Annotated in this window: 78 protein-coding genes and 1 tRNA gene (1 of these 79 cut by a window edge); 56 read left to right on the forward strand and 23 right to left on the reverse strand. The window is 57.5% G+C overall.

Going from position 1 to position 100258, the window contains the following annotated elements; translation table 11 throughout:
* Together ACQCLF_RS08750 and ACQCLF_RS08755 are read left to right on the forward strand one after the other, a co-directional pair.
* Positions 1-826 carry the 3' portion of an adenylosuccinate synthase gene (locus tag ACQCLF_RS08750; protein ID WP_426986322.1) on the forward strand. It extends 470 nt beyond the left edge of the window, so 826 of the gene's 1296 nt are visible here — the last part of the coding sequence; the start codon falls outside the window, past its left edge; the stop codon is at positions 824-826.
* 101 nt (positions 827-927) lie between these two features.
* The gene (locus ACQCLF_RS08755; RefSeq protein ID WP_426986324.1) at positions 928-2016 is read left to right on the forward strand and encodes an MBL fold metallo-hydrolase; all 1089 of its coding nucleotides are present in this window, start codon (positions 928-930) and stop codon (positions 2014-2016) included.
* Positions 2017-2078: 62 nt separating this feature from the next.
* On the opposite strand, the gene ACQCLF_RS08760 is transcribed toward ACQCLF_RS08755, so the two are convergent.
* On the reverse strand, positions 2079-2822 hold the full coding sequence (locus ACQCLF_RS08760; protein WP_426986326.1) for a helix-turn-helix domain-containing protein: 744 nt from the start codon (positions 2820-2822) through the stop codon (positions 2079-2081).
* A gap of 105 nt (positions 2823-2927) precedes the next feature.
* Between ACQCLF_RS08760 and ACQCLF_RS08765 the strand changes: the two genes are divergently transcribed.
* Genes ACQCLF_RS08765 through ACQCLF_RS08775 form a run of 3 tightly spaced genes read left to right on the forward strand, consistent with a single transcriptional unit; the run spans position 2928 to position 8475 of the window.
* Entirely contained in the window at positions 2928-3785 is an 858-nt protein-coding gene (locus ACQCLF_RS08765) for a sugar phosphate isomerase/epimerase family protein (protein WP_426986328.1), read from the forward strand.
* Positions 3786-3815: 30 nt separating this feature from the next.
* Positions 3816-4946: a Gfo/Idh/MocA family protein gene (locus tag ACQCLF_RS08770; protein WP_426986330.1), complete on the forward strand. Its 1131-nt coding sequence runs from the start codon at positions 3816-3818 to the stop codon at positions 4944-4946.
* Between the two features lie 4 nt (positions 4947-4950).
* Entirely contained in the window at positions 4951-8475 is a 3525-nt protein-coding gene (locus ACQCLF_RS08775; RefSeq protein WP_426986333.1) for a PVC-type heme-binding CxxCH protein, read from the forward strand.
* Between the two features lie 54 nt (positions 8476-8529).
* Here ACQCLF_RS08775 and smpB read toward each other — a convergent pair whose 3' ends face one another.
* A complete protein-coding gene (gene smpB / locus ACQCLF_RS08780; protein ID WP_426986335.1) occupies positions 8530-9012 on the reverse strand; it encodes an SsrA-binding protein SmpB in 483 nt (160 codons plus the stop codon).
* A 215-nt stretch (positions 9013-9227) separates the two neighbouring features.
* Here smpB and ACQCLF_RS08785 point away from each other — a divergent pair, with 215 nt between their 5' ends.
* The 3 genes from ACQCLF_RS08785 to ACQCLF_RS08795 are packed head-to-tail and all read left to right on the forward strand — an operon-like array spanning position 9228 to position 11411.
* Entirely contained in the window at positions 9228-10586 is a 1359-nt protein-coding gene (locus ACQCLF_RS08785; protein ID WP_426986337.1) for a sodium-dependent transporter, read from the forward strand.
* A gap of 30 nt (positions 10587-10616) precedes the next feature.
* Positions 10617-11060 (forward strand): type II toxin-antitoxin system RatA family toxin, encoded by a 444-nt coding sequence (locus ACQCLF_RS08790; RefSeq protein WP_426986339.1) that lies wholly within the window; start codon positions 10617-10619, stop codon positions 11058-11060.
* A gap of 21 nt (positions 11061-11081) precedes the next feature.
* The gene (locus tag ACQCLF_RS08795; RefSeq protein ID WP_426986341.1) at positions 11082-11411 is read left to right on the forward strand and encodes an RnfH family protein; all 330 of its coding nucleotides are present in this window, start codon (positions 11082-11084) and stop codon (positions 11409-11411) included.
* Between the two features lie 25 nt (positions 11412-11436).
* Here the strand turns inward: ACQCLF_RS08795 and ACQCLF_RS08800 are convergent, their stop codons facing one another.
* Positions 11437-11910, reverse strand: a complete 474-nt coding sequence (locus ACQCLF_RS08800; RefSeq protein ID WP_426986343.1) for an outer membrane protein assembly factor BamE — start codon at positions 11908-11910, stop codon at positions 11437-11439.
* A gap of 77 nt (positions 11911-11987) precedes the next feature.
* Here ACQCLF_RS08800 and fur point away from each other — a divergent pair, with 77 nt between their 5' ends.
* The gene (gene fur / locus ACQCLF_RS08805; RefSeq protein WP_426986345.1) at positions 11988-12395 is read left to right on the forward strand and encodes a ferric iron uptake transcriptional regulator; all 408 of its coding nucleotides are present in this window, start codon (positions 11988-11990) and stop codon (positions 12393-12395) included.
* Between the two features lie 45 nt (positions 12396-12440).
* Here fur and recN read toward each other — a convergent pair whose 3' ends face one another.
* On the reverse strand, positions 12441-14117 hold the full coding sequence (recN, locus tag ACQCLF_RS08810; RefSeq protein ID WP_426986346.1) for a DNA repair protein RecN: 1677 nt from the start codon (positions 14115-14117) through the stop codon (positions 12441-12443).
* A 246-nt stretch (positions 14118-14363) separates the two neighbouring features.
* Here recN and grpE point away from each other — a divergent pair, with 246 nt between their 5' ends.
* The 7 genes from grpE to ACQCLF_RS08845 all read left to right on the forward strand — a co-directional run bounded on the left by grpE (position 14364) and on the right by ACQCLF_RS08845 (position 24081).
* On the forward strand, positions 14364-14927 hold the full coding sequence (gene grpE / locus ACQCLF_RS08815) for a nucleotide exchange factor GrpE (RefSeq protein ID WP_426986348.1): 564 nt from the start codon (positions 14364-14366) through the stop codon (positions 14925-14927).
* Between the two features lie 163 nt (positions 14928-15090).
* The gene (gene dnaK, locus ACQCLF_RS08820; RefSeq protein ID WP_426986349.1) at positions 15091-17025 is read left to right on the forward strand and encodes a molecular chaperone DnaK; all 1935 of its coding nucleotides are present in this window, start codon (positions 15091-15093) and stop codon (positions 17023-17025) included.
* A 106-nt stretch (positions 17026-17131) separates the two neighbouring features.
* The gene (gene dnaJ / locus ACQCLF_RS08825; protein ID WP_426986351.1) at positions 17132-18265 is read left to right on the forward strand and encodes a molecular chaperone DnaJ; all 1134 of its coding nucleotides are present in this window, start codon (positions 17132-17134) and stop codon (positions 18263-18265) included.
* A 175-nt stretch (positions 18266-18440) separates the two neighbouring features.
* Positions 18441-19736, forward strand: coding sequence for a methyl-accepting chemotaxis protein (locus ACQCLF_RS08830; protein WP_426986353.1), 1296 nt, complete (start codon positions 18441-18443; stop codon positions 19734-19736).
* Positions 19737-20186: 450 nt separating this feature from the next.
* Positions 20187-21248 (forward strand): sugar phosphate isomerase/epimerase family protein, encoded by a 1062-nt coding sequence (locus tag ACQCLF_RS08835; protein ID WP_426986355.1) that lies wholly within the window; start codon positions 20187-20189, stop codon positions 21246-21248.
* On the forward strand, positions 21248-22393 hold the full coding sequence (locus tag ACQCLF_RS08840; protein ID WP_426986357.1) for a Gfo/Idh/MocA family protein: 1146 nt from the start codon (positions 21248-21250) through the stop codon (positions 22391-22393). The genes ACQCLF_RS08835 and ACQCLF_RS08840 overlap by 1 nt, the downstream gene beginning before the upstream one ends.
* A 98-nt stretch (positions 22394-22491) precedes the next feature.
* Complete coding sequence (locus ACQCLF_RS08845; protein WP_426986359.1) at positions 22492-24081, forward strand: MFS transporter; 1590 nt, start codon at positions 22492-22494, stop codon at positions 24079-24081.
* A gap of 164 nt (positions 24082-24245) precedes the next feature.
* Here the strand turns inward: ACQCLF_RS08845 and dxs are convergent, their stop codons facing one another.
* The 3 genes from dxs to ACQCLF_RS08860 form a co-directional block, all read right to left on the reverse strand.
* A complete protein-coding gene (gene dxs, locus ACQCLF_RS08850; protein ID WP_426986361.1) occupies positions 24246-26126 on the reverse strand; it encodes a 1-deoxy-D-xylulose-5-phosphate synthase in 1881 nt (626 codons plus the stop codon).
* Between the two features lie 111 nt (positions 26127-26237).
* Positions 26238-27128 carry a (2E,6E)-farnesyl diphosphate synthase gene (ispA, locus tag ACQCLF_RS08855; protein ID WP_426986363.1) on the reverse strand — a complete coding sequence of 297 codons (891 nt, stop codon included), beginning with the start codon at positions 27126-27128 and terminating at the stop codon, positions 26238-26240.
* Positions 27125-27373: an exodeoxyribonuclease VII small subunit gene (locus ACQCLF_RS08860; RefSeq protein WP_426986365.1), complete on the reverse strand. Its 249-nt coding sequence runs from the start codon at positions 27371-27373 to the stop codon at positions 27125-27127. The genes ispA and ACQCLF_RS08860 overlap by 4 nt, the downstream gene beginning before the upstream one ends.
* Positions 27374-27612: 239 nt before the next feature.
* Here ACQCLF_RS08860 and pomA point away from each other — a divergent pair, with 239 nt between their 5' ends.
* From pomA to ACQCLF_RS08880, 4 genes are all read left to right on the forward strand, one after another.
* Positions 27613-28380 (forward strand): flagellar motor protein PomA, encoded by a 768-nt coding sequence (gene pomA, locus ACQCLF_RS08865; RefSeq protein ID WP_426986367.1) that lies wholly within the window; start codon positions 27613-27615, stop codon positions 28378-28380.
* Between the two features lie 25 nt (positions 28381-28405).
* A complete protein-coding gene (locus ACQCLF_RS08870; RefSeq protein WP_426986369.1) occupies positions 28406-29389 on the forward strand; it encodes a MotB family protein in 984 nt (327 codons plus the stop codon).
* Between the two features lie 404 nt (positions 29390-29793).
* Positions 29794-30396, forward strand: coding sequence for an HNH endonuclease (locus tag ACQCLF_RS08875; protein ID WP_426986371.1), 603 nt, complete (start codon positions 29794-29796; stop codon positions 30394-30396).
* Between the two features lie 53 nt (positions 30397-30449).
* Positions 30450-32090 carry a cation:proton antiporter gene (locus ACQCLF_RS08880; RefSeq protein WP_426986373.1) on the forward strand — a complete coding sequence of 547 codons (1641 nt, stop codon included), beginning with the start codon at positions 30450-30452 and terminating at the stop codon, positions 32088-32090.
* A 15-nt stretch (positions 32091-32105) separates the two neighbouring features.
* On the opposite strand, the gene ACQCLF_RS08885 is transcribed toward ACQCLF_RS08880, so the two are convergent.
* The 3 genes from ACQCLF_RS08885 to cysE form a co-directional block, all read right to left on the reverse strand.
* A complete protein-coding gene (locus tag ACQCLF_RS08885) occupies positions 32106-32474 on the reverse strand; it encodes a hypothetical protein (RefSeq protein ID WP_426986375.1) in 369 nt (122 codons plus the stop codon).
* A gap of 180 nt (positions 32475-32654) precedes the next feature.
* Positions 32655-33194: a DUF411 domain-containing protein gene (locus ACQCLF_RS08890; RefSeq protein WP_426986376.1), complete on the reverse strand. Its 540-nt coding sequence runs from the start codon at positions 33192-33194 to the stop codon at positions 32655-32657.
* Positions 33195-33995 carry a serine O-acetyltransferase gene (gene cysE / locus ACQCLF_RS08895; protein ID WP_426986377.1) on the reverse strand — a complete coding sequence of 267 codons (801 nt, stop codon included), beginning with the start codon at positions 33993-33995 and terminating at the stop codon, positions 33195-33197. It lies immediately after the preceding gene.
* 108 nt (positions 33996-34103) lie between these two features.
* On the opposite strand from cysE, the gene ACQCLF_RS08900 reads away from it, so the two are divergent.
* The gene (locus tag ACQCLF_RS08900) at positions 34104-35018 is read left to right on the forward strand and encodes a cation diffusion facilitator family transporter (RefSeq protein ID WP_426986379.1); all 915 of its coding nucleotides are present in this window, start codon (positions 34104-34106) and stop codon (positions 35016-35018) included.
* 25 nt (positions 35019-35043) lie between these two features.
* Here the strand turns inward: ACQCLF_RS08900 and ACQCLF_RS08905 are convergent, their stop codons facing one another.
* Positions 35044-35751, reverse strand: coding sequence for a DUF599 domain-containing protein (locus tag ACQCLF_RS08905; RefSeq protein WP_426986381.1), 708 nt, complete (start codon positions 35749-35751; stop codon positions 35044-35046).
* 65 nt (positions 35752-35816) lie between these two features.
* The gene (locus ACQCLF_RS08910; protein WP_426986383.1) at positions 35817-37244 is read right to left on the reverse strand and encodes a phospholipase D-like domain-containing protein; all 1428 of its coding nucleotides are present in this window, start codon (positions 37242-37244) and stop codon (positions 35817-35819) included.
* A gap of 63 nt (positions 37245-37307) precedes the next feature.
* Between ACQCLF_RS08910 and ACQCLF_RS08915 the strand changes: the two genes are divergently transcribed.
* The 3 genes from ACQCLF_RS08915 to hflC all read left to right on the forward strand — a co-directional run bounded on the left by ACQCLF_RS08915 (position 37308) and on the right by hflC (position 40132).
* The gene (locus ACQCLF_RS08915; RefSeq protein ID WP_426986385.1) at positions 37308-38108 is read left to right on the forward strand and encodes a glycerophosphodiester phosphodiesterase; all 801 of its coding nucleotides are present in this window, start codon (positions 37308-37310) and stop codon (positions 38106-38108) included.
* Between the two features lie 81 nt (positions 38109-38189).
* Positions 38190-39200: an FtsH protease activity modulator HflK gene (hflK, locus tag ACQCLF_RS08920; RefSeq protein ID WP_426986387.1), complete on the forward strand. Its 1011-nt coding sequence runs from the start codon at positions 38190-38192 to the stop codon at positions 39198-39200.
* A complete protein-coding gene (gene hflC / locus ACQCLF_RS08925) occupies positions 39197-40132 on the forward strand; it encodes a protease modulator HflC (protein WP_426986389.1) in 936 nt (311 codons plus the stop codon). The genes hflK and hflC overlap by 4 nt, the downstream gene beginning before the upstream one ends.
* A gap of 13 nt (positions 40133-40145) precedes the next feature.
* On the opposite strand, the gene ACQCLF_RS08930 is transcribed toward hflC, so the two are convergent.
* Both ACQCLF_RS08930 and ACQCLF_RS08935 read right to left on the reverse strand, forming a co-directional pair.
* Complete coding sequence (locus ACQCLF_RS08930) at positions 40146-41147, reverse strand: serine/threonine protein kinase (protein WP_426986391.1); 1002 nt, start codon at positions 41145-41147, stop codon at positions 40146-40148.
* Positions 41148-41265: 118 nt separating this feature from the next.
* Complete coding sequence (locus tag ACQCLF_RS08935; protein WP_426986393.1) at positions 41266-42033, reverse strand: ComF family protein; 768 nt, start codon at positions 42031-42033, stop codon at positions 41266-41268.
* A 230-nt stretch (positions 42034-42263) separates the two neighbouring features.
* Here ACQCLF_RS08935 and bioB point away from each other — a divergent pair, with 230 nt between their 5' ends.
* From bioB to pnp, 15 genes are all read left to right on the forward strand, one after another.
* Positions 42264-43325 carry a biotin synthase BioB gene (gene bioB / locus ACQCLF_RS08940; RefSeq protein WP_426986395.1) on the forward strand — a complete coding sequence of 354 codons (1062 nt, stop codon included), beginning with the start codon at positions 42264-42266 and terminating at the stop codon, positions 43323-43325.
* A 5-nt stretch (positions 43326-43330) separates the two neighbouring features.
* Positions 43331-44563, forward strand: coding sequence for an 8-amino-7-oxononanoate synthase (gene bioF, locus ACQCLF_RS08945; RefSeq protein WP_426986397.1), 1233 nt, complete (start codon positions 43331-43333; stop codon positions 44561-44563).
* Positions 44560-46173: a malonyl-ACP O-methyltransferase BioC gene (gene bioC, locus ACQCLF_RS08950; RefSeq protein WP_426986399.1), complete on the forward strand. Its 1614-nt coding sequence runs from the start codon at positions 44560-44562 to the stop codon at positions 46171-46173. Before bioF ends, bioC begins: the two co-directional genes overlap by 4 nt.
* A gap of 63 nt (positions 46174-46236) precedes the next feature.
* Positions 46237-46929, forward strand: coding sequence for a dethiobiotin synthase (gene bioD / locus ACQCLF_RS08955; RefSeq protein WP_426986400.1), 693 nt, complete (start codon positions 46237-46239; stop codon positions 46927-46929).
* A gap of 118 nt (positions 46930-47047) precedes the next feature.
* Entirely contained in the window at positions 47048-47305 is a 258-nt protein-coding gene (locus tag ACQCLF_RS08960) for a flagellar basal body rod C-terminal domain-containing protein (protein ID WP_426986402.1), read from the forward strand.
* Positions 47306-47323: 18 nt separating this feature from the next.
* Entirely contained in the window at positions 47324-48298 is a 975-nt protein-coding gene (locus tag ACQCLF_RS08965; protein WP_426986404.1) for a putative metalloprotease CJM1_0395 family protein, read from the forward strand.
* 90 nt (positions 48299-48388) lie between these two features.
* On the forward strand, positions 48389-48571 hold the full coding sequence (locus tag ACQCLF_RS08970; protein ID WP_426986406.1) for a DUF3094 family protein: 183 nt from the start codon (positions 48389-48391) through the stop codon (positions 48569-48571).
* A gap of 118 nt (positions 48572-48689) precedes the next feature.
* A tRNA-Met gene (locus ACQCLF_RS08975) sits at positions 48690-48766 on the forward strand.
* A gap of 278 nt (positions 48767-49044) precedes the next feature.
* Positions 49045-49509: a ribosome maturation factor RimP gene (gene rimP / locus ACQCLF_RS08980; RefSeq protein WP_426986408.1), complete on the forward strand. Its 465-nt coding sequence runs from the start codon at positions 49045-49047 to the stop codon at positions 49507-49509.
* A gap of 42 nt (positions 49510-49551) precedes the next feature.
* Positions 49552-51024 (forward strand): transcription termination factor NusA, encoded by a 1473-nt coding sequence (gene nusA / locus ACQCLF_RS08985; protein ID WP_426986410.1) that lies wholly within the window; start codon positions 49552-49554, stop codon positions 51022-51024.
* A 58-nt stretch (positions 51025-51082) separates the two neighbouring features.
* Positions 51083-53812 (forward strand): translation initiation factor IF-2, encoded by a 2730-nt coding sequence (gene infB, locus ACQCLF_RS08990; protein WP_426986412.1) that lies wholly within the window; start codon positions 51083-51085, stop codon positions 53810-53812.
* 128 nt (positions 53813-53940) lie between these two features.
* Positions 53941-54339: a 30S ribosome-binding factor RbfA gene (gene rbfA / locus ACQCLF_RS08995; RefSeq protein WP_426986414.1), complete on the forward strand. Its 399-nt coding sequence runs from the start codon at positions 53941-53943 to the stop codon at positions 54337-54339.
* A complete protein-coding gene (gene truB, locus ACQCLF_RS09000) occupies positions 54339-55304 on the forward strand; it encodes a tRNA pseudouridine(55) synthase TruB (RefSeq protein WP_426986416.1) in 966 nt (321 codons plus the stop codon). The genes rbfA and truB overlap by 1 nt, the downstream gene beginning before the upstream one ends.
* A gap of 161 nt (positions 55305-55465) precedes the next feature.
* Complete coding sequence (gene rpsO, locus ACQCLF_RS09005; protein ID WP_426986418.1) at positions 55466-55735, forward strand: 30S ribosomal protein S15; 270 nt, start codon at positions 55466-55468, stop codon at positions 55733-55735.
* A gap of 223 nt (positions 55736-55958) precedes the next feature.
* On the forward strand, positions 55959-58100 hold the full coding sequence (gene pnp / locus ACQCLF_RS09010) for a polyribonucleotide nucleotidyltransferase (protein ID WP_426986420.1): 2142 nt from the start codon (positions 55959-55961) through the stop codon (positions 58098-58100).
* 136 nt (positions 58101-58236) lie between these two features.
* On the opposite strand, the gene ACQCLF_RS09015 is transcribed toward pnp, so the two are convergent.
* Together ACQCLF_RS09015 and ACQCLF_RS09020 are read right to left on the reverse strand one after the other, a co-directional pair.
* Complete coding sequence (locus ACQCLF_RS09015) at positions 58237-58935, reverse strand: ChrR family anti-sigma-E factor (RefSeq protein WP_426986422.1); 699 nt, start codon at positions 58933-58935, stop codon at positions 58237-58239.
* Complete coding sequence (locus tag ACQCLF_RS09020) at positions 58932-59516, reverse strand: sigma-70 family RNA polymerase sigma factor (protein WP_426986424.1); 585 nt, start codon at positions 59514-59516, stop codon at positions 58932-58934. Before ACQCLF_RS09020 ends, ACQCLF_RS09015 begins: the two co-directional genes overlap by 4 nt.
* A gap of 556 nt (positions 59517-60072) precedes the next feature.
* Here ACQCLF_RS09020 and ACQCLF_RS09025 point away from each other — a divergent pair.
* The 5 genes from ACQCLF_RS09025 (at position 60073) to ACQCLF_RS09045 (ending at position 66027) form a co-directional block, all read left to right on the forward strand.
* Positions 60073-62193, forward strand: coding sequence for a DUF1631 family protein (locus ACQCLF_RS09025; RefSeq protein ID WP_426986426.1), 2121 nt, complete (start codon positions 60073-60075; stop codon positions 62191-62193).
* A 5-nt stretch (positions 62194-62198) separates the two neighbouring features.
* A complete protein-coding gene (locus ACQCLF_RS09030; protein WP_426986428.1) occupies positions 62199-62549 on the forward strand; it encodes a PilZ domain-containing protein in 351 nt (116 codons plus the stop codon).
* Positions 62550-62687: 138 nt separating this feature from the next.
* Positions 62688-64886, forward strand: a complete 2199-nt coding sequence (locus ACQCLF_RS09035) for an alpha-glucuronidase family glycosyl hydrolase (protein WP_426986430.1) — start codon at positions 62688-62690, stop codon at positions 64884-64886.
* Positions 64887-64987: 101 nt separating this feature from the next.
* Positions 64988-65701, forward strand: coding sequence for a GntR family transcriptional regulator (locus ACQCLF_RS09040; RefSeq protein WP_426986432.1), 714 nt, complete (start codon positions 64988-64990; stop codon positions 65699-65701).
* A gap of 47 nt (positions 65702-65748) precedes the next feature.
* Entirely contained in the window at positions 65749-66027 is a 279-nt protein-coding gene (locus ACQCLF_RS09045) for a hypothetical protein (protein ID WP_426986434.1), read from the forward strand.
* A gap of 4 nt (positions 66028-66031) precedes the next feature.
* Here ACQCLF_RS09045 and ACQCLF_RS09050 read toward each other — a convergent pair whose 3' ends face one another.
* Together ACQCLF_RS09050 and ACQCLF_RS09055 are read right to left on the reverse strand one after the other, a co-directional pair.
* A complete protein-coding gene (locus ACQCLF_RS09050; protein ID WP_426986435.1) occupies positions 66032-67867 on the reverse strand; it encodes a monovalent cation:proton antiporter-2 (CPA2) family protein in 1836 nt (611 codons plus the stop codon).
* 146 nt (positions 67868-68013) lie between these two features.
* The gene (locus ACQCLF_RS09055; protein ID WP_426986437.1) at positions 68014-70851 is read right to left on the reverse strand and encodes a TonB-dependent receptor; all 2838 of its coding nucleotides are present in this window, start codon (positions 70849-70851) and stop codon (positions 68014-68016) included.
* Between the two features lie 350 nt (positions 70852-71201).
* Here ACQCLF_RS09055 and ACQCLF_RS09060 point away from each other — a divergent pair, with 350 nt between their 5' ends.
* Genes ACQCLF_RS09060 through ACQCLF_RS09085 form a run of 6 tightly spaced genes read left to right on the forward strand, consistent with a single transcriptional unit; the run spans position 71202 to position 77283 of the window.
* On the forward strand, positions 71202-72533 hold the full coding sequence (locus ACQCLF_RS09060) for an alkaline phosphatase PhoX (RefSeq protein ID WP_426986439.1): 1332 nt from the start codon (positions 71202-71204) through the stop codon (positions 72531-72533).
* Between the two features lie 30 nt (positions 72534-72563).
* Positions 72564-73292 carry a MotA/TolQ/ExbB proton channel family protein gene (locus tag ACQCLF_RS09065; RefSeq protein ID WP_426986441.1) on the forward strand — a complete coding sequence of 243 codons (729 nt, stop codon included), beginning with the start codon at positions 72564-72566 and terminating at the stop codon, positions 73290-73292.
* Positions 73282-73677 (forward strand): ExbD/TolR family protein, encoded by a 396-nt coding sequence (locus tag ACQCLF_RS09070; protein WP_426986443.1) that lies wholly within the window; start codon positions 73282-73284, stop codon positions 73675-73677. The genes ACQCLF_RS09065 and ACQCLF_RS09070 overlap by 11 nt, the downstream gene beginning before the upstream one ends.
* A 28-nt stretch (positions 73678-73705) precedes the next feature.
* Entirely contained in the window at positions 73706-74122 is a 417-nt protein-coding gene (locus ACQCLF_RS09075) for an ExbD/TolR family protein (RefSeq protein ID WP_426986445.1), read from the forward strand.
* The gene (locus ACQCLF_RS09080; RefSeq protein WP_426986447.1) at positions 74119-74871 is read left to right on the forward strand and encodes an energy transducer TonB; all 753 of its coding nucleotides are present in this window, start codon (positions 74119-74121) and stop codon (positions 74869-74871) included. Before ACQCLF_RS09075 ends, ACQCLF_RS09080 begins: the two co-directional genes overlap by 4 nt.
* A gap of 51 nt (positions 74872-74922) precedes the next feature.
* Positions 74923-77283: a sialidase family protein gene (locus ACQCLF_RS09085; protein WP_426986449.1), complete on the forward strand. Its 2361-nt coding sequence runs from the start codon at positions 74923-74925 to the stop codon at positions 77281-77283.
* Here ACQCLF_RS09085 and ACQCLF_RS09090 read toward each other — a convergent pair.
* Entirely contained in the window at positions 77244-79046 is a 1803-nt protein-coding gene (locus ACQCLF_RS09090; protein ID WP_426986451.1) for a DUF4153 domain-containing protein, read from the reverse strand. The two genes, ACQCLF_RS09085 and ACQCLF_RS09090, sit on opposite strands and share 40 nt — an antisense overlap.
* A 222-nt stretch (positions 79047-79268) precedes the next feature.
* Here ACQCLF_RS09090 and ACQCLF_RS09095 point away from each other — a divergent pair, with 222 nt between their 5' ends.
* The 3 genes from ACQCLF_RS09095 (at position 79269) to ACQCLF_RS09105 (ending at position 81042) form a co-directional block, all read left to right on the forward strand.
* On the forward strand, positions 79269-79676 hold the full coding sequence (locus ACQCLF_RS09095; RefSeq protein ID WP_426986453.1) for a PH domain-containing protein: 408 nt from the start codon (positions 79269-79271) through the stop codon (positions 79674-79676).
* Positions 79639-79980, forward strand: a complete 342-nt coding sequence (locus ACQCLF_RS09100; RefSeq protein ID WP_426986455.1) for a hypothetical protein — start codon at positions 79639-79641, stop codon at positions 79978-79980. The genes ACQCLF_RS09095 and ACQCLF_RS09100 overlap by 38 nt, the downstream gene beginning before the upstream one ends.
* Before the next feature lie 114 nt (positions 79981-80094).
* Entirely contained in the window at positions 80095-81042 is a 948-nt protein-coding gene (locus tag ACQCLF_RS09105; protein ID WP_426986457.1) for an HPP family protein, read from the forward strand.
* 75 nt (positions 81043-81117) lie between these two features.
* Here the strand turns inward: ACQCLF_RS09105 and ACQCLF_RS09110 are convergent, their stop codons facing one another.
* Positions 81118-81963, reverse strand: coding sequence for a 3-keto-disaccharide hydrolase (locus ACQCLF_RS09110; protein ID WP_426986459.1), 846 nt, complete (start codon positions 81961-81963; stop codon positions 81118-81120).
* A gap of 181 nt (positions 81964-82144) precedes the next feature.
* The gene (locus ACQCLF_RS09115) at positions 82145-85048 is read right to left on the reverse strand and encodes a TonB-dependent receptor (RefSeq protein ID WP_426986461.1); all 2904 of its coding nucleotides are present in this window, start codon (positions 85046-85048) and stop codon (positions 82145-82147) included.
* Between the two features lie 395 nt (positions 85049-85443).
* On the opposite strand from ACQCLF_RS09115, the gene ACQCLF_RS09120 reads away from it, so the two are divergent.
* Entirely contained in the window at positions 85444-87093 is a 1650-nt protein-coding gene (locus ACQCLF_RS09120) for an endo-1,4-beta-xylanase (protein WP_426986489.1), read from the forward strand.
* 41 nt (positions 87094-87134) lie between these two features.
* Here the strand turns inward: ACQCLF_RS09120 and ACQCLF_RS09125 are convergent, their stop codons facing one another.
* Together ACQCLF_RS09125 and ACQCLF_RS09130 are read right to left on the reverse strand one after the other, a co-directional pair.
* Complete coding sequence (locus ACQCLF_RS09125) at positions 87135-87587, reverse strand: SRPBCC family protein (protein WP_426986463.1); 453 nt, start codon at positions 87585-87587, stop codon at positions 87135-87137.
* Between the two features lie 241 nt (positions 87588-87828).
* Positions 87829-88989, reverse strand: coding sequence for a hypothetical protein (locus ACQCLF_RS09130; RefSeq protein ID WP_426986465.1), 1161 nt, complete (start codon positions 88987-88989; stop codon positions 87829-87831).
* Between the two features lie 354 nt (positions 88990-89343).
* On the opposite strand from ACQCLF_RS09130, the gene ACQCLF_RS09135 reads away from it, so the two are divergent.
* Both ACQCLF_RS09135 and ACQCLF_RS09140 read left to right on the forward strand, forming a co-directional pair.
* Complete coding sequence (locus ACQCLF_RS09135; protein WP_426986467.1) at positions 89344-91260, forward strand: PQQ-binding-like beta-propeller repeat protein; 1917 nt, start codon at positions 89344-89346, stop codon at positions 91258-91260.
* Between the two features lie 242 nt (positions 91261-91502).
* A partial coding sequence (locus tag ACQCLF_RS09140) for an Ig-like domain-containing protein (protein WP_426986469.1) occupies positions 91503-100258 on the forward strand: 8756 nt, incomplete at its 3' end.

Consider the following 100258-nt stretch of genomic DNA (forward strand, 5'->3'; position numbering starts at 1 on the left):
CTTTGAAGCCAAACTGCGTGAAGTGATGGATTACCACAACTTCATGCTGGAGAAGTATTACGGTGTGGACGCCGTGGATTACCAGAGCGTGTTGGAGACCTGTCGGAACTGGGCGGAAGAGCTACGGCCGATGATTGCCGATGTGACCGAACTGTTGCACACGGCCCGAGAACAGGGTGATAGCATTTTGTTCGAAGGCGCTCAGGGGTCCCTGCTGGATATCGACCATGGCACCTATCCCTTTGTGACCTCTTCCAATACCACCGCTGGTGGTACCGCTACGGGCTCCGGTTTCGGACCTATGTATCTGGACTATGTTCTGGGGATTACCAAGGCCTACACCACGCGTGTTGGCTCCGGGCCGTTCCCGACGGAACTGGACTGCGAAGTGGGTCAGCGCCTGGGGGAGAAGGGGCACGAGTTCGGCGCGACCACCGGGCGCAAGCGCCGTTGTGGCTGGTTCGATGCGGTGGCTTTACGCCATGTGAACCGCATCAACAGTATTACCGGCCTGTGTCTGACCAAGCTGGACGTGCTGGATGGACTGGAAACCGTCAGCATCTGCGTGGACTATCAGGATGAAAACGGCCGCTCCGTGGGCATCCCCTTTGATGCCGAGGGCTGGGACGCCATCAATCCGGTCTATGAAGAACTGCCCGGTTGGCAGGAGTCCACCGTGGGCGCCAAGACGCTGGCTGAATTGCCGGAAAATGCCCGCGCCTATATTCGCCGCCTGGAAGAGCTGTTGGATACTCCCGTTGATATTATTTCCACCGGGCCGGACCGTGTGGAAACCATTGTATTGCGCCATCCTTTCTCAGCCTGATGAAGCGTTAAGCGTTCGGGGGCGGGCCCTCTCTCTGGCCCTGCGCCCCGGCAAAGCTCTGAGACGGTGATCGCGCGATTGCCCGCGTGAGGTTGTGTTGTATGAGCCTGTTGCCGCCCTCTCCCTGCCGACGTTCCATCGCTGCGCTCTGCCATATCCTGCTGGGGGCTTTTCGCCCATGCCATGCTGTTCGAACCGTCGGTGTGAGCCAGGTTCTGGCGTACCTGATTCTGACTGGCGGCGTGCAGGCGGGTACCGGTATGGCGCCGGAGCCGCATTTTGATGTGGTCGTGCTGGGAGCCAGCGGAGGTTTGGACGAATCCCGCTTGTCCGCCTATTTGGTGTCTGCCGCTGGCCAAGAGGCCTATCTGGCTCTGGATGCCGGTACTCTGTACAGCGGTGTACAGCGCTGGCAGGAACGGCAAGGGTTGAGGGCTGACCCGGAGACCACCGGCGCATTTATTCAGCAGCGTATTAAAGGGTACGCGCTCAGCCATGCGCATATCGACCACATCGCCGGGCTGGTCACCTATTCCACCGACGACAGCTCAAAGCCAATCTATGCCTTGGCACCCACGGTTGATACGCTGGTAAACCATGTGTTCAATTGGAAGGTGTGGCCCAACTTCGCCGATCGGGGCGTGAAGCCGCTTCTGGGTAAATACCGATACACGGAGGTGGAGCCTGGGGCACCGTTAAGCATTCCTGGTACCGGGTTGACCCTGACCGCGTTTCCGCTTAGTCACGGTGTGGGCATGACCTCGACGGCCTTCCTGCTGAACTATAGGGATAACTATTTATTGTATTTTGGTGATACCGGACCGGACGAGCTTGAGACGGGCGGGCGCATCGGCGCGGTATGGGAGGCGGTGGCACCACTGGTTCGTCAGGGACAACTCAAGGCGGTGTTTCTCGAAGCGTCCTACCCGAACGCCCAGCCTGATGAGCATCTCTACGGTCATTTAACGCCCCGCTGGCTGATGGAGGAGATGCAGTCGCTCGCCCTTCGGGTAAACCCCGAGGCACCGGCGCAGGCATTGTCGAGGCTGTCGCTCGTAGTCACCCATATTAAACCTCAGCGCGTGGGCAATGCCGCGGCCCGAGAAGTGGTAAGCGCTGAAATTCAGGCATTGAACTCCCTAAACCTGACCGTCATTGTGCCGGAGGCGGGGCAAAGCCTGTCTTTTTGATGCCGTATTGTAGGTCCCGGCTTAAACCATACGGAAGCATCGAACCGGTGCTCTTTGCGGTTTTATTCGCGGTACGTATCCGCATAATGTTGCTTGCGGTAAGCCAGAGGAGTCATGCCCATCATGCGCTTGAAGTGGCGAATAAAGCTGCTGTGATCATAAAAACCACAATCCAGCGCGATATCGGAAATCGGTTCGTTGCTTTCCTTGAGACGATCACTGGCGATCAGTACCCGTAGCCGGATCAGATACTGAGAGGGGCTGGCGCGGAAGGTATCCCCAAACCGACGCTCCAGTTGCCGCTGTGAAAAACCAAAACGCGTGGCGATATCGGGGATGCTCAGTGGCTCCGCGTAATTGGCGCGGATATATTCCACTACCTGAAAAATGGGCTGCTCTGGGTGATCCAGCATGCGCTCATAACTCTGCACGATACCGCAGAGCCCGCATACCTCGCCATCCAGGTCGAACAGCGGCAGCTTCTGTGTAATAAACCACTCCGGCAGGCCCTCGCGGGTGGGGAACAGCTCTACCAGGTTGAGTAAAGGCGAGGCCTGGCTCATTACCGTCTCATCGTCACGCCGGAACTTCTCTGCCATGTAGGGCGGAAAAATCGCGTGATCACTTTTCCCCGGCAGCTCTTGTGCCGAGCGGCAGCCACAGTGCTCGGCGAACGCCTGGTTGCCATTCATGATGACCCCTTCCCGGCTTTTTACGAAGTACATGACATTGGGCATGTAATCGAATAGCCGCGATGGGGATCGTTTGGGGTCGAGGCGTGAAAACCATTCATCCGGCAAATTCATGTCGAAATAATACAATTATGGTACGACTACGTACAAGCGTTATTCAGTGCCTGGCGCTAGGATGGAACCAAATCATAAACACCTTAAAGCAGGATGTTCCCTAATATGAAATTCGGCGCCAGCACTTGGCTTTGGACCTCCCCCTTTACGCATGAGCGTATTCCGCTACTGGAAAAGATCGCCGCCATGGGTTTTGACTTTGTCGAGATCCCGGTGGAAGACCCCGATCATATCGAAGCCTCCCATATTGGGCCGGTTCTCAAGGATCTTGGCCTGGAGGCTGTGATTTGTACCGCCGTCACCGCCGAGCGCGACTTGAGCGCGGTGGACCCTGAAGCGCGTAAGCGCGGGCTACGCTATTTTGAAGCCTGCCTGCACATGGCCGAAGGACTGGGCGCGGAGTGTGTTGTAGGGCCGCTTTACGCCCCGGTGGCCAAAGCGAGACTCGACACCGACGCCCTGCGGCGAGCGGAGTGGGAGCGCTCTGCGACCAGCCTTTCTCAATTGTGCGACACTGCCGCGGCCACCGGGGTAAAGCTGGGCCTGGAGCCGCTGAATCGTTTTGAAACCGACATGGTGAACACCGTGGAAGACGCGCTGCACCTGGCCGACGAGGTCGGCAGCGAATATCTGGGCATTTCCCTGGATACCTTTCATATGAATATCGAAGAAACCAATTTTTGTCGCGCGGTCAAGCGAGCGGGCCGCAAACTGTTCCATGTGCAGGTATCCGACAGCCACCGTGGTGTGCCCGGTGATGGCAACAGCGATTGGGCCGGCCTGCGCGACGGGCTGCGAACCATTGGTTACGATGGAAAAGTCGCCATTGAAAGTTTTTCTCCAGATGCGTCCAGTCTGGCGGCTGCCGTGTGTATATGGAAACGCTTTGCCGTAACACAAGACGATTTTGCCCGCGATGGCCTGGCTTTTTTGCAGCGCTGGTGGGCCACCGAGTCTCCCTGATGACATTATCCTGATAAGAGGGTTTTCACTATGAGTAAATTGCGAGTAGGTTTGGTAGGGCTGGGCTTTGGTGCGGAATTTATTCCTATCTACCAGGCGCATCCGAACGCTGAGGTGGCAGCAATTTGCCAGCGTGATCCAGACAAGCTGAAGAAAACCGCCGAGCAGTTTGGTATCGAAGGCGGACTGTACACCTCTTATGAGGACATGCTGGCCGATCCCTCTGTGGACGCTGTGCATATCAACACCCCAATTGCGGATCATGCGCGTCATTCGCTGATGGCGCTGGAGGCGGGCAAGCATGTGGCCTGTACGGTGCCCATGGCCACCTCGGTGGAAGATTGCGAACGTATCGTGCGGGCTTCTCGCGAGAGCGGGCGGGTGTATATGATGATGGAAACCGTCGTTTACAGCCGCGAATTTTTATTTGTGAAAGAACTCTATGAGAAAGGTGAACTCGGCAAAGTGCAGTTTCTGCAGGCCAGCCACCAACAGGACATGGACGGCTGGCCGAGCTATTGGGAAGGTATGCCGCCAATGCACTACGCGACTCACTGTGTCGGACCGGTTTTAGGACTGGAGCGCAAGTTGGCCAAGTCGGTTTCCTGCGTAGGGTCTGGCCGGATTCGTGAAGAACTGGCTGCGGTATACGGCTCGCCATTTGCGATCGAATCCTGTCATATCCAGTTGGAAGATTCCGATGTCGCTGCACAAATTCACCGCTCCCTGTTTGACACTGCGCGGCAGTATCGAGAGAGCTTTAATGTGTATGGTTCCAAGAAGTCCTACGAGTGGCCATTGATTGAAGATGAAGACCCGGTGATGCACACCCTGGGTAAGCCTGAACCGGAAATTCCCGAGCGTGTAGAAGTGCCGGACTACGCCGAACGTCTTCCCGAGCCGATTCGTCGTTTCACTGGCCGGGGCGTCTATGATGCCGATGAACATCAGCACTTGAGCTTTACGCAGGGCGGCGGCCATGGTGGCTCGCATCCGCATCTGGTCGATCAGTTCGTCAAGGCCGTGTTGGAAGGGCATGATGCGTACCCCAACGCGGTGGAGTCGGCCAATATCAGTTGTGTGGGCATTCTGGCTCACGAATCGGCAATGGCCGGCGGTGAGCCGAAAGCCATGCCGGAGTTCACTCTTGCAAAGAAATAACACTATGAAACTACGTGATAATAATGACCGGATTAGTGGTGTGCGGCTGGCGTGTGGGTTGTTGGCGGCGCTGGGTGTTGTCTTTTCTCTGAGCAGTAAGGCGAGTGAAGACGGCGTTATTGATTTACTGTTTATCGGGCACGATGAACGGGAGGGGAGCGGGTATCATCTCTCCCACGTTTACGCGCCGCGCTTCAACGAATCTCTCGGGAAAGAAAAAATTCGTATGGATTACCGGGAGAATCTGAGCCTGCTGACGGATGAGGGCTTGGAAAACGTTGATGCGGTAATGCTCTATGCCAACTACGAGCACCTTTCCAGTGAGCAGGAATCGGCGCTGTTGCGGTTTGTGGAAGAGGGAGGTGCGTTCCTGCCGATTCACAGCGCCAGCGCCTGCTTCGGTGACTCCGACGCGTACGTCGCGTTGGTCGGGGGGCGTTTCCATAGCCACGGTATGGAAACCTTTACCACTCGCATTGCACCGGGCCAGGAAAATCACCCAGTGGTGCGCGGGTACGAAGGCTTCGAAACGCGCGATGAAACCTACGTACACAGTGATCATAATGAGGACGGTCGAACCGTTTTGATGTTGCGCGAGGATGAACCCTGGACCTGGGTGCGCGAGCAGGGTGAAGGCCGGGTATTTTATACCGCCTACGGTCATGACGAGAACACCTGGGAGCAGACCGCATTCCACGACCTTCTGATTCGCGGCATTCTGTGGAGCGTGGGTTCCGAAAAGCGCGAAGCTAACCGCGCACTTGTTGCATCTTTGCCGAGCACGGATTACGAGGCAAAAGATACCATTCCGAACTACCGGAAAGTCGAACCGGCACCGCGCCTGCAGCGACCTCTCGAACCCGAGGGCTCCGAAGCGCTCACCATGGTGCCCGAAGGGTTTGAATTGCAATTCTTTGTGGGTGAGCCCGATATTGCCAAACCTATCACCTTCGCCTGGGATGACCGCGGACGTCTGTTTGTCGTGGAAGCGGTCGATTATCCGCACGGTCTGCAGGAAGATGGCAAAGGTAAAGACCGTATTAGTATTTGCGAGGACACCGATGGCGATGGTCGAGCCAATGGCTGTAAAGTGTTTGCCGATGGCTTGAATATGGCCACCGGGTTAGTGGCCGTTGATGGTGGCTGGATAGTGTCTCAGGTGCCGCACTTTTTGTTTCTGAAAGACACCAACGGAGATGATCGGGCGGATGTTCGCCGCGTGATCAATGATGGTTGGGGAACGTTTGATACACACGCAGGCCCCTCCAACCTTGCCTACGGTCACGATAACCATATTTGGGGCGCTGTCGGCTATTCGGCGGTTGAGAGTGAAGATCAAGGCAAGTTCCAGAATGGCGTGTATCGTATGAACGTTGACGGTTCAAACATTGAGCCGATTGGGCAGTTCAACAATAACACCTGGGGCCTTGGCTTAAGTGAAGACTTCGAGGTTTTTGGCTCTACCGCGAATAATGCTCCCGCCTGGCATGTGCCGGTGTGGCGAAGCTTTGTGTATGGCAGGCACGAAGAAGTGCCGCCTAAAATGGCTGCCAAAATCGATAGCTTCTCCCAGGTATTTCCGGCGACGCCCAACTACTTGCAGGTAGATGCGCACGGCCGATACACCGCTGGTGCGGGTTTCAATCTTTATACCGCCAGGGCCTTCCCGGAACGCTTTTGGAATCAGGGCGCTTTTATTGGTGAGCCCACCGCGCATTTGCTCGGCCAGTTCTTTTTGGAGAAAGACGGCTCCAGCTATCATGCCTGGAATGGTGGCTCCTTTATGACGAGCACCGATGAGTGGTTTTCTCCCGTCGATGCGCGGGTCGGCCCCGACGGTCAATTGTGGGTGGCGGACTGGTATAACTTTATTATCCAACACAACCCGACGCCTACCGAAGAATCGGCCGGCTTTGACACCGAAAACGGAAAAGGCAATGCGCATGTGAACCCGTTGCGGGATCATACTCATGGTCGCATCTACCGTGTGGTGGCTAAAGATGCGCCGAAGAGTCAGCCTTTGAACCTGCATCAGGCGTCGACGGAAAAACTAGTGAACGCCCTGTCGAACGACAACATGTTCTGGCGGATAACGGCGCAACGCAAACTGGTTCAGGAGCAGCGCCGGGATGCCATTCCCGCCCTGCGCGCCATTTTAGAGGGAGAACCGACCATTGATGCTGTCGGGCTGGATGTGGCGGCCATTCACGCTATCTGGACGTTGCAAGGGTTGAAGGCGTTTGATTTGAGTGACGCTGAAAGCGTAAGCGCCGTTGAACAAGCACTGCAACACCCGGCCGCTTCGGTTCGCAAGAATGCGGTGCGGGCGTTGATTGAAAGTGGCGGCGATGAAAATCTGGCGGGGGCAGCGGAACATCTGCTCGATGACGATCCGGGTATCCGCTTGTGGGCGCTGTTGGCGATCAGTCTCCAGTCGCCGTCCGAGGCGGCGGCCCATCAACTGCTGGAACATCGCGCTGAGTTGACGGAAGATCAGTGGCTGGCCGAGGCGTTCGTGCAGGCCGCGCTGCGTCACGGTGCCGATTACTGGTACGCATTGAGTGGCGGTGATTACCAACGCGGTAACCGTTTTCTGGAGGGTTTCGAGCGTGCCGAAGACACCCCGGAATACGTGCTGACTCGTCGCTACCTGTCGGCGCATGCTGATAACTTTGCGGATGTGATGGCAGATTGGCGGTCATTGTCGGGAGAGCGGCTTGAACCGATGAGCACAGCGGTGGTTGACCTCTGGCTGGATCAGCAACGACAGCCGAATGAGGCGGAGTTACAGCGCTTCCAGACTTTGATCGACAAGCTCGACAGCAATGCGCAAATGGCGCTTAAACTGAGAGCCTCGGGGCTGGCTTTGGACTTTGATAAGGTCTCGGCGGAAGCCTTTGCCGAGTATCACGCCGAACACGCGTTCGAAGCCGACATTTGGAACTGGGGGCCGCCGGAGCGAGGCAAACCTCTGTATGTTCAGCATTGCGCGAGCTGTCACGGTGGTCAGGCGGGAGGTGACCAGGCGTTAGGCGCACCATCTCTGGCTGGCATGGATAATTGGTACGTGCAAACGCAACTGCAAAAATTTCTAGCGGGCTTGCGGGGTACGCACTTCAAGGATCCCGATGGCATTTCCATGCGTGCCGCATTGGATTTCATGAAAATACAAAACGATCCGAACGATCAGATTTCATTCCTGGCCCACTACCTCGAAACACTGGAGCCGGTCGATCAGCCGGAAACGGTGGAAGGCAATGCGCAGCGGGGTGAGTCACTCTATGCCAGCTGTGCCTCATGTCACGGTGCTGGCGGCGAGGGGAATCAAGCTCTGGGAGCACCACCCATTGCCGGTCAGGCGGACTGGTATTTGAAAAAGCAACTCGACAAGTATCGCTCCGGTGCCCGTGGTGGAGACCCGCGTGATACACACGGTCAGCAAATGGCGAATTTTGCCCGAGCGCTGCCGGATGAGCAGGCTGTGAAAGATGTGGTTGCGTATATTCGCACGCTGGAAGTGGCGGAGTAACGCTGCTTGTTGTCGACACCCCGCAACCAGCGGGGTGTCGAGCTCTCACCGGTGTTAGCGGTTCTGCTCCTTCATGATGGCACGCTGCTGACGGTTCCAGTCCCGCTCTTTTTCCGTCTCGCGTTTATCATGCTGCTGCTTGCCTTTGCCCAGTGCTACCTCACATTTAACCAGGTGTGCCTTCCAATACAGCGCTGTGGCTACCACGGTATAACCCTTTTGCTCCGTGGCTTGTTGCAACCGCGCGATCTCTTTGTTTTTGAGCAAGAGCTTGCGGGTGCGCGTCGGGTCAGTCACAAAATGGGTGGACGCCGTGGGCAGTGGTGTGATGTGCGAGCCAAGCAACCAGGCTTCCCCGTTTTTGAAAAGCACGTAGGAATCGGTCAATTGCACTTTACCCTCGCGCAGGCTCTTAACCTCCCAGCCCTGTAAAGACACTCCGGCCTCCAAGCGATCCTGAAGGGCAAAGTCGAACTTGGCCTTTTTGTTCAGGGCGATGGTGTTGCTGCCGGGCTTCTTGCCTTTCTTCTTGCTCATGAGTGCGGTCAACCTTGCCGGAGAAGTGAATATCGACCTGCCATTATATCGGTTCACCCCCCATTCTGTCTTGCTTGTCTCTACGCGTAACCGGCGCCGAACCCTGCACAATCCCGGCATTTGCCGGTACAATGCCGATTGTATGCCCGCTGTTTGGGGCTTCCCCACTTCCCATACACTGACGTTTATTGCCTCGCGCCCGGAGTCACAACACCGTGGAACGTATAAAACAACACGCGATCTGGGGTCACAAAGGCACCTTCGTTCTGGCCGCCACCGGATCGGCGGTGGGCCTGGGTAACATTTGGAAGTTTCCCTACATTACCGGCGAGAACGGCGGTGGGGCTTTCGTTCTGATGTATCTGGTTTTTATCGCGTTGATCGGTGTGCCAGTGATGATCGCTGAGGTGACATTGGGGCGACACGGACGGGCAAACCCGGTAGCGTCCGTGCAAAAAATGGCGCAGCAAAGCCGGGTCTCGCTGGGCTGGGGGGCGATCGGTTGGCTTGGGGTTACCACCGCGTTTCTGATCCTCTCCTATTACAGCGTTATTGCGGGCTGGGCTCTGGATTACATGAGCACCGCCATTCAGGGCGGTTTCTCAGGGTGGGACGGTGAACAGGCCAGTGCGGCCTTTGAAGCATTACAGGCTGACCCCTGGCGTCTCATGATCTGGCAGACGTTGTTTATCGGCATGACGGTGTTGGTGGTGGCCTTTGGCGTGATTCGCGGCCTGGAAACGGCGGTACGGGTATTAATGCCACTGCTGTTTTTATTGTTGCTCCTGTTATTGATGTACGCTGCGGTAGCTGGCGAATTTGCCCGGGGGCTGAGCTTCATGTTCAGTTTTAATCCGGGAGACCTGTCATGGGAGGCGGCCTCAGTCGCTCTGGGGCACGCATTTTTTACGCTCAGCTTGGCGATGGGGGCGATCATGGCCTACGGTTCTTATATGCCGGGGCGCGCTTCGATTGGCAAGATGGTGTTGACCGTGGCGTTTCTGGATACGCTGGTGGCGCTGGTGGCGGGGCTGGCTATGTTTCCCATTGTATTTGCAACGCCGGGCCTGTCCCCGAGTGAAGGGCCGGGGCTGATGTTTGTGAGTCTACCGGTGGCGTTTGGCAATATGCCGGTAGGCGTTCTCTTTGGCGCGGCCTTTTTCATTCTGGTGACGCTGGCGGCCTGGAGTTCGACGATCTCCTTGCTCGAGCCATGCGTTGCCTACCTGACCGAGCGTTTTGGCTGGCGCCGACTGTCCGCCAATGTGGTTATTGCTGGCAGTGCCTGGTTACTGGGTATCGGATCGGTACTGTCGTTTAATTTATGGAAAGAGGTCAAACCGCTGTTAGGCTTAACGGTGTTTGGCCTGCTGGACAGCGCGACTCAGCAGGTGATGCTGCCATTGGGCGGCTTAGCCATGGCGGTATTTGTGGGGTGGATTGCGAAGCGTGAAGTGCTTCGTCGTGAGCTTCGGCAGGAGAGCGACGGGCAGTTCGCGCTGTGGTTACTGCTGTTGAAATATGTGTGCCCGCCAGCATTGTTATTGATTCTGGCAGGCAGTTTCTGGGCCTGAACCGACGTTGAAGAATGGGGAGATACGGGTTTGTCGCATCGAGTGGAGCGCAGCGCGCTGGTCAATTACAGTCCCAAACAAATGTTTGATCTGGTAAACGATATAGAGGCCTACCCGCAGTATATGAATGACTGTATCGGGGCAGAGGTGCTTGAGCGGGGTGATAACTGGCTCAAAGCCCGCCTGGAGTTGCAGAAGGCCGGTATTAGCCAGAGCTTCGTCACTTTGAATGAGTTACATGAGCCGCACAGCATGAGTATGAGCCTGGTTGAGGGACCTTTTTCCCGGCTCGACGGTGTATGGCGCTTTGAGCCGGTGGGTGACAGCGGGTGTCGGGTCAGCCTGGAGCTGGAGTTTAAAATGCAGAACCGCTTGTTGAGCATGGCGGTGGGAAAATTTTTCGAATCAGCGGCGAGCCAACAGGTGGACGCGCTGTGCCAGCGCGCCCAACACATTTATGGCACGGAGCAGTAGGGCAGTCAGAGAGGTGGTGGTATGGCGGATGGTGATTTGATTACGGTGGAGGTGGCGTATGCCCTTCCCCGGCGGCAAAAAATTATTGAGTTGCTGGTAGAGCCCGGTACGACGGCTTTCCAGGCGGCAGAGCGCTCAGGGATTGTCAAACAATTCCCGGAAATAGACCTGGGAACGGCCAAAATGGGGATTTTCGGTCAGGCGCTTGGAACCAAGGGGCTGAAGCCACCTCATGAGCACGAGTTGCAACCTGGGGACCGCGTGGAGATTTATCGGCCACTGATATCGGACCCCAAGGAGGTGAGGCGCAAGCGCGCCCAAAAGAAAAAAGACGAGGAAAGCGCCCGCTAGCGGGCGCTTCAGGCCGAGCGCTGCCTCAAGGGGTGTTGGTGGGCAGTGGGGTTGCCTCGGGCTCATCCTGAGCCGGAGCGGCTGGCTCGGGAATCGGTAGCGGATCGCCTTCGATATTGGTGGGTACTGGGGGCTGGTCCTCGGCCTCATCGGCTTTTTTCTTGGCTTCGTCGAGGGCGCTGCCTTCGTACCGAACCAGCTGATCGTCTTCGAAATGCACGGTAAGCATTCGCTCACGCAGCACGTTGTCACCGCGCTTTAAGTTGTAGTAATAGTCCCACCGGTCCTGGTTAAAACCGTCTTCGAGCAGCGGGGTGCCCAGCACGAAACGCACCTGGCGCTTGGTCATGCCGGTTTCGAGCTGATCGAGCATCTCCTGGGTTATGATATGTCCCTGCTGCACATAAATCTTATGTACCCCGGGAAACTGGAAATAGGAGCAAGCTGTCAAGCTGGCAATGAGGACAGCGACCAGTGAGAGTTTGCTGGCTATTTTCATACTAGGGCTTCCACTTGGCAAAATGAACGGGGATAATACCCGATTGACGCGAACACTGAGAAGGGTTTGGGGGTTAAATGGCCGAAGAGAACCAGGAACTGCGCAAAGCGGGGCTGAAAGTTACTTTGCCTCGCGTAAAAATCTTGCAAATGCTGGAATCGTCCGAGAACCATCATATGAGCGCCGAGGATGTCTACAAGGCGCTGATGGAGGCGGGAGACGATGTCGGCCTGGCCACGGTTTATCGGGTGCTGACGCAATTTGAAAGTGCCGGCTTGGTGGAGCGCCATAATTTTGATGGTGGCCACTCCGTGTTTGAGATCGCTCGTGGTGAGCACCACGACCATATGGTCTGTATGGACTCAGGAGAGGTTATTGAGTTCCATAATGAGCAGATTGAGCGGTTGCAGCAGCAAATTGCCGAAGAGCACGGTTATGAACTGGTGGATCACAACCTGGTGCTCTACGTGAAATCCAGAAAATAACACGCCCGGCTGGTTGCCCGGGAAAGGGTGCCGCCGGGCATGGGCCTAAGCGGCTCCCCGGGTCACCATTTCCCGGGCATGGGCCAGTGACTGCTCGGTCACTTTCATGCCGCCCAGCATGCGGGCCACCTCCTCGATTTTGTCCTCTCCCTCCAGAGCCACCAGCGTTGATTGCGCTGACTGCTTGTTGGCGGTTTTGGTGACTTGCAAATGCTGATGGCTTTTGCTGGCGACCTGGGCCAGATGTGTTACGCAAATAACCTGCCCGGCCTCACCCAGCTGTCGCAGAAGCCGTCCCACCACATCGCCAGTGGCGCCGCCGATCCCGACATCCACCTCATCGAATACCAGCGTGGGCGTGGCCGAGGTGCGGGCGGTAACCACCTGAATGGCCAGGCTTACCCGGGACAGCTCGCCGCCGGAGGCGACTTTGTGAAGTGAGCGTGCCGGCTGTCCGGGGTTGGTGCTGATAATAAACTCCACTTCCTCAAGGCCATGAGGGCCAGGCCGATCCTCCAGCTTGTTCAGGCTAACCTCCAGGCGGGCATTGGGCATGGCCAGTTCGGCCAGCTGCTGATTGACGGCTTTGGCCAGTTTAACGCCCTCTGAATGCCGTGCTTTGGAGAGCGCTTCGGCGGCTTTACGATAATCCGCCTCGGCGTTCTCCATTTGCTTCTCCAACTCATCCAGCTGTTCATCGCCTCCTTGCAGCTGACTCAGCTCCTCGCCCAGTTCATTAAAGAGCCCCGGTAGCTGTTCCGGGCCCACGCGGTGTTTGCGGGCCACCTCGTAGATGCTACTCAGCCGTTCCTCAACCTCCTTCAAACGCTCGGGGTCCAGATTGAAGTCGTCAATATGGCGTTCCACCTCCCGCTGGGCTTCGTCGACCTGGATCTGGGCGCTGGTCAGGAGTTGTTCGGCCTCCTGCAATGCGCCGGACCTCTCGGGCATATCCCGGAGCAGGTGCAAGGCGCGGTGCAGAAGCACGCTCAGGCCCTGATCGTCATCGCTGCACAGCGACGACAGCTCATGGCTGGAACGCAAGATCTCTTCGGCATTGGCGAGACTGCGTTGCTCGGCTTCCAGGCTATCCAGCTCGTCCTCCTTCAACCCCAATTGCTCCAGTTCCTGAACCTGATAGCTTAATAACTGGTAGCGAGCGCTGATCTCTTCAGCATTGTCCCTCCGCTGTTCGAACGCCGTTCGCCGTTCCTGCCAGTGGCGGAAAGCCTGACGCACCTGGCTGGCCAGCTCGGTCTGGCCTGCACAGGCATCGAGTAACTGGCGGTGAGTCTCCTTGCGCAGCAGGGATTGGTGCTCGTGTTGACTGTGGATGTCGATCAGCATTTCCCCGAGGGTGCGCAATTGCTGCAACGTTACCGGGTGGCCATTGATAAAAGCCTTGGAGCGGCCCTCGGCGGTGATGACACGCCGCAACAGGCATTCATCGGGGTGGTCTTCCTGTTGCAGTTCCCGCTCTTCCAGCCAGGTTCGCGCGGGGCGAATGCGGCGCAGGTCAATCGTGGCGTGGATGTCGGCTCGTTTGGCACCGGGGCGCACCCGCTGACCATCTGCCCGATCCCCCAGCGCCAGGGAAAGGGCGTCCAGAACGATGGATTTTCCGGCTCCGGTTTCCCCGGTAATCGCTGTCATGCCGGGCTTGAGATCCAGGTCAAGCTGGTCTACAAGGGTGAAATTTCGAATACTCAGGTGCGTCAGCATAGTGATCCTCGGTGGTGCCCTCTCAACATGCCTTGAGTAAAAGGTGGTGACGACAAGGATAAGCAATCGCCATCTGTGTTTTTATACAGTAAAAAAGACCGGTTCGCCAGCCTGTCACGAGCACTTTTTCCGGCGGCTTACCCGGTCCCCCTTGAATCCCTCCGCTCGAGCCCCATATAGGCCCCACAACATAGTCTGCAGCCTTCCTGGCTGTAAAGGTAAACGAGCAAGTAAACGGAGACCAGCGTGGCTAACGAAGACAAACACGACGCACAAGCGGAAGCGGCGACCGAGGCTGAGCCCGGACAAGCGGGCGAAACCGGGGGCGAGGAAGAAACCGTCGAGGCCCTTAAGGTCAAGGTGGAGACTTTGGCTGCGGCCGTGGAAGCCGCGAAGGAGCAGGTTTTGCGCTCTCAGGCTGAGGCGCAGAACGCCCGCCGCCGAGCCGAGCAGGATGTTGAAAAGGCTCATAAGTTTGGCCAGGAGAAGCTGCTGCAGGATTTGTTGCCAGTGGTAGACAACCTGGAGCGGGCGCTGACCTCACTCGATGCGGATAACCCGGATCACAAAGCCGTGATGGAGGGGATTCAACTGACCCATAAGTCCTTTATCGACGCGCTGAGCCGGTACCAGGTGGAAGTGGTGAATCCGGTGGGTGAACCCTTTGATCCGGAGCTGCATCAGGCGATGTCAATGGTGGAGAGCCCCGATGCTGAACCGAACACCGTCATCGAGGTGTTCCAGAAAGGGTACACGCTCCATGGCCGTTTGGTCCGCCCCGCGATGGTTGTGGTGTCCAAGAGCCAATGAACCCTTGAAAAGGCCGCGAACGGGCCAATATACGTAGTAAATGAATTGATGGGCGCCCTGAGTGGTTTGGGGCGGTCAAGGTACACGAAAGCTCGACGGCAGAAAATGTCGAAAACGACTCGCCGCCGTGTTTAGTAAGCGCATTAGTTAGGAGACTTTCTTCATGAGTAAGATCATCGGTATTGACCTTGGGACCACGAACTCCTGTGTTTCTGTGATGGAGGGCGGCAAGCCCAAAGTTATTGAAAATTCCGAAGGGGATCGCACTACACCTTCCATCGTGGCTTTCACCAACGATGGTGAGATTCTCGTGGGCCAAAGTGCCAAGCGGCAAGCAGTCACCAACCCGCACAATACGCTGTACGCGGTAAAACGTCTGATCGGTCGTAAGTTCAAAGACGATGTTGTGCAGAAAGACATCAAAATGGTGCCCTACAAAATTGTTTCCGCCGACAACGGTGACGCTTGGGTAGAGGTCAAGGATGAGAAGAAGGCTCCGCCGCAGATTTCCGCCGAAGTTCTGAAAAAGATGAAAAAAACCGCCGAGGATTATCTGGGCGAGAAAGTCACCGAAGCAGTCATTACTGTACCGGCCTATTTTAACGACTCCCAGCGCCAGGCGACCAAAGATGCTGGCAAAATTGCCGGTCTGGATGTCAAACGCATCATCAATGAGCCGACGGCGGCGGCGCTGGCCTACGGTATGGATCAACAGAAAGGTGATCGCACTATTGCGGTGTATGACCTCGGTGGCGGCACCTTCGATATCTCCATTATCGAGATTGCCGACGTCGATGGCGAGCACCAGTTTGAGGTGCTGTCTACCAATGGTGACACCTTCCTCGGCGGTGAAGACTTTGACCTGCGCCTGATCGATTACCTGGCGGCGGAGTTCAAGAAAGAGCAGGGCATTGATTTGCACAATGATCCGCTTGCGCTGCAGCGGCTGAAAGAGGCGGCCGAGAAAGCCAAGATCGAGCTGTCTTCCAGCCAGCAAACCGAAGTGAATCTGCCGTACATTACGGCGGATAACACCGGGCCGAAGCACTTGGTGGTCAAGCTGACCCGTGCCAAGCTGGAATCCCTGGTGGAAGAGTTGGTAACGCGCTCTCTGGAGCCCGTTAAAATCGCGATCAAAGATGCGGGAGTTTCCGTCGGCGATATTAGTGACGTGATTCTGGTCGGTGGTCAAACGCGTATGCCGATGGTGCAGAAAGCGGTCTCTGAGTTCTTTGGTAAAGAGCCGCGAAAAGACGTTAACCCGGATGAAGCGGTAGCGGTTGGTGCGGCAATTCAAGGTGCCGTGTTGGCTGGCGATGTGAAGGATGTGTTGCTGCTGGATGTGACTCCGCTGACCCTGGGTATTGAGACAATGGGTGGCGTGGCGACTCCGCTGATCGAGAAGAACACCACCATTCCGACGAAAAAGTCTCAGGTGTTTTCGACAGCAGAAGACAATCAGAATGCCGTCACCATCCATGTAGTGCAGGGCGAACGCAAGCAAGCGGCTCAAAACAAATCACTCGGTCGGTTTGATCTGGCCGATATTCCTCCGGCACCGCGGGGTATGCCACAGATTGAGGTGACCTTCGACCTGGATGCCAACGGTATTTTGAACGTCAGCGCGAAAGACAAGGGTACCGGCAAGGAGCAGTCCATTGTTATTAAAGCCTCTTCCGGTCTGTCCGATGACGAGATCGAGAAAATGGTGAAAGACGCCGAAGCTAATGCCGAGGCAGACAAGAAATTCGCTGAAGCCGTTAACGCTCGTAACTCTCTGGAAGGTTTGATTCATGCCACCCAGAAAACGCTGAAAGACGCTGGCGACAAGGCGACGGAAGACGAGAAGTCCACGATTGAAGCCGCGATTAAAGAAGCGGAAGAAGCCGTCAAGGGTGATGATGTAGCGGCGATGGAAGCGGCCACAAACAAGTTGACCGAAGCTTCCAGCTCTCTCGCGCAGAAGCTGTATGCCGAGCAGCAGGGCCAGGCTGAAGGTGCGGCTGACGCCGGAGCTCAGCAGCAGGGCGCGGCTCAGGAAGACGACGGTGCAGTGGATGCTGAGTTTGAAGAAGTGAAGGACGAGGACAAGAAGTAAGTCCTGGGCCAGTTCTACGCTGGCCCCTATCGTGGACGTGTCGACAAATGCGGGCTTGCCCGCATTTGTCGTGTCTGACAGCGAAGCAACAGAAAGCGACTGAAGCATGGCAAAACGCGATTATTACGAAGTGCTGGGTGTCTCCAAGGGTGTCTCGGCGGCGGAATTGAAGAAGGCCTACCGGCGAGTGGCGATGAAGCATCACCCGGACCGTAATCCTGGTGACAAAGCCTCTGAAGACAAGTTCAAGGAGGCCAGCGAGGCTTACGAGGTTTTGTCCGACGATCAGAAGCGTGCGGCCTATGACCAGTTTGGTCACGCGGGCGTCGATCAGAGTGGCGGTATGGGCGGCGGCGCTGGCGCCGGTGGTTTTGGCAGTTTCAGCGATATCTTTGGTGACGTCTTCGGCGATATTTTCGGTGGTGGCGCGGGCCGCGGCCGCGGAGGCGCAAGCCGTGGCGCCGACCTGCGCTATAACCTCGAACTGAGTCTTGAAGATGCTGTTAAAGGCACCTCGGTACAGATCAAGGTGCCCACCCTGGTGGCTTGTGAGGTTTGTGACGGCAGCGGAGCGCGTAAGGGCTCCTCTCCAAAAACCTGTACCACTTGTGGGGGTATGGGGCAGGTTCGGATGCAGCAGGGCTTCTTCTCGGTTCAACAGGCCTGTCCAACCTGTCGCGGCAAAGGCACGGTGATTACGGACCCCTGTGGCAGCTGTCACGGCCAGGGCCGCGTCGAACAGACCAAAACCCTTTCCGTCAAAGTGCCGGCTGGCGTGGATACGGGAGACCGCATCCGGCTGTCTGGCGAAGGCGAAGCGGGTGCCGAAGGCGGTCCGGCGGGTGATTTGTATGTGGAAGTCCGGGTCAAACCCCATGAAATTTTCCAGCGCGACGGCGCGGACCTCTACTGTGAGGTGCCGGTGGACTTCGTCGATGCGGCGCTCGGAGGGGAGCTGGAAGTGCCGACACTCGATGGTCGGGTGAAGTTGAAAGTGCCCGCGGAAACCCAAACCGGTAAATTGTTCCGCCTGCGCAATAAAGGCGTGACACCCGTGCGAGGTGGTCCCCGTGGTGACCTGATGTGCCGGGTCGTGGTAGAAACGCCGGTGGATCTCACCAGTAAGCAGAAAGAGCTGTTGCGCGAATTTCAGGGCACCATGAAGGGCGGCAAAAATTCGCCCCGCCAGCGCAGTTGGTTTGATGGCATGAAAAACTTCTTTGGGGATATGAAAATTTAACCGCCTCCTCCTTGGCTTTCCTCCTGATACCCCTGGCACCTGAGGTGCCAGGGGTATTTTTTTGTCGCCACTGGAGTTCAGAAAAAGAGCAAATGGCTATTTGGCGGGCATTATCGGTAAAAAGCGTCTACTTTAAGAAGATGCAGCGTCGCTGTTTACTTAAAAGGAGTGTTCCATGTTTGGACTGCACCGCACGCCTTCCGCCACACACATCGAACAAATGCGCCAGCACATAATGGTTCATCGAGACTTGAAAGCTATCAAGTCTCACCTGGGATACATTGAATTTCATCCAGGAGGAAGCATCATTGACGCCAATGACCAATTTCTTAATATCGTTGGTTATCGCAGGGAAGAGCTGGAAGGGCAGCACCATCGCATCCTCTGCGAGCGGCATTATGCAAAATCCGACGAATATGAACGGTTCTGGAAAGAATTGGCCACGGGCAGAGCCCAGTCGGGTACCGTTCGCCGTTACGCAAAGGATGGCCGTGAAATCTGGCTGGAGGCGAATTACTTCCCTGTAGAGGAAGAGGGGGAAGTGGTCAAGGTCATCAAGATTGCCTCCGATGTGACCCGCGCTCAGCACGAATTCCTTGACCAAAAAGCGCTTCTGGAATCGCTCAACCGATCTCTGGCGGTTATTGAGTTTGACCCGGCCGGTAACGTGCTCTGGGCCAACGACAATTTTCTGCACACCGTTGGCTACACCCTGGATGAAGTGGTCGGTAAGCATCACCGCATTTTTTGCTACGAAGGCTTTTATCAGCGCAATCCGGAGTTTTGGTCGCGGTTAGCCAAAGGGGACTTCCAGTCCGGAAAATTCGAACGAAAAAGTGCCTCTGGCAAGAGCATTTGGCTGGAGGCTACCTACAACCCGGTGCGCAACTCCGCAGGTCAGGTTTACAAGGTCATTAAGTTCGCCAGCGACATTACCGCGCGCATTAATACCGCCATGCGGGCTGTAGAAGCCGCCTCATCGACCTCGGAGCAAACCTCACAGATTACCGCCAATGCCCGGACGGTGTTGGAGGAAGCCGTGGCGACCTCATCTGGCGTTTCCCGGCAGGTGACGGAGGCGGCACAAGTAACGGGCGAGCTCAGTGAGCAGGCGAAAAGTATCGGTGAAATTGTGACGACCATTCGTTCAATTGCCGAACAAACCAATTTGCTGGCATTGAACGCGGCCATTGAGGCGGCCAGAGCCGGTGATCAGGGGCGCGGATTTGCCGTGGTAGCTGATGAGGTGCGACAGCTTGCCGCGCGCACCAGCTCGGCGACCGAGGAGATAACCCGGGTGGTGGCGGCAAATCAGACGCTCACCGCGAGTATTCGCCAACAAATGGAAGGCATCAGCCGCTCTGCGGTGGAAGGGCAGGAGAAAGTCTCCAACCTGGCGGCCAGCATGGACGAAGTCGAGCGCGGGGTGACCAATTTTGCGGCCATCGTCACTCAGTTGGGAGAGCAATAAGCGGCATTCCGGCAGCCACCAGCCTCGTACGAAACAGCAACATTCACCACGCTATTAAAGGGCTTCTAAGGGGCTTCCGCTCCGTCGTCTTCTGCAAGACCGGGCAATGCTTTGGGCGCCCGGTCTTTTTGTCTGCGATTTTCCTTTCACTATTGAATTTTGGCCGATAAGGTGGTCGAATTGACCCTATGCCGGACTATAAATCATATTTTATTGTCCCTGGGAAATGCCCGATACGGCCCCGATACGGTAGAGTTCTTCGACCGGGGATGCCATAATCGGGCAGCCGCGCTGGCTGGAGGGTGTATGACGAAGGAAAAACCCACTGCGCTGGGCGGACCATAGAACAAGACGGCAATGATAGGGATGCCGGCTCGGTCTGGCTCATGTTTGAGCGAATAGTCGGCATTCGGTTTGACAATCCACCAATCGGTATATGGGGAGAGAATAATGAAGACCATTAAAGGGCCTGCTCTGTTTCTGGCTCAGTTCTGCGGTGACGAAGCGCCGTTCAATACCTTGGAAAATATTGCCAAATGGGCGGGCGGTCTCGGTTTCAAAGGGGTTCAGATTCCTTCCTGGGACAAACGAATTTTTGACCTGGAACGCGCCGCAGAAAGCCTGGATTACTGCCAGGAAGTTAAAGATACACTGTCCCGTTACGGGCTTGAAGTGACTGAACTGTCCACGCATTTACAAGGTCAACTGGTCGCCGTTCACCCGGTGTACGATGAAGTGTTTGACGGTTTTGCGCCCGAAGAGCTGCACGGTAAGCCCGACGAGCGCCAGAAATGGGCCGTGAACCAATTGATGCTGGCGGCCAAAGCCAGTAAAAACCTCGGCCTGACGGCCCATGCCACCTTCTCCGGCGCCCTCCTGTGGCCGTTTATGTACCCCTGGCCCCAGCGCCCCGCAGGCCTCGTGGATACCGGCTTCAAAGAGCTGGCCAAGCGCTGGCTGCCGATCCTGGACGCCTTTGATGAAGCGGGCGTGGACCTCTGCTACGAAATCCACCCCGGTGAAGACTTGCACGATGGTGCCACCTTCGAGCGCTTCCTGCAGGAAGTGGACAATCACCCCCGCGCCAACATTCTGTACGACCCCAGCCACCTGATTCTGCAACAGCTGGATTACATCGCCTTTATTGACCGCTATAAAGACCGTATCAAAATGTTCCATGTGAAGGATGCGGAGTTTAATCCTACCGCCCAGCAAGGCGTATACGGTGGCTATGAAGGTTGGGTAGAGCGCGCTGGTCGGTTCCGTTCACTGGGCGATGGCCAGATCGATTTCAAACAGATTTTCTCCAAGCTGACGGCCTACGATTTCGACGGCTGGGCGGTGATTGAGTGGGAATGCTGCCTGAAGCACCCGGAAGCCGGTGCCGAGGAAGGTGTGAAATTTGTCAGTGACCACATCATTCGCGTGACTGAAAAAGCCTTCGACGATTTCGCTGGCGGTGAGGCGGACGAAGAAAGTAACCGCCGTGTTCTGGGCTTGGGAGGTAAGTAATGGCTGACGCACGTATTCGACTGGGAATGGTTGGTGGCGGCCGCGGCGCTTTCATCGGTGCGGTGCACCGTATTGCCTCGCGCATTGATGATCGCTACGAGCTGGTGGCGGGGGCGCTGTCATCTCGTCCCGATAACGCCAAGGCGTCTGCCGACGATCTGCATATTGCGCCGGAGCGTTCCTACACCTCATACGAGGAAATGTTCGCCGAAGAGGCCAAACGCGACGATGGTATTGAAGCTGTCTCGATCGTAACACCGAACCACATGCATTTCCCGGTCGCCAAGGCGGCGCTCGAAGCCGGCATCCACGTGATTTGCGACAAACCAGTGACCCGCACACTGGAAGAGGCTCTGGAGCTGGAGAAAATTGCCGCCAAGAGCAACGCCTTCTTTGGACTGACCCACAACTACAGTGCCTACCCGCTGGTGCGTTACGCCCGTGAAATGATTGAGCGTGGCGAGCTTGGCAATGTGCGTCTGGTGCAGGTTGAGTATCCGCAGGAGTGGCTGACTAATGCCCCCGAGGCGGATAACAAGCAGGCGGCCTGGCGGACCGATCCGAACCAGTCCGGTAAAGCGGGCTGTCTCGGTGATATCGGTACCCACGCCTTCCAGTTGGCGGCGTTCATCTCCCAGTTGGAGCTGGATACCTTAAGTGCAGACCTGACCAGCTTCGTGCCCGGTCGTGAAGTGGACGATAACGTTCACGTCATGATGCGTTTCAAAGGTGGTGCCAAGGGCATGCTTTGGACCAGCCAAGTGGCTCCGGGTTGTGAAAACGGTCTGCGCATCCGTATCTACGGTGACAAAGCCGGTCTGGAATGGTCGCAGGAAAGCCCGAATGAAATGTGGTTCACGCCGCTGTTCGGTCGTCACCAGCGCATTACCCGCCGCAATGACAATCTCGACAGCGACGTGGCCGTGCGGGGTATTCGTACGCCCCAGGGGCACCCGGAAGGCTACCTGGAAGGCTTCGCTAACCTGTACACCGATATTGCGGATGTACTGGTGGCGCGCCGTAAGGGAGAGAGCCATGCCATCGAGTCCTGGATTCCCGGTATCGGTACGGGTGTTCAGGGGATGCGTTTCATTCAGGCGGTTCTGGATTCGTCCGAAGCGGACGGTCGCTGGACCACTCTGTAAACCGTTAATCTGTTAGATCGGCAGGGGAATCCCCCCGTTGGCTTCCGTCCACTCGAGCAATCGGGTGGGCGGAGGATAACAATAATGAGGAAATGAGTATGAGTACAGCCACACTGGATGCCAACGGCATCAATCGGAAGAAGCTGTTTGCCGGTGCCTGTATGGCGCTATTGCCGACGGCTTTTTCATTTGCTCTGGTGAGCAACATCCTGATTCAATTGAAAACTGAATTTATTCTGACGAACTCCGATGTGGGTTACATTGGTGGGGCAGCCCTGTGGGGCATGGCGCTATCCTTGTTGTTCCTCGGGCCTTTCCTGGAAAAATTTGGTCTTAAAGTGGCCGCTACAGGCGCTTTTATCTTCCACCTTCTGGGTGTCACCCTGTTTCTGGCCGGGGCGCCTCTGGCGGGAGATCCCTCCGGTTTCTGGGTGCTGTTCGCGGGAGCCATCGGCATGGGGATCGGCAACGGCCTGATCGAGGTGACCGGTAACCCCCTGACCGCGACGCTGTTCCCGGACAACAAAACCACCAAACTCAACCATTTCCACGCGTTCTTTCCGGGCGGCATGGTGCTCGGTGGCCTGCTGGGCTGGGGAATGGTACAAATTGGCAGCATTGGCTCTTTCCAGATTTCTCACTGGACCATTCAGATCGCCATCATCTATATCCCGATCTTCCTTTACGGCTACATGCTGCTGTCTGAGAAATTCCCGAAAACCGAACTGGCGGAAGCCGGTGTTTCCATGGGTGAAATGTTCAAGTACACCTTCACTCACCCGCTGGTTCTGCTGTTGATCTTCATTAAAATGGTCACCGTGTCTCTGGAGCTGGGGCCCATGCGCTGGATTCCCGCCGTTCTGGAATCTGCGGGCCTGCACGGCATGTTGGTGTTCGTCTGGATTACCGGTTTAATGGCTGTGCTGCGTCTGTTCGCGGGTCCGATTGTGGAACGCCTGGCGCCCACCGGGATGCTGTTTTGTGCCTCGATTCTGACCGCGCTCGGTTTGCTGATGTTCTCCACGTTTGAGTCCGGTACCTTCAAACTGATGTTCGCGGCCACCGTGTTTGCCTTCGGCGTAGCCTTTTTCTTCCCCACTATGGTGGGCGTCATGAGCGAACGTTTTCCGCGTGCAGGTTCCCTGGGCATCGTGTTGATGATCGGTGCCGGTATGAGTGCCTCGGGTTATTTGCAAGGCCTGATGGGTGGCATCGCCGACCGTCACTTGCCCGAAGCGATGGATCAGCAACGTGTCGTACAGGTTATGGAGCAGGTTGAACAGCGCTATCCCGGTTACATTGCCGACGCTGAAGCGGTCTCTGATAACCCGCAAGCGCTCGCCGATCTGGGCTACCGCGCGGCGGATGCACAGAATGTGTTGAACCATAACGAAACCGCTTTGGACTACTACCGCAATGAAGGCGAGCTGAGTGGCCCACTGACCGGTAACGCATTGCGTTCGATTGTTGACGGCGGTTTACCGCAGGAGACCGAACTGGCGAGCGAAGCCGGCGCAATTGTTGGCCCCGCTGATAACTACGGTGGCCGTATGGCGTTTCGTTGGGTAATGCCGATTGCGTTGATCGTTGCCCTGTTCTTCGCGGCTATGTATCTGTATGACCGCAAGCGCGGCGGTTATCGCGCTGTGAAACTGGACGATGGCACACCGGGCACCGGTGGCGCTTAAGTGGATCGGCGCGTAAGCTGAATATACCCACATAGGTATATTCTCAAGCGACGAAAAAAAGAGGGCCTTTACGGCCCTCTTTTTTTGTTTCTCAACGAGACAGAATGACGAGCATGGTCAATGAGAGAGGTGGGATAACGGAGATAGCAGCGAGAAACGGAGAGTTACTTACCTGACGTACCCAACCGCTGACGGATGGCCTCTTCGATCCCCTCCGCATCCAGCCCTTGTCCCGCGAGCTGTTGACGAGGCGTGTCGTGGTCGACGAACTCATCGCGAAAGCCCAGCGGCAGCCACATGGACCTTACTCCTTTTAGCGCCAGATATTCACTGACAGCCGCACCAGCGCCTCCGGCAATCACATTTTCTTCCAGTGTTACCAGAAGCTCGTGTTGGGCCGCCATCCGCTCCACTAGCTCAGTGTCCAGTGGTTTCACAAAGCGCATATCGCAGACGCTGGCGTCAAGCCGTTCTGCCGCCTCCATGGCGGCGGGCAGGGAGGCCCCAAAGTTGAGGATGACCACATTTTTGCCCTGACGGCACTCGCGGCCCTGGCCCAGCGGTAAGGCCGACATGACCGGCTCAATCGTCGTGCCCGGACCGCTGCCTCTCGGGTATCGCACGGCCGCAGGCCCCGCGTGTTGCCAGGCGGTGTACAGCAGCTGGCGGCATTCATTTTCATCGCTGGGTGCGGCAATGACCATGTTGGGAATGCAGCGCAGATAGGTCAGATCAAAAGTGCCGCCGTGGGTCGGACCGTCTTCGCCAACCAGTCCGGCACGGTCAATGGCGAAGGTAACATCGAGTTGCTGTAGTGCTACATCGTGAATCAGTTGGTCGTAGGCACGTTGCAAAAATGTGGAATAAATCGCGACCACGGGTTTCAGGCCCTCGCAGGCCAGGCCGGCGGCCAGAGTGACAGCGTGTTGCTCGGCGATCGCCACATCGTAAAAACGCTCGGGAAAACGTTGCGCAAAACCGACCATGCCCGAACCTTCGCACATGGCGGGTGTAATACCGATCACCCGCTCGTCCCGCTCGGCGATATCGCACAGCCAGTCACCAAACACTTGCTGGTACTTGGGGCCGCTGGGCTTTTTCCTGGGGGCGAGTTTGGGTTCCAGCTTATTAAGCGCGTGATAGCCCACCGGGTCGTCTTCGGCGGGGCCAAAGCCTTTGCCTTTGCGGGTGATCACGTGCAGTAATTTGGGGCCTTTCACTTCGCGCAGATTGCGCAGGTAACTGACCAGATTGCCGATGTCGTGTCCGTCGATAGGGCCGACGTAGTTGAACCCCATTTCCTCGAACAGGGTTCCGGGCGACATGAAACCCTTGAAATGTTCCTCCGTGCGGCGGGCAAACTCCCAGGCGGAGGGAATTTTGGTCAATACCTGTTTGCTGCCTTCACGCAACGAGTTGTAGAACTTGCTGCCCCATACTTTGGACAGATACGTGGCCAGTCCACCGACATTGGGTGAGATCGACATATTGTTGTCGTTCAGGATTACCAGCATGTCAGTATCGGTGTGAGCGATATGGTTTAGGGCCTCGAACGCCATGCCAGCGGTCATGGCGCCGTCGCCGATAATGGCTGCACACTTGCGGTCATCGCCGTTCAGCGCGCTTGCCAGGGCCATCCCCTGGGCCGCACTCAACGATGTGCTGGAGTGGCCGACACCGAAGGTGTCGAAATCGCTTTCGCTGCGCTTGGGAAATCCCGACAGGCCGCCGTGCTGGCGAATACTGCCCATGCGCTCGCGCCGGCCAGTGAGGATCTTATGAGGGTACGTCTGGTGGCCCACATCCCAGACCAGGCGATCTTCCGGGGTCTGGTAGACGTAGTGCAGTGCAACCGTCAGCTCTACCACGCCGAGCCCGGCCCCGAAGTGGCCACCGCTTTGTCCGACGGTGTACAGCAGGTAGGCGCGAAGCTCGTCGGCGAGCGTGTCGAGCTCCTTTTCCTTGAGATCACGCAGCGCAGCCGGGTCTTCAATGCGGTCCAGAAGAGGCGTGTCCGGTCGGCTTGTGGGAATTTCGTCAAACATGAGTCACGTCGTTATTCGAAAGGGGCCATTGTAGGGGGCTGTCCCCCCGTTGCCTAGGGCTGGTTCACACTCAACAATAACTTTTTAAACGGTGTGAACCGGGCCAGGGTGTCAGTAGTTACGCTCGACGATATAGTGCGCCAGAGCGCGCAACGCATCGGCCCCGTCGTTAAAGGTCTCCAGGCTGTCGAGGCTCTGCGACAGTAAGTCTCGGGATTTGTGACGGGCACCGTCCAGCCCCAGCAGGGACACATAGGTGGGTTTGTGGCGAGCGCTGTCGGCACCCTGTTGTTTGCCGAGCGTTCCCGTGTCAGCGGTGACGTCGAGAATATCGTCTTGTACCTGAAAGGCCAGGCCAATGGCGTCGGCATACTGGGCCAGGGCCTCGCGCTGAGCGGGCGTCGCCCCTCCCACCAGAGCACCCATCACGACGCTGGCTTGGATCAGTGCGCCGGTTTTGTGCCGGTGCATACGTTCGAGCTGCGCCAGCTCCAGGGTTTTCTCCACAGCACCGAGGTCAATCGCCTGGCCGAGCACCATACCTTGGGCACCCGCCGCTCGCGCGAGTTCAGCAACCAGTGCGATACGGGTGGAATCCGTGGTATCGGGGACCTGGGTCAACAGATCAAATGCCAGGCTCTGCAAGGCATCACCTGCGAGAATGGCGGTGGCCTCGTCGAAGGCAATATGGCAACTGGGCTGGCCCCGGCGCAGATCATCGTCGTCCATGGCGGGCAGGTCGTCATGAACCAGGCTGTAGGCGTGCAGGCATTCAACGGCCGCTGCCACGTGATCCAGCGTCCGGTCCGGAGCGCGGTTCAGCGCTGCGCCGGCCGCGTATACCAGCAGTGGGCGGATACGCTTTCCGCCGTTGCCCAAGCTGTAGGCCATGGCTGTCGCCAGCGACGCCTGTTGAGTATCGGGTGCCGGCAAAACCTGAGAGAGCGCCGCAGCAAATCGCTCTCGCCAGGGGTGGGCATACTGCTCGAATGCGATGCTCATTCGCCCTCGCTTTCGGTATCATCCAGCGGCTGCAGGCGCATCTCGCCCTGTTGCTCCATCAGTGTCTGAACCTGCTGCTCGGCGGCGCTGAGCCGTTCCTGGCAGTGGCGAGTCAGTCCAATGCCTCGTTCAAAGGCCTTGAGGGACTCCTCCAAAGAGAGTTCTCCCTGCTCCATTTGCTGAACCAGCGCTTCCAGCTCGCTGAGTGACTGTTCAAAGTCCACGGAGGGCTTTTTCGTGGGCATGGGGCACCTATTGTCGATCGCTCAAATTGCCAAAAACGGGCGAGGCGGGCAGTGAAGAATTTTCCGCCGCAGCCGATAGACTCATCAGAGTGTCCGTATTTGGCATGAATAGGGCGCAATTATAAACTGACTGCTGCTAAGATGCAGGTTTATCCCGGCTTATTTACTGTGGTCTTTGGCTCTGGTCTCTTGTTCTGGTCTTTACCCAATGTGATGTCGTTTAGTGTGAGGAGCGATTCATGGATTTAGCAACCCTCGTCGGTATTATCGGCGCTTTGGGCTTGATTATCGCCTCAATGTTTCTTTCCGGAGACATCGGGATCTTTGTCAATGCGCCGTCGCTGCTGATCGTCGTGGGGGGAACCCTGTTTGCGGCCATGGCCAAATTCAGTCTGGGCCAGTTTTTTGGCTCTTTTCGTGTCGCGGCCAAGAGCTTCGTGTTCAAACTCGAAGATCCGGTGGATCTGATCGATGAAATCGTGGAGTTGGCCGATGCCGCGAGAAAGGGGGGGCTGCTGTCTCTGGAGGGCAAGGACGTCAGCAGTCCCTTTTTACAGAAAGGCATTCAACTGCTGGTGGATGGGCACGATCCAGAGGTGGTGAAAAACATGATGTCCAAGGACCGCTACCTGGCCGAGGAGCGCCACCGCGTCGGATCATCGATTTTTGCGGCGATGGGCGATATCGCGCCGGCCATGGGCATGATTGGGACCTTGATTGGTTTGGTGGCCATGCTGTCGAACATGGAAGATCCGAAGGCCATTGGTCCGGCCATGGCCATTGCATTGTTGACGACCCTGTATGGCACACTGTTGGCGAATGCGGTATTTCTCCCTATTGCTGACAAGCTGCGTCTGCGCGCGGAGGAGGAAGTGCTGGTCAAAAGCCTGATTATCGACGCCCTGCTGGCCATTCAGAGTGGCCAGAATCCGCGAGTGATTGATTCCATGCTCCGTACGTATCTGCCCGAGCGCAAGCGCGACATCGCCGATGCGGATGCCGCCTGATCGCCGGTAGAGGGGGAGTGGGATAATGGATGACGAAATGCAACGTAAAAAGTCATCGAAGGCGGGGCTGCCCCCCTGGATGGCGACTTTTGCCGATTTGATGGCGTTGCTGCTGTGCTTTTTCGTGTTGCTGTTGTCGTTCTCCGAAATGGATGCGATGAAATTCAAGCGCCTGGCCGGTTCACTGGCCCAGGCCTTTGGGGTGCAGGCCGAAATTCCGGTGAACGAAATCCCCAAGGGCACCAGCATCGTGGCCCAGGAGTTCAGTCCGGGAAAACCCGAACCCACACCGATCAATGAGATTTTCCAGACCACAGACGACACCACTCAAATGAGTCTGGAGGTTTACTGCGCGGAGGAATTCGACATTCAGCAGGGCGATCCGGAGCACGACGACTCCGCTCGCCAGCAGCTTCAGCAGCGGCTGGAGGAGTTGATTCGTGAGACGGAGCGCGATGCCGCCGCGTTGGCCATACGTTTGCAGGGGCAAATTGCCTCGGGACAGATTGAAATAGAAACCCGTGGTCGGCAGATCATCATTCGCATTCGCGAGCAAGGGTCTTTTCCCTCAGGCTCCGCCACCCTCTCGCCAGATTACTATGATGTGCTCGATGAGATACAGGCGGTACTCATGCTGCAGTCCGGCAGTATCAAGGTGCAGGGGCATACCGACAATGTGCCCATCAGTTCCGAGCGCTTTCGTTCAAACTGGGAGCTGTCCACCGCGCGGGCCGTGTCGGTCGCCCATCAATTGATGCGCGGCGATTATATTGATCCCGAGCGGTTTGAAGTGAGTGGTTTTGCCGACACCCGGCCGTTGGCGCTAAATGATTCAGCGAATAATCGAGCCCGAAATCGCCGGGTGGAGGTGGTGATCCGTCAGGGATTGAGGGACGAACTGGGTGAGCAGGAGCAGCAGCTGTTGCGCGAAGAAGGCAATGATATTATGCGCAGTATGGACATTTCCCCGGATTACCTGTTTGACCTTGAGCCCGAGGAGATCTTCTAAGCGGTCAGCATTGGCGCATTTTTGTGAGATATCTCGCACACGATTTTCCGACTTTGACGACTGGAGACGGCTCGACTCGCGGCGCATAATACGGAGTAATGGAGACAGGCACTGGACGCAAGGCATGGAACTGAACGGATGCGTGCCAACCGGCCCGGGAAGGGCCCCATCCTGTAAGCAGGCAACCCCCGCGATACCCCCATCGCGGGGGTTTCTTTCGTTTAATGGCCCCTCTTTTTTCGATCAATGTCATTTTCTTTGAAATAACTAGAAGTTTTGACACATTCGCGTCATAGTTAACAACCAGAGTATTGATATAGTCAGTACGTGACCGAATGCTGGTGGCCTCACCGCCACAGACAGTCGGCTTTCGTGAGCGCACTCGGCGGTCACTGGAGGTGTCGATGGAAGCGCGTATTCTTCGGCTCAATATCGCCGGTCAGCCGCTTGAGTGGCTGAACTGGAAAGAGGCCGTCTGCCTCTACGCCCGGGATCTTGTGCAATGGACACTGGGCGGCCAGGTGCGGCGCGTTTATGGTGGGCAGTCAAGAGTCACTGGGCACCGCACCCGGATCGATCTTCCTGCCATTATCGCCTGCGGAGGCGGCCGCATGGGTCGTATGCGACTGGTTCCGCCGCTGACCAATACCGCCCTGTTTGCCCGCGACCATCACCAGTGCCTTTACTGCGGTAACTTCTTCAGTGTTGATCAGCTCTCCCGCGACCATGTACACCCCATCAGTCGCGGCGGTCGAGACCGGTGGAACAACGTGGTCGCTGCCTGCAAGCGGTGTAACCAGCGCAAAGGGAACCAGTTACTGGCCGATATCGGCATGGAACTGCTGGCCCTGCCTTTTTGCCCGAATACTGCCGAATACCTGGCGCTGATCAATAGCGACCGTATTCGCGGCGATCAGATGGACTTCTTGCGTCCTCAATTCTCCCGACGCCGCGATTGGGCCGGTTTTGATTCAGCGCAACCGCGCCCCGGTGCGGCCTTGCTATAGTGTGGCCGACCAAGCCCTGAGTGGCTCACAACGGCTGAATCAGGAGAACTGCAATGCCCGGCGAGCTGATTGCTGCCAACCCCTTCGTGGAGTTTGCCCTGCTGTTAACGTTGGCGGCCCTGTTTGGTGTGGCAGCACGCCTGCTCAAGCAACCCCTGATTGTGGCGTTTATCGCCCTGGGCATTGTTTGCGGTCCGTCGGTTCTGGATATTATTTACTCCCTTGATCAGATTCATCTTCTGTCCGATATCGGCATTGCCATTTTATTGTTCGTGGTCGGACTTAAACTGGATCTCGGCCTGATTCGCACGACCGGTGGCGTGGCCTTGTCGACCGGCCTTGGCCAGGTTGTCTTTACATCACTGTTCGGTTTTTTGATCGCCTTAGGGCTGGGATTTTCGCCCACGGCTTCGCTGTATATCGCGGTGGCGCTCACCTTTTCCAGCACCATCATCATTGTTAAATTGTTGTCCGATAAGAAAGAAATTGATTCTCTGCACGGTCAGATTGCGGTCGGTTTTCTGATTGTGCAGGACATTGTCGTCATCCTGGTAATGATTGTGCTCTCTGCGCTGGGGCAGGATGGGGACGGCTCCATGGGCCTGATCGTGCTGGGCGTGGTGCTAAAGGGGGCACTGCTGGTCGCTGTCACCGGTGTCATGATGCGTTGGGCGCTACCCTCGCTGACGCATTATCTCGCGGGCTCCCAAGAGCTGCTGGTCTTGTTCGCCATTGCCTGGGCCGTGTTGCTGGCGGCGGTCAGTGAGCTGATGGGGTTCAGTCGGGAGGTGGGGGCATTTCTCGCGGGAGTGTCGCTGGCCTCCACGCATTATCGGGAGGTGATCAGCGGTCGGCTGGTCAGTATCCGGGACTTCCTGCTGCTGTTTTTCTTTATTAATCTGGGGGCGCACCTGGATTTGTCGCTACTGGGCGCGCAGATGGGGGCCGCCGTGCTGCTGTCGCTGTTTGTCCTGATTGGCAACCCGTTGATCGTCATGATCATCATGGGCTTGATGGGCTACCGGAAGCGCACGGGGTTTTTGGCCGGCTTGACGGTCGCACAGATCAGCGAATTCTCCCTGATTTTCGCCGCGTTGGGGCTGAGTTTGGGCCATATCAGCGAGGACGTCGTGGGCTTGATTACCCTGGTCGGGCTGATCACCATCGGCTTGTCCACCTATATGATTCTCTATTCTCATCCGTTGTTCGAGCGGCTTTCTTCAAGTCTATCCCTGTTTGAACAAAAGGCGCCTTTTCGGGAAAGTGACGTGCGGGTCAGCACCTCACGCCACGTGGATGCCATTGTGTTCGGACTGGGGCGTTATGGAGGTAATGTCGTCAGGCAGTTGCGTAAACAGGGGCTTGTGGTACTGGGGGTGGACTTTGATCCGCAAACGGTAAAGCGCTTGAAACTGGAAGGCGTCGATACCCAGTACGGGGATCTCGAAGATCCTGATCTCGCCGAGCAACTGCCACTGCACAGTGCCCGCTATGTCATCAGTACCATGCCGCAATTGCAAGGTAATCTCACATTGCTGAAAACGCTGAGGACTCAGGGGTATCGGGGGAAAGTGGTGCTGACGGCTCATCACTCTGCCCATGCCAACACGTTGCAGGAAGCGGGTGCCGATCAGGTGCTGATGCCCTTTATCGATGCCGCCGAAGTGATCGGTGAGCGCCTGCAGGCGATTTGAACGGGTTGAGGGGGACTATTCGATAACCTGCCCGCGGTACACCCGTTTGCGGCGGCTTTTGTCCTCGTCGCTGTTTTTGGGGGGGGATTCTTCCAGTGTCACCTGGCCACGGTAGACTTTGGTGATTTTGCGAGGCCGGGCGGCGGCTTGTGCCTCTTCGGCCTGCTGCTTGGCATCGCTCAGGGCGTGATCCCAGGGATCACCGGCCAGTTGCAGCAGCTCCTTGATCAGCGTCTGGCAAATGACGTCCCGGCAACGATGATGGTAGTCTGCCAGCTCGTCCAGTAATTCGGGGTTGGCCAGTTTGACCGACGGTTTCACGTCGGCGGGAACACGCCGCCGAATTTCAAACACCAGCTCAATCATCGGTTTGGTGTACTGCATTCGGTTCTCCGGCTCTCAGAGGCAACGGGTGGTAATGTGTTGCAAAAAGCTGGCCAGAGCGCTCTTTGGGTCCGGCAACGCTGTTAAGCGGCGCTCTTGATCACGCGATGCCGCTATATGGTGACCGAGAGTGCTGTTCGGGTGAGCGATCGTCGTGCCGGGTGCACCGGGACAGTGCAATCAATACTGCTGTTCGGGGCGGTCAATACGAGCGTAACGCTCGCTGTTTCCATCGGTTTTCAACAAAAGAACGTCGTAGGGCTCGAATCGTTGCCCCATTTCCATGCCTGGGCTACCCACAGGCATACGCGGTACAGACAGCCCCAGAGCGTCCTCAGGCGGATTTTCCAGAAAGCGCTGTACCAGTTTGGCGGGCACATGCCCCTCGAACACGAAGCCGTCCTCTGACACCCCCGTGTGACAAGAACTGTGCTCCGGCGCAATACCGAGCTCACTTTTAACCCGAGCCAGCTGGCTGGGATGCTCAATGTGAGCGGAAAATCCGGACGCTTCCATATGAGTGATCCAGTCTTCACAGCAGCCGCAGGTGGGGCTTTTGTAGATCGTCAGGGGCACGATGGGAGCGTCAGAGGACGGTGAGCTCGAGACCGCCGAGACATCGTCCGTCCCAGCTGGGTTGGCCGGGTCGCCGCAGGCGGTGAAAGCCGCCGCCAGGGCGGGACCAAGCAGCAGGGCGTAAAGGAAAACAGGCCGCATCATTCAGCTCTCCAGGCGATGGTCCATGGTCCGTGACGGCTGCTGGCAGCGGCTATCACCGAGAATGCGGGCCGGTACGCCGGCGGCAATTTTGCGCGCTGGCACCGGTGAGAGCACGACACTTCCGGCCCCGACCGTCGCGCATTCGCCAACTTCGATATTGCCGAGAATTTTGGCCCCGGCACCAATGAGTACGCCTTTACGGACTTTGGGGTGGCGGTCCCCGCTTTCTTTTCCGGTGCCGCCGAGGGTGACGGACTGCATGATGGAGACATTGTCGTCCACCACCGCCGTTTCACCGATGACAATGCCCGTGGCGTGATCGAACATAATCCCTTCGCCAATGCGAGCCGCAGGGTGAATGTCCACGGCAAACACCACGGAGATACGGTTTTGCAGGAAAAGCGCCAGCGATTGGCGTCCGCGGCGCCATAGCCAGTGAGCGATCCGGTAGGATTGCAGAGCATGGAATCCCTTGAAGTAGAGGAACGGCGTGCTGGAGGAGTCGCAGGCGGAGTCCCGCTCGTTGATGGCCAGCAGGTCGGCGCGCACCGCTCGGCCAATGGCGGGATCGTCGTTCAGCGCGTTTTCTATCACTTCGCGCACCATCATGGCGGGCATGGCGGCGCTGTCCAATTTATTGGCCAGGTGAAAGCTCAGCGCGGCTTCCAGTGTGTCGTGGTTCAAAATGGTGGTGTGGAGAAAACTGGCCAACACCGGCTCGGCCTCGGCCTGACGGCGGGTTTGGCGTCGAATGTCTTCCCAGACGGCATCCTGATTGACGGGGGCGAGTTGGGCGGTCATAGGCCATCCTGTTCGGAGATATGCATGCAGCCTCCATTATTGGGCCGGACGCTCAGGATTTCCACCCCGGATGCTAGACTTTAGTGTCTGATGAGCGAGGCGATAGCGATGCGTAGGACTCGTGGATGGAAACCCCAGCACCTGTTGTGGCTTTCTCTATTGGCGGCACTGGTGACTATGGGTCTGAAAGGGCTGGCCTGGCAATTGACTGGGTCGGTGGGTTACCTGTCCGATGCGCTGGAGTCAGTGGTCAATTTACTGGCGGCGGCCTTTGCGCTGGTCATGCTGGTGTACGCGCGCCGCCCGCCTGATGCCGGCCACCCCTTCGGGCACGGTAAGGCGGAGTATTTTTCGGCCGCCTTTGAAGGCGGCATGATTGTGCTGGCGGCGCTGGCCATCCTGGCGGCCGCCGGAGAGCGCTTGTTGAATCCCAGTGAATTGCAGGCCCTTAACCTGGGTACCGCCTTATCGGTGGCGGCGAGTGTGATCAATGGGCTGGTGGCCATGGCTCTGCTGCGTTTCAGTCGTGTGTTCCGCTCTCCCGCGCTGGAGGCGGATGGCCGCCATTTGATGACCGATGTCTGGACCACGGCCGGTGTCGTGCTGGGCGTGGGTCTGGCTCAGTGGAGTGGCTGGTTGTGGTTGGACCCGGTAGTCGCCATGGCCGTGGCGGTGCATATTTTGCTGGAGGGCGGGAAGTTGCTGCTGCGTGCGGCGGGTGGGCTGATGGATCGTGCGCTGGCTCCGGAGACGCTCCAGGCGCTGGAGGCGGTGTTGCGCGAAGTGTTGCGTGAGGTGGCACCGTCGGAGTGCGGCTTTCATCAGCTGCGTACCCGGGAGTCCGGCGCCCAACAGTTCGCCGAAGTGGATCTGCAGGTTCCCGGTGACTGGAATGTGCGGCGGGCGCATGAACTGGCGGATCTGGCGGAGCAGCGCATGCGCGCCCTGGGGGTGGAATCCATGGTGCATATTGAACCCCTGGGCAGTCACGGCACCGATGCTCGTTCTTTAGAGTTGCGGTGAATGGTAGCGTTGAATGAGTGTGCGCTTAGCCAGAGTCGCGCACCTCTTGCGCCAGTGTTTGTAATGGGCGGGAATGAAATTCCCGGCGATACAGCACGGCCACCGTCAGCGTCGTGGCCAGGGCAAACAGCCAGGTGTTAAACATCCAGGGCAGCACCGACAGGGAGAAGTAGTAGGCCCGCAACCCGTAATTGTAACTGTGTCCGGCCTGGTCAATGATCTTGGCGCTGTTCGTGGCGTAGCGGAACCGTTCTTCCTCGGTCACACTATCGTCGTTGGTCAGCGGTGCAGCACCCAGCAGGATCGCGCTAAACCCGTACTGGCGAACCGCCCAGGTCAGGGTGAAAAAGGCGTACACATAAATGCCGAGCAGCAACAGGATTTTGAACTGCAGCTGGCGTGGGGTCATTTCCCGGTTGACAAAGGGCAGGGTCACCAGAGTGTCGTATACCTGATCAATGGATGCGAGCACAGTGACCAAACCGGCGATGATGAACATGGAGGTGGAGGCAAGGAAGGTGGTCTGCCGCTCCAGCCCGGCAATCAATGCGGTATCTCCGATGCGATTTTCCCGGCGCAGCATCGCCTGCATCCAGCGCTTGCGGTAGATCTGCAACACTGAGGACAAACTATAGGAAACCTTGGCGCGATGGCGTGCGAAGCGGGCATACCCCACCCAGAGCGCGAAAAACCAGGCGGCCGCCAGAAGGTTGAACCAATCGTGTGAGGTCATGCGCTGTATCCGTTGTTGCCGAGAGACATAGAGAGTTCTTTACAGGTTAAAAGTAGCTGGACAGTTTAAAGATAACTGGAAAACAGCCAGAAAAACGCATCCCTGAGGCGTTTCCACAGAGGCCGACGATCCAGCTCCTGCAGGGTCAGTGGGCGGCTGACGGCGGCGGCTTGATCCAGATGTGTGTGCAATTTCAGGGCCAGAGCGGCGTCGAACCATTCCACGCCGAGTTCGAAGTTGAGACGCAGGCTGCGGGCGTCCAGATTGGCAGAGCCGGTCATCACATAATCCTCATCCACCAGCACTAGCTTGGTGTGCGCAAAAGGCGCCGCCTTGTATTGCACATCGATATCCCACAGCAGCAGCTCCCACAGCATATTGCGGGTCGCCCAGTCGACAAAGCGCAGGTTGCTGCGCTCGGGCAAAATAATTTGTACGCTCACGCCTCGCAACACCGCCGCCTGCAGGGCGGCCACCATTTCGTGGTTGGGCAGGAAGTAGGGGGTCATGATGCGGATTCTGTGACGGGCAGCGGAGAACACACCAATCAGCGTCATGGAGAGATAGTTGAGGTTGTCGTGGGGGCCGTCGTCAATCAGTCGGCAGACGCTTTCACCGGCCGGAATGCACGAGAGTGATTCCAGATCGAGGGCTCGCCCGGTCACCAACTCCCAGTCGCGGCTGAACAGTTGTGTCAGCTCGGCGACCAAGGGGCCTTCGGCTTGAAAGTGCATGTCTTCGGTGGGGTGTCGATTACCGGGATCGTTTACCATGTGCCGCGCGTCGATATTAATACCGCCGAAAAAACCTTCCCGTTGATCCACGACCACGATTTTGCGGTGGTTGCGCAGATTGATGTCCAGAGAAGGCGGAACGAGAGAGGGCGGAGTAAATAGCGCCACCGCCACACCCGCTCGACGAAGCAAACGCACGGCCGTGCGGAAGGAGTAACAGGTGCCCACACCGTCGGCCAGAACATAAACCGCCACGCCGCGCTCGTGGGCCCGAATCAGGGCGTCGATAACCTGGCGGGCTTCGCCTTTGTGTCCGAACAGATACGTGGCCAGTAATACCCAGTGTTCGGCCCGTTCAATCGCTTCGATCAAGCTCGGGAAAAAGGCCTCGCCATTGATGAGCGGTGCCACCCGGTTACCGGGCAGCAGCGGAGCCCCGGTTGCTCTTCCGCCCACGCGTGCCAGCTCCGGGTTTTCCATGCGTTCGAGAATAATATCCCGATCCTGAGGCAGAGGCGGGCTGCTGCGATCGTAGCCGAAAAACATCACCGGCAGGTGATGGCCTGCAAAGATTTGCGCCTTGGTGCGCAGGCGATTGATACCAAACAGAAAGTAGAGCAATGGCCCCGCCACTGGAAATAGCAGGATGACACCAATCCAGCCCAGTGCGGCGCGGTGGTCCCGCTTGTTGATCAGCGCGTGAATGGCGGCCACTGGCATGATAACCAGGTGAAAAATGACAATAATCCAATAAAACATAGGCAATCCGTTCGGGGCGGTGGCTGAACCTGCTCTATGCTACCGCATTGTGCTTACAATGAAATGATTTCACACGATGTATGTTCCCGCTATACGATAACGGGCATAACTGCTGCACTACCTATACTAAAGGAGGTTCTTCCCATCACCACTCCCGAATGGATCAGCCACCGAGGGCTGTGTGACGCCGCGACCGAGAATACTGCCGAGGCCTTTCGCGCCGCGCTGGAGGCCGGGTTTACGCATCTGGAGACCGATCTGCGCATCACCGCAGACGATCATTTGGTGCTCGCGCACGATGAAGATCTGAGCCGTATCGCCGGCATACCGCTGAACGTCACCCAGGCTTCCCGCGCTGAGCTTGAGCAAGTGCGTTTGTTGCAGGGCGGGCGGTTGTTGTTCTTCGATGAGTGGCTGGACGAGTTTGGGGGCTATCAATGGATACTGGATATCAAGCCCGAACAGGGTGAACGCACGCTGGCGCGGCTGCAGGCACACTGGGAGGGCGATGCCCGCGCATTGTTGTCCGAGCGGGCGAGGTTTCTTTTCTGGGATGCCGGGCAACAGCGGCAATGGCTCGAGCGACGTCCCGAGGCGGTCTGCATGGTGCCGATCTCCGCCTGCCGCCGCGCCGGGGTGGCCTGTGTCGCGGGTCTCCCATCTCTGGCGGCCATTGAGCCCGCCGGCACCTATTCACTTCCGCCTCGCCTGGGCGGGCTTCGGTTGCTCAAACCCGCCGTGGTTGAGCGGTATCAGCGGCGAAAAGGGCGCGTGCTGGCTTTCTTGCCGGAAACCCCGCAGGAGACGGAGTGGTCGTTGGAGGCTGGTGTGGATGAAATCCTCACCAATCATCGCCCCGGATGAAACAGACACTGTGCCGGGTTTCTGTTATGGTCGCAGCCCGGTTATCTCGCAACGAGTGTTTCCGATGACAAGGAGCAAACGATGAACCAATCACAGAGGAATCTGAAAGACGACCTCTCCCAATTAACGCGCGGGCTTAAGTTACCCCGGGCGCGGTGGACGCTCTGGGTCCCGGTGGCGCTGGTAGCGCTGTGGGGCGCCTTTAGCAGCTTCTATACCGTCCAGCCGGAAGAGCAGGCGGTGGTCAAGCGCTTTGGTGAAGTGGTGGCGATCAATGACCCCGGCCTGCATTTTAAGATTCCGTTCGGTGTGGATCAGGTGCAGAACGTGGCCTCGGCGCGGGTGCTTAAGCAAGAGTTCGGGTTTCGCACGGTGGGGCAGTACGGCAACAATCCCAGCCGCTATTCCGATGCAGACTTCAGCGGTGAATCGCTGATGCTCACGGGTGACCTGAACGTGATCAACGTCGAGTGGGTGGTGCAATACCGTATTCAGGACCCGATTAAATACCTCTATCAGCAACGCGAACCCGATACGACCTTGAGAGACATTTCCGAGTCCGTTATGCGCCGGGTGGTGGGTAACCGCCTGGGTTCCGATGTGCTGACGGTCGGTCGGGTGGAAATCGCCCAAATGGTCCGAGAAGAAGTGCAAAGCGTGATGGACAGTTACGAGTCGGGTTTGCACATTATCACGGTGGAACTTCAGGATGTGGTGCCACCGCAGGCGGTTCGCCCCGCGTTCAATGAAGTGAACGAGGCACGTCAGGAGCGCGAACGGATGATTAACGAAGCGACCAAGCAAGCCAACCAACGCATTCCCCGTGCCGAGGGTGAGGCGCAACGCTTGATCGCCGAGGCAGAAGGCTATGCCACTGAGCGGGTCAATCGCGCCCATGGTGAAACGGCGCGTTTCGCGGCCATGCTGGAAGAATACGCCAATGTCCCCGAGGTGACCCGCTCCAGGTTGTATCTGGAAGCCATGGCGAAATTGTTGCCGAAAGTGGGACAGGTGGTAATGGTGCAGGATGAGCAAGTCGGGCCACTGCCCCTGATGAATATTCGCGATGCCCGCCAGGAGGCCAAGCAATGAAAAAAGGACTGATACTCGTTGTGTTGCTCGCTGTAGTAGCGACCGTTTACTCCGCCGCCTTTGTGGTGGACGAGGCCGAACAGGCCATTATTGTTCAGTTCGGTGAACCCAGAGGGGAAGTTATCAGCGATCCGGGACTGCACTGGAAAACACCCTTTATTCAGGATGTTCGTCGCTTCGACAAACGGTTGCTGATCTGGGACGGCGAAGTCACCCAGATTCCCACGCTGGGTCGTGAATTCATCCAGGTGGACACGACAGCGCGCTGGCGTATTACCGACCCGCTGCAATTTTTGCGCAGCGTGCGCGATGAGCGCGGTGGCCGTAACCGCCTGGACGACATTATCGACTCCGTGGTCCGCGACATTGTCTCGGGCACCGACCTTGAGGAAATTGTCCGTTCGGACGACTGGGATGTAAACGTCGATGATCTGGATGAAGTCGAGCAGGAGCGCGACGATGTGGTGCTGACGCAGCAACCCAAGCTGGGGCGCGAGAAACTGGAAGCAGAAATTCTCAAAAGCGCCGCGAAAATGATGCCGAGCCTGGGCATTGAGTTGCAGGATGTGCGTATCAAACGTCTCAATTACATCGATTCGGTCCGCCGCCAGGTGGAGAACCGCATGATCTCCGAGCGGCAGGCCATCGCCGAACGCTTCCGCGCGGAAGGGCAGGGTCGAAGCCTGGAGATCATCGGTGAAATGGAGCGTGAGTTGCGCCGCATCAACTCGGAAGCGGCGCGCACCGCTGAAGAAATTCGCGGTAAAGCGGATGCGGAAGCTATTCGCATTTACGGTGAAACCTTTGGGGCCGACCCGGAGTTCTATTCGTTCCTTCGCACCCTCGAAACCTACGAGGCCCTCGGGGAAAATGCGACATTGATGATTCGCTCCGATTCAGACTTCTTCCGCTACCTGGAAGATCGCAACTGAGCGAGATCAGTTCCTAAAAGAGCGCCAGTGGCGGTTCGTCCAGAGCCGCCCGCTGCTCGCGTAACTCCAGAATGTGCTCGCCCCAGTACCTTTCAGTGTTGAACCAGGGAAAACTGCGTGGGAAGGCCGGATCGTCCCAGCGGCGGGCGAGCCACGCGCTGTAGTTCATAATGCGCAGCGTGCGCAATGCTTCAATCAGATTCAGCTCGGCGAAATTGAAATCGCAAAACTCCTGATAGCCTTCCACGATTTCCGACAGCTGCGCCGTTTGCTGTTCTCGCTCGCCTGACAATAGCATCCACAAATCCTGCACTGCCGGGCCATTGCGGGCATCATCAAAGTCGACGAAGTGGGGTTCGTCGCGCCATAAAATGTTGCCCGGATGGCAGTCACCGTGCAGGCGTATGGGAGTGTATTCCACCTGGGCAAAAATGGTGTGCAGGCGCTCGATTAATTCGGCACCCAGCGTTTCGTAGGAGGCACGTAAGCTGTCGGGAATAAAATCATTCTCCCGCAGGAATTCGTAGCTCTCTTCGGCGAAGCTTTGCACGTCCAGAGTGGGCCGGTCCTCAAACGTTCGAGTGCGGCCGAGAGCATGAATGCGTCCCAGTACCCGCCCCAGGGTCAGCAGGTGATCAAAGTCATCCAGGTTTGGCGCGTGCCCCCCTTGGCGGAGGTAGAGAGCGAAGCGAAAGCCCTGATACTCACGCAGCGTGTTGCCTTCGGCGTTGGGCAGGGGCGGAACCACCGACACCTCCAGGTCGAGCAGTTCCCGGGTAAAGCGGTGTTCTTCCAGAATCTGAGCATCACTCCAGCGGGCGGGGCGGTAAAATTTGGCGATCAGTGGCGGCCCGTCGTCCATGCCGACCTGATATACCCGGTTTTCGTAACTGTTGAGCGCCAAGATGCGCATATCGCTCAAGTGGCCCGAGCTTTCCACAGCATCCAGCACCAGGTCTGGAGAGAGCGCCTCGTAAGGGTGAGTGGAAGCGTTGGTGGGGCTGGCGTCGTTCATAAGACTCCCGACGGTAAGTGAGCATTAAGTGAGCATAGCGCGCTATTGTAACGCTTGAACCTCGCCGTTACGTGGGGTTTATTCAAGCGACTGAATGTTAACTGGCTCGACGGGGCTGTTACGGTGATCCGGGGTCGGCCGCCGTTGCCGTCTCGGGGGTTCTCGCCAGCGTCCAAATGTCGACCGAGGCGGCTCCGGCGCGTTTGAGTAACCCGGCGAGAATTCGTGCGGTCTGCCCGGTGGTCACCACATCGTCCACCAGCGCCACTCGACGATGAGGCACACACTGGTGGCCACGGGCGGTCAACCTGAAGGCGGCCTGCAGATTTTTTTGCCGGGCCCGGCGGCTCAGCCCCTGCTGGGCACGGGTTCGGCGCTGACGGCGGCACAGGGGGTGAACCGGAAGATCCAGGGCTTTTCCCAGATCCGTGGCCAGCAGCTCCGCCTGATTGAAACCGCGCACTAATCGACGGCTCCAGTGCATGGGCACCGGAATCAACCATTCGGGCCACACATCGTTCGGCACTGTTTCGCGTTCGACAAGCAGGTGCTGGGCCAGCATATCACCCAGGGCGCGCCCCGCGCTGAGTTGGCGGCGGTACTTGAAGCGGTGAATCAGGCCGTCAAGCGGGTACTCGTAAGTAAAGGCCGCCCGGCATACATCAAAGTCCGGCGGGTCACGCAAACAGTCGCCGCAATAGTCGGCGTCGCTGGCCAACGGCAGCGCACACTGTCGGCAACGGTTCGCGTAGCGTGCGAGATAGGGCAGATCCCATTCGCACTCGCTGCACAGCAGAGGCTCCCCAGGGGCCAGGCACAATAAACATGGTGTGGCGGCGGGCAGAACGGGCGAAGACGGTAAGATCCGATCCAATGTGAGGCGCATGGTGTTCCTTCCCTGGGTAGGCTGGTCCTGTGTAAGCCGATCTAGAGCCGCAGCTTAGGGGAGCGGATGCCTGGCGTCCAGTGGGGAGCCGCTGCTTGAGCAGGCGGGATGCGCAAGACGGCTCCGCTGTAAACCTTTGGTGCCCGTTTTGGTTGACAGCGCCAATGGCGCCGCTAGTATAGGAGTCTTTGATCCATACAACGTCACTCGCTGAATTCAGGACCGACACCATGAATGCCGCTGCCCAACCGCCGATTCGCCACGACTGGACCCGCGACGAAATCCTCGCCCTGTTTGATCTGCCTTTCAGCGACCTGATGTTCCAGGCGCAGAGCGTCCACCGCGCCCACTTCGATCCGAACCAAGTGCAAGTCAGCACGCTGTGTTCAATCAAAACCGGTGCCTGCCCTGAGGACTGCAAATATTGCCCCCAGAGCGCACGATATGACACTGGGCTAGAGCGCGAGCGGCTGATGGCCGTGGAAAAAGTGCTGGAAGAGGCACGTGCGGCCAAGGCCAGTGGCGCCACCCGTTTTTGTATGGGTGCGGCCTGGCGCAGCCCAAAAGATCGCGATCTGGGCTATGTGACCGACATGGTGAAAGGCGTGAAATCCCTGGGGCTGGAAACCTGCATGACCCTCGGCATGCTCGATACCCAGCAGGCGAAAACCCTGGCCGACGCGGGCCTTGATTATTACAACCACAATCTGGACACGTCTCCGGAATACTATGGTGAAGTCATTACCACCCGCACCTATCAGGACCGCCTGGAAACCCTGGACAATGTGCGCAAGGCGGGCATGAAAGTCTGCTGCGGCGGCATCGTGGGTATGGGTGAAGAGAAAACCGACCGCGCCGGTCTGCTGCAACAGCTGGCCACCATGCCGGATCATCCGGAGTCCGTGCCCATCAATATGCTGGTGCGGGTGGCGGGCACGCCCTTCGCCGAAGAGGAAGACCTCGATCCATTCGATTTCATCCGCACCATTGCCGTGGCCCGGATTCTGATGCCTCAGTCTCACGTGCGGCTCTCCGCTGGCCGCGAAGAGATGAATGACCAGATGCAAGCAATGGCCTTTCTGGCCGGTGCCAACTCTATTTTCTATGGCGAAAAGCTGCTCACGACCGCCAACCCCGAAGCCAACAAGGATATGCAACTGTTCCGTCGGTTGGGTATCAAGCCCGAAGAGCGCGAAGTGCACGCCGAGGAAGTCGAGCAGGATGAAATTGAACTGGCGGGCGTGCTGGATGAAGCGCGCAATGACCAGTATTTCTACAACGCCGCCAAGTAACTCCTATGCCCCACGCTGCGCTTGATGCGGCCCTGCGGCCGGCGCTCAACGAGCGCCGCGCCCGCGCTCTTTATCGCCGCCGCCGAACTCTTGCCTCGCCCCAACAGCCTGAACTGGTGGTGGATGGGCAGCCTCGTGTCGGATTTTGCAGCAACGATTATCTTGGACTGGCCAATCACCCAGCGGTCGTCACCGCTTTTCGCAACGCCGCCGGGCGCTATGGGGTAGGCAGCGGGGCCTCGCATCTGGTTTGCGGTCATTCCGCAGAACACCATGCGCTGGAAGAGGAACTGGCGGATTTCCTCGGGCGTGAACGGGCGCTGCTGTTTTCCACTGGTTATATGGCCAATCTCGGCGCGGTGACTGCACTGGTGGGTAAAGGCGATGCCATCTTTGAAGACCGCCTTAATCACGCCTCATTATTGGATGCGGGCCTGCTGAGTGGCGCGCGGTTCCAACGTTTTTTGCACAACGACCCGCACCACCTGAAGCGCCGCCTCGAAAAAACGACGGCTCATCGTCAGCTCGTGGCGGTGGATGGCGTCTTTAGTATGGATGGCGATATAGCGCCACTATCGGAGCTGTCCCGCGTCGCGCACGAGCACAGCGCCTGGTTGATGGTTGATGATGCCCATGGGTTCGGCTGTCTGGGCGAAACCGGCGCCGGGACACTGGAGCACCTGGGGGTTACCGAAGCAGAGGTTCCCATTTACATGGGAACGCTGGGCAAAGCGCTCGGCACTGCCGGGGCTTTCGTGGCCGGCAGCGACGCTCTGATTGAGACCTTGATCCAGTTCTCCCGGAGCTACATCTATACCACCGCACTGTCGCCCGCTGTGGCAGCTGCGACCCGTGCCAGCCTGAAGCTCGTTCGGGAAGAGGGGTGGCGGCGGACGGTGTTGCAAGAACGTATTGCGCAATTTCGCCAGGGAGCCCGGCAACTTGGGTTGAACCTAATGGCGTCCGACACCGCGATTCAGCCGATATGGGTGGGAGAGGATGAGCGAGCCCTGGCTCTGGCAAACGCGCTGGAAACACGGGGAATATGGGTGGCGGCCATTCGCCCTCCCACCGTTCCGCCGGGCAGTGCCCGCCTCAGAATTACTTTGAGCGCCGCTCATTCCGAGTCCCAAGTCACCCAGTTGCTGGCGGCGCTGGCCGACAGCAAAGCGGAAGTGGATAGGCTCGATGGCAACCGATCAGGTGCAGACTTTGGCACGGATGAAGTCACGCCATGACGGACATTATGTTACCGATGGCCGCGCCGCGCCCCTTGGACGCACCTCTGGCGGCGCACGAGTTTCCCGCAGTGGCCGAGGCGTTTTCGGACCCTGTGGTGCTGTTGCACGGCTGGGGCTTTGACAGTCAGAGCTGGGGGGATCTCCTGCCCTCGCTGCGCCAACACCATCACGTCATTGCGCTGGATCTTCCCGGGTTTGGCGATAGCCCGGGCGGCGATGATTTTTCGTTGAATGCGGTGCTGGAGGCAATCGCCGCCAGCCTGCCGCCGAAAGCGGTGGTCATGGGGTGGTCTCTCGGTGGCATGTTGGCTGTGGCGTTGGCGGCGCGATACCCGGAGCGGGTGTCCCGGGTAATTACGCTGGCCAGCAACCTGTGTTTTGTTGCGAGCCCCGAGTGGCCCGACGCCATGGCACCCGCCGTGAATCAGCGGTTTACCGCCGACTTTGAGCGCTCCCCGGCACGCACGTTAAAACGGTTTGCCGCTTTGGTGGCCCACGGTGACGGCAAAGAGCGCACGCTGTGCGCGACGCTGAGCCGCCTGATCGATGCGGAACCGTCGCTCGACTGGGTGCAGGCGCTGGGGGTGCTGGCCCGCTTGGACAACCGCCAGAGCTTTCGGCAGTTGCAATCTCCCGGGCTGCATCTGTTTGGAGAAAACGACGCGCTGGTGCCGGCCGCCGTGGCGGCCCAGTTGCCAGCCATTAATCCCCGCCAGCGCGTCATGCTGGTTGCGAACACGGGGCACGCGCCGCACCTGAGTCAGCCGGATAAGGTTGCCGGGGCCGTTCAGGACTTTCTGCGTCTCACCCAGGGACAGCGGGACAAGCGGCGGGTGGCCGAGTCCTTCAGCCGAGCGGCGCCTGCGTACGATAGTGTGGCGCGCTTGCAGCGCAATGTCGGTGAGCACTTGCTAAACCGGCTCGGCGGGGAAAATCTCGCGCCAGCCTCTCATATTCTGGACCTGGGCTGTGGCACTGGGTATTTCACGGAGGCGCTGCACGCCCGATTGCCGGAAGCGCAGCTTCTGGGGCTGGATATCGCCGAGGGTATGGTGCGCTTTGCCCGGCAGGAACGATCCGCTCCCACCCACTGGTTGTGCGGTGATGCAGAGCAGTTGCCGCTGGTGTCATCCAGCATCGATCTGGTGTTTTCCAGTCTGGCGGTGCAGTGGTGTGAGCAATTGCCTGCCTTGTTTGATGAACTGTACCGGGCGCTACGCCCTGGGGGGCGGATGCTGATTGCCACGCTGGGGCCCCATACACTGTGGGAGCTCAAGGCGGCCTGGCAGGCGGTGGATGGCTATGAGCATGTCAACCGTTTTCCCGCCACTGACGTCGTTGACCAGGCACTGCAGGGCGCCGGATTTCATGACCGCGAGTGGCATTCTCAGGAGCAGGTATTGCGGTATCGGGAGCTGGCAGAACTGATGCGAGAACTCAAGGTGCTGGGGGCGCGTAATGTTAATCGCGGCCAGTCCGGTGGGCTGACCGGTCGACGTAAATTGCGGGCCTTTCAGGAGGCTTACGAAAGCCATCGCTGCGAGGGCAGTTTGCCCGCGACCTATGAAGTGCTCTATCTGTCGGCGAGTAAACCCTTGTCGGCCTAATGAATTCAGCTCTGTGCGAGCGTGTTGGCCGCACCAGAGTCGACGTTTGCGAGATTCTACGCTATGGCAAAATCGGCCTTTTTTGTGACCGGAACCGATACCGGTGTTGGTAAAACGGCGGTCGCCACCGGGCTGTTACACGCGGCGAACCAGCGGGGCCTTACCACCGCGGCGGTCAAGCCGGTCTCGGCGGGCTGCGAGGTAACGCCTGACGGGCTGCGCAACGAGGATGCCCTGCAATTGCAGGCGGTGGTCAATCCGCCCATGCCCTACGATTTGATCAATCCCGTGGCGCTCGAACCCGCCATTGCGCCGCATATCGCGGCCATTGAGGCCCGGCGCGCGCTGTCGGCGGACCGTATCGCCGGTTACTGCCGGGGCGTTTTAGGGCACCAGGCGTTCAGTCTGGTGGAAGGCGCTGGAGGGTGGCGGGTGCCACTCAACCCCGTGGAGACCATGGCGGATCTGGCCAAGGTATTGAACCTGCCGGTCATACTCGTAGTGGGCGTCCGGCTGGGCTGTCTGAATCATGCGCTGCTGACGGCTGAAGCGATTGTCCGCGATGGGCTGCCGCTGGCCGGTTGGGTAGCGAACACGATTGACCCCGACATGCCCCGGCTGCGCGAGAATGTGGACTCGCTCGGGCAGCGGCTGAGAGCCCCGTTCCTGGGGTGGGTGCCTTACCTTGAAACGGTGACGGCCGAGTCCGTAAGTGAGTATTTGTCGCTGGAAGTGTTGCTGCCAACCGTCAAGTAATTCGCCTCCTTCAGGTTTTTGCCGATTCTGACTGTTTTTTGGACAGGTTTCGGGCTAGACTTAAGGTATTCGTGTTGTAATCCCGTAAAAATTTATCCCACTCAGCGTGGAGAGGGTTATGGATATCGGCTCAGCCACTACACAGGCGCTGCATGGCATGCAGCGGAGTCAGGGTGAACTGGTGCGTTCGGCGCAGGACATTGCGCGGCTTAACGCGCCGGTTGTGCAGCCTTCCGCCGGACAGTCGGCGTCCGAGTTGCAGGTAGTGGAACCCCTGGTGAACCTGGAACGTCAGCAGCAAATTTTTGATAGCAACGCACGCGTGATAAAAACCGCCGATGAGATGCTCGGCAATTTGATCGATACCACGGTCTGATTCCGGAGCGCCCTGATCATGGCCACCGGGATTCCCTCCAATTTCGCCAACGCCGTAGCGCCTTTTGTGCCGCTTGGGCGGACTCCGATCGGCGAGGAAACGCCGGATCTGCGCCAGTCCACGCTAAAACCACTCGAGCCTTCCGCCGAGAGTGCGCGAGACGAAAATTTTCGCTCACCCGACCAGCGCCCCAACGATACCGAAGCGCAGCTCTGGCTGCGCCGCCGTCAGCAGCAATCACAAAATGCAGATCAGCCCCCCGCCGAAGAGACACTGACGCTTTCCGTGTCCGGTCGTGCGGCGTTGGCGGCGGAGCGCGAGGCTGGCCTGGAACGGAAGTCTGAGGGCGCCACGGGTAAGGATGCCGGTGAGGAAAGTGAGCCCCGCCAGGCGCGAGAGCGGCGTCAGGCACTGGAGGAGCGAGAGGTCATTCGCGAACTCGCGGCGAGAGACCGGGAGGTGCGCCTTCACGAGCAGGCGCACGCCGCACTCGGGGGGCGTCATGCCGGGGCTCCCCGCTATCAATACGAGCGCGGTCCCGATGGGGTCGCCTACGCTGTGTCCGGTGAAGTGCCGATTGATACCAGTAAAGTGCCCAACGACCCGCGAGCGACCATTGAAAAGGCACGTCAAATTCGCCGCGCGGCGTTTGCGCCCGCCGAACCCTCGGACACAGACCGTCGTGTGGCGGCGGCCGCAGCGCGCTTGGAGGCGGAGGCCAGAGTCGAGCTGCGCCAGCAGCAGCGGCAGGAAGCTCTTCAGAGCACCTCTGCTGAAGGAGAGAGCAGTACAGATTTCGGTCCGGCGAGTGAGCAGCGTGCCGAGCGCAACTCAGACAACCGTACCCGGATGGACGACGACAATGAAAGTGAGCGGCGAGAACTGTCGGAAGCGATGCGTCGCCGTAATCGCCATAACGTGCAAACCTACATTCAACTGGGTGAAATAGCGGCCCAAAGCCGCCACGCAAGTGGCCAGGACTGGCGGGTCTGAATCACAGCTGTGTATTTTTATGAATTGATTTGGCACTATAGAAAACAGCGGTAGTCAATGACAAAATAAACCAGCGCCGGAATCAATGCCATGCAAAAACCGAGACTCTACCCCGAGGATCAGGCCCGAGTTGATGAAGTGACACGTCGGGGCGTGAACAGTGTCGAGCGCAAGCCGTTCCGGGTGTGGATTTTGCTAGGGGTGATTCTTGGCGTGTTAACGTTGTTGAGCGTGGTCAGCTTTGTGATCGCCCGTATAGAAGGCGTGGTTTGAAGGCTGGGTCAGGAGACGACGCAAGTGTTTGAAATGAAGTGAAAAACGGGGTTGACCTGTATCAGGAGTGCCCCTATAATGCGCCACCTCGGTCGGGCAGATGCCTCCGAGTTGTTGATGCGGGGTGGAGCAGTCTGGTAGCTCGTCGGGCTCATAACCCGAAGGTCGTTGGTTCAAATCCAGCCCCCGCTACCAAATTCAGGAAAACGGATTCTTTCGGTTTCCAAGTCGGCCCAGATAAGAAGCCGACCGTCGATAAAGCCCCGGTAGGGGCTTTTTTGTATTTGAAAAAAGGGGTGTAGCCCCGCCACAGAGGCCTGTGGCCGCAGTTTCGAAAAATGGGCCTCTAGGCCCATTTTTTGTAGTTGCCCCCATCAGGTCAGCTACCTTCGGGCGGTTCAGGGCAGGGTCAAAGCTGCTACTGGCGACCGGTTGTTGTGGGCGGCACCCCGTCACACAGGTAAACCCTTGTCATGGCGTCCAAAGAGGAACAGCTTTACGCGCTGATCGCGCCTGTCGTTGATGCGCTGGAATGTGAGCTCTGGGGGATGGAGTATCTGACCCAGGGGCGCTACTCCACGTTGCGTCTTTATATTGATCGCAGTGCTGAAAACGGAGGCGTAACGCTGGAAGATTGCGAGCGCGTCAGCCGTCAAGTGAGCAGTGTGATGGATGTAGAGGACCCGATTACCAACCGGTATACCCTTGAGGTGTCGTCACCGGGCCTGGATCGGCCTCTGTTTACACCGGAGCAGTATCAACGTTATATCGGTGAAGTGATTGCGCTGAAAACCCGGGCTCCGGTGGCCGGGCGGCGTAAATTCAAGGGCCAGCTGCGGGCCATCGAGGGCGACTCGGTGGTGTTGATAGTGGATGGTAGCGAACACACATTGTCATTCGGGTCGATTGAAAAAGCGAATGTGGTCCCACGCTTCTAGGGGGATGTCCCCCGGGGTGAAGGAGTTGAACGAGGCAATCTCATGAACAAAGAAATTCTGCTGGTCGCTGACGCGGTATCCAATGAAAAAGGCGTGGAAAAAGATATTATTTTCCAGGCCATCGAGTCTGCGTTAGCCACCGCTACCAAAAAACGCTTTGATGAGGACTCCAATATTGAAGTCCGCATTGACCGCGCGACCGGCGACTACGAAACCTTTCGTACCTGGGAGGTGGTAAGCGACGATGTGCTGGCTGAGCTTGGCACCCAGTTGACCACCGAAGAAGCGGCGGAAAAGGACACCAGTCTGCAGGTTGGCGACATTCACCGCGAAAAGATTGAAAACGCTGAATTTGGTCGTATTGCGGCGCAAACGGCCAAACAGGTCATCGTGCAGAAGGTGCGCGAAGCCGAACGTGCGCAAATGGTCGAGGAATATCGCGATCAGGTGGGTGAACTGGTGAGCGGTTCCGTGAAAAAAGTCACACGCGATAGTATCATTGTAGACCTCGGCAACAATGCCGAAGGCCTGCTGCCGCGCGACCAGCTGGTGGGCCGTGAGATTTTCCGGGTAGGTGACCGGGTGCGTGCCTTGCTGCAGGATGTGCGCAGTGAAATTCGAGGCCCGCAATTGTTTCTGAGTCGCTCCTGCCCTGAAATGCTGATCGAGCTGTTCAAAATTGAAGTTCCGGAAATCGCCGAAGAAGTTATCGAAATCAAAGGCGCGGCGCGCGATCCCGGTTTGCGGGCCAAAATTGCCGTCAACACCAATGATGGTCGTATTGATCCGGTCGGCGCTTGTGTGGGGATGCGTGGCTCTCGTGTGCAGGCCGTGTCCAATGAGCTGGGTAATGAGCGGGTGGATATCGTGCTGTGGGACGATAACCCGGCCCAGTTTGTGATCAACGCCATGTCGCCGGCGGAAATTGAATCCATCGTTGTGGATGAAGATACCGGCTCCATGGATCTGGCGGTGAGTGAGGACAACCTGGCCATGGCAATTGGTCGCGGCGGCCAGAACGTGCGCCTGGCCAGCGAACTGACCGGCTGGGACATCAACGTGATGAGCCTGGAAGAGTGGCAGTCCAAGCAGGAGGAAGAATCCGGCAGCTACATCGAACTGTTTATGAACGCCCTCGATGTGGACGAAGATGTTGCCGGAGTGCTGGTGGAAGAGGGTTTTACTTCGCTGGAAGAGGTGGCTTACGTACCGCTGGATGAAATGCTGGCCATCGAAGGTTTTGATGAAGATATTGCCGAAGAGTTGCGCGCCCGCGCCAAAGACGCGCTGCTGACCCAGGCACTGGCCACGGAAGAAGGCTCTGAGCCGGCGGAAGACCTGGTTAACATGGAAGGTATGGACGATGCACTGGCCAAGACCCTGGCCGCTCGTGGCATCGTCACCATGGAGGACCTGGCGGAGCAGGCGATTGACGATCTGCTGGAAATCGAAGGCATGGATGAAGAGCGTGCTGCGGCGCTGATTATGAAAGCGCGCGAGCCCTGGTTTGCCTGATTCTCATCGCTTATGCGGAACGGGCATCGTGGGCAACGAACAACACTGAGGATACACAATGGCAGAAGTAACAGTTAGCGAACTCGCCAAGTCTGTAGGCGCACCGGTCGAGCGTCTGCTTAAGCAGATGCAGGAAGCCGGTTTGAGCCAGAAAACAGAAGACGCGCTGGTGTCCGATGAGGAAAAGCAGACGCTGCTGTCCTACCTCAAGACCAGTCATGGTGAGGAGTCCAGCGGGCCTCGTAAAATCACGCTCAAGCGCAAGACCACCACTACCCTGAAAACCGGCAGTGGCTCGGCGCGCAAGACAGTGAATGTAGAAGTGCGTAAGAAGCGCACCTACGTGAAGCGCGATCCGGAGGAACTGCAGCAAGAGGAAGAGGCGCAGGCAGAAGCGGAACGGATTGCCGCGGAAACCGCCGCCGCGGAAGAGGCGCGTGCCCGTAAAGCCGCAGAAGAAAAAGCGGCCGCCGAAGCCGCCGAGCAAGCTGAAATCGAGCGTGCGAAAGCTGAAGCTGAGCAACGCAAAGCGACCTCGGAGCCTGAGGAAAGCCTAGCGGAAGCATCACCGGAGCCGAGTGAGTCCAACCGCGAGGCGGCACCAGAGCGCTCCTCGTTTGTGGATGACGCGGAAGAAATTCGTCGTCGCGCTCAGGAGCGTCGCAAAGCCGAAGAAGCCCAGCGCGAGGCGGAAATGAAAGCGCAGGAAGAAGTGCGCCGCGCGCAGGAAGCAGCTCGTGCCGAGCGGGCGGCCGCGGCCGCGGAAGCTCCGCAGCCCGAGAAAGATGCGGCCAAGCGTAAAGATCGTCCGGGGCACGTCAAAGAGTTTGATGACGATGAAGGCTCCAAGCACCGCAAACGCGCTGGCAAAGGCAAGCGGGGCATGGGACCGAAGAAGAACTCCAAGGCCGATCTCTATGCCATGGTCGAGGAGGAAACCGAGTCCGAAGAGGTGCTGGCACGCCGTCGCAGTGTGCGTGCAGCGCACAAGGCGTCCAACAAACACGCATTCAAAAAACCGACAGGTAAGATTATTCACGATGTAGAGATTCCCGAGACCATCACCGTGGGCGAGTTGGCCCAGCGGATGAACGTCAAGTCGGGCGCAGTGATCAAGCAGCTTATGAAAATGGGCGTGATGGCCACTATCAACCAACCACTGGAGCAAGAAACCTCCCAGTTGCTGGTGGAAGAGTTCGGCCACAACCCGGTTCTCAAAAGCGACGATGAAATTGAGCATAAACTGGAAGAAGAGCTGGGCGTTCGCGTTAAGGGCGACGGTGAAGCCCGTGCCCCGGTGGTGACAGTGATGGGGCACGTCGACCACGGTAAAACCTCCCTGCTCGATTACATCCGGAAAACCAAAGTGGCGTCCGGTGAGGCCGGTGGCATTACCCAGCACATTGGTGCTTACCGGGTGCCGACCAGCCATGGCGAAGTGGCGTTTCTGGATACGCCTGGCCACGCCGCCTTTACCGCCATGCGGGCGCGTGGTGCCCAGTGCACCGACGTGGTCATTCTCGTGGTGGCCGCCGATGACGGAGTGATGCCTCAGACCGAGGAAGCGATTCAGCACTCCAAAGCGGCGGGCGTTCCGATGGTGGTTGCCATCAACAAGTGCGACAAACCGGAAGCCGATCCCGAGCGCGTGAAAAATGAGTTGGCAGCGAAGGATGTCATTCCGGAAGACTGGGGTGGTGACACGCAGTTTATTGAAGTGTCTGCCCACACCGGGGACGGCATCGATGAGTTGCTGGAAGCGGTGTCCCTGCAAGCGGAAATTCTGGAGCTGAAAGCCGTAGTCGACGCGCCTGCCCAGGGCGTAGTGGTAGAGGCCAGAGTGGAAAAAGGTCGAGGTGTGGTCGCGACCCTTCTGGTGCAACAAGGCACCTTGAACCACGGCGATCTGGTGCTGGCTGGCCAGAGCTACGGACGTGTGAGAGCCATGACCAATGAGCTGGGCCAGAAAGTCACCGCTGTTGGTCCGTCCTCTCCGGTAGAAATTCTGGGGCTGGATACGGCGCCCAGTGCTGGCGATGATTTCGCGGTACTTGAGGACGAGCGTAAAGCCCGCGAAGTGGCTGAGTTCCGCGCTGAAAAAGAGCGTAAGGAAAAGCTGCAGCGTCAGCAGGCTGCCAAGCTTGAGAACATGTTTGCCAACATGGAAACCGACCAGAAGAAAATTCTGCCGGTGGTGGTCAAGGCCGATGTTCGCGGCTCTTTGGAAGCGATTCAATCGGCGCTGATGGAAATTGGCAACGAAGAGGTGGAAGTCAATATCGTTTCCTCCGGCGTCGGCGGTATCACCGAAAACGATGTCAACCTGGCCCTGACTTCCGGCGCCATTGTGTTTGGTTTCAATGTGCGCGCGGCGGCCGGTACCCGTCGCCTGGCGGAAACCGAAGGCGTGGAAATCCGTTACTACAGCATCATTTATCAATTGCTGGATGATGTGAAAGGCGCCTTGAGCGGTATGCTGGAGCCCGAGCGGGTGGAAACCATCGTCGGTATCGCCGATGTGCGCGAAGTGTTCAGTTCGCCGAAGTTCGGTCAGGTGGCTGGCTGTATGGTGACCGAGGGCACCGTGCACCGGAACAAACCGATTCGCGTACTGCGTGACAATGTGGTGATCTTTGAGGGCGAGCTGGAATCGCTGCGTCGCTACAAAGATGACGTCAACGAAGTGCGCAACGGCATGGAGTGTGGCATCGGGGTGAAAAACTACGATGTTAAAGTCGGCGACCAGATTGAAGTCTACGATGTGAAGGAAGTGGCGCGCGCGCTGTAAGCGCGAACGTCAATTCGACGATAGCCCCGGCGATTTCGGTCGTCGGGGCGTTGTTGTCTTACTGGCTGGACGATTTACAGGCCAGGCGTGAGACAACGGAAACGGTTTGAAACAGAGGTGAGCGGGCAATGCCCAGAGAATTTACCCGAGCGGACCGCGTGTCCGACGCGATTCAGCGACTCCTGGCGCAGCTTATTCCCCAGGAGGTGCGGGACCCCCGTATCGGAATGGTCAATATTAATGATGTCTCGGTCACCCGGGACATGGCGTTTGCGAAGGTGTACGTCACCTTTGTTGGCAATGACAGTGACGAAGAGGGTACCGAAAGTGTGCGGCGCTTGAATGGCGCGGCGGGTTTTCTGCGTAGCCTGCTGGCCAAAGAGCTGAATATGCGCACGGTCCCCAAATTACAGTTTGTCTACGATAAAACGGCCATTCGCGGTCAGGAACTTTCCAGTTTGATCGACAAAGCCGTGGCGGACGATAAAGCGCGCCATCAGCCAGACGATACTGATCAGGAGGGCTGATGGGGCGTCGGCGCAAAGGCCGTTTGTTGGACGGCGTGTTGTTATTGAACAAAGCGGCCGGCATGAGCTCTAACCACGCGCTGCAGCGGGCCAAGCGGCTGTTGTTTGCCGCCAAGGCCGGGCACACCGGCAGCCTGGACCCGCTGGCCACGGGGCTGTTGCCATTGTGTTTTGGCGAAGCCACCAAGTTCTCCCAGTTCCTGCTGGATGCGGAAAAAGGCTACGAAAGCACCTTTCGGCTGGGCGTGGTGACCACCACCGGAGATGCCGAGGGTGACGTGCTGTACGAAGCGGACGCCTCGGCCGTCACGCGGGAGCAGGCGGAAGCCGCGCTGGCCAGGTTTGTGGGCGACATCGAGCAGGTGCCTCCCATGTACTCGGCGCTGAAGCTCAACGGCCAACCGCTGTACAAGCTGGCTCGCGAAGGCAAGGATGTGGAGCGCCAGCCGCGGCCGGTGACGTTATACCGAATCGAATTGCTGGATTTCCGGGCGGGTCCCCAGGCGGAAGTGGATGTGGCTGTGCGCTGCTCCAAAGGCACCTACATCCGCACACTGGCCGAAGATGTGGGCGAAGTGCTGGGTTGTGGTGCCCGGGTGGAGCGGCTCCATCGCACTCACAGTGGCCCTTTTAGTGTGGCGGATGCCATCAGCCTGGAGGTTCTGGAAGCGGAACGGGGCGATGGACTGGCCGAACAGTTGGATCACCATCTGCTGCCTGCCGACGCGCCAGTAGCGTCTTTGCCCGCTCTGGAGTTGCCCGCTGACAGTGGTTATTACTTCCGACAGGGCAACCCGGTCATGGACGCCCAGGTCTATCGCCTGGGCGATGAAGGTGATATGGTGCGGGTCTTTGTGGCTGGCGATCCTGGCGCTGAACCCCGGTTCTTAGGGCTGGGTGAGCTGGATGACGAAGGGCGGGTCTGTCCCAAACGACTGGTTGCCGCCAACGTTCCCGCCGCCTGAACGGCCTGTCGGGAGTGCGCGTTAACAAGCGACTGTATTATTGAGTTCGTCGGCTTCGGCCGACAACCCCCGGCGCCTCGGCGCCGGGCAGACAACCCACCTGTAAATATGCGCGGGTGTGGCTGTTTTCTATGATGGCATATTAACGTGAGGAAATGATTATGGCACTGAGTGCTGAAGAAAAAGCCAACGTGGTCAAAGAGTACCAACAGGCTGAAGGTGATACTGGTTCCCCCGAAGTTCAGGTAGCGTTGTTGACCGCTAACATCAACAAACTGCAGGGACACTTCTCGGATCACAAGCAGGATCACCACTCGCGTCGTGGTCTCATCCGCATGGTAAACCAGCGCCGCAAGCTGCTGGATTACCTGAAAGGAAAGAACACCAAGCGTTACGCCGACCTGATCCAGCGTCTGGGTCTTCGCCGGTAAGAGAGTTAGTGCCCGCTACGCGGGCACTCTTTATTTTGGCCCTCCGGGTTTTGAACTCCCGGGGGCCGTCACTGGCTTTCAGGCTCGAAAGGGCTGGGTAGGCGTTCGAGGCCCCAAGTATGGCAGCCCGTTGTGTGGGCGACTGTGAGCCAACCGTGGCCGGGCAGCGCAATAGTGTTGCAGGCGACGAATCCGAATATCTGAAAAAGAGAAGGATAGAAGAGTGAATCCGATTATCAAGAAATTTCAGTACGGCGGCGAAACCGTCACCCTGGAAACCGGGCGCATTGCCCGCCAGGCGACCGGCGCTGTCATGGTAACCATGGGTGAAACCTCGGTACTGTGTACCGTCGTAGGGGCTAAAGAAGCCAAGCCCGGCCAGCCTTTCTTCCCGCTGTCCGTGCACTATCAGGAGCGTGCATACGCCGCCGGTAAAATCCCCGGTGGTTTCTTCAAGCGTGAAGGTCGTCCGTCCGAGAAAGAAACGCTGACCTCCCGCCTGATCGACCGCCCGATCCGCCCACTTTTCCCCAAGGGCTTCATGAACGAAGTTCAGGTCGTGTGTACCGTTATGTCCACCTGCAAAGCGGTGGACCCGGATATCCCTGCCATGATCGGTACCTCGGCAGCGCTGGCCGTCTCGGGCATCCCGTTTGACGGACCGCTGGGTGCGGCCCGTGTGGGTTACACCGAAGAGAAAGGCTACCTGCTGAATCCGAACTACGCCGATCTGAAAACCTCCGAACTGGATATGGTCGTTGCCGGCACCAAAGACGCCGTATTGATGGTGGAATCCGAGGCGAAAGAACTGCCGGAAGATATCATGCTGGGCGCGGTGCTGTATGCGCATCAGGAAATGCAGGTCGTTGTTGAAGCCTGTGCCGAGCTGGCGCGTGACGGCGGCAAGCCCCGCTGGGAGTGGACCCCGGAAGCGGTGAATACCGAGCTGGAAACCAAGGTTAAAGCCGGTTTTGCCGATGGTATTGGCGAAGCCTACCGCATTACGGATAAAGCCGAGCGTTACGAGAAGCTGAACGCGCTGCGTGCCCAGGCGGTTGAGCAACTGGTGGATGAAGACGCCGGTATCGAAGCGGGTGACGTTGAGAAACTGTTTGGCAGCATTGAAAAGCAACTGGTGCGCTCGCGCATTATTGCTGGTGAGCCGCGCATCGATGGCCGTGACAGCACGACCGTTCGCCCGATCGCCGTCGAGGTGGGTGTTTTACCGAAAGCGCACGGTTCCACGTTGTTTACCCGCGGTGAAACCCAGGCGCTGGTGACGGCCACTCTGGGCAATGCCCGCGATTCACAGATTATTGATGCCCTGGAAGGTGAGCGCAAAGACCCCTTCATGCTGCACTACAACTTCCCGCCGTACTCGGTTGGCGAGTGTGGCCGTATGGGAGGCACTGGTCGCCGGGAAATCGGTCATGGCCGCCTTGCGCGCCGGGGTGTGGGCGCGGTTCTGCCCACCGAAGAAGAGTTTCCCTACACGCTGCGTGTGGTCAGTGAAATCACCGAATCCAATGGTTCCAGTTCCATGGCGTCCGTCTGTGGTGCCAGCCTGGCCCTGATGGATGCCGGTGTACCGCTGAAAGCGCCAGTGGCCGGTATTGCCATGGGTCTGGTAAAAGACGACGAAGGGTTTGCCGTATTGACCGACATCCTGGGTGACGAAGACCACCTGGGCGACATGGATTTCAAAGTGGCCGGTACCACCAGCGGTGTTACCGCACTGCAAATGGATATCAAGATCCAGGGCATTACCGAGCAAATCATGGAAATCGCGCTGGAGCAGGCATTGAACGCTCGTCTGCACATTCTGGGCGAGATGAACAAAGTGCTGGGTGAATCCCGTGAAGCGGTCAGCGAAAATGCCCCGCGTTTCGAGACCCTGAAGGTGCATCCGGACAAGATCCGCGACATCATCGGTAAAGGCGGCGCGACCATTCGCGGTATTACCGAAGAGACCGGTGCCTCCATTGATATCGACGACGACGGTACCGTTAAAGTGTACGCCAGCGATGGCGATGCGCTGAAAGCCGCCGTGGGCAAAATCGAAGAAATTACCGCTGAGGCGGAAATTGGCGCGATTTACGAAGGTAAGGTGGTCCGTATTGTGGACTTCGGCGCCTTCGTCAACTTCCTGCCGGGCAAAGATGGTCTGGTGCATATCTCGCAGATCGCCGATGAGCGTGTGAATGCCGTTAGTGATTACCTGCAGGAAGGCCAGATGGTCAAAGTGAAGTGTCTGGATGTGGATCAGCGCGGTCGTATCAAGCTGTCCATCAAGGAAGCCAAAGCTGAAGCGTCAAACGCTGACGAGCCGGCGCAAGCCAGTGAGCAGCCGACTGCCGAAGAGTAAGCGTTTTCGGCGTTCAGCGCCGTTAAATCGGCACCACCAAAAAGCCCGCGTGAAAACGCGGGCTTTTTGGTTTTTGGCCTTGCTTCTTAATTGGGTTAAAAGTTTCTTAATTGGGTTAACCTTCAGGCTCTGGCCTTCAGGCTTTCCAGGCCATAAAGGGATTCAGCCAACGCATCAGCGGTCCGGTGAATCGCATCGGAGCGTCCAGTACGGTCAGGCAGATGCAATCTTCGTCATCCAGCGCCGTAGGCGCGTGATGGTGACTGGGGTCGCGGGCCACGAAATCACCAGCGTTGTACTGGCCGAGATCGTCGGAGAAACCGCCACTGAGAACCACGGTTAACTCATTGCCATGATGGGTATGAACCGGCACCCTGGCGCCAGCGCGTATTCTCTGCAGTGCCACTCTCGCCGAACCCTGGTCCACGAGGTGATCCAAGTCATACTTGGCAATTTCCCGTGTCTGGCGCTGCCAGGCCAGATTCTCCAGTGGCGCGGGCAGATAGCGCGCCAGTGGATTGCTGAAACCCTTGCGTGCGGGGAGTGTCTCGGGAGCACGCTGATCGGACTGAAGTCGAGCCATTAACGCGTCGAACTCCTGATCGAGCTCCCGGCAATGGGAGTCTTCCTGTTCAGGAATCTGGTCGTCATTGGCCACGCTGGCGGGGCCGGTCGTGGACAACAGGGCGCCACCCAAGGCGTTGAGTCTCAGCAAATGCTGCTGACAGTGAGCGCAGAAACTGATATGGACAGACACCGCCAGTGCTTGAGCAACTCCCAAGCTGCCAGCGGCGTACTCCAGCAGTGTGAGATCATCGGGATGATGTGTACTCATAAGTCGGTTGCCTCTAACATTACTCTCAATTTCTTCATGGAAAGCCGTAAACGCCCTTTCAGGGTGCCCAGCGGGACGTTCAGCTCCTCTGCGACCTCCTGGTGGGTTTTTCCTTCGTAATACACCTTGCGCACAGCGATCATCTGCTCTTCGGGCAGCTCGAGGATGGACTCGCGCATGCGCTTTTCGGTCGAAATCGCCTGGATGGAATGCACTGTCGTGTCATTCTCGGTCGGAATCTGCCACAGCTCTTCCGTATCCACGGCCATTTCCGCCTGAGTACGTCCTTTTTTACGCAGTAGATCAATGCGCTGGTTACGGGTAATGGTAAAAATCCAGGTGGATGCTGATGCCAGGGCATCCTGGTACTTGCCGGCATTGCGCCACACGCTGGTCATGACCTCCTGGACCAGCTCTTCGGCGTGCTGGTGCATGCCCTGATTGATGGCGTAGGCTTTGATACGGGGAGCAAAGTGATCGTACACCTTGCGGAAAGCGGCAGTGTCACCGTCGTTGGCGACCTTCGCCAGCAGCTCGCCCCAGTTTGGGCCACTCCCGTTGTTGGTATTGTTGCCTCTCATGGGATTGGCTGCCTTAGTCCTCAACATTACAGTGCCTCGCTCGTCCTCAGGAATTATCGGATTCGGGCCGGGGCTCCGCCTGTTGGGCGAAACATCGGGCTAACCGAGAGATACGGGCACTTGGTGAATTTAGATCATCGGTATGGTTAACCGAGGCGACACTTGAGCGTTGGCGGCTTATTGATCCAGATACGATGTCGCAGCGTATGAATACACAGGTGTCGGCCGAGTATAGGCGTTTTGAACGGGTATGTCCTGCCTCGTTTGGTCGACCGGCTATGTAATCCCTGCCTCCAGCGAGCAGCTATTGCAGCCCGGCCTCCCGCCGGGCTTTTTTTACCTCCTGTCCGAAGCCTCCTATTAAACGTGTGACAAACGTGTGGTGACTGTGGCACATTGCAAGAGACTGTGCCAAGCCGCTTCTTTTGCGCCCGAATAATACGCTTTAAAGTTGAATTTGACGTCTGATGGCGGGGCATTCAGCGTGATCGTCCCCAGCCTGTTGTAGCGCACGACATGATGAGAAGCGGTCACGGGAATGACCATTGGAGCGAAGATGAACGATTCCCGATCCAAGGGCTCAAGTGAGCCGCTTGCCTTTTCCACACCCGGCGCCTCTCAGGCAGCCCATTGTCTTAAACATGCTTACAATTTAACGGAGAACTTCCTCAGCAAACACTGGCCTGCCTGCTGGAAAGAGTGGTGTGATCAGTTGAGTCTCGATGCAGAGCGCGCCCGGAGTGTTGAGGAAACCACTCTATGGCTGAACAGTCGAGCGACTCTTGAGACGGCGCACGATGTTGGGAAACTCGCCTTTTATCGCCAAATCGAAGAAGGGTTCACAGCGCTGCTTTCTGCTTCCGGTCATGTGCCGTTTGCTACAGAGGACGATGGGAACGCTGCCCCAGAACGCCTGACTCAGACGGCGCTGATTCGACGCGCTGAGCGGCGGCTGGCCGAGCCGCTGTGGCAGCTTCAACACCGCCTGGCGCTGCTGAGCGGCGGACAAGTCAACGATGAAAGCAACCCGCTAAGCCCGGCTTATTGGTGTGACGCTCTCAGTCGGGTGTTTCGCATGATCGAGTTGCCGATGGCCGCGAGAGAGCGGGGTTACCAAGCCTTTGAAAACGGCGTGCTCGTTGCTCTCGGAGACTTATACGACGCCATTAATCGTTATTTTATCGGCCAGGGCGTACTGCCGAACCTGGGATTTTCGGCGGAGGATTGTGCATCCTCCGCCGAAAGCCCTCAGGGTGTGGGCGTGCTGTGGGAAGCTCGTTATCAAAAGGGCCTTTATCACTCCATTCGATTGCTGAGACATCACTCAAGGGAGACGTCTTCGCACGGGGTATCGTCCGGTGGCGAATCGGCGGCGCGGCTGGCCGCGGGTTTGTTGCCTTTGCAGCGGGAGAGGCAGAAGCACTTTGATGCATTGAGCGCCGCGGATGCCGGTGAGCTTCCCCGTGTGTATCTGACGGTGGAGAGTCTGCTGTGGAGTGAGGACGCTCTGGAGACGGTGTATCTGACAGGGCAGGTTTTCGACTATCTGCAACACGATCTTACCCTGCCACTGTCCGTCAGGGTCACACTCACCTATCTGCACCTCCCGTTTCTCAGGTTGGCATTATTGGACGAGACGTTTTTTCGTGAGCCCGGGCATCCGGCGCGACAGCTGCTCAATGAATTGGTAGACGTGGGAGCTCGCTGGGTGGATGAGCGGGAGCACCCATTGAATGATAGTCAACAGGGGCTGCGACAGGTTACGTCCCGCCTCTTAAAAGTGTTCGACGAGCAGGCTCAGTGCTTCTCCGATTTGCTCACGGATTTTCGCTCACACACCGGAAATTTCACGCACCGGCAGGAACGAGTGGAACGGCGCGCGCTCGAAAAGATAAGAGGACAGGAACGGTGGCGTGACGCCAGGCAACGGGTGAACAGTGAAGTGCGGCGTTACACCGGGAAGCCAGGACTACCTTCAGCGATACTGTTGCTCTTGTCCCAGCCGTGGTCGGAGTACATGGCGTTTGTGTTGATGCGCCACGGTGTTGGATCGGCGGAGTGGCTGGCGTGTCGGCATACCACAGATCAGTTGTTGTGGACGCTGGAGCCCAAGTGCTCAGACGCCGAGCGGGAGTCGCAAGAGGCCGTAGAGGAAGAGCTGCTCAAGGCGATACAAGCCGGTCTCAACGCGATCGGTTATGACCCTTCGAAAAGCCGCAAGTTGTTGGAGGCCGTGCGCAACCTTCAGGTCACCGCCCGGGCGGGACGTCAACCCGAGGCGGCGCCGGCCGCCATGCGAGCAAAGCTGGCCGCGCTGGTTACCGGGAACGATGACCAGGCTCAAGCCCTTCCCAAAGCCAGCAACGAGGAAGAGCAGGCCTGGCTGGACCGGCTCCAGCGTCTGGAACCGGGCACCTGGATGCAGCACCAGAGTGGGCGTCGCAAGAAGGTGGTCTGGTATGATCGCCGGACCTTGCATTTCATGCTGGTAGACCAGCTGGGAAACAAAGTCGTCATGAGGGCCGGCTTGTCTCTGGCGGCGGACCTCGCCGCTGGGCGGCTGCACATTCTAGAGGGCAGCGCGCGCCCCTTCTTCGGACGCGCTCTGGAACACATCTATCGCCAGCTCAGTGGTGCCGCTGGCGTCCATTCCGGTGCAAATGAGCCCCAGAGGTGAGCCGCATGGTTACTCAGCAGCGTCATTGGTCGCGTCATACCGTGGGAGAAGTCGTAGAGGTGTACGACAACCTGAATGACACCTACCTGGGGCAGTTGGTGAATATCAACACCCGCGGACTGATGATTATCGGTGACAGACCGTTGAAGGATGACAAACTCTACAAGCTGGATGTGCATTTGCCGGTCGCCATTCATGGCCGAACCAGCATTCACCTGGGCGTTGACTGCTTGTGGACTCGAAACGCTGACCGCAACGGCAAGCACTGGACCGGTTTCAATATTATCGATGCGTCGCCGCAGGCCGAGGAGGATATCGAAGTATTGATCGAGCGCCTGGGCTCCACCGCCGGATAACCGGCACCATCGTATTCAAGGGGTTTGGTTTGTTTGTTAATCTTGTATACTAGTAGACTTCCATAAGAGTAAGAATGACTATATCATGGCGGGCCATTCAATAACCCATAACACCTGACCGATAAGTAGGTTACCTTTATGAAGACACTCCTGGCGATAGGTTTGGTTCTGGCGTGCTCACTAGGCAGCGTTGTCACTCAAGCGGAAGACGGCTACGACATGTGGCTGCGTTACCACCTCATTGAAAACCGCGACCTGCGCAACGACTATCAGCGCCAGCTTCGTACCCTGGTGGCGCCCGCCGATGCCGGCGTTATTCACGCTGCCGCCGAAGAACTGGAGCGGGGCATCAGCGGTTTGTTGGGCGAACCGCTGGAGCGCGCAGAGCGCCCGGCGCGGCGCGGCTCGCTGGTCATTGGCACACCGGGTACGTCCGAACTGATTGCCGAGCTGGGATGGGAAGATCGCCTGGCGAAACAGGGGCCAGAAGGGTTCCTGATCGAAACCGCCAAAGTGGGTGGCAGAAGTGCCCTGGTGATTGCCTCCGAGGGCGAGAGCGGTGTGCTATACGGCGCGTTTCATTTGCTGCGCCTGATGCAGACCCAAGAGAGCCTGAAAGACATATCGGTGGCCGAAGCGCCCAAGGTGCAGCACCGGGTTGTCAATCACTGGGATAACCTGAACCGGCTGGTCGAACGCGGTTACGCCGGTTTGTCCCTGTGGGACTGGGGTACGCTGCCGCAATACGCTGAAAACCCTCGTTATAAGGACTACGCCCGCATCAACGCCTCGCTCGGTATCAATGGCACCGTGCTGAATAACGTCAATGCCGATCCGCGTATCCTCTCCGATCAGTTCCTGGAAAAGGTGGCGGCGCTGGCCGGTGTCTTTCGTCAGTACGGCATCAAAACCTATATCTCCATCAACTATGACTCACCGCGCGCGTTCGGCGATCTGGACACCTCCGACCCGTTGGATCCGCGCGTACAGCAGTGGTGGAAGGACAAAGTCTCCCAGGTGTACGAGCACATTCCCGACCTCGGTGGCTTCCTGGTCAAGGCGGACTCCGAAGGGCAGCCGGGCCCACAGGGGTACGGTCGCAACCACGCCGATGGCGCCAATATTCTGGCCGACGCCTTGAAACCCTACGGCGGTGTGGTGTTCTGGCGGGCGTTTGTGTACTCCCCGGAACAGGGCGATCGCTTCCGTGAAGCCTACGATGAATTCATGCCACTGGACGGAAAATTCCGCGATAACGTGATTCTCCAGATTAAAAACGGTCCCATTGACTTCCAGCCGCGTGAGCCCGCCTCGCCGTTATTCGGTGCGCTGGAGGAAACCAACATCATGCTCGAACTGCAAGTGACCCAGGAATACTTCGGCTTCTCCTACCATCTGGCGTACCAGGGCCCCCTGTTTGAAGAGATTCTGGATACCGACACCTACGCTAAAGGCGAAGGCAGTACGGTCGGGAAAATTCTCGGCGGAGAGGTGTTTGACTACCAGCAAACCGGCATGGCCGCAGTGATCAACCCGGGAACGGATCGCAACTGGACCGGACACCCCTTTGTGCAGTCGAGCTGGTATGCCTTTGGCCGTATGGCCTGGGACTACGAGCTCCGTTCAGAGGCGATTGCGGACGAGTGGATGCGCATGACCTTCAGCAATGATCCGTCGTTTCTCGATCCGATTGGCGAGGTAATGGCTATGTCGCGCGAAGCAGGTGTTAATTACCGGAATCCTCTCGGGCTGACGCACCTTTATGCACAGGGTCATCATTACGGGCCCGCGCCCTGGCATGATACCTCGGGTCGCGCGGACTGGACGGCCACTTATTACCACCGGGCTGAAAAAGACGGTATTGGTTTTGATCGAACCAAAACGGGCTCCAATGCCATTGAGCAGTACCACCGTCCGGTGGCCGAACGGTTCGGGGATTTGAACAGAATCGATGAAGACTACCTGCTGTGGTTTCACCATGTCGGTTGGGATCACCAGCTGCAATCGGGTCGAACCGTTTGGAACGAGCTGGTTCACAAATACGATGAAGGCGTCGAGCAAGTGCGGGCAATGCAGGATCGCTGGGCCAGCGTGGAAGCGCTGGTGGACAACGAACGCTATCAGCACGTGAAGGCGCTGCTGGAAATTCAGTTGCGCGATGCCATTCGGTGGCGCGACTCCAGTGTGGCCTACTTTCAAAGTGTGAATGGACTCCCGCTGCCAGAAGGTTCTCCCAAGCCCGAACACAGCCTGGAGCACTATAAACAGCTCGAAAACACCTTTTACGTGCCCGACCCCTGGCACCCCAAAGGCGATGACCACCGCGTGGACTACTGATCCACGGCCGATAAGCCTGTTTAACAGGGTCCTGCCCCTATTTCAGGACCCTGTTTTACTGAGGTATACTGTGCCAACACTCAACCTGGGAATAGAAGACCGTGGCTATACCCGCCGAGCATAATCCTCCTTCGCGCAAACGCCGAATTGCCGGCGACCGCTCTGTGTCTGCCCAGATTTTTGAGTTCATTCGCGATGCCATTGTCGGCATGGAATTCCAGCCCGGGCAGATGATTCCCGAGACCGCTCTGGCCGAACAGTTCGGCGTCAGTCGCACCCCGGTCCGCGAGGCGTTGATAAAGCTGTCCAATATCGGCTTTGTGGACGTCCTGCCGCAGCGGGGCACCTATGTGTCCCGCTTCAGCATGGAAAAAATTCTGGAGGCCCGCTTCATTCGGGAAGCGCTTGAGCTGGCGGTAATTTCCAGCGTCGCCGAGCAAGCCGATGACGCCTTGATTCAGGCGTGCGAACACATCCTGCATGAGCAACAACTCGCCGCCGATAATGACAACGCTCTCGCGTTTCAAAAGCTTGACGATCACTTCCATCAAACGCTGGCCAGCCGCACGCAATACCCGCGCGTGGCGCAATTGATTGAGTCGGAAAAGGCGCATATGGATCGGGTGCGCAATTTGAGTTTGCATATCAGCGGTCAGTATCGTCATGTGCTGGAGCAGCACCGCGCGATTCTGGAGGCGGTCAAATCACACGACCCGGTAGCGGCCCGTCAGGCGATGTCGGTGCATATGCAGGATGTCTACAAAGTGCTGACACTGATTCCGCAGGAGCACCCGGAATATTTCACGGACGAGTAGCGTCGCTGCGATGGGTCCACACCAAAAGAAACAGGTAGTTCGAAATCATGAAAGCGGCACTGAAAAAATTCTTCGCCCCCATTCTAAACCTGTTTGAAGGCGGCGATGGGGAGTACCAGTATAAACCCTCGCACCGGACGATTCTCTGGGTGGTGGGAGGCCTGTTTCTGACACTGTCTCTGGTGTCTACCACGATTGCTATACTCGTGGGCTACTACGAAGCCATTATCCCGTTGATGGCCTTCCTGCTGGTGGGCGCGATCTGCCTGATCGTGGGTGCCCTGGGCAGTGATCGCGCCGTCGCCAGAATCTGGGGCAGCAAGTAACCGGCTATGACGCCGGATCGGTCGTGCGGACAGTCTCGTTCGGTGTTTTCTGTTGACGGTCCTCTTCCAGCACTTGCCGCAGGTTTTCCAGATTTTGGTACACCGCTTTTCCGTACCGTTCGTCGTCACCCCAGATAGGCGCTAGTTCCTCAAAGGTACGTTCGTCATGCTCCGCGAAACGCCGGGCGTGTGCTGTGGCCTGTTCGGGTGTCTGGCCCAGCGCGGTCAGCGCGTCTTCTCCCAGTTTGAGCGCCGAGTGAAAGGTCTCCCGGCGGATGGTTTGTATGCCGCGCTCACGCAAATGGTATGCGTGGTTGCGATCCACGGCCCGGGCGATGATCTTCAGGTCGGGAAAGTGCTTGCGCGCGGTGTCTACAATACTTAACGAGCGATTCACATCGTCTACCGCGACCACCAATAACGCCGCGTCCGCTGCGCCCGCTTGCTCTAACAGCGTGCGCCGGGACGCATCGCCATAGAATACCTTACTGCCAAAACGCCGAAGCAAATCGACCTGCCCCGGGTTATTGTCGAGAATCGTCATGGGAATGTTGTCGCTGTTCATCATACGCCCAACGATCTGCCCAAAGCGGCCGTACCCGGCAATGATCACGCCTTTGGAGGGTGTGGGCGTGTCGTAATGGGGCTTGTTGACAGGCTTGTGGAAGGGCAGATGCTCAAACGCCATAAACAGCAGGGCCGTGCCCACCATGGTGACCGCGACGACCAGATTCAGCAGCTCCGCATCCCCCTGGCTGAGCACACCGGCGGTCAGTCCAGCGGCGGAAATCACAAAAGCAAACTCACCCCCTTGGGAGAGCGAAATACCGAATAGAATTTTTTCGGACCGCCCAAATTGAAACAGACTGCCAATCCCGTACAGTACGACAAACTTCAATGCCATCAACCCGGTGGCCGCGCCCAGAACCACCAGGGGATGTTCTTTGAGTAGCGGGTAATCGATGCTGGCGCCCACGCTCAGGAAAAACAAACCCATCAGCAGTCCCTTAAAAGGATTGAGGTCCGCTTCGATTTCGTGGCGAAACTCGCTTTCGGCCAGCACCACACCGGCAATAAACGCACCCAGCGCCGGAGAAAGGCCAATCGCCGTCATCGCCAGCGTCACTCCGACCACGATGAGCAGGACAAAGCCGGTGAACAATTCGGGTTGACGCGCTCCGGCGATCAGCCGGAAAACGGGCCGCAGCCCGTACCGTGCGACCAGAACCAGCCCTACAATGCCCAGCACCGTGACGATGGCTTGCAGATACTCCGGCAACGCGCCGAGCAGACTTCCCTGGTCGGTGGCCTCGGCATGGCCTCCGCTGGCGGAGGCCAGCAACGGAATCAGTGCCAGAATGGGGATGACGGCAATATCCTGAAACAGCAGGACGGAAAAACTGTGCTGGCCCACACTGGAATTCAGCAGCCCACGCTCCTCCAGCGTTTGCAGCACAATAGCGGTGGATGACAGGGCAAGCGTCATACCGACCAGGAGGGCTGTCGCCATCGGCACGCCGAATAACCACACGGCACCGCTGACCACGAAGGCGGATAACACCACCTGCGCACCGCCCATTCCCAGAATCGCACGGCGCAGGCTCCACAATCGTTGGGGGCGCAATTCCAGCCCGATCAGGAACAACATGATCACCACGCCAAACTCGGCAAAATTCAGTACGGATTCAGGATGGCTGACAAAATTCAGCACGTGAGGACCGAGCAGGCTGCCGGCGATCAGGTAACCGAGAACCGAGCCAAAGCCCAGACGTTTGGAGAGTGTGACCACAATCACCGCCGCGCAAAGGTAGACGGCGGCATCCGTCAGAAAATGTTGCATGGAGTGCCCTTGTCGGTATTTCAGAGACAGGGGTTGAGTTTAGCGGTAACCGAGGGTGTGTGGAACGGCTGATCAAAAAAAGCCCTCCGATAAAGGAGGGCCGAAAGGAGGTCGACAGGAGAGTGTAAAAAGAAAAACATGACCCGCTAGAAATCCAGTCGCACGCCCGCTTCGATGGTGGGGCCGTATTCTTCATATTGGGAATTGAACGAGGGGTTGCCCCAATAAGCGTACAGAGGTTCATCGTTCAGGTTCACCAGGTTCAGATAAACCTGCGCCATATCGTTGATCTTGTATTTGCTGGTCACATCGATCTGGATGTGGTCGTCCTGATAGCGATCAAACATCGGGTCAGACGCGTCGTCGGTTTCTTCGAAGAATTCACTGCGGTAGGCCGCAGCGATGCGCAGGGTAAAACCGTGCTTTTCATAGCCCAGGGCGAAGCTGGCGATATGGTCGGACTGTCCCGGCAATGGAATGCCTCCGTCGCGTTCCGGCATATCAGACTCGCTATCGGTAAACGTGTAGCTGGTATCCACCAGAAAGCCATCCCAGGGCGCAGGCAGGAAGTCGAACTGACGGATATAAGCCAGCTCAATACCGTACAGTTCTGCGTCACCGCCGTTCACCACCTGACTGACTTCATCAAACGCCTCGTAAGGTGGCTCGCCAGCCACGTTGGCGCTCAGGAAGTAGTTGCTGATGTCCTTGTAGAAAAAGCCGGCTGACAGCATGCTGACACCGGTGGGATAGTATTCCCAGCGTAGATCGAAGTTAGTGGACTCCAGCGGCTCCAGGTCCGGATTACCCTTCTCGGCGACGCGCTCAAGGTCGGCACCGGAGCCTTCGACCTCAATAATCTGCCAGGGACCGGCGGCCTCGAAACCCGGACGGGCAATGGTTTTGCTCAGCGCGCCACGAACCGACATGTTCTCCTGGAGCTGGTAGTTCAGGTGCAAGCTCGGCAGCACGTGGCTATAGCTTTTGCTGTCGGAAAAGGGGTTCAGTTGCGGTTCGCCATCGTTGATGTTTTCATCAATGGTCACCTGGGTGCCGGCGGCTGCATAGTCGGTATCTTCGACGCGAACACCGCCCACCACCGTCAGGCGTTCGAACTCGGCGTTGGCCATCAGGTAAGCCGCATTGATGTCCTCCTCAATATCGTAATCTTCCGCCGTACTATTGATCAGGCTGTCCGTCTCGTTTCGTTCAAAGTTGTTGCGGTTGCCGTAAAAGAACTCGCGGTAATTATTGCGGTCGACGGCGGGGCCAAAGTCACCGCGCGGTGGATAGTCCACGGGAGAATCCTGGGCGAAATCGGCGATGGTATAAGTGCCGCCGAAGTCTTCGTAAATACTAATGTCGATATTATTTTCTTTCTCACGCTGGCGGCTTTTAAAGCCGAACTTAATAAAGCCCGGCACGTCGCCGAACATCACGTGGCGTTTCGCGTTAAAGGCCAGCGCAAGTTCGCGTTCTTCGTTGAACACCGTTTCGCCTTCAGCGGACTGGAGAACGAAATCGCTGGCGTTGGATCCCTGCTCACCGATGACGTACAAAAGGGGTTGTTGCGCGTCTCCGGATTTGTCGTAACCCATGGCGACGCCTTCGGCGAGGGACTCACCGGTAATTTCCAGGTTGCCCGACTCGCCCGCTACGGCATAGCCCAGGCTGTAATCAAACGTCCAGTTATCAAACGAGTTTTCACCGCCAATGCTATAACTTTCGATTTCGACGATTTTGTTGCTGTCAGAGTGCGCCTTTTCGTACTCGGCACCGGAAAACTCACCGCGGTTCTCGGTCAAGCTGTCGATGTCGCCGTCTTCAAATTTAAAGATATTCTCTTCTTTGGTCTCGGCGTCGTCGAATTCGCTGAACATGGTGCGCAGGTAATACTCTGAGGTGTCGCTCGGACGGTAATCAAAGTTCAGGGCGACACTGGTTCTCTTCCGGGTCAGTACGTAGTCCCGCTGCTCGCCTTCAAGCATGGCGTTGACGTCGTTGCCGTCCGGGGTTTCAGTCATCTCCCAAGGGGCAGCTTCAATACCGTCAGAAACGGTATCTCGGTCAAATTGGCTTACGGCAAAGGCGATGCCGAAATTGTCCTCTCCGCCGCCGATGCTGAACAGGTCCGTATAGGAAGCGGAAATGTCCGGGCTGGTTTCTTCATTGGTCGTGTTGTAGCTGCCGCCGACTGTAATGCTGCCGCTGCGTCCACCCAAGTCAAACGCCGTCAGTGTTTTGACTTCAATATTACCGCCTACGGCGTCGCCATCCATATCCGGGGTAATGGCTTTGGTAATTTCTACAGACTCCACGAGATCCGATGAAATAGCATCCAGGTTCACCGCCCGGCTGCCGGCTTCTGGTCCGGGAATGCGCATACCGTTAATGGTCGTCGAGTTGAAGCTGGGATCAATCCCGCGAATCACCACAAAGCGGCCTTCCCCCTGATCCCGTTGTACCGAAATGCCGGGCGCGCGCTGCAACGCTTCTGCTACGTTCTGATCCGGAAAGTTACCCACGGAGTCGGACGATAGAACGTCAATGACTGAAATAGCGTTGCGGCGGCGGTTGATGGCGGCGGCCTGGCCGGCGGCCTGGCTATCAATCAACAACCCCTGCAATTGATTGGCGTTTTCCTGGTCGCTGCCGCCACCGATTCGAATATTAACCTTCGCGGTTTGTCCGGCCACCACGGTGACGGCAACACGCTCGGGCATGGCGCCCGCGTAGGCCGCTACCAGTTCGTACTCACCTTCCGGAACATTGTTAAACCGAAAGCTACCGTCTCGACCGGTCACCTCGCGGCGCCGCTCGCCCTCAATGCGGACTTCAGCATCAGGAAACGTATATTCGCCGGTCGCATCGGTGACGTCGCCACTGATAACGCCGGTCGTTTGTGCCTGGACGTTGGCCCAGAACAGGATGGTAAACATGCCGGTGAGCATGGTTACCATAGATCGAGATAATCGTTTAGGCATTGCGTGATCCCCTAGAGAAATTATAAGAACCCGGCTGGTCGTCCTGATCGGTGGGCATGTGCATGTGATTTTGTTGACAAAGGCATAGCGTCGCGAGCGACACGCTAGTGTGTACAGATGACAGTGGCGCAACAGAAATATGAACAGACGATTAAGCTTTAGTGACAAAAAGGCGGGTGAGTTGTCATTTTAAGTTCATCGTTATGTCATGGGGATGTCATACCCCGGTCGCATACTTCGCGCACATTGAATATTTCTCACAAAGGACGCAGAGCGGCATGATCAGGAATGATCGTACCGTGGCGGATTTCTTTTATCTGTAATAATGGACTTTCACAGTTGGGTAGGACATGACCGATAACGCTATCAACGAACCTCTCTGCGGGCAGCGCAGCCGCTTCCAGCAAAAGCGCCGCCGCTTTCTGCAAAAAAGTCTGATCGCCTCCGGCGTTCTCGCCATCGGTCCTGGGTTGTGGGGTTGTACCACCCAGGGCTCTCCTCGCTCTGCCAAACCGCTCTCGCTGAAAAAGAAAGTCAGCAATATCCCTAATCTGGCCAATACGCTGCACGAGGTGGCTGTTGAGAATGACCCTGAAACCAGAATGTGGGTGCCTCGCGGTTTTAGCGTGCGCGAAGTCGCCCGCACCGGGCAGCGTCCATACGCGGCTTCGAACTATGTCTGGCACGCGCTGCCGGATGGGGGCGCGACATTTCCGATGGATGATGGCGGTTGGGTCTATGTATCCAACTCCGAGGTCGATGTATGGCGCCAGGGTGGCGTCGGCGCTTTGCGGTTTAACGCGCAAGGTGAGTTAACGGGCAGCTATTCCATATGCACCGGGACCACCAATAACTGCGCGGGTGGTCCCACGCCTTGGGGAACCTGGCTGACCTGCGAAGAGATTGACGAAGGGCTGGTCTACGAATGTGATCCGACTGGACAGCACGCTGCCATTCCTGCTCCGGCGCTGGGGATGTTCAAGCATGAAGCGGCGGCGGTGGACCCCGTGCATCGTCATATTTACCTGACGGAGGATACCAAGGACGGCAACTTTTATCGCTTCGTCCCCGAGTACTACCCGGAAGGCGGGCGAGCCGATTTGCGCAAAGGTCGTCTGGAGGTGGCTGTAGTATCCGGAAACAACCCATTGGACACTCGCGCGGTGCAATGGAAAACCGTACCTAACCCTGTCCCCCGTCTTGGAGGAGAAGATCCTCAGCGGCGCGAAGCACCCACACGCAAACAGGTTCCCGAGGCAGAAGTGTTCAATGGCGGTGAAGGCTGCTGGTATCACGAGGGCATCGTGTATTTCACCACCAAAGGAGATAACCGTGTCTGGGCGCTGGACACCCACGCTGACACGTTGGACCTGATTTACGATAAGCAATCCCAACAGGCTTTTAATCCCGGCATCGATGATGTCGATAACCTGGTGGTCTCCGCTGGCGGCGATGTGTTAGTCGCGGAAGACGGTTCGGAAATGCGCCTGGTGGTCGTTGGCGCTGATGTTACACCGTTTGAATTGGTCAATGTGATCGGGCAATGGGACTCCGAAATATGCGGTCCTGCCTTTAGTCCCGATGGCGAGCGTTTGTATTTCAGCTCCCAGAAAGGCTACACGGGCGATCACACCGATGGCCGCATCTACGAGTTGCGCGGTCCATTTTTTGTCGATGCCTGAGCATTTCGTTCGTGAAGTGAGGAGATTATTTTGAGTGATATCAATGTGCAATCGTTAATGGAACTGCTCGCGTTGGGCGGCCCGGTGGTGGCGGTTCTGATGTTGATGTCAGTGTATGGCCTGGCCATCGCCGGGCTGAAACTCTGGCAGTTCTACGCGGTTCGTCTGGGAGATCGGAAGTTTATCGAGCCCGCCCTTGACGCGTGGCGTAACGACGACCACACGACCGCGAGAAAAACGCTGGAAGGTAACGTCAACCCGATTGCCCAGGCGATGCTTCTGGTGGTGAAAGGCCACGAAGCCGGTATTGATGAGTCGCGTTTACGTGAGGAAGTCGCCCGTACTGCCGCGCGGGATATCAATGTGTTGCGCCGCCACTTTCGTCCTCTGGAGGTCATCGGAAATTTGGCACCGCTGCTGGGTTTGTTGGGTACCGTGATTGGAATGATTGCCGCCTTTAACCAACTGGAAGCCGCCGGTAGCCAGGTAGACCCGTCGGTGTTGTCCGGCGGTATCTGGGAAGCGTTACTAACCACGGCTGTTGGCCTGGTGGTGGCCATTCCTGCAGTCGCCATTCTCAACTTTCTGGAGCGTAACGTCGAACGTTTGCACGAAGATATGCAGGATGCGTTGAGCCGATTGTTCACGTGTAGAGCGTTCCGCCCGCTGGCCCATAGTCCAACGTTGCGGTCGGAAAAACAACGCCCTCGCACCGAAAGAAACGGCGCAATCGAAGGAGCCATGGCTGGTGCAAATTGATGTCGCTCCCCGCCGTAAGCGCAGTGTCAGTCTGACGCCGCTGATCGATGTGGTTTTTAACCTGTTGTTGTTTTTTATGCTGGCGTCCAGCCTGGCCCGCTGGAGCGGACTGGAGCTGGCTACCGGCAGTGAAGCCGCCGCGCCCGACGATGTGCCTTCGGCCGATGTCTATCTACTGACCACGGGAGAAATGCGCTACCGGGGAGATACCTTGGCGTTGGCCGCGCTGGCCGAACAATTGCGCCGCGAACTGGAAGCGGGCGAGATCGCTTCGGTGATTTTACGCGCGGAAGACGACGTGCGGCTGGAGGCCTTAGTTGAAAGCTTTGACCAGCTGGGCCACGCCGGAATACATACACTTGCGCTCGGTGAGCTGGCCGAGTAATGCTTAGCGTCACAATGTTATGCCTTTTATGTTAACACCGCCTGACGATTTTTTACCGCCGCTGTCTCGTCGAACCAGTAACGCGGAAGACAACGTGCTGCCCCTGATCAATGTGGTGTTTCTGTTGTTGATCTTCTTTATGGTCAGCGGCACGTTGATGCAGGAGCCCCCTTTTGAGCTATCGCCGCCGAGCACTCAGCACGCCGAGACGCAGGAGTCGCAAGCCGACTATCTCGCCATCGGTGCAGACGGGCGGTTGGCTTGGGCGGGGGAAAACATCGATAAAGACGAGCTGAGCGAGCGCCTGGCGCAACGCGCCAATCCGGATAGCCCGTTACACGTTCGCGCGGATCGAAAGCTGACGGCACGTGACCTTAACGACCTGCTGGCCGCCTTGCGTTCAGGCGAGGTCGCCCAGATTCAACTGTTGACGGAAAGCCGATGACTCTCCAGCCACAAACCCTCCACTGGGTGGTTGCGTTAACGGCGGCCGCTGCCGTGCATGTGATGGTGATGGTGCGCATGGGCGTTGAACCGCCCGTCACGCAGCGCGCGGAAGACCCCGGCGCCCACTCCATTACGATCGCGCTTGCTCCGCCCCCGAAACCCGCCGCTCCCGAGCCGGTGGCTGCACCCGAAGCTCAGTCAGAACCCCAGCCCGAACCTGAACGTGCGCCGGAGCCTGAGCCTTTGGAATCCCCGGTGAAAGCCCCGGAGCTGGAAGAAGAACCCGAACCTGAACCCGAGCCCGAACCCAAGGAAGCGCCTGAGCCGCAACCCGAGCCTCAACCAGAGCCGGAGGAGGTGGCGGATGCAGATACTGAATCACGGGACCGAGCCAGTGACGAAACGGCCCAACAAACCGCCGACCGAAAGCAGGCCGGGGCAACCGGTGGCATACAGGATGCGCCGCCGGATTATCGCACCGAGGTCAGCGCCTGGCTGGAACGGCACAAGGAGTACCCGATGAGCTCGCGGCGCAAAGCCGAGCAGGGCATGGCCATGGTGTCGTTCACCTTTGATCGCGAAGGCAACATTCTCGAATATACCTTATTACGGCCCACCGGCCACGCCAGCCTGGATGAAGCCGTGCAGGCGATGCTCGAACGGGCTGACCCGTTGCCTAAGATGCCGGAGCATCTGACTCAGGCGCGAATGACGTGGACGCTGCCGGTGTACTTCCGGCTCAACTGAGCCGACGGTAGTTCTCCCCTTGTTGATACTTCCAATGCTGTGAGAATTCTTATGCCTGTATTCTTTAAAGCGCTTCAGCCCACTGATTCCGATTCGGGTTTATCGAAGCGGCGCACTCTTTATAGCGGGTTGTGGATTGCGGCGGCGATGCTCGTCGTCAATGGGTGCAGCACCGGGAATAGTGCATCGGGACATGACGAAGCCGCCGAACAGGTTTCTGCGTTCCGCGTACGCACTGATTTTTCCGCTGCGCTCAACGCCGACAGTGGTTGGGCCGCAGAAACGAACCAGACGGCTCAGGTGTGGGCGGACGACCCTTTTCGGTTGCGTCTTGAAATCGAGCACAACGATGCCAAAAAGCCTCGTCAGTACACGTTGCAGGTACGTCGTAACGAAGGCGACTGGCAGCCGCTGCATGCCGAAAACTTCCCGCAGCCGGCCAAGGAGCTTGAGCTGAACTTTGAGCAGCGCCGAAAAGGAGCGCCCAGTGAATACTGGCAATGGGTCAGCGGTTCTGAAGAGGCAATGATCTGGGTCGGTGATGCCGAAGCCGGTGATGCCGAAGAAAGATACCTGCAACTGACAGCCGACGAAAGCCCGGCTCTTGCGCTCGCAACCTACCACACTCATTGGTTACCCGTAGAATTCGCCGCTGACGTTCGCCTGCCTAAAGGACAACAAGGAAGCGCTGGCCTGGTTTTTGACTACGAGGATGCGGGAAATTACCGGCGTGTAGACCTGGAAGCGGGCGCCGGTTTGCATTTGGTACAGGTAACCGATGGTGAACAGCAGGTGCTGGCTTCTCACCCGTTTGATGTCCCAACCGGTCAGTGGGCTGAGTTAAAAATCATTATGCGGGGGCAGGACATCACCGTTGAATACGCCGATGAAGCGCTGGTTTTCACCGAAACCATGAGCAACATCATTACCTCTCCCCGGGTGGGGGTGTTCGCCGAGCCCGGCAGTAGCCTCCAGCTACCGGCTATTGTTATTGAGGGGCTGCCCGGGTCACCCCGTATCAGCATTATCGAAGCGGACTCATTTGATCACGGCGAGAAAACCCATGATTTATTATCGGGTACTGATCGTCCCTACCAGGGCGGGGCGGGCATCAGCTTTGCCGAGCAAACGCCTATACAGTCAATGAGCCCGGGTCAGAGTGAGTGGGAGTTTCCCATAGTGATTCGCCGTTTCTCAGATGGCGCCGCGTTGAATCAAACTGGAGATCGGTTTGAATTTCGCGTTGTGAACCAGTCTGGCGAAGTGCTGCCGTCCGTCACGCCCCTGTCCGTCAGCCTTGCTGTGCCCGAACAATTACTGGGCGGCACCTTTGTAGAGACACCCATGCGTATCGGTCCATGGCAAGCGTCCAGCGGAGATTTGTATTTCCTGATGGAGCCTGCTGAAACCGACAATAGGCTCATGACCGTCAAGTCCAGTGATGGGGGGCGTACCTGGGTGGAAATGGACGGTGCTAACCGCCCGGCTACGGGCGATCTGGAAGGATTTGCGTCGATGATGGCCGACGATGAAATCCACATGTTGCACCAGACATCCGATCACGTGTTCTATCATGTATTCCGCACGGCGGATCACTCCGGGCAGCCAGACACCTGGGCCATTCGGGATGAACGCCTAGCGTCACCCGAAGAGCCGCCCACTCAGGTGGCGGACATCGCGGTGCGTTCTGATGGCAGTGTCGTCGCGGTATATGGCGGTCCAGAAAAAATTCACTACCGCATTCGCTCTCCGGCGGGTAAATGGAGTGAAGAAACGGTGGTCGACCGTGATCGTGCCCCCAATCTGTCAGGTCCATCCATGGTTTTGGACGCTCAGGATGTCGTACATTTGACCTATACCGGGGATGATGGCAGCGCATGGTACCGACAACTTCGTCCGAATGGCGAATTGACCGAGCGTCAACCGTTTGCGTTCGGCCTGGGAGCCGGCAGTGAGGATATTGGCTCGATCCTGCCGCTGGTTTATCTGCCTGAATCAGACTCGGTCAGTGTGATTTATCGGCTTGCCAGCGGCCACTTATGGGAAAGACGTGTTGGACCCCAGGGTGAGTTCTCTGAACCGGTGCAGGTGACCGAGCGCACAGTCGCGCAGAACGCCGTGGACTCTGATCAGACCGGTGCCGATGCCATTGCTTATAAGGGCAGCGTTCAGGTGTTGTTTATCGACGCCGACACAGGTCATCTCTATTACACCTCGCGCGCGGCGGATGGAACATGGCACGACGCCGAACCCCAAGTGACCGATGCCAACGTGCAATGGGTGCGCGGCGCCGTGGTAAAAACGGCGCAGGGCAAGTCGGTTTACGGTTATGTATATGACGCTGGTGCCGACGGAGGCTCGGGCAAAAACCGCTACGGAGAAGTTCCGCTTTCGAGTACCGCTGGGAATTGAGTGCGGATGTAGTCATCCGATAGCGATAGTTGGTAGGTGCAGTTTCCGTTGCGCCACATCAGGTGATCGCTGTCGGCCACGGCAAAGGGTTGGTCCAGCGCTACGTTTATCGGCGATTCACACAGCGACGGCCGTGCGGTGCCGATACGCTCCCACCGCTCGCCACGCTGGTGCCAGACCGGCCAGCTTCTCCAGTGTTGCCGAGCGGAGGTGATCGCGCGGTAGTGTTCCCCCTGAAAAGTGAAATCACCGAGCACACAATGGCGTAATCCATCCAGGCATTGTTGCGTGGTGTAATCGTCCGAGTCCAACGTGTCGAAAAAGGCGTCGCTGATCGTCGTGCCGGGCAGCAGCTCGAACTGCGTGCGGCGCCAGTCAGTGTCGTTCTGTTGCTCGGGGGGACGACGTTTCTCCCAGCGGGTTCGCGCTGCGAGAGCTTGTTCTATCCGGGTCTTCAGCTCAGGATGTTCGGCAACAAAAGCGTTGGACTCAAGGCGCTTCAGGGCGCGTGTTCCATAAGTGCTTAAGTGAAAACGCAGATAGTTTTCGTCGAAGGTCTCCGGCGTTGTAGTCCCATCCAGCAAGCGGGCGACCTGGTTGTTGGCCGAGAGCTTGTAGAAGTTTAAAAACGGGGTATGGACCAGAATCAGGGCCAGGGCCAGCACACCACCCAACAGTGTATTCCACTGCCGAACCCGCACGATGGGAAGTGTTCGGTAGCGTAAAATCAGTACTGCGTAGCCGATGCTGAACAGGCCGATAAAGATCTCGACGAACAGCCCCCAGAGCCGACTGACCGTTAACCCATATTGTTCGATGCGCAGTCCCAGAGACCAGCCGGCGAGTATCACCGTCACGGGCAAGAGCACCAGTGTCAGCAACAGCAGCCGTCGCAGCCAGGGCAGTGCGGCGAATGGCTGTTCGTGCTCGGCTACGACGGCGTTGAAAAAATACAGAATGATGGTCGCCAGCCATAACATCAATGAGGCGGCAAAGCCGGTATCCCACAGCGGGGCAACCCCGGTGAACGGTAAAGCAGCGAGAAACAATACCAGGATAAACGCGGCCAGGGGTAGCAGGGCGCGGGTAAGAATCTCACACAGGCGACGCACGGTGGCGATGAGGTTTTCCCGGTCCCGAATCAGCCCCAGCCCCCAGCCGCCGACCAGGCCGGTAACCGGATAAATAAATTCCGGCTCCTCAAATAAGTCGATAAAAAAGCCGATGCCGATAACGTTGAACAGTTCCGCCCAGAGAAACAGCAGCAACCAGAAAACCACAATAAACAGCAACAGGAAGGCCTGAGTCAGTGCAATTCGCCAGGAATTATCCAACAGTGCTGGATAATCCAGCCGGTGGTGTTCGCGATGAGTGCGAAAGAAAAAACCCAGAATAAACAGGGCGAGCAGCAGGCCGCATGCGAGGGACGCAATACCGCCGTGATGCTGGAGTGATTCGCTGCCTTCCGGTGAACTGAGCCAGCCAGCCTGCCATCCTAGCCAGAACAGTACGGTGGCCAGCCCTCCGGCGGCCACCGCATTGGCTCGATCCCGCCAATGAATCGCGCCGAAGTAGAGAAACAGAGGCACACCAATCGCTACGGTATAAAGGGCGTAGAGCCATTCGGGGGAGGAGGTCGGCCAGAGTCCGTGATTGAGGGTTTTATGCAGTGCCAGTAAGCACAAAGACTGCACCACGCCCAGTACCATCAATGCCAGGCGGTTTTCCCTTGAGAGACCATTGTTGTTCATATTGCTGCTCATAATTCCATTCCACTTCCCATCGTTGTGTTAAGTTTCACCTTTATAGCCCTTGACTTTTAATCTTTTCCGATCAATAGTTTTTGTGATGTGGCAGGCAGGCTTTTCCGCTGGAACTATACAAATGGATCGGGTCTCGAAGCAACGCCGGGCTTCACTGTCTTCACGGACCCGGAATGCTATGATGGTCATTCATTGGCGCCACACAACCATAAGGAGTCCACTGTGAGCGAACTCTACTCTGAACACCCGGTGATGTTTAAAAACAATCCCCTCGGTTTTATTGCGAGTGTCATCCTGATTCCCGTATTTGGCATCGGGCTGCTGATTTTGTTGTGGTGGTACATCCAGACGCGCAGCTCAAAACTGACGGTGACTGACCACGACATTCTGTTCGAGGAAGGGCTGCTCAGTAAGCAACGCTCGGAGTTTCGCATTGGCGGGATTCGCACGGTGCGAGTGTATCAGAGCTTTTTTGACCGGATGTTCGGGGTGGGCGCCATCAGCATCTACACGGCCGGGGATCAACCCGAGATTGTCGCCAAAGGGATGCCTGAGCCGAACCGGGTGCGAGAGTTGATCAAGGAACGCCAGAATGGCAGCCATGTGGGAGGAGCTGGCAATGCGCGGTGATGAAGACCGGCGGGATAAAAACGAATCCCGCAAAATCGCCATCGTGTTGATCTCGCTGCTGGTTGTGGTGGGCATCGCCGCTCTGTTATTACTGCCTTCGTTGTCCGAGTTCGCCGCCGTTCATCTGGAGCCGGGGCTTGGGCTTAAAACCGCGGCCATCATCGCTTTCTTCGTGACGGTGGTGTTGTTTCTGGTGTTTGCCGTGGCCGCCGGGGACGGGCTGCTGGGTGAGCTGCAGTTCATGTTGCTGGGCTTCTTTGCCTTCTTCTTGATTTTCTGGCTGATGATCGCCTGGATTTTCTAGCGCGCTCCATCAGCTATCAGCGCTTCCTTCGGCTTTTATACCAACCTTCGGCTCCCGATCGAGATAGAAGGCTGGTATGCTGCGCCCTTTTTTTGGTGCGAGAGGGCTTTGCACGTGTTCCTGTCATTCCTGTGGCGCGAGTTACGCGCCTCTCTTGGTATTGAGCGAAACACTACCAGCCATGGGGAGAAGCTGATTTCCGCGGCGGGTGCTTTCCTTGGCATTCTGGCGGTCTATCTGGTCTCCCATTGGTATCTGCCGGACACTGGTGCGCTGCTGATGCTAGCCTCGATGGGGGCTTCCGCCGTGCTGTTGTTTGCCGTTCCCCACGGTGCCCTGTCGCAACCCTGGGCGTTGCTGGGTGGGCATTTGGTGTCCGCCGCTGTGGGGGTGACCTGTCAGATCCTCTTGCCCGACTCACTCTGGACTCCCGCATTGGCGGTGGGTGTGGCCGTGGGGGTGATGTATTACCTGCGCTGCATCCACCCGCCCGGTGGTGCCACCGCTTTGGCGGCGGTGATCGGTGGCGCCGGCACCCACGAGCTGGGTTATTACTATTTGCTGATGCCGGTTTTGCTTAATGCGCTGACGCTGCTGGCGCTGGCGGTGCTGTTCAATGGACTTTTTGCCTGGCGTCGTTACCCCGGCCATTGGAGTCGGCGCCCGGCACACAAGCCCAAAGCCGCGTCCGCGTCTGAAGGGGTGATATCGTTCTCTCAGGAAGATCTGGCGGCGGCCATGATGCAGTTGAATTCCTATGTGGATGTTACAACGGAAGAATTGATTGAATTAATGGAGCTGGCTCGAGAGCACGCCGAGAGACAGGTTGAGCACCCGGCGCAAATTATCGTCGGCCGCTTCTATAGCAATGGCGAGGTCGGGCATCGCTGGTGCGTTCGCCAGGTGGTGGACGAAGGCGATGCGGCTCGCAAAGACCAGGTTATTTATCGTCATGTGGCGGGAATGGACGTCGGGGAAACGGGCCTGTGTGAGCGTGAGACGTTTCGGCAGTGGGCGCGCTTCGAAGTAGTGAAGGCTGGTGGCCGTTGGATTAAACGGTAGAGAATGAGAGAGCGTTAGGGAAGGCGGGGCACCGTTCTTGTGGTGCCCTCAATCCTTCAGTTTTCCAGGTAAGAATCAGTACTCGCAGGCTTCCGTGTCGTTGGCGATAAAATAGGATTTGTAGTTCGTCGCCGACTCGTCCATGCAACCTTTGAGGTTTAACAGCCGCACAGAACGAAACTCAATCGGTGCGCTTTCCGCCTGCAGGGCAATGTAGCCATCGTGCAGCAGCGTGCCGTCGTCCAGTTGCATACCGCTGTAGCGAATCACTTCCTCGCCATTGACGCGGTGGATCGCCAGCTCGTTGCCATGCACTTCCACTTCGGCATTGACCCACTGGTCACCGTGGTAAGTTTTGCTGGTGGACTCGATAATGTGGTCCGTGCGAAGCTCCCCCTCGTAAACCGCATGCGTGCCGGGGGTGACCAGGTTGGAGGTGTGCCGGTCGTCAGTGCCGTTGCCGCCGAGCAATTGTACTTCCATGCAGGCGGGGTAGCCCTGGTGCAGTTCCATATCGTAGGGTGACTGGGCGTGATACATGATGCCGTTGTTGCGAATCGCCCACTCTGGCGCGCCTGCTACCTGTTCGCCCACGAAGCGGTATTCCACATCAATGCGGTAATGGGAAAAAGGGGCTTTGTAGAAAATATGGCCCCAGCGTTCGTTCAGCTCATCGTATTCGTCGTAGCTGACCACGATTTTCCCGTCTTGAACCGAAAACGTGTTGAGCGCGTTTTCACCCACGGGATAACCGGCGATCTTGATGATCCAATTGTCCAGATCCTTACCGTTGAACAACTCCATCCATTCTTCCTGATCAGGATCGTTCTGTACTTGTGCAGGGTGAGTGTCCGGGGAAGAACAGGCGCTGAGAGTGAGCGTCGCCAGCGCGGCCAGCGACAGGTGTTTAAGGGTGAGCATGTTTATTCTCCTGAATCGTTATGATGATGGTCACCGGAGTGCGAGTGACGATCATGCCGAATTTTGCCAGTAAATCCAAGTTTTTATATAAAAAGGCCGGTGGGCGTAAGCCTCACCGGCAATGGACAGTGCACGATGATAACGCATCCTTGTGCGCCGGGTCTCAACCGGAGAACGTTCCTTAAAATGATCCGCGAATACCGAGCGTATAAGTGGCGCCTGGGTAGAACGCATCGAACGTCACGCCTTCCACTTCGTGCCAGGAGCCGACGGGTTCATCGGTAATGTTGTAGGCATCAAAGGTAACGGTCAGGTTTTGGCTTTCCATAAAGGGCAGGCGGTAGCTGCCAGAGAAGTCCACCTGGGAGCGGTCCATGGAGATAATCTCGAACCCGTTGGTGTATCCGGCCACAGCGCCGTCCTGATGGTAGTACGTCAGGCGGGCCTGCAAACGATCCGTTTCGTAGAAAGCGGTAAAGTTGTACGTCCAATCGGAAATACCGGTCACGATGGCATCTTCGTCACTGGCATCCTGGCTGATGTGGGTGGCACTGGTATCGAACCCGAGGCCTTCCACAATGAAGTCCAGCGGCATTACCCACATGGCTTCATAGCCGGACAGGGTCGTGGAGCCATCCACGTTACTGCGTGTGGATACCTGCACGGAACATTGCGAGGGGCCCCCACACTCGGCCAGCGCCTGCTCACGGTCATCGCCAATATTATTGATGTCCATGCCGTATTGAGGAAGGTCCACAAAGTCCACGGTCAGAGTGTCGGAACGGGTAAAACCGGTGACTTCCTTGATGAAATGCGTGAAGCCCACGTAGCCGGTTGTGTCGAAATACCACTCCCCGCCGATGTCAAAGTTGGTGGCCTCAAACGGTGTGAGGAACGGGTTGCCCGCCCGCACTGTGTCGATGCCCGAACCACCCCAGGTGGAGTTGGGGAACATATCGGCGGGATTCGCGCGCGTCAGACTGCGCGAGCCACTCATACGCAGTTTTATGTCGTCACGCAGGTCGTACACCATACTGAACGAGGGCAAAATCTTGCTGTAATCCGCCTCGGTTTCACTGCTGACGGTACTCACGTTCTGCTGGGTGTCGACCCACCGCACGCCAGCGTTGATGCGCAAGGGGCGGTCGGCCACTTGCTGCTCAATGTTACCCTCAATATACAGGCCGAGCATTTCTTCACTGATGTTGCCCACCGTTTGACCAAACTGGTCGCCAGTGGCTTGAATCGGTTCGAAATCATCGTAACCCGTCGCCTCCTTGATACGCGCCCAATCCACCTGGGCGATACCGGTGTAGCCGCGGTAGCCGCTGATGTTGGAGCCGAGGTTGTTGACCAGGGAGGGGCCGAGGTAATCCGCAAAGTTGGCGTCGGCATCCGAACCATTCACAAAGTTTTCTTCAAATTCTGCGGTGCCGCCAAAGGCGTCCATATCGCTGGAATTTTCGTCCCAGGCAATGCCGAACTTCAGGCCGTTGATGTCGGCGTCTTCACCCAGCGCAAAATCCGCGTGAAAACCGGTCGTCTCCGTTGTGCGCTCGTTGCGTTGAATACGGAAGCGGTCACCAAACTTTTCGTTGCCCTGGATTGTACCGTCACCGTTTTGGTCGTACTCCTGCTGCCAGGTCCAGCCAATATCGGGGCTGGCTGGATCAACGCTGAAATTGAACGAGGGCAGCGTGCCGGTCATGCTGTATTGCATCGTGCCACCGGGCGACATATACAACACGTAAGGTTCGTCCCGCTCGAAGGTTGATCGCGTGTAGCTGGCCGAAAGGTCGGCCTTGAACGAATCGGTGATCTGCCAGGACAGACTGGGCATGACGCTGACGAAGTCCAGGTCTTCGTCGTACTGGTGCGAGCCTACCCACAAATGCGCGTTGTAGAACGTGGCATTACTGACATAGCCATTTTCATCCACACTGACATTTTCCGGAATGATGGCCGCGCCTTGATGCAAATAATTGCGGCGGCCCCACAACATCGCTTCAGTGCGGGTGAAGTCGCGCTTCGCTTCGGCGTACAGCGTGTCCAGTACAAACTCCATATCGTCGTTGGGTCGAAACTCGAACGAGAGCAAACCGGTCACGCGGTCGCGATCACCCACGGTGGTCATCGGTCGGCCCAGGTAGGGAAGCAGGGCGGTATCCAAGGTATCGGCATCCAGGCCGGAGGTTGCCACCGGGTCCACCGGGTCGCCCACCGCTACGCCGGGGTTGGCGGCGGCGTAATCCGGGGTGGCTTCCGGACTCCAGAAGAAGTGGTTAAACCCCTCGCTGCCTTCTATACAAGCGGAGTTAGTTTGCTCCGGGTTGCTCCATTCGGCCACACAGCCATCGGTGTATAACGCGACGGCCTCATAACCGTCGACCCGGAACTGTTTCTGTTCCCCGGCCAGACCAAACAGTACGCCAAAACGATCATTGGAGTTACTGTACATAAAAGAGTAGCGAGGGCTCACCTCCTCGCTCAACTCACTATAGGCGCCCTCAATGGAGTAGCTGACATGCTCGCCGTCGAAGTCAGAGGGTCGAGCCGTACGCATATTTACATACCCGGAGACGCCGCCTTCAAGTTGGCTGGCGGTTGCCGTTTTGGATACCGCCAGGCTGCTGAACAGTTCGGTGGGGAACAGATCGAGATCCACCTCCCGGTTGCGATTGCCGCTAGTCATGTTCCCGGTGGAGGCCACCGCCATGGAATTGCCGTTCAAGGCGATCTTGGTAAAGCTCGGTCCCAGGCCGCGCACGGAAATTTGCTGACCTTCCCCGGTCACCTCCCGGCTGATCTTTACACCGGGAATACGGTTGAGCGATTCGGCAAGGTTCTGACTGGGCAGGTTGCCGATGTCATCGGCAAAAATCACATCGCTGAACCCGTTGGATTCACGCTTGGCGTTGGTGGAGCTCAGCAAAGAGCCGCGGTAGCCGGTGACGACCACCTCCTCCAGGGCTGGCCCTGCGGCCTGCGGTGCTTCGGCAGCGTCCTGCGCCTGGGACGCCGCTGCGGCGCCGATGGCAAGGCTCAACAAACCCAGTTTGCTGAGTCGGAAAGTCGTTTTTTTCATGGTGAACAATCTCCAAGCTGGATTATCGTTATGGAAAGTTGGCGCATTATTCATTTTTACTCAATTGGGATGAGCGGAGGACAGGCCAAATTCTTATAGTCACTACGTCCTTAAGGTTTAAGGTAAGACATGTATACAAGTATGTCAATATCTGAGCGGTGTTTGATTTGGCAACGCTGTGCTGGTGATTGGCGGGATTCGTGACCCGGCCCACAAAGCGGAGAAATAAAGAAAGGAAGAGGTGCCGCCCTCTTAAGTTCAAATTGACAATAACTGGATTCGTGACTTAACTCATCACTGACGCCTACGGATCGGCAGTACGGAAGGGTGTTCAAACATCAATAATGACGTGAAACAGGAGTTCGAAAATGACAAAGCGACTTCGAAAAAGCTTGATGGGCGCGGTGGCGATCCTGATATGTGCACCGGCCGCCCAGGCGATTACTTCCGGCTCCGCCGAGGCCACGCTGAATGTCGATAATCAGTGGGGGTCCGGCTACTGCGCGACCGTTACCATCGACAATAACGGCGGGAGCGCGATTGCTGGCTGGGCGGTAGGGCTGAACCTTAACGGCAGTGCCATCAACAATCTCTGGAATGGATCGCTGAGCGGCGGCACAGTAACGCCTGCGGCGCACAACGCAACCGTCGGCGCGGGCGATAGCACCAATTTTGGTTTCTGTGCCAACGGGGGCAGTGTGGCGGAACTGGCGACGTTTGAAGTGGAGGGTGGCTCGGGTTCCAGCAGCAGTGCCAGCTCGGAACGCTCCAGCAGTTCAAGCAGTTCCACAAGCTCCAATCCCGGTGGTACAAACAGCGTAACCGTGCGCATGAGTGGTGTGACAGGTGACGAAAGTGTCAGCTTGAACATTGGCGGACAAACCATCGAAACCTGGACGCTGAGCGTCGGTATGCTGGATTACACGACAAGCACTAATACCACGGGTGAACTGCGTGTCGCCTTTACCAACGATGGTGGTGATCGCGATGTCCAGGTGGATTACATTATCGTCAATGGTGTCACGTACCAGGCCGAAGACCAGCAGGACAATACCGGTGCTTGGGACGGCGAATGCGGCGCCGGTTCCTATTCCGAAATGCTGCACTGCAACGGCTCGATCGGTTTCGGCAACCCGTTTGATGGCAGCAGTTCTTCCTCCAGCTCCAGCAATCCCAACCCCGGAAACCCGGACTTCCCGCCGTTCCATGTCGGCAACATCACCACCAATGGCGCTGTCCGCTCCGATTTCACTCAATACTGGGACCAAATCACCCCGGAAAACGAAGGCAAATGGGGCTCTGTAGAAGGCACGCGCGATCAGTACAACTGGGGTCCGCTGGATGCCATCTACGATTACGCCCGTGCCAACGATATTCCCGTGAAAGCGCACGTTCTGGTGTGGGGCAGTCAGCGTCCGGGCTGGATTGACGGTTTAAGCGCGGCGGAGCAACGCGCGGAAATCGAAGAATGGATCAGTGATTATTGCGCACGCTATCCCGACACCGCGATGATTGATGTGGTGAACGAGGCGCTGCCCTCGCATGCACCGGCGAACTATGCGCAAAACGCGTTCGGGAATGACTGGATTACTGAATCGTTCCGGCTCGCTCGTCAGCACTGCCCCAACGCGGTTCTCATCTACAACGACTACAACTTTATGACCTGGGATACCGACGCGATCATCGATCTGATTCGTCCGGCTGTAAACTCAGGTTACGTGGATGCGCTGGGCCTTCAGGCTCACGGACTGTACAGCCCGAGGGTGTGGACCGGCCCGGAAATTGAAGCCAAGCTGGACCAGATTGCCGAACTGGGTTTGCCGATGTACATCTCCGAGTACGACATTCAGGAGTCCAATGACCAGTTGCAACTCCAGTACATGCAGACGCACTTCCCGATTTTCTACAACCATCCCGACGTGGTCGGCATCACCCTGTGGGGTTATATCGTCGGTGCCACCTGGCGCGAAGGCACCGGCCTCATGACCAGCAATGGTCAGCAGAGACCGGCGATGCAGTGGTTGATGGATTATTTAAACCGCTAGGCGTTTAACGCCGGAGTGTCGGACAGGGACGTCCAGACACCTCATTCACCAATGTCCGGTTCCACGAGTTTCGCAAGCTGCTCCAGTGACTCCTGCCACCCCAGATAACACATCTCTTCGGGAATGACGGAAGGGATGCCCTCCTGCACAACACGTAAATCCGTACCGCAAGACACTTCGGTCAGTTCAATGGTCACTGTCATCTCGCCAGGCAGGTTCTCATCGTCAAAACGGTCCGTATGCTTAAGACGTTTGTTGGGCGACAGCTCCAAGAACTCCACGGTGAATGGTTGTCCCTCTCCCGTGCCGAAATTCGTAAAGGACATGCGATACCCGCCACCCACACGCAGATCAATCTCGTGCACCTTGCCGGTAAAGCCGTAGGGCGGCAGCCAATACTCCAGCGCCTCTGGCGTGGTAAAAGCCTTGTAAACCCGTTCGGCGGGTGCGCGTAGCACGCGATGCAGTTGTACAGTGCCGGTGTTGTCTGACATACATTCTCTCCTGATGATGAAGTTGATGTGAGTTCGTAGGGCATCGCGGGCAGGCTTAAAATCTCCCAAAAGGCCAGCATTACCTGCGACGTTCTTTCAACTGGTCGATCATCGAAGCCGGTATTCGACAGGTGGCCGAATTAATTTCGAGCGGAGGTGGCGTGCCTCCCACAGCTTTTGGGCTAGTTTATGTGGGCGAACAGCTTATTAAGCCCTTTTATCATGTTCAAGTAGAGCGTTTCTACTCATCGATCATGGCGCGCTCTCTATGAGCCTTCCGGGCTCGGGCCATATACAAGGATTCACCGGGTACGGAAATCGAAGTCATTAGCGAATGAACAAAATCATCAGGAGCGTTTATGGTGGGGTTGTCATCATTTAGCGGGAACGAGGCTCTGACCTTGACGAACTTGTCTTCCTTAATAAAGGCGTAGCTGGCCGTATATGCTTTTCCTGTCTGATCGGTGAAGTAGTGTCCATCCATAAACCCAATAACTGTGCCGCTTTGGGTGGGGGTAATCTGGGCAGCGCTGAGAGTGACATCCTGAATGTGCCCTTCTTTTTCCAGGAACAGGATTTCTGAACGAATATTCTCCATTTCAGCAGTGACAGCTTTCTCCTGATCGGTCCAGTCAATGGAGCGAATTGGGTAAACGAACACGTCAATATGATCAAATGCAAACTGTTCATGAATGTAGCTGACTATAGTGCCCATCAGCGGGTCATGGTACTGAAATCGATCGGTTTCCCGAAAACCTTTTAGTGTCTCGGGAAAGTGCAATTGCCCATAATCAGTAGACTCCATGACCTCCGCAATATGCTCGGCAGTGAAAGGGTTATGCTGATCAATGTGATCCATGAGCTTTTCTGCAAGTGCCTGGCCGACAAAATCATGATAATGTTCCCCTGCGTTCCTCCAGGAGATGGACTGGGTAGCCGGGAATTCCTCTGAATGCTGCTCAATGACTTCGCCGCGCCATAGTATGGTGAACTCGGAATTCAGTATCATCGCCTGCTGCATCGGAATTAGCATGAGGCTGGCACCGGAGGCGATAGCATTCGCGAAGCCTTTGGCGTCGTCAACGGTTTTTCTGGAGGACGATATAAGCACCTGAAACTCTGTGTTGAATCCACCACTAAGAACATGCTCGAACCTTCCACTATTTCTGAGCACACTCACCAGTGCGTTTATGCTGAAATCATTCTCCTTGCAGTGATGAACGATGGACTGACCTTTATACACGAGACAGTCTTCTCGGGCCGTATCACTGAGCGAGGCGTAGGAAACAGCGATAGGGGGAAGATCGGGGTTGGCGCTTCTGACCTGTGATGGTCCTTGATTGGTGGCGCAACCGCTAAGGGCAGCCAATGAGAAGATCAGTACCGTTGATAAAAATCGCATTTGATGTGTCCTTGTCGGGTCCTGGGAACTAAAAATACTTTTTCCTGCGGGGCTTCAAGGTTGAGCCGTACCTCATCGGAATAGGGTGATAGTTATATATGTTGTGACCATCAGTACGCTCGCTACTCCAACATCTCAGCGGCCTAATGCAACTCGCGTAAGGTGTTGAAACCATCCGCTCCCCGTTATAGCAGCCCTGCAGTGATTCGGCAATGGATGGTGGCGATGTGTCAAAAGCGGGTTGTTGCGATTATTATCGACTGGTGTTATCTTTTACGTAAAACTATGGCTTCTAGTCCTCTGGTTAAAGAAGCTGGCTCAAAATACTTAAAATTACAGTTTTGGGGAAAGAGAATGGAAGCTCCGTTCCAATGGCGCGCTTGCGCAATTATCGTTTGCCTCTCCTTGATATCCTGTGTCTCCCTGGCTGGCGAATTCTCTGTCCTGCCCGGCCAGGAGTTTGTGCGCTCCCCGGGGAAACCTGCCAAACAAACCCTGACTTTTTCTGCGCCGTTGGCTGGTGATGCTTATAAAGTCCTAATTCTGAATGGCCCGGGCTCGACAGCGCCGGTTACGTCCGGCACTGTTATATTTAATGGTTCTTCGTTGTTCAAACCGAAGCATTTCGGTGGGAACGTGGATGTGCTTGAAGCTAACGTCCACTTGAAAACCGAGAATGAATTGTCGGTAACCCTCAATGGGAAGCCCGGCAGTGGGTTCTGGCTACAGATCATCGGAACCGACGATGTTGCGCCGACCATTGACACGGTTGTTTCCCCGAAGGCCAACGCTGCTGGTTGGCATCAGTCACCGGTTACCGTGACCTTCACCTGTACTGACGACTTCAGCGGTGTGTCGACCTGCCCCGGGCCGCTAAACATTTCCGATGACGGACGGAACCATATGTTTTCCGTTACCGTCGAGGATCTGGCAGGAAACGAGACCAGCCAAACGGTGCAGATCAGTCTGGACCAGACACCACCGGACTTGGACTTCGTATACCCGGTTGACGGTGGACCGTTGGCCGATGCACACCCCATCGTCCAACTGCGCTTGACAGACAACCTCTCATTGGATACCTCCAGCCTGCAACTGGCGGCTGATGGTGAACGTGTGTCCTGCACACAATTGGACGATTTAGCTCATTGCCCTCTTTCGAGCGGTTTGAGTGCGGAAGCTCCAACCCATTTGCAAGCCAGCGTAAGCGACCATGCGGGCAACATTACCCAGGCGCAAATTACCCTGGCTCTGGATAGCGATAGTGACAGTGTTCCCGACTACGCGGACGCCTGCCCGGACACTCCTGCGGACGAGTTTGCCGATGAGAATGGCTGTGGCCCCTCGCAGAGAGACTCAGACGGCAATGGTTTTACCGACGCTGAAGAGCTGGAGGCGGGCAGTGATCCTTACGATCCACAGGAGCAGCCTGAGTTGAAAATCCTGGGCTTCAGTGCTTCGCCGCAGGTGCTTACCCAGCCGGGTGCAACCGCCCAGCTGTTCTGGCATGTGCAGGGCGCACGTGCCATTAGTTTGCGCAATGACGTGGATGATACGGTGCTGGAGGATCTTGCGCGCAACACGAGCGTCACCGTTAACCCGGTTATCTCTACTCGCTACACCCTCACAATCAACAACGGCAGCGAAAGCCTGAGCCAGCCCCTGGAGCTGCGTCTGGAACTGCCGCCTGAGCCCAGTTTGTGGGAAAGCCCCAGCCAAGCGCCGCTGACAGATGAGAATATCGCTTCTTCGCTGTCTGTCTCTCCCGAAGGCAGCAGTTATCTCGGCAGTTTTGATGGCAGCTTCCGCAAGATTGACGCTAATGGAGAGTTGGCCTGGACTCTGAAAAACTCCGGTCTTATTAAGGGCAAGACCCTGTTCGTGGAAGATTTGATCATCGTTGGCGCCAATACCGGCGGCCTGACCCACGACGGTGGCTCTGGCCGGGTGTACGCCCTGAATGCCGATCGCAGCATCCACTGGACTGTGGAGACGGATGCTGCGGTAATCGCCTCGCCGGTATTGAACCGCGACGGTTCAAGCCTGTTTGTGGCCAGCTATGGTGGGGAAGTGCTGGCACTCAATGTCAGCGATGGCCAATTGCTATGGCGCTATCAACTGCCTGACGGTGAGCGACTGGTGGCCTCTCCAGTCTATGTGGAGGCTCAGAGCGCCCTGGTCTTACACAGTACTCGTGGTTATCTTTATGCGCTGGCGGTAAATGCAACGCCGGATGAGGCGCGCCTGCTTTGGACGCGGGAACTGGCCCAGTAGGGCAATACAGCGCGTGGAAATATAAAAACATCTCGGACTGAATGGCTCGGACCATACAAGAAAATCGGATGCAAATCATGGATAAGTTCTTTTCTTGCAAAACCCCTATGAATTTTCTTGCAGGGGTGGCTGCCTTATTTATTGTTATGGCCTGTGCATCAGAGTCAACTCTTGCGGACGTATGGCCTCCTGAGATCCGCAGTAATGTCAACGAAAGCCTCGATGGCGAGTATACCATCACAGTGACTGCCGAGCTCACTTGTCCTTATCGGTGTAATTTCAATAACTTCGGTTATGTGGTTTATGAAAGGCGGCCATCTGGTACCTGGCAAAGAATTGCTTCCGAAAACCCGACTGATGCAAACAGTTTTTCTGTCACGGTACAGAGAGAGAGTGGCACTTACGACTATAAGGCCAGTGTCCAGCGCGTCTGGTACCCTGGTGGCGGTCATTGTTGTGAAGTACAGGAAGCCGACTCCGGCAGCATCACGGTTGTTGTCAATAAAGTAACCGCTCCCAGGACCCCAGCGCTCGATACCATTGCGCCCGCCATAGCGCCCGATGGAAAGTATCTCCTTAGCTGGTCCAAACCCAGCAACAGCACAATCGACTACTACCTGTTGCAAGAGAGCAAAGACGGAGCTGCCTGGACCGACATCCCGCTAAGCACGAATGCCTACGACACGGAGAGTGAGCCACGGCCCGCCGGCTCGACTTACCGCTATCGCGTCGCCGCCTGCAATAACGCCGCTGGATGCTCCGGTTATAGTAATGTGCAGTCGGTAGCGGTGCCCGTCAATGAACCGCCGCAAGTCACTCTGGAATCGCCCACTGATGGTGTCGGCTTTCGGCCTGGCGACAAGGTTACGTTGCGCGCCTCCGCTGTTGATCAACACGGAGTGGAGTCCGTCGACTTTTACATTCGATATACAATCGGTGGTACTGTCACGACCGACACGCGCAGCGCAAGCAGGCTATCCGGCAATAGTTGGGTAGCAAACTGGGATGCGCGGGCAGCGGACCAGGTGTTGGTCTGGGCCAAGGCTCGTGACGTGTTTGATGCCGAAAAAAATTCCAGTACGATTCTCATCAACGTCACCAACAATCAGCCTCCCACGGCCAGCTTATCGGTAGACAAAACCGTCCTGGCCAAAGGTGACAGCGTGACCCTCACCTCCACTGCCTCGGATAGCGACGGTAGTATTGACAAGGTGCGTTTTACCGCTAACGGTGGCACTCTGGCTGAAATTGGCAGTAAGCCTTACACCTATACCTGGACGCCGGAGGCGGTCGACAGTTACGACCTGCAAGCCATCGCTTTTGATAACGAAAGTGCCATCGGTGCGTCGAGTGCTATCAATATCCAGGTCAGCACAGCGCCAAGTGTGACTTTGGAATACCCGGCGGGTGGTGAGGTGTTACGCCTGGGCGAGGAGGTCATGCTTAAAGCGCGCGCGAGCGACGACGGCAGCATTGCTTCTCTGCATTTTTATAGTCGATACAGCGGTGGTACGCAGGAGGAACTTGGCGCCGGGGTGTTGACACCTGGCGAGTGCGCCGGTGCCGGTCAGTGTTACACCCTGCTCTGGACGCCAGCGGTGGCGGACGACAAGGTTCACCTTTGGGTGCAAGCTACCGACAACCTGAATTTGACCGGCCTGTCAGCGGAAAGCCTGATTGCCCTCAAAGCCAATGATCCGCCCAGTGTCAGTTTGCAGCTCAGTGACACCGATATAAAAGAGGGTGATACGCTCCAGCTGACCGCTGCCGCCTCAGATGCCGACGGCAGCGTTGCCCAAGTGGAATTCTTTGTTAACGGCAGTTCATTGGGCGTGGACGTCAACTCGCCCTACACCAAGAGCTGGACCGCACCCGCCGCCGGTAGCTACCAGTTCACTGCCCGAGCTACCGATAACGATGGCGATAGCCGCCTGTCCGATGCAGTGACGGTAAACGTCGCCGTTGTGTCCATACCGACTAAACCCCCGGCACTGGAGGTTAATAACCAGAGCGATAACCTCATAGACTACACCGGCTATTACACGCTCAGCTGGTCGAACGTGGCCAACGCCAGCACCTATCGTCTGACCGAAAACGGTGATGAGGTGCAAAATACCAACACGCTGTCTTTTTATGCACCTAACCAAAATGCAGGCGATTACCGTTACGAAGTGCAGGCGTGCAACTTCAAGGGCTGCAGCGAACCATCCAATGTCATATCAGTGAGTGTGGTGCTGGACACACCGTCCGCCCCGACAGACCTGTTGATCGAACCGGCTGAGAATGTCACCGGCAACTACACCTTGAGTTGGCCGGCGAACGAAACCCGGCCCAATCCAACCCATTACCAGCTGGAAGAAAAGGCGGGCGGCCTGGAAGCTGACACAGAATGGCAGGCAGTGGGTGGCGGCCAGTTGCTCAAGCGCACGCGCACTGACATGCCGGTGGGCCGGTACACCTATCAAGTAAAAGCCTGCAACCCCATCGGTTGTAGCGAGGCAGGCGTACAACGCCAGGTAGAGGTGCTGCCACCCTATCTGTCTTCGGCAGCTCTGGCCTGTGACGGCGGCTGTCTATTGCTGGCCGGTATCGGTCTGGACCCCGGAGCACAGGTGACGCTTAACGCCGTTCACGACGGCGCTATCAGCGCCACGGTCAATAATCTGGGTTGGCAGGAGGGACCGCAACTGCAAGTGCCCCTGGAGAACCTGTCGGTTGTTTATGACGCCCTGTTCGAGCTGGGCCTGAATGTTACTTTGCAAAACCCCAACGGCGCCGAGGCCAGTATCCGTGTCTACGGTGACCACGAGACCGCCTCCCTTAGTCTCACCGACTCTGCGCCCACTGTGGGCGCGGATGGCACTATCTACGTGGGCTCTGGTAATGCGGTGTATGCCGTAGATCCGGCCACCGGCAAGAACCGGGGTGGCTGGCCCTTTAGTACCGGGGGAGAGGTGCGCGCCAAGCCAGTGGTGGATGGTGTGGACGGCACCATTTATGCCGCCAGCCGCGACCATAACCTGTATGCCATTACACCTTCCGGTAACCGCAAATGGCTGTTCGGCACTGGTGGTCCGCTGCTGTCATCGCCTGTGTTGGACAGCAGTCGTACCCTTTACCAAGGCTCTATGGACGGTACGCTCTACGCCATCAATGCCATCAATGGCACAGCCAAATGGCAATACGCAACGGACGGACAGATCCAGGATTCACCAGTGCTGGCCGGTGACAGCCAGGGCACAATCTATTTCACCACCACCGACGGTCGTATTCATGCTCTGGGTCGAGGCATATTGGGGCCGGACGTCCTGGTTTGGGACAGCCAGGATGATTCGCTGCTTGCCTCTGATCTGGACAACAGGAACTGGCAGCCGAGCGAAGCTCAGCGGCACCAATACTTGCGCGTGGCGCGCCTTTACCGTCTGTTGTTGCAGCCGCCTCTGTCGTTGAATAAGGAGTCCCTGACCTTTTGGACCTATGCCCTGGTTAATCGAGCCAGTCTGGAAGAGGTCGCGAATGCTTTTCTCTCCTCCAATACCGGCCAGGCCAACTTCCCTTCGGCTCTGAGCAATGCAGGGTTTGTCGATGCTCTCTACGCGCGCGCCTTTCCAAACCAGGGTCAGCCCGCGTTTAACCTGGGTGGTGTCACCTATACCCGTGCGATGCTGCTCACCATGCTGGGCGACAATACCAGCCGGGCCTCGATGGCGGCGCTGTTTGCGGACGCCAACGAATACGCCTCAGCCAACGATGCCATGTTGTCCCAGAGCTTCGACTACTACTATCAGCCTCAGGCCGAATGGCCAGCGCTGGGCTGTGAAGAGGTGGATGAGCTGCTACGCGACTGCGATGGCGATGGCTTGCCAGATTGGTGGGAGATCCTGTTTTTTGGCAGCATTGAGGGCCAGACCGGCGACGACGATAGTGACGGCAGCGGCATGAGCAACCGCGATGCCTTTCTGGCCGGCCTTGATGCCTGTACGAACGGATGCAGTCAGGGCGTGGTGGCGGAGTCTATGGCGCCGGGTCAAATGCCGGAAGTGCCTCAATTGACGGCAGCCATTTCGGATCAGGTAGGCTCCAGCGACGGTGAGTTCCGCGTCAATGAGTCCGGTGCGGCCACTTACAGTCTTCCTATTGCGCTGCCAGCGGGTACGGCTGGCGTGGTGCCAAGCCTGTCGGTCGACTACTCCAGCCAGGGCGGCAATGGCCTGCTGGGCAAAGGTTGGAGACTCTCTGGCCTGTCCGCCATCAGTCGGTGCCGTCAGACTCCCGCTCAGGACGGCCAGTTCCTGCCCATTACCTGGAGCAGTGAGGACCGGTTCTGTCTGGATGGCCAGCGCCTGGTGGTGGTTGAGGGTGAATATGGTGCGGTAAACAGCCGTTACCGCACGGAAATCGATAGCTTTGCACTGGTCACCGCCCAGGGCGGCAGGGCAGGCCACCCCGAATACTTCACGGTGGAGCGCAAGGATGGCTCGCTGAGCTACTACGGTAAGTCCACCGGTTCGCGCAAGGCGACCGAGGACGGCAAAGTGCTGACCTGGGCACAAAGCCGTTTCGAAGACAGTGTTGGCAACGGCATCGACTACGACTACCGGACCGATGGTGGTCTGCGTATTGACAGTATCCGCTATGCCGACGGCGCCGCTCAGGTGGATTTCGAATACACGGATCGTCTGGACGTCAGGCAGGGCTACGTGAGTGGCTATTCGTTCGTGAACAACAAGCGTCTGGAGCGTATCGAGGTGAACGACGATAGCCGCCTTCTGCGTAGCTACAAGTTCAACTTCCCCGCAGCGTCGACGGACTTTAGTTCAACCAGCTACCTGCAGTCCATTGAGGAATGCGCCATCTTGGACGGCATGGAAACCTGTCGGCCCGCCACCCGTTTTGATTGGACGCTGTTTGAGCACAGCGTCGACCCGGAACTCAGCAGCTCTGTGGCATTGGGCGAAGGGGAAAAGCGCGTGCTTACGGACTACCGGCCAGCGGACATTAACGGCGACGGTCGGATGGACTTTTTGTGGCAGGAGCTGGAATGGACATTTGGTAGCCAGGTCAACCAACGCTGGAGCTATGTGCTGGCCACCGAGGGCGGCTTCGGTCGAAAGCGCACAGCTGCCTCAACTAGAGATGTATCCAAGCCATATCGCACCGAGGTCTTTGATTACAATGCCGACGGGCGCGCAGACCTGGCTTACTACGATGAGAATAGGAGCAACTGGAGTATCTATCTATCGCGGCCGAGCGGTGAGGGTACTTGGAGCTTTTCGTCGACTCGTGTGTGGGATGTAGATCTTCCGGAAAAGAATCTGCGCTTTATTGATTTGAATGGCGATGGCCTGGTGGATGCACTGGGCGACGATGGATACCGGTTGATGGAGCCGGATCCGACCAAGGACCCTAGCCGCAGTAGTTACTATCGGTTCGGCGATAAAGAAACGATTACTCCCCCCGAGCTGGAACCCTGGGAGCATGACGGGTGGGAGGAAACGAACAGACGCTATGATGACACCTGTTACTCCCATGAAAGCTATTTCGCTCCGGACCTGGCTGGAGATTTCAATGGCGACGGCCGGGTTAATCTGGTGTTGGTTGACGTTGAAATCGAACGCCAGTTTGTCACCCGGGGCGGACGCCGGTGCTTTGGAATGATTCAGCAGCACACGCGCGCTTATCTGGTGACGCTTGACGGCGATAGTCTGATCAACCATGGCAAGCTCCTGGACGTTGAGCAGTCGTCCAGGGATTTTGACGAGGAAGAGCGCTCTGGTGACGCCGTAGACCGCCACGCAAAGCTGAAGCACAAGTTGCATGCCGCCGACCTGAATGGCGATGGCATGACCGACCTGGTGATCGAACGTCGCAAGGACAACATCGAGGATGGCGCTGACTACAGCTACCGTTTCAGCAAAGGCCAGGGGTCGGACGGCAAGCTGCAGTTGGCCGAGGAGGTGTTCATTGACACCTTGCCGGAAAAGGCCAATATCCAATTGGTGGACTACAACCACGACGGTGCTGCCGATTTGGTTTGGTTCGAGTCGGGCGACCTGATGGTGCGTCGTTGGGAAGGTGGTACCCTCGGAGCGCCGTACTTCATCGCCACGGACGTGGGTATCAAAGACGACACTCAGATGATGGCCGATATTACCGGTGATGGCCGGTTGGACCGGATCAGGGTTGCCAAGAGTCGCCTCGATGGTGACAACTCGTATCGAATCAACACCTACCAAGCCGCTGAAAGTGGTGAACCGCTCAACGTCATCACCGCGATCCACAATGGCCTGGGGGCGCGCACCGACATTCATTATGGCACCCTGGCCACCAGCCATCACTACGCACGCCGAGAGGTGGCAGGCGTCATTCAGGAGCGCTGCGAGCCCAGCTACCACCCCGACACCGGCTACAATCCGGACCCCTCATGCGAGGAGTACACAGTGGCCGATTCGGCCGAATTCTACGCCGGTCTCAATGGTGATTGGGAGCTGCCCGAAGGTAACCTGATGCTGGACAAGAGCAGCCCAGTGCTGGAAGTCATGGGTTCCATGCAGGTGGTTACCCGGGTCTCAGGCAATGCCCCAGCCCTGGACCCCTATACGGGCGAGGTGGATGCGCAGGCCCAAAGCCACATCGGCTATTACTACGGCCAGGCCCGCAGCCAGGCGGAAGGCCGGGGCATGTTGGGCTTTCGCTATGTGAGCACAGTAGACGAGCAGACGGGAGTGACCACCACCACCGAATACCGCCAGGACTTCCCTTTCATCGGCGTACCTCTGCGAACGGAGGTCAAAACCGAACAGGGTCATTTGCTGTCCGAGGCGGAAAACCGCTGGGGCCTGCAGGGTTGCAATCTCCCGCTGGCTGGCGTCGCGACCTGCGAAACTGCCAACCAGCCCTATCAGCCTTTTATCGCTCAGTCTGTGGAACGGCGCTACGAACTGCTGCAAGAAGGTCAGATTCAGGGCGAACTACTGCAAACCGTCACCACCGACAACGTCTACGACACTTCCGGCAATCCTCTGGAAATCAGCACCACCACTGAAGGTGGCGGAAAGACGTTTACCAAGGAGGTGACCAACATCTTCGGCCCGGGAGAAACGCTCAACTTCCACAACCAATACGAGCGCGGCTTGTCCGACTACGATGAATTGGGCCGGCTCACGGCCACCACGGTGACCAGGCGCCGTGCTCTGCGCGGGGAGATGGACGAAAGTGTGCGCCGTTCATCCTTTACTTACTACCAAAGCGGCGTGCATGCGGGTCTACTGGAGACGGAAACGGTGGAGCCGGAGGGGGCCGCTGACGAAACGCTCACGACGACTTACGACTACGACACTTACGGCAATCAGACCAGCGTGACCCAGACCATTATTCAGGATGGGCAGGAGCGCACACGCAGCGAACACGCCGAGTACGAGGACGGCCGCTACCGCACGCGCAGCATCAACGCCTACGACCAGGTGACCGAAGAGGTGCTTGAACGCAATGCCTGGGGTCAGCCCACCAAAGTGCGCGACCTGACGGGCCAGGTAGCGCAGGCCCAGTACAGCCCCTTTGGTCGGAAGATTGTCAGTTACAGCCCCGACGGGGCTTGGAGCCAGACGCTCATGGCTGCGGCAGGCCACCACTGCCCGGCTGTAGCCGTTTCCCAGTCACGAACCACCCGGGCCGGCGGCAGTGAAAGCATCAACTGCTTTGACGTTCTGGGCCGCAAAGTGCGTGAGGCCGGGCGCACCTTCGAGGGCGGCTGGACCTACGTCGACACCCAGTATGACCGGACCGGGCGAGTGGTACGCAAGTCCGAACCCCACGATGGTTACCCGCAATACTGGACCGAGATGGCTTACGACCTGCTGGACCGGGTGGTGAGCACGGAGCTACCGGGGGTTGCTGTACCGGTACAGGTCACTTATGACGGATTCACTACCACAACCACAAATCCCAAGCATCAGACCAAGAAAGAGGTTAGCAACGCTCTGGGCGAAAGGGTTGAGGTTGAAGACGCTATGGAAGGCCAACTCCACTACCACTACGATGCTCAGGGCAACTTGCGCTTTGTCATCCGTGGTGGCCCAGAGGTGGACGACGTAGAAACCGAAGTGCGTTACGATCGGCTCGGCCGCAAAACTTACATGAACGACCCGGATAAAGGAAAGTGGCGCTATACCTACAACGCCTTCGGTGATCTGATCGAACAGAGAGACGCCAAGGGTCAGCGCTCAGAGATGAAGTACGATGATTTGGGCCGCCGAGTGGAGCGCAGCGACTATTTGGCCAGTAGTGAGCTGGAAGGTCAGAGTAACTGGCACTACAACAACACTCAGACCTGGCAGGCCGCCGAGTTCGACAACCCCGAGGACAGTACCACATGGCTGGTGCCGCCCGGCGCCCTGATCAAGGTGGAGGCCAGCGACGGCTACCGCCAGGCTCAGGGTTACGACAACCTGGGTCGGCCCTCGGTCACCGCCACCAGTTTAATGGCTAACGGCCGCATGGAGCACTACTTCGCGCGCACCACCTACGACAGCATTGGGCGTGTCCATCAGGAGTTCGACGCCGGTGGCGACGGCAGTTGGCAGGACAACGGCATCGAAAACCGCTACAACGAATACGGCTACCTGCGGGAAGTGGTGGACGCGGTGGAGTTCAACGGCGCCCCGCGCAGCCGCTACTACCAAGTGCTGGAGATGGACCTGCGCGGCAACGTCACTCGCTCGCGCCAAGGCAACGGCATTACCACTGAACGGAGTTATTACTCGGCCACCGGCCGACTCCGGACCCAGCGCGCCGACCTCTTCAATGGCCTGTTCGGGGAACTGCAGGATAAGGAATACGAATGGGACGAACTGGGCAACCTCATACACCGCTATGACTACCATGGTGAAGAGCCGGTACAAGAGGATTTCGGTTACGACGAGCTCAACCGCCTGAAGTGGTCCAAGGTCAGTGGCCGTGAGCAGGTCAACGTCGACTACGACGCCTTGGGCAACATCAA

It is taken from the genome of Marinimicrobium sp. ARAG 43.8, assembly GCF_050113635.1.
GTDB lineage: Bacteria > Pseudomonadota > Gammaproteobacteria > Pseudomonadales > Cellvibrionaceae > Marinimicrobium.

Excerpts from the sequence above, each read along its gene's own strand:
- ACQCLF_RS08755 (WP_426986324.1), top strand. The coding sequence starts at position 928 with ATGAGCCTGTTGCCGCCCTCTCCCTGCCGACGTTCCATCGCTGCGCTC.
- ACQCLF_RS08760 (WP_426986326.1), bottom strand. The coding sequence starts at position 2,822 with ATGAATTTGCCGGATGAATGGTTTTCACGCCTCGACCCCAAACGATCC.
- ACQCLF_RS08765 (WP_426986328.1), top strand. The coding sequence starts at position 2,928 with ATGAAATTCGGCGCCAGCACTTGGCTTTGGACCTCCCCCTTTACGCAT.
- ACQCLF_RS08770 (WP_426986330.1), top strand. The coding sequence starts at position 3,816 with ATGAGTAAATTGCGAGTAGGTTTGGTAGGGCTGGGCTTTGGTGCGGAA.
- ACQCLF_RS08775 (WP_426986333.1), top strand. The coding sequence starts at position 4,951 with ATGAAACTACGTGATAATAATGACCGGATTAGTGGTGTGCGGCTGGCG.
- smpB (WP_426986335.1), bottom strand. The coding sequence starts at position 9,012 with ATGAGCAAGAAGAAAGGCAAGAAGCCCGGCAGCAACACCATCGCCCTG.
- ACQCLF_RS08795 (WP_426986341.1), top strand. The coding sequence starts at position 11,082 with ATGGCGGATGGTGATTTGATTACGGTGGAGGTGGCGTATGCCCTTCCC.
- ACQCLF_RS08800 (WP_426986343.1), bottom strand. The coding sequence starts at position 11,910 with ATGAAAATAGCCAGCAAACTCTCACTGGTCGCTGTCCTCATTGCCAGC.
- fur (WP_426986345.1), top strand. The coding sequence starts at position 11,988 with ATGGCCGAAGAGAACCAGGAACTGCGCAAAGCGGGGCTGAAAGTTACT.
- recN (WP_426986346.1), bottom strand. The coding sequence starts at position 14,117 with ATGCTGACGCACCTGAGTATTCGAAATTTCACCCTTGTAGACCAGCTT.
- dnaK (WP_426986349.1), top strand. The coding sequence starts at position 15,091 with ATGAGTAAGATCATCGGTATTGACCTTGGGACCACGAACTCCTGTGTT.
- dnaJ (WP_426986351.1), top strand. The coding sequence starts at position 17,132 with ATGGCAAAACGCGATTATTACGAAGTGCTGGGTGTCTCCAAGGGTGTC.
- ACQCLF_RS08830 (WP_426986353.1), top strand. The coding sequence starts at position 18,441 with ATGTTTGGACTGCACCGCACGCCTTCCGCCACACACATCGAACAAATG.
- ACQCLF_RS08835 (WP_426986355.1), top strand. The coding sequence starts at position 20,187 with ATGAAGACCATTAAAGGGCCTGCTCTGTTTCTGGCTCAGTTCTGCGGT.
- ACQCLF_RS08840 (WP_426986357.1), top strand. The coding sequence starts at position 21,248 with ATGGCTGACGCACGTATTCGACTGGGAATGGTTGGTGGCGGCCGCGGC.
- ACQCLF_RS08845 (WP_426986359.1), top strand. The coding sequence starts at position 22,492 with ATGAGTACAGCCACACTGGATGCCAACGGCATCAATCGGAAGAAGCTG.
- dxs (WP_426986361.1), bottom strand. The coding sequence starts at position 26,126 with ATGTTTGACGAAATTCCCACAAGCCGACCGGACACGCCTCTTCTGGAC.
- ispA (WP_426986363.1), bottom strand. The coding sequence starts at position 27,128 with ATGAGCATCGCATTCGAGCAGTATGCCCACCCCTGGCGAGAGCGATTT.
- ACQCLF_RS08860 (WP_426986365.1), bottom strand. The coding sequence starts at position 27,373 with ATGCCCACGAAAAAGCCCTCCGTGGACTTTGAACAGTCACTCAGCGAG.
- pomA (WP_426986367.1), top strand. The coding sequence starts at position 27,613 with ATGGATTTAGCAACCCTCGTCGGTATTATCGGCGCTTTGGGCTTGATT.
- ACQCLF_RS08870 (WP_426986369.1), top strand. The coding sequence starts at position 28,406 with ATGGATGACGAAATGCAACGTAAAAAGTCATCGAAGGCGGGGCTGCCC.
- ACQCLF_RS08875 (WP_426986371.1), top strand. The coding sequence starts at position 29,794 with ATGGAAGCGCGTATTCTTCGGCTCAATATCGCCGGTCAGCCGCTTGAG.
- ACQCLF_RS08880 (WP_426986373.1), top strand. The coding sequence starts at position 30,450 with ATGCCCGGCGAGCTGATTGCTGCCAACCCCTTCGTGGAGTTTGCCCTG.
- ACQCLF_RS08885 (WP_426986375.1), bottom strand. The coding sequence starts at position 32,474 with ATGCAGTACACCAAACCGATGATTGAGCTGGTGTTTGAAATTCGGCGG.
- ACQCLF_RS08890 (WP_426986376.1), bottom strand. The coding sequence starts at position 33,194 with ATGATGCGGCCTGTTTTCCTTTACGCCCTGCTGCTTGGTCCCGCCCTG.
- cysE (WP_426986377.1), bottom strand. The coding sequence starts at position 33,995 with ATGACCGCCCAACTCGCCCCCGTCAATCAGGATGCCGTCTGGGAAGAC.
- ACQCLF_RS08900 (WP_426986379.1), top strand. The coding sequence starts at position 34,104 with ATGCGTAGGACTCGTGGATGGAAACCCCAGCACCTGTTGTGGCTTTCT.
- ACQCLF_RS08905 (WP_426986381.1), bottom strand. The coding sequence starts at position 35,751 with ATGACCTCACACGATTGGTTCAACCTTCTGGCGGCCGCCTGGTTTTTC.
- ACQCLF_RS08910 (WP_426986383.1), bottom strand. The coding sequence starts at position 37,244 with ATGTTTTATTGGATTATTGTCATTTTTCACCTGGTTATCATGCCAGTG.
- ACQCLF_RS08915 (WP_426986385.1), top strand. The coding sequence starts at position 37,308 with ATGATTTCACACGATGTATGTTCCCGCTATACGATAACGGGCATAACT.
- hflK (WP_426986387.1), top strand. The coding sequence starts at position 38,190 with ATGAACCAATCACAGAGGAATCTGAAAGACGACCTCTCCCAATTAACG.
- hflC (WP_426986389.1), top strand. The coding sequence starts at position 39,197 with ATGAAAAAAGGACTGATACTCGTTGTGTTGCTCGCTGTAGTAGCGACC.
- ACQCLF_RS08930 (WP_426986391.1), bottom strand. The coding sequence starts at position 41,147 with ATGAACGACGCCAGCCCCACCAACGCTTCCACTCACCCTTACGAGGCG.
- ACQCLF_RS08935 (WP_426986393.1), bottom strand. The coding sequence starts at position 42,033 with ATGCGCCTCACATTGGATCGGATCTTACCGTCTTCGCCCGTTCTGCCC.
- bioB (WP_426986395.1), top strand. The coding sequence starts at position 42,264 with ATGAATGCCGCTGCCCAACCGCCGATTCGCCACGACTGGACCCGCGAC.
- bioF (WP_426986397.1), top strand. The coding sequence starts at position 43,331 with ATGCCCCACGCTGCGCTTGATGCGGCCCTGCGGCCGGCGCTCAACGAG.
- bioC (WP_426986399.1), top strand. The coding sequence starts at position 44,560 with ATGACGGACATTATGTTACCGATGGCCGCGCCGCGCCCCTTGGACGCA.
- bioD (WP_426986400.1), top strand. The coding sequence starts at position 46,237 with ATGGCAAAATCGGCCTTTTTTGTGACCGGAACCGATACCGGTGTTGGT.
- ACQCLF_RS08960 (WP_426986402.1), top strand. The coding sequence starts at position 47,048 with ATGGATATCGGCTCAGCCACTACACAGGCGCTGCATGGCATGCAGCGG.
- ACQCLF_RS08965 (WP_426986404.1), top strand. The coding sequence starts at position 47,324 with ATGGCCACCGGGATTCCCTCCAATTTCGCCAACGCCGTAGCGCCTTTT.
- ACQCLF_RS08970 (WP_426986406.1), top strand. The coding sequence starts at position 48,389 with ATGCAAAAACCGAGACTCTACCCCGAGGATCAGGCCCGAGTTGATGAA.
- rimP (WP_426986408.1), top strand. The coding sequence starts at position 49,045 with ATGGCGTCCAAAGAGGAACAGCTTTACGCGCTGATCGCGCCTGTCGTT.
- nusA (WP_426986410.1), top strand. The coding sequence starts at position 49,552 with ATGAACAAAGAAATTCTGCTGGTCGCTGACGCGGTATCCAATGAAAAA.
- infB (WP_426986412.1), top strand. The coding sequence starts at position 51,083 with ATGGCAGAAGTAACAGTTAGCGAACTCGCCAAGTCTGTAGGCGCACCG.
- rbfA (WP_426986414.1), top strand. The coding sequence starts at position 53,941 with ATGCCCAGAGAATTTACCCGAGCGGACCGCGTGTCCGACGCGATTCAG.
- truB (WP_426986416.1), top strand. The coding sequence starts at position 54,339 with ATGGGGCGTCGGCGCAAAGGCCGTTTGTTGGACGGCGTGTTGTTATTG.
- rpsO (WP_426986418.1), top strand. The coding sequence starts at position 55,466 with ATGGCACTGAGTGCTGAAGAAAAAGCCAACGTGGTCAAAGAGTACCAA.
- ACQCLF_RS09015 (WP_426986422.1), bottom strand. The coding sequence starts at position 58,935 with ATGAGTACACATCATCCCGATGATCTCACACTGCTGGAGTACGCCGCT.
- ACQCLF_RS09020 (WP_426986424.1), bottom strand. The coding sequence starts at position 59,516 with ATGAGAGGCAACAATACCAACAACGGGAGTGGCCCAAACTGGGGCGAG.
- ACQCLF_RS09025 (WP_426986426.1), top strand. The coding sequence starts at position 60,073 with ATGAACGATTCCCGATCCAAGGGCTCAAGTGAGCCGCTTGCCTTTTCC.
- ACQCLF_RS09030 (WP_426986428.1), top strand. The coding sequence starts at position 62,199 with ATGGTTACTCAGCAGCGTCATTGGTCGCGTCATACCGTGGGAGAAGTC.
- ACQCLF_RS09035 (WP_426986430.1), top strand. The coding sequence starts at position 62,688 with ATGAAGACACTCCTGGCGATAGGTTTGGTTCTGGCGTGCTCACTAGGC.
- ACQCLF_RS09045 (WP_426986434.1), top strand. The coding sequence starts at position 65,749 with ATGAAAGCGGCACTGAAAAAATTCTTCGCCCCCATTCTAAACCTGTTT.
- ACQCLF_RS09050 (WP_426986435.1), bottom strand. The coding sequence starts at position 67,867 with ATGCAACATTTTCTGACGGATGCCGCCGTCTACCTTTGCGCGGCGGTG.
- ACQCLF_RS09055 (WP_426986437.1), bottom strand. The coding sequence starts at position 70,851 with ATGCCTAAACGATTATCTCGATCTATGGTAACCATGCTCACCGGCATG.
- ACQCLF_RS09060 (WP_426986439.1), top strand. The coding sequence starts at position 71,202 with ATGACCGATAACGCTATCAACGAACCTCTCTGCGGGCAGCGCAGCCGC.
- ACQCLF_RS09075 (WP_426986445.1), top strand. The coding sequence starts at position 73,706 with ATGTTAACACCGCCTGACGATTTTTTACCGCCGCTGTCTCGTCGAACC.
- ACQCLF_RS09080 (WP_426986447.1), top strand. The coding sequence starts at position 74,119 with ATGACTCTCCAGCCACAAACCCTCCACTGGGTGGTTGCGTTAACGGCG.
- ACQCLF_RS09085 (WP_426986449.1), top strand. The coding sequence starts at position 74,923 with ATGCCTGTATTCTTTAAAGCGCTTCAGCCCACTGATTCCGATTCGGGT.
- ACQCLF_RS09090 (WP_426986451.1), bottom strand. The coding sequence starts at position 79,046 with ATGAGCAGCAATATGAACAACAATGGTCTCTCAAGGGAAAACCGCCTG.
- ACQCLF_RS09100 (WP_426986455.1), top strand. The coding sequence starts at position 79,639 with ATGGCAGCCATGTGGGAGGAGCTGGCAATGCGCGGTGATGAAGACCGG.
- ACQCLF_RS09110 (WP_426986459.1), bottom strand. The coding sequence starts at position 81,963 with ATGCTCACCCTTAAACACCTGTCGCTGGCCGCGCTGGCGACGCTCACT.
- ACQCLF_RS09115 (WP_426986461.1), bottom strand. The coding sequence starts at position 85,048 with ATGAAAAAAACGACTTTCCGACTCAGCAAACTGGGTTTGTTGAGCCTT.
- ACQCLF_RS09120 (WP_426986489.1), top strand. The coding sequence starts at position 85,444 with ATGGGCGCGGTGGCGATCCTGATATGTGCACCGGCCGCCCAGGCGATT.
- ACQCLF_RS09125 (WP_426986463.1), bottom strand. The coding sequence starts at position 87,587 with ATGTCAGACAACACCGGCACTGTACAACTGCATCGCGTGCTACGCGCA.
- ACQCLF_RS09130 (WP_426986465.1), bottom strand. The coding sequence starts at position 88,989 with ATGCGATTTTTATCAACGGTACTGATCTTCTCATTGGCTGCCCTTAGC.
- ACQCLF_RS09135 (WP_426986467.1), top strand. The coding sequence starts at position 89,344 with ATGGAAGCTCCGTTCCAATGGCGCGCTTGCGCAATTATCGTTTGCCTC.